Source organism: Faunimonas pinastri (assembly GCF_900110915.1).
Lineage (GTDB): Bacteria > Pseudomonadota > Alphaproteobacteria > Rhizobiales > Afifellaceae > Faunimonas > Faunimonas pinastri.
The window spans coordinates 282,285-395,533 of record NZ_FOFG01000001.1 but is presented as its reverse complement, the minus strand read 5'-3'; the positions used below and the strand labels follow the sequence as shown (position 1 = coordinate 395,533).

At 66.5% G+C, this 113,249-nt stretch carries 100 protein-coding genes and 1 tRNA gene (1 of these 101 only partly in view); 50 read left to right on the top strand and 51 right to left on the bottom strand.

Features of this window, described 5'->3' with window-relative positions; translation table 11 throughout:
* Positions 1–9 precede the first annotated feature (9 nt).
* Positions 10–1,098: a hypothetical protein gene (locus tag BMY25_RS01840; protein ID WP_092494873.1), complete on the bottom strand. Its 1,089-nt coding sequence runs from the start codon at positions 1,096–1,098 to the stop codon at positions 10–12.
* Between the two features lie 230 nt (positions 1,099–1,328).
* Here BMY25_RS01840 and BMY25_RS01835 point away from each other — a divergent pair, with 230 nt between their 5' ends.
* Positions 1,329–2,621, top strand: coding sequence for a TadE/TadG family type IV pilus assembly protein (locus BMY25_RS01835; RefSeq protein WP_092494872.1), 1,293 nt, complete (start codon positions 1,329–1,331; stop codon positions 2,619–2,621).
* A gap of 6 nt (positions 2,622–2,627) precedes the next feature.
* On the opposite strand, the gene BMY25_RS01830 is transcribed toward BMY25_RS01835, so the two are convergent.
* From BMY25_RS01830 to BMY25_RS01820, 3 genes are read right to left on the bottom strand one after another with little or no spacing between them, the layout of a single operon-like run.
* A complete protein-coding gene (locus BMY25_RS01830; RefSeq protein ID WP_428976931.1) occupies positions 2,628–3,479 on the bottom strand; it encodes an ABC transporter permease in 852 nt (283 codons plus the stop codon).
* Positions 3,476–4,423 (bottom strand): ABC transporter permease, encoded by a 948-nt coding sequence (locus BMY25_RS01825; protein ID WP_092495150.1) that lies wholly within the window; start codon positions 4,421–4,423, stop codon positions 3,476–3,478. The genes BMY25_RS01830 and BMY25_RS01825 overlap by 4 nt, the downstream gene beginning before the upstream one ends.
* Positions 4,424–4,481: 58 nt before the next feature.
* Complete coding sequence (locus BMY25_RS01820; RefSeq protein WP_092494871.1) at positions 4,482–5,978, bottom strand: ABC transporter substrate-binding protein; 1,497 nt, start codon at positions 5,976–5,978, stop codon at positions 4,482–4,484.
* A gap of 165 nt (positions 5,979–6,143) precedes the next feature.
* Here BMY25_RS01820 and BMY25_RS01815 point away from each other — a divergent pair, with 165 nt between their 5' ends.
* Positions 6,144–6,641: a hypothetical protein gene (locus BMY25_RS01815; RefSeq protein ID WP_143061854.1), complete on the top strand. Its 498-nt coding sequence runs from the start codon at positions 6,144–6,146 to the stop codon at positions 6,639–6,641.
* A gap of 50 nt (positions 6,642–6,691) precedes the next feature.
* Here BMY25_RS01815 and BMY25_RS01810 read toward each other — a convergent pair whose 3' ends face one another.
* From BMY25_RS01810 to BMY25_RS01785, 6 genes are all read right to left on the bottom strand, one after another.
* Complete coding sequence (locus BMY25_RS01810) at positions 6,692–7,768, bottom strand: ATP-dependent DNA ligase (protein ID WP_092494869.1); 1,077 nt, start codon at positions 7,766–7,768, stop codon at positions 6,692–6,694.
* Positions 7,765–8,913 (bottom strand): DUF3644 domain-containing protein, encoded by a 1,149-nt coding sequence (locus BMY25_RS01805; protein WP_238858091.1) that lies wholly within the window; start codon positions 8,911–8,913, stop codon positions 7,765–7,767. The genes BMY25_RS01810 and BMY25_RS01805 overlap by 4 nt, the downstream gene beginning before the upstream one ends.
* Before the next feature lie 210 nt (positions 8,914–9,123).
* Positions 9,124–9,894, bottom strand: a complete 771-nt coding sequence (locus tag BMY25_RS01800; protein WP_092494867.1) for a DUF1003 domain-containing protein — start codon at positions 9,892–9,894, stop codon at positions 9,124–9,126.
* Between the two features lie 16 nt (positions 9,895–9,910).
* Entirely contained in the window at positions 9,911–11,761 is a 1,851-nt protein-coding gene (locus BMY25_RS01795) for an ABC transporter ATP-binding protein (RefSeq protein ID WP_092494866.1), read from the bottom strand.
* 155 nt (positions 11,762–11,916) lie between these two features.
* The gene (locus tag BMY25_RS01790; RefSeq protein ID WP_092494865.1) at positions 11,917–12,828 is read right to left on the bottom strand and encodes an alpha/beta hydrolase; all 912 of its coding nucleotides are present in this window, start codon (positions 12,826–12,828) and stop codon (positions 11,917–11,919) included.
* Between the two features lie 143 nt (positions 12,829–12,971).
* A complete protein-coding gene (locus BMY25_RS01785) occupies positions 12,972–13,187 on the bottom strand; it encodes a hypothetical protein (protein ID WP_092494864.1) in 216 nt (71 codons plus the stop codon).
* A gap of 255 nt (positions 13,188–13,442) precedes the next feature.
* Between BMY25_RS01785 and selA the strand changes: the two genes are divergently transcribed.
* Positions 13,443–14,855 (top strand): L-seryl-tRNA(Sec) selenium transferase, encoded by a 1,413-nt coding sequence (selA, locus tag BMY25_RS01780; RefSeq protein ID WP_092494863.1) that lies wholly within the window; start codon positions 13,443–13,445, stop codon positions 14,853–14,855.
* A complete protein-coding gene (locus BMY25_RS01775; protein ID WP_092494862.1) occupies positions 14,852–15,100 on the top strand; it encodes a hypothetical protein in 249 nt (82 codons plus the stop codon). The genes selA and BMY25_RS01775 overlap by 4 nt, the downstream gene beginning before the upstream one ends.
* A gap of 66 nt (positions 15,101–15,166) precedes the next feature.
* On the opposite strand, the gene BMY25_RS01770 is transcribed toward BMY25_RS01775, so the two are convergent.
* Positions 15,167–15,550: a response regulator gene (locus tag BMY25_RS01770; RefSeq protein ID WP_092494861.1), complete on the bottom strand. Its 384-nt coding sequence runs from the start codon at positions 15,548–15,550 to the stop codon at positions 15,167–15,169.
* Between the two features lie 237 nt (positions 15,551–15,787).
* Here BMY25_RS01770 and BMY25_RS01765 point away from each other — a divergent pair, with 237 nt between their 5' ends.
* A complete protein-coding gene (locus tag BMY25_RS01765; RefSeq protein WP_143061853.1) occupies positions 15,788–16,117 on the top strand; it encodes a hypothetical protein in 330 nt (109 codons plus the stop codon).
* A gap of 102 nt (positions 16,118–16,219) precedes the next feature.
* Positions 16,220–16,312 (top strand) — tRNA-Sec (locus tag BMY25_RS01760).
* A gap of 92 nt (positions 16,313–16,404) precedes the next feature.
* On the opposite strand, the gene BMY25_RS01755 is transcribed toward BMY25_RS01760, so the two are convergent.
* The 10 genes from BMY25_RS01755 to BMY25_RS01705 all read right to left on the bottom strand — a co-directional run bounded on the left by BMY25_RS01755 (position 16,405) and on the right by BMY25_RS01705 (position 27,073).
* The gene (locus BMY25_RS01755) at positions 16,405–17,205 is read right to left on the bottom strand and encodes a MetQ/NlpA family ABC transporter substrate-binding protein (RefSeq protein ID WP_092494859.1); all 801 of its coding nucleotides are present in this window, start codon (positions 17,203–17,205) and stop codon (positions 16,405–16,407) included.
* Between the two features lie 204 nt (positions 17,206–17,409).
* Positions 17,410–17,763: a hypothetical protein gene (locus BMY25_RS01750; RefSeq protein WP_092494858.1), complete on the bottom strand. Its 354-nt coding sequence runs from the start codon at positions 17,761–17,763 to the stop codon at positions 17,410–17,412.
* 9 nt (positions 17,764–17,772) lie between these two features.
* Complete coding sequence (gene nrfD / locus BMY25_RS01745; protein ID WP_092494857.1) at positions 17,773–18,867, bottom strand: NrfD/PsrC family molybdoenzyme membrane anchor subunit; 1,095 nt, start codon at positions 18,865–18,867, stop codon at positions 17,773–17,775.
* A 4-nt stretch (positions 18,868–18,871) separates the two neighbouring features.
* Positions 18,872–19,825 carry a 4Fe-4S dicluster domain-containing protein gene (locus tag BMY25_RS01740; RefSeq protein ID WP_238858090.1) on the bottom strand — a complete coding sequence of 318 codons (954 nt, stop codon included), beginning with the start codon at positions 19,823–19,825 and terminating at the stop codon, positions 18,872–18,874.
* Positions 19,822–23,004 carry a formate dehydrogenase gene (gene fdh / locus BMY25_RS01735; RefSeq protein WP_304529029.1) on the bottom strand — a complete coding sequence of 1,061 codons (3,183 nt, stop codon included), beginning with the start codon at positions 23,002–23,004 and terminating at the stop codon, positions 19,822–19,824. The genes BMY25_RS01740 and fdh overlap by 4 nt, the downstream gene beginning before the upstream one ends.
* A 16-nt stretch (positions 23,005–23,020) precedes the next feature.
* Positions 23,021–23,272 carry a hypothetical protein gene (locus BMY25_RS01725; RefSeq protein ID WP_092494854.1) on the bottom strand — a complete coding sequence of 84 codons (252 nt, stop codon included), beginning with the start codon at positions 23,270–23,272 and terminating at the stop codon, positions 23,021–23,023.
* 151 nt (positions 23,273–23,423) lie between these two features.
* The gene (fdhD, locus tag BMY25_RS01720) at positions 23,424–24,209 is read right to left on the bottom strand and encodes a formate dehydrogenase accessory sulfurtransferase FdhD (RefSeq protein WP_092494853.1); all 786 of its coding nucleotides are present in this window, start codon (positions 24,207–24,209) and stop codon (positions 23,424–23,426) included.
* A 154-nt stretch (positions 24,210–24,363) separates the two neighbouring features.
* Positions 24,364–24,792, bottom strand: a complete 429-nt coding sequence (locus BMY25_RS01715) for a response regulator (RefSeq protein WP_092494852.1) — start codon at positions 24,790–24,792, stop codon at positions 24,364–24,366.
* 93 nt (positions 24,793–24,885) lie between these two features.
* The gene (fixJ, locus tag BMY25_RS01710) at positions 24,886–25,503 is read right to left on the bottom strand and encodes a response regulator FixJ (protein ID WP_092494851.1); all 618 of its coding nucleotides are present in this window, start codon (positions 25,501–25,503) and stop codon (positions 24,886–24,888) included.
* Positions 25,493–27,073 carry a sensor histidine kinase gene (locus tag BMY25_RS01705; protein WP_092494850.1) on the bottom strand — a complete coding sequence of 527 codons (1,581 nt, stop codon included), beginning with the start codon at positions 27,071–27,073 and terminating at the stop codon, positions 25,493–25,495. The genes fixJ and BMY25_RS01705 overlap by 11 nt, the downstream gene beginning before the upstream one ends.
* Positions 27,074–27,259: 186 nt before the next feature.
* Between BMY25_RS01705 and BMY25_RS01700 the strand changes: the two genes are divergently transcribed.
* Positions 27,260–27,937, top strand: a complete 678-nt coding sequence (locus BMY25_RS01700; protein ID WP_092494849.1) for a helix-turn-helix domain-containing protein — start codon at positions 27,260–27,262, stop codon at positions 27,935–27,937.
* Between the two features lie 165 nt (positions 27,938–28,102).
* Here the strand turns inward: BMY25_RS01700 and BMY25_RS01695 are convergent, their stop codons facing one another.
* Positions 28,103–28,669: a TetR/AcrR family transcriptional regulator gene (locus tag BMY25_RS01695; RefSeq protein WP_177176653.1), complete on the bottom strand. Its 567-nt coding sequence runs from the start codon at positions 28,667–28,669 to the stop codon at positions 28,103–28,105.
* On the opposite strand from BMY25_RS01695, the gene BMY25_RS01690 reads away from it, so the two are divergent.
* A complete protein-coding gene (locus BMY25_RS01690) occupies positions 28,668–29,984 on the top strand; it encodes an alpha/beta fold hydrolase (RefSeq protein WP_238858089.1) in 1,317 nt (438 codons plus the stop codon). The genes BMY25_RS01695 and BMY25_RS01690 overlap by 2 nt on opposite strands.
* An 82-nt stretch (positions 29,985–30,066) precedes the next feature.
* Here BMY25_RS01690 and hemN read toward each other — a convergent pair whose 3' ends face one another.
* The 4 genes from hemN to BMY25_RS01670 are packed head-to-tail and all read right to left on the bottom strand — an operon-like array spanning position 30,067 to position 34,338.
* Positions 30,067–31,407 carry an oxygen-independent coproporphyrinogen III oxidase gene (gene hemN / locus BMY25_RS01685; protein WP_092494846.1) on the bottom strand — a complete coding sequence of 447 codons (1,341 nt, stop codon included), beginning with the start codon at positions 31,405–31,407 and terminating at the stop codon, positions 30,067–30,069.
* On the bottom strand, positions 31,404–31,541 hold the full coding sequence (gene cydX / locus BMY25_RS01680) for a cytochrome bd-I oxidase subunit CydX (RefSeq protein WP_092494845.1): 138 nt from the start codon (positions 31,539–31,541) through the stop codon (positions 31,404–31,406). The genes hemN and cydX overlap by 4 nt, the downstream gene beginning before the upstream one ends.
* Before the next feature lie 29 nt (positions 31,542–31,570).
* Positions 31,571–32,722: a cytochrome d ubiquinol oxidase subunit II gene (gene cydB, locus BMY25_RS01675; RefSeq protein WP_238858133.1), complete on the bottom strand. Its 1,152-nt coding sequence runs from the start codon at positions 32,720–32,722 to the stop codon at positions 31,571–31,573.
* 26 nt (positions 32,723–32,748) lie between these two features.
* The gene (locus tag BMY25_RS01670; protein ID WP_092494843.1) at positions 32,749–34,338 is read right to left on the bottom strand and encodes a cytochrome ubiquinol oxidase subunit I; all 1,590 of its coding nucleotides are present in this window, start codon (positions 34,336–34,338) and stop codon (positions 32,749–32,751) included.
* Positions 34,339–34,472: 134 nt separating this feature from the next.
* Here BMY25_RS01670 and cydD point away from each other — a divergent pair, with 134 nt between their 5' ends.
* Complete coding sequence (gene cydD / locus BMY25_RS01665) at positions 34,473–36,272, top strand: thiol reductant ABC exporter subunit CydD (RefSeq protein WP_092494842.1); 1,800 nt, start codon at positions 34,473–34,475, stop codon at positions 36,270–36,272.
* A complete protein-coding gene (gene cydC / locus BMY25_RS01660) occupies positions 36,269–37,927 on the top strand; it encodes a thiol reductant ABC exporter subunit CydC (RefSeq protein ID WP_092494841.1) in 1,659 nt (552 codons plus the stop codon). The genes cydD and cydC overlap by 4 nt, the downstream gene beginning before the upstream one ends.
* Here the strand turns inward: cydC and BMY25_RS01655 are convergent.
* Together BMY25_RS01655 and BMY25_RS01650 are read right to left on the bottom strand one after the other, a co-directional pair.
* Entirely contained in the window at positions 37,924–39,735 is a 1,812-nt protein-coding gene (locus tag BMY25_RS01655) for an ABC transporter ATP-binding protein (protein ID WP_092494840.1), read from the bottom strand. The genes cydC and BMY25_RS01655 overlap by 4 nt on opposite strands.
* 239 nt (positions 39,736–39,974) lie before the next feature.
* A complete protein-coding gene (locus BMY25_RS01650; RefSeq protein WP_092494839.1) occupies positions 39,975–41,108 on the bottom strand; it encodes a type III PLP-dependent enzyme in 1,134 nt (377 codons plus the stop codon).
* Positions 41,109–41,621: 513 nt separating this feature from the next.
* Here BMY25_RS01650 and BMY25_RS01645 point away from each other — a divergent pair.
* Entirely contained in the window at positions 41,622–42,791 is a 1,170-nt protein-coding gene (locus BMY25_RS01645; protein WP_092494838.1) for a zinc-dependent alcohol dehydrogenase, read from the top strand.
* A gap of 55 nt (positions 42,792–42,846) precedes the next feature.
* Here BMY25_RS01645 and BMY25_RS01640 read toward each other — a convergent pair whose 3' ends face one another.
* Together BMY25_RS01640 and BMY25_RS01635 are read right to left on the bottom strand one after the other, a co-directional pair.
* Positions 42,847–44,655: a CRTAC1 family protein gene (locus BMY25_RS01640; RefSeq protein ID WP_092494837.1), complete on the bottom strand. Its 1,809-nt coding sequence runs from the start codon at positions 44,653–44,655 to the stop codon at positions 42,847–42,849.
* Positions 44,652–46,133, bottom strand: a complete 1,482-nt coding sequence (locus tag BMY25_RS01635) for a cytochrome c family protein (protein WP_238858088.1) — start codon at positions 46,131–46,133, stop codon at positions 44,652–44,654. Before BMY25_RS01635 ends, BMY25_RS01640 begins: the two co-directional genes overlap by 4 nt.
* A 187-nt stretch (positions 46,134–46,320) precedes the next feature.
* Between BMY25_RS01635 and BMY25_RS01630 the strand changes: the two genes are divergently transcribed.
* Complete coding sequence (locus BMY25_RS01630) at positions 46,321–47,643, top strand: NAD(P)/FAD-dependent oxidoreductase (RefSeq protein WP_238858087.1); 1,323 nt, start codon at positions 46,321–46,323, stop codon at positions 47,641–47,643.
* Between the two features lie 3 nt (positions 47,644–47,646).
* Here BMY25_RS01630 and BMY25_RS21360 read toward each other — a convergent pair whose 3' ends face one another.
* The 3 genes from BMY25_RS21360 to BMY25_RS01610 are packed head-to-tail and all read right to left on the bottom strand — an operon-like array spanning position 47,647 to position 52,322.
* Positions 47,647–48,957, bottom strand: a complete 1,311-nt coding sequence (locus BMY25_RS21360) for a phosphoribosyltransferase family protein (protein ID WP_346432136.1) — start codon at positions 48,955–48,957, stop codon at positions 47,647–47,649.
* A gap of 3 nt (positions 48,958–48,960) precedes the next feature.
* The gene (locus BMY25_RS01615) at positions 48,961–50,295 is read right to left on the bottom strand and encodes an erythromycin esterase family protein (protein ID WP_092494836.1); all 1,335 of its coding nucleotides are present in this window, start codon (positions 50,293–50,295) and stop codon (positions 48,961–48,963) included.
* 32 nt (positions 50,296–50,327) lie between these two features.
* Positions 50,328–52,322, bottom strand: coding sequence for an amylo-alpha-1,6-glucosidase (locus BMY25_RS01610; RefSeq protein WP_092494835.1), 1,995 nt, complete (start codon positions 52,320–52,322; stop codon positions 50,328–50,330).
* 187 nt (positions 52,323–52,509) lie between these two features.
* Between BMY25_RS01610 and BMY25_RS01605 the strand changes: the two genes are divergently transcribed.
* From BMY25_RS01605 to BMY25_RS01595, 3 genes are read left to right on the top strand one after another with little or no spacing between them, the layout of a single operon-like run.
* Positions 52,510–52,929 (top strand): hypothetical protein, encoded by a 420-nt coding sequence (locus tag BMY25_RS01605; protein ID WP_092494834.1) that lies wholly within the window; start codon positions 52,510–52,512, stop codon positions 52,927–52,929.
* Positions 52,930–52,981: 52 nt separating this feature from the next.
* On the top strand, positions 52,982–53,764 hold the full coding sequence (locus tag BMY25_RS01600) for an SDR family oxidoreductase (protein WP_092494833.1): 783 nt from the start codon (positions 52,982–52,984) through the stop codon (positions 53,762–53,764).
* Positions 53,765–53,798: 34 nt separating this feature from the next.
* Positions 53,799–54,809 carry a ribonuclease Z gene (locus BMY25_RS01595; protein WP_092494832.1) on the top strand — a complete coding sequence of 337 codons (1,011 nt, stop codon included), beginning with the start codon at positions 53,799–53,801 and terminating at the stop codon, positions 54,807–54,809.
* Between the two features lie 29 nt (positions 54,810–54,838).
* Here BMY25_RS01595 and BMY25_RS01590 read toward each other — a convergent pair whose 3' ends face one another.
* The 4 genes from BMY25_RS01590 to BMY25_RS01575 all read right to left on the bottom strand — a co-directional run bounded on the left by BMY25_RS01590 (position 54,839) and on the right by BMY25_RS01575 (position 58,889).
* Positions 54,839–55,960, bottom strand: a complete 1,122-nt coding sequence (locus BMY25_RS01590) for a response regulator (protein WP_092494831.1) — start codon at positions 55,958–55,960, stop codon at positions 54,839–54,841.
* Complete coding sequence (locus BMY25_RS01585) at positions 55,957–56,391, bottom strand: response regulator (RefSeq protein ID WP_092494830.1); 435 nt, start codon at positions 56,389–56,391, stop codon at positions 55,957–55,959. Before BMY25_RS01585 ends, BMY25_RS01590 begins: the two co-directional genes overlap by 4 nt.
* Complete coding sequence (locus BMY25_RS01580) at positions 56,388–57,872, bottom strand: sensor histidine kinase (RefSeq protein WP_092494829.1); 1,485 nt, start codon at positions 57,870–57,872, stop codon at positions 56,388–56,390. The genes BMY25_RS01585 and BMY25_RS01580 overlap by 4 nt, the downstream gene beginning before the upstream one ends.
* Positions 57,873–57,974: 102 nt before the next feature.
* Positions 57,975–58,889, bottom strand: a complete 915-nt coding sequence (locus tag BMY25_RS01575; protein ID WP_177176652.1) for a ribokinase — start codon at positions 58,887–58,889, stop codon at positions 57,975–57,977.
* A 145-nt stretch (positions 58,890–59,034) separates the two neighbouring features.
* Here BMY25_RS01575 and BMY25_RS01570 point away from each other — a divergent pair, with 145 nt between their 5' ends.
* From BMY25_RS01570 to BMY25_RS01560, 3 genes are read left to right on the top strand one after another with little or no spacing between them, the layout of a single operon-like run.
* On the top strand, positions 59,035–59,673 hold the full coding sequence (locus BMY25_RS01570) for a (2Fe-2S)-binding protein (RefSeq protein ID WP_092494827.1): 639 nt from the start codon (positions 59,035–59,037) through the stop codon (positions 59,671–59,673).
* Position 59,674: 1 nt separating this feature from the next.
* Positions 59,675–60,697, top strand: a complete 1,023-nt coding sequence (locus BMY25_RS01565) for an FAD binding domain-containing protein (protein WP_092494826.1) — start codon at positions 59,675–59,677, stop codon at positions 60,695–60,697.
* A gap of 1 nt (position 60,698) precedes the next feature.
* Positions 60,699–62,981 (top strand): xanthine dehydrogenase family protein molybdopterin-binding subunit, encoded by a 2,283-nt coding sequence (locus BMY25_RS01560; RefSeq protein WP_092494825.1) that lies wholly within the window; start codon positions 60,699–60,701, stop codon positions 62,979–62,981.
* 36 nt (positions 62,982–63,017) lie between these two features.
* On the opposite strand, the gene BMY25_RS01555 is transcribed toward BMY25_RS01560, so the two are convergent.
* A complete protein-coding gene (locus BMY25_RS01555; protein WP_092494824.1) occupies positions 63,018–63,695 on the bottom strand; it encodes a TetR/AcrR family transcriptional regulator in 678 nt (225 codons plus the stop codon).
* A gap of 166 nt (positions 63,696–63,861) precedes the next feature.
* Between BMY25_RS01555 and BMY25_RS01550 the strand changes: the two genes are divergently transcribed.
* A complete protein-coding gene (locus tag BMY25_RS01550; protein WP_177176651.1) occupies positions 63,862–65,079 on the top strand; it encodes an HlyD family secretion protein in 1,218 nt (405 codons plus the stop codon).
* 84 nt (positions 65,080–65,163) lie between these two features.
* Positions 65,164–66,693, top strand: coding sequence for a DHA2 family efflux MFS transporter permease subunit (locus BMY25_RS01545; protein ID WP_092494822.1), 1,530 nt, complete (start codon positions 65,164–65,166; stop codon positions 66,691–66,693).
* A gap of 97 nt (positions 66,694–66,790) precedes the next feature.
* Here the strand turns inward: BMY25_RS01545 and BMY25_RS01540 are convergent, their stop codons facing one another.
* Positions 66,791–67,543: an endonuclease/exonuclease/phosphatase family protein gene (locus BMY25_RS01540; protein ID WP_238858086.1), complete on the bottom strand. Its 753-nt coding sequence runs from the start codon at positions 67,541–67,543 to the stop codon at positions 66,791–66,793.
* Positions 67,540–69,708: a VTT domain-containing protein gene (locus BMY25_RS01535; RefSeq protein ID WP_238858085.1), complete on the bottom strand. Its 2,169-nt coding sequence runs from the start codon at positions 69,706–69,708 to the stop codon at positions 67,540–67,542. The genes BMY25_RS01540 and BMY25_RS01535 overlap by 4 nt, the downstream gene beginning before the upstream one ends.
* Positions 69,709–69,947: 239 nt before the next feature.
* On the opposite strand from BMY25_RS01535, the gene pncB reads away from it, so the two are divergent.
* Both pncB and BMY25_RS01525 read left to right on the top strand, forming a co-directional pair.
* Positions 69,948–71,252 (top strand): nicotinate phosphoribosyltransferase, encoded by a 1,305-nt coding sequence (gene pncB, locus BMY25_RS01530; RefSeq protein ID WP_092494820.1) that lies wholly within the window; start codon positions 69,948–69,950, stop codon positions 71,250–71,252.
* 24 nt (positions 71,253–71,276) lie between these two features.
* A complete protein-coding gene (locus BMY25_RS01525; RefSeq protein WP_092494819.1) occupies positions 71,277–72,179 on the top strand; it encodes an SMP-30/gluconolactonase/LRE family protein in 903 nt (300 codons plus the stop codon).
* Positions 72,180–72,221: 42 nt separating this feature from the next.
* Here BMY25_RS01525 and BMY25_RS01520 read toward each other — a convergent pair whose 3' ends face one another.
* Complete coding sequence (locus tag BMY25_RS01520; protein WP_092494818.1) at positions 72,222–73,004, bottom strand: YdcF family protein; 783 nt, start codon at positions 73,002–73,004, stop codon at positions 72,222–72,224.
* Between the two features lie 212 nt (positions 73,005–73,216).
* Between BMY25_RS01520 and BMY25_RS01515 the strand changes: the two genes are divergently transcribed.
* Both BMY25_RS01515 and BMY25_RS01510 read left to right on the top strand, forming a co-directional pair.
* Complete coding sequence (locus BMY25_RS01515) at positions 73,217–74,395, top strand: MFS transporter (RefSeq protein ID WP_092494817.1); 1,179 nt, start codon at positions 73,217–73,219, stop codon at positions 74,393–74,395.
* Positions 74,396–74,512: 117 nt separating this feature from the next.
* Complete coding sequence (locus BMY25_RS01510; RefSeq protein ID WP_092494816.1) at positions 74,513–75,619, top strand: alkene reductase; 1,107 nt, start codon at positions 74,513–74,515, stop codon at positions 75,617–75,619.
* An 86-nt stretch (positions 75,620–75,705) separates the two neighbouring features.
* On the opposite strand, the gene BMY25_RS01505 is transcribed toward BMY25_RS01510, so the two are convergent.
* Positions 75,706–76,125: a BA14K family protein gene (locus BMY25_RS01505; protein ID WP_238858084.1), complete on the bottom strand. Its 420-nt coding sequence runs from the start codon at positions 76,123–76,125 to the stop codon at positions 75,706–75,708.
* 289 nt (positions 76,126–76,414) lie between these two features.
* Here BMY25_RS01505 and BMY25_RS01500 point away from each other — a divergent pair, with 289 nt between their 5' ends.
* From BMY25_RS01500 to BMY25_RS01480, 5 genes are all read left to right on the top strand, one after another.
* Complete coding sequence (locus tag BMY25_RS01500) at positions 76,415–77,455, top strand: GMP reductase (RefSeq protein ID WP_092494815.1); 1,041 nt, start codon at positions 76,415–76,417, stop codon at positions 77,453–77,455.
* 13 nt (positions 77,456–77,468) lie between these two features.
* The gene (locus BMY25_RS01495) at positions 77,469–78,926 is read left to right on the top strand and encodes an AMP nucleosidase (protein ID WP_092494814.1); all 1,458 of its coding nucleotides are present in this window, start codon (positions 77,469–77,471) and stop codon (positions 78,924–78,926) included.
* Positions 78,923–79,600: a hypothetical protein gene (locus BMY25_RS01490; protein WP_092494813.1), complete on the top strand. Its 678-nt coding sequence runs from the start codon at positions 78,923–78,925 to the stop codon at positions 79,598–79,600. Before BMY25_RS01495 ends, BMY25_RS01490 begins: the two co-directional genes overlap by 4 nt.
* 35 nt (positions 79,601–79,635) lie before the next feature.
* On the top strand, positions 79,636–79,902 hold the full coding sequence (locus tag BMY25_RS01485; protein WP_092494812.1) for a hypothetical protein: 267 nt from the start codon (positions 79,636–79,638) through the stop codon (positions 79,900–79,902).
* 87 nt (positions 79,903–79,989) lie between these two features.
* Positions 79,990–81,144 carry a mechanosensitive ion channel family protein gene (locus BMY25_RS01480; protein WP_092494811.1) on the top strand — a complete coding sequence of 385 codons (1,155 nt, stop codon included), beginning with the start codon at positions 79,990–79,992 and terminating at the stop codon, positions 81,142–81,144.
* A 1-nt stretch (position 81,145) separates the two neighbouring features.
* Here the strand turns inward: BMY25_RS01480 and BMY25_RS01475 are convergent, their stop codons facing one another.
* On the bottom strand, positions 81,146–81,598 hold the full coding sequence (locus BMY25_RS01475) for a DUF6314 family protein (protein WP_143061852.1): 453 nt from the start codon (positions 81,596–81,598) through the stop codon (positions 81,146–81,148).
* 73 nt (positions 81,599–81,671) lie between these two features.
* Here BMY25_RS01475 and BMY25_RS01470 point away from each other — a divergent pair, with 73 nt between their 5' ends.
* From BMY25_RS01470 to BMY25_RS01460, 3 genes are all read left to right on the top strand, one after another.
* The gene (locus BMY25_RS01470) at positions 81,672–83,015 is read left to right on the top strand and encodes an 8-oxoguanine deaminase (protein ID WP_092494809.1); all 1,344 of its coding nucleotides are present in this window, start codon (positions 81,672–81,674) and stop codon (positions 83,013–83,015) included.
* Between the two features lie 224 nt (positions 83,016–83,239).
* Positions 83,240–84,358 carry an efflux RND transporter periplasmic adaptor subunit gene (locus BMY25_RS01465; RefSeq protein ID WP_177176650.1) on the top strand — a complete coding sequence of 373 codons (1,119 nt, stop codon included), beginning with the start codon at positions 83,240–83,242 and terminating at the stop codon, positions 84,356–84,358.
* On the top strand, positions 84,355–87,519 hold the full coding sequence (locus BMY25_RS01460) for an efflux RND transporter permease subunit (protein ID WP_092494807.1): 3,165 nt from the start codon (positions 84,355–84,357) through the stop codon (positions 87,517–87,519). Before BMY25_RS01465 ends, BMY25_RS01460 begins: the two co-directional genes overlap by 4 nt.
* A gap of 67 nt (positions 87,520–87,586) precedes the next feature.
* Here the strand turns inward: BMY25_RS01460 and BMY25_RS01455 are convergent, their stop codons facing one another.
* Positions 87,587–88,147, bottom strand: a complete 561-nt coding sequence (locus tag BMY25_RS01455; protein WP_143061851.1) for a DUF4142 domain-containing protein — start codon at positions 88,145–88,147, stop codon at positions 87,587–87,589.
* Between the two features lie 216 nt (positions 88,148–88,363).
* Between BMY25_RS01455 and BMY25_RS01450 the strand changes: the two genes are divergently transcribed.
* The 3 genes from BMY25_RS01450 to BMY25_RS01440 all read left to right on the top strand — a co-directional run bounded on the left by BMY25_RS01450 (position 88,364) and on the right by BMY25_RS01440 (position 91,706).
* Complete coding sequence (locus BMY25_RS01450; RefSeq protein WP_092494805.1) at positions 88,364–89,254, top strand: cation diffusion facilitator family transporter; 891 nt, start codon at positions 88,364–88,366, stop codon at positions 89,252–89,254.
* A gap of 140 nt (positions 89,255–89,394) precedes the next feature.
* Positions 89,395–90,297, top strand: a complete 903-nt coding sequence (gene purU / locus BMY25_RS01445) for a formyltetrahydrofolate deformylase (RefSeq protein ID WP_092494804.1) — start codon at positions 89,395–89,397, stop codon at positions 90,295–90,297.
* A gap of 125 nt (positions 90,298–90,422) precedes the next feature.
* Positions 90,423–91,706 (top strand): GGDEF domain-containing protein, encoded by a 1,284-nt coding sequence (locus BMY25_RS01440; RefSeq protein ID WP_092494803.1) that lies wholly within the window; start codon positions 90,423–90,425, stop codon positions 91,704–91,706.
* 14 nt (positions 91,707–91,720) lie between these two features.
* Here BMY25_RS01440 and BMY25_RS01435 read toward each other — a convergent pair whose 3' ends face one another.
* Positions 91,721–92,533 carry an SDR family oxidoreductase gene (locus BMY25_RS01435; RefSeq protein WP_238858083.1) on the bottom strand — a complete coding sequence of 271 codons (813 nt, stop codon included), beginning with the start codon at positions 92,531–92,533 and terminating at the stop codon, positions 91,721–91,723.
* A 180-nt stretch (positions 92,534–92,713) separates the two neighbouring features.
* On the opposite strand from BMY25_RS01435, the gene BMY25_RS01430 reads away from it, so the two are divergent.
* From BMY25_RS01430 to arfB, 3 genes are all read left to right on the top strand, one after another.
* On the top strand, positions 92,714–93,202 hold the full coding sequence (locus tag BMY25_RS01430; protein WP_092494801.1) for an Rrf2 family transcriptional regulator: 489 nt from the start codon (positions 92,714–92,716) through the stop codon (positions 93,200–93,202).
* Positions 93,203–93,458: 256 nt separating this feature from the next.
* Positions 93,459–93,749 carry a hypothetical protein gene (locus BMY25_RS01425; protein WP_092494800.1) on the top strand — a complete coding sequence of 97 codons (291 nt, stop codon included), beginning with the start codon at positions 93,459–93,461 and terminating at the stop codon, positions 93,747–93,749.
* An 87-nt stretch (positions 93,750–93,836) separates the two neighbouring features.
* Positions 93,837–94,253, top strand: coding sequence for an alternative ribosome rescue aminoacyl-tRNA hydrolase ArfB (gene arfB, locus BMY25_RS01420; protein WP_092494799.1), 417 nt, complete (start codon positions 93,837–93,839; stop codon positions 94,251–94,253).
* Here the strand turns inward: arfB and msrB are convergent.
* Positions 94,250–94,747 (bottom strand): peptide-methionine (R)-S-oxide reductase MsrB, encoded by a 498-nt coding sequence (gene msrB, locus BMY25_RS01415; protein ID WP_092494798.1) that lies wholly within the window; start codon positions 94,745–94,747, stop codon positions 94,250–94,252. The two genes, arfB and msrB, sit on opposite strands and share 4 nt — an antisense overlap.
* Positions 94,748–95,059: 312 nt before the next feature.
* Between msrB and BMY25_RS01410 the strand changes: the two genes are divergently transcribed.
* From BMY25_RS01410 to BMY25_RS01400, 3 genes are all read left to right on the top strand, one after another.
* Entirely contained in the window at positions 95,060–96,487 is a 1,428-nt protein-coding gene (locus BMY25_RS01410; RefSeq protein ID WP_092494797.1) for an MFS transporter, read from the top strand.
* A 116-nt stretch (positions 96,488–96,603) separates the two neighbouring features.
* A complete protein-coding gene (locus BMY25_RS01405) occupies positions 96,604–97,182 on the top strand; it encodes a TRAP transporter small permease subunit (RefSeq protein WP_092494796.1) in 579 nt (192 codons plus the stop codon).
* Positions 97,175–99,223: a TRAP transporter large permease gene (locus BMY25_RS01400; RefSeq protein ID WP_177176649.1), complete on the top strand. Its 2,049-nt coding sequence runs from the start codon at positions 97,175–97,177 to the stop codon at positions 99,221–99,223. The genes BMY25_RS01405 and BMY25_RS01400 overlap by 8 nt, the downstream gene beginning before the upstream one ends.
* Positions 99,224–99,293: 70 nt before the next feature.
* On the opposite strand, the gene BMY25_RS01395 is transcribed toward BMY25_RS01400, so the two are convergent.
* Complete coding sequence (locus BMY25_RS01395) at positions 99,294–100,391, bottom strand: TRAP transporter substrate-binding protein (protein WP_092495143.1); 1,098 nt, start codon at positions 100,389–100,391, stop codon at positions 99,294–99,296.
* 394 nt (positions 100,392–100,785) lie between these two features.
* Between BMY25_RS01395 and mprF the strand changes: the two genes are divergently transcribed.
* Together mprF and BMY25_RS01385 are read left to right on the top strand one after the other, a co-directional pair.
* Entirely contained in the window at positions 100,786–103,473 is a 2,688-nt protein-coding gene (mprF, locus tag BMY25_RS01390) for a bifunctional lysylphosphatidylglycerol flippase/synthetase MprF (protein WP_238858082.1), read from the top strand.
* On the top strand, positions 103,470–104,339 hold the full coding sequence (locus BMY25_RS01385; protein WP_092494793.1) for an AcvB/VirJ family lysyl-phosphatidylglycerol hydrolase: 870 nt from the start codon (positions 103,470–103,472) through the stop codon (positions 104,337–104,339). The genes mprF and BMY25_RS01385 overlap by 4 nt, the downstream gene beginning before the upstream one ends.
* A gap of 59 nt (positions 104,340–104,398) precedes the next feature.
* Here the strand turns inward: BMY25_RS01385 and BMY25_RS01380 are convergent, their stop codons facing one another.
* Entirely contained in the window at positions 104,399–104,980 is a 582-nt protein-coding gene (locus BMY25_RS01380) for an NADPH-dependent FMN reductase (protein WP_092494792.1), read from the bottom strand.
* A 334-nt stretch (positions 104,981–105,314) separates the two neighbouring features.
* Between BMY25_RS01380 and BMY25_RS01375 the strand changes: the two genes are divergently transcribed.
* Positions 105,315–106,079 (top strand): lytic transglycosylase domain-containing protein, encoded by a 765-nt coding sequence (locus BMY25_RS01375; protein ID WP_238858081.1) that lies wholly within the window; start codon positions 105,315–105,317, stop codon positions 106,077–106,079.
* Positions 106,080–106,096: 17 nt separating this feature from the next.
* Here BMY25_RS01375 and BMY25_RS01370 read toward each other — a convergent pair whose 3' ends face one another.
* Positions 106,097–106,528, bottom strand: coding sequence for a PPC domain-containing DNA-binding protein (locus BMY25_RS01370; protein WP_092494790.1), 432 nt, complete (start codon positions 106,526–106,528; stop codon positions 106,097–106,099).
* 102 nt (positions 106,529–106,630) lie between these two features.
* Here BMY25_RS01370 and BMY25_RS01365 point away from each other — a divergent pair, with 102 nt between their 5' ends.
* The 3 genes from BMY25_RS01365 to BMY25_RS01355 all read left to right on the top strand — a co-directional run bounded on the left by BMY25_RS01365 (position 106,631) and on the right by BMY25_RS01355 (position 108,967).
* A complete protein-coding gene (locus BMY25_RS01365; RefSeq protein ID WP_092494789.1) occupies positions 106,631–107,701 on the top strand; it encodes an SDR family oxidoreductase in 1,071 nt (356 codons plus the stop codon).
* 121 nt (positions 107,702–107,822) lie between these two features.
* Positions 107,823–108,251, top strand: a complete 429-nt coding sequence (locus BMY25_RS01360) for a CidA/LrgA family protein (RefSeq protein ID WP_092494788.1) — start codon at positions 107,823–107,825, stop codon at positions 108,249–108,251.
* Positions 108,248–108,967 (top strand): LrgB family protein, encoded by a 720-nt coding sequence (locus BMY25_RS01355; RefSeq protein WP_092494787.1) that lies wholly within the window; start codon positions 108,248–108,250, stop codon positions 108,965–108,967. The genes BMY25_RS01360 and BMY25_RS01355 overlap by 4 nt, the downstream gene beginning before the upstream one ends.
* A gap of 47 nt (positions 108,968–109,014) precedes the next feature.
* Here the strand turns inward: BMY25_RS01355 and pdxH are convergent, their stop codons facing one another.
* The gene (gene pdxH / locus BMY25_RS01350) at positions 109,015–109,620 is read right to left on the bottom strand and encodes a pyridoxamine 5'-phosphate oxidase (protein ID WP_092494786.1); all 606 of its coding nucleotides are present in this window, start codon (positions 109,618–109,620) and stop codon (positions 109,015–109,017) included.
* 167 nt (positions 109,621–109,787) lie between these two features.
* On the opposite strand from pdxH, the gene BMY25_RS01345 reads away from it, so the two are divergent.
* Positions 109,788–110,162, top strand: a complete 375-nt coding sequence (locus BMY25_RS01345) for an RT0821/Lpp0805 family surface protein (protein WP_177176648.1) — start codon at positions 109,788–109,790, stop codon at positions 110,160–110,162.
* 149 nt (positions 110,163–110,311) lie between these two features.
* The gene (locus BMY25_RS01340) at positions 110,312–111,349 is read left to right on the top strand and encodes a DnaJ C-terminal domain-containing protein (RefSeq protein ID WP_092494784.1); all 1,038 of its coding nucleotides are present in this window, start codon (positions 110,312–110,314) and stop codon (positions 111,347–111,349) included.
* A 14-nt stretch (positions 111,350–111,363) separates the two neighbouring features.
* On the opposite strand, the gene BMY25_RS01335 is transcribed toward BMY25_RS01340, so the two are convergent.
* Entirely contained in the window at positions 111,364–112,590 is a 1,227-nt protein-coding gene (locus BMY25_RS01335) for a benzoate/H(+) symporter BenE family transporter (protein ID WP_092494783.1), read from the bottom strand.
* A 156-nt stretch (positions 112,591–112,746) separates the two neighbouring features.
* On the opposite strand from BMY25_RS01335, the gene BMY25_RS01330 reads away from it, so the two are divergent.
* Positions 112,747–113,249, top strand: the 5' portion of a protein-coding gene (locus tag BMY25_RS01330) for an L-threonylcarbamoyladenylate synthase (RefSeq protein ID WP_092494782.1). The gene runs 493 nt beyond the window's last position; the window shows 503 of its 996 coding nt (coding positions 1–503); its start codon is at positions 112,747–112,749; its stop codon lies off the right edge, out of view.

Genomic DNA, 113,249 nt, shown 5'->3' with positions numbered 1-113,249 from the left:
CGATCGCGATCACGGAGCGCTGGGGGTCGGCGGCGTGCCGGTGCCCGAGGTATCGCCGGGGTGCGGATGCGCGCCAGCCTGCGGTTGTCCCGCCGGGGGTTGCCCCATGGGCTCGTGCACCGACAGGATCTTGTCCAGCATCGGCGTCACCGCCTCGGCGCAGTCCTTGGTGGAATCGCCATCGGCGCACTTGATGTCGATCGTGAAGCCGCCGCCATGGCCGATCACGAAGTGCGCACCCCTGGCGCCCATCCCCTCGTGCGGACCCATGCCGTGAGGCCCCATGCCGTGGGGACCCATCATCGCGCGATGCCACTCGAAGGGCGCACCGCCCATGCCGGGCTTGTGCATCGGGCCCCAATTCCCCGGACCGCCGGGACCGGGCTTTCCGTGTTCCGGGCCACCGTGTTCCGGGCCACCGTGTTCCTGGTCCCCGAGTTCCGGGCCACCATCCATCGTCCCTCCATTCATCGGGCCCGCGTTCATTGCGCCCTGGTTGCGGGGACCGCCCTGTCCGTATCCAGCAAAGCCATGCGGGCCGCCGGGACCGAAGCCACGACCCTCCGACGGGGCGCCGGGACGATCTCCCTCGTCTTCCTCGTCGCTATCCTGCGCCGCCGAGCCGGGACCGTTCATGCCCTGGCTGTTCCAGTCGCCATCCCAGCCCTGCGCCTGTTGCCAGTCGCCATGCTTGCCGTTCCAGCCGCCCTGCCAGCCGTGGCCGCCCTCGCCTTCATCGCCGAAGCGATGGAAATGATGGTGGAAGTGATGCCACCCGCCGTCCTGGTCCGCGTCGGCGTAGTCGTTCTCGGCGTTCCGACCGCCATCGGCGCCATCGTCATCGTTCTGGGCCTGATCGTCAGGCTTCGGGGCGTGATCGCCAGGCTTGGCCGCCTTGTTGTCGGAAGGGGTACCCGCGTTGCTCGCTCCCTGACTGTCGGAGGGGGCGGTCTGCGGCGTGGAAGTCGCAGGTGCCGCCGCCGGAGCGTTGGCCGCCGGGGCCGGCGGCGCGGGCGGAGGGGTCTGAGGCGTGGTCTGAGCCATGGCGGCGGTGCTGGCGAGAGCGAAAGCCGCTCCCAGCATGAGCGTTTTCTTCATCAGAGTTCCTCACTGCTGTTGTCCTGCCCCACCCGACGAACGCCCTCCATTCACTGCCGTTCCCTGCGGACGGCCAGCTTTTCCGGAATGCCCAGTCACTTCCGATTGATCACAAATTTGAGGACATTTTTAAGTACTTCACAAATCTTCATGCTGATGCATAACAATTATTCCCAGTCGCATGGCTGTTGATCTAGAACTGGTGACAATTGATCTCCACCTTAGATCCCATGACCTCAGCCATCCTCCGATCACTGCGTCGCTTCGGCCTCGACACCGCAGGCAACGCGGCCCTCATCTTCGCCCTTGCCGCGGTCCCGCTCATCGGAGCGGCCGGCTTCGCGATCGACTACACGCAGGCTTCCGGCGTTCGCGCACAGCTGCAAAGCATCGCGGACGCGGCGGCGCTGGCGGGAGCCACACGCGACAGCACCCTCAGCGCAACTGCGGCGACGGACTATTTCAACGGGGCGATCGGCCGCCTGTCTCTCAGCCCGACGCCGACGCCGACCGTCAAGGCGGATACCTCATCCGACTACGTCACGGTCAGCACCAGCTATTCCATGAGCGGCGGCATTTCCTCGATCATCGGGCAGAAATTCCCGGTCGCCGTCACCGCCACGGCCTATCGCGGCGATCTCGTGCGCCGGGTCAGCATGGACCTGAACTCTGTGAACATGGATGCGTCCGACACCAACCGCATCTACAGCTTCAATCTGACGTCGGACGGCAGCTATCCCGATTACGACAGCACCAACAAGCGTCCGTATCTCTATGACGCGAACGGCAAGAAGACGACGGACGGTTCGGGCATACCCAATCCCGACGATTATCAGGAAGTGCTGACGACCAGTTCGACGGACCGGAACGGCACCACGGATTCGCAGTATGACTCGACGGTGGATGCGCTGAAGAACGGTACGGCCATCCCCTTCAACACGACCGACGCCGACGGCCAGGTCGGGATGCTCTTCGTCAACGTGCAGGGCAACTATACCAAGGGTTCGGGGAAGTCGAAGACGACCTCCGGAACGACCAGCTACTTCTTCTCGGTCACGAATCCCGCGAGCGGCTTCAGCAACCCCGAAAATGTCAGCAGCGATCCCGACGGCAGCAACCCTGCAGGGAGTTCGTCGAGCATCTCCTCCTATGTCAGCTGCAGCTATACGGCCAGCAGCAAGACATGGACGTGTACCGGGAGTGGATTGAGCAAGACTTCCGCCAGCAAGATCGCAAGTTACGCGAGCAGCCACACGAATTGCGGCGCGGCAAAGACATCGAGCTCATCATCAACAACCTGCACCGGACGCAGAAACAATAACTGCACCACGACGACAACATACACCGCGAATCTCTCATGCACGGTGAAGCAGGATTTCCCAAGCTGCGTCTCCAGCACCGTCACCCAGTACTGGGACGACAATGGCGGCGCCACGGACGACAACGACTACAACGACATGAGCTACAGCTTCAGCTGCCCCGATGACGCTCGGAACACCAGCACCGTGCGGCTGACGAACTGAAACGGCCTAGCGCGACCGCGGATCGAGAAGGTCGCGCAGTCCGTCTCCAAGCAGCGTGAACCCGAGCACCGCAAAGGCGATGGCCCCGCCCGGGGCCAGCGCCAGCCAGGGCGCCTGACCGAAATAGGTCTGCGCATCGGCGAGCATGCGCCCCCAGCTCGGTGCCGGGGGCGGCAATCCCAGCCCGAGAAAACTGAGCCCCGCCTCCACCAGAATGGCGAGGCCGAGCTGGATGGAAAGCTGCACCGCGACCGTACCGGCGATGTTCGGCAGCACATGGCCAAGCGCCACCCCTCCGCGGCTCCGTCCGAGCGCAAGCGCCGCCAGCACATAGCCCTGCGCCCAGATCTGCAGCGCAGCGTTGCGGGCCACGCGGGCGAAGACGGGCATGCTGAAAATGCCGATCGCCAGGATCGCCGTAAGCCTTCCCGGCCCGATCAGCGCCCCGATGACGATGGCCGAGATCAGCGCGGGAAAAGCGAAGATCACGTCACCGACGCGCATGATGGGCTCGTCCAGCCAGCCGCGTCGCGCCGCCGCCAGTAGTCCAAGCGCCGTGCCGAAAAGGCAGCCGAGAAGGATCGCCGAGAAGGCGATCGTCAGTGAATTCCACGCGCCCAGCATCAGCAGGGACAGCACATCGCGACCAAGCGCATCTGTGCCGAGCAGGCCCGCGACGAGGGGCGGCTTCAGGCGAAGCGCGATACGGATCTGGATCGGCGGCTCCGGCGTCCAGGCGAGCGAGAGCAGCGCCGTTACAATCCCAATGGCGATGATGGCGCTGCCGGCGATCAGCCTCGGCGGCCAGCGGCGGCGCCTGGGAACATCCCTCCCCCCAGTCGGGGCGGCGACATTCACCGGGCCGCCCTCAGGCGCGGATCCAGCAGCAGGCCGGCGAGATCCACGGCAAGGTTCACCAGCATCACGAAAGCGGCGAAGAGCATGGTCACGCTGCGGATCACCACCAGATCGCGCTGCGCGAGCGCCTGATACACAAGCCGCCCGAGCCCGGGCAGGGCGAAGACATTCTCCACCAGCACGGCCCCGGCGATCAGGAACGAGAACTGCAGCCCGACGATGGTGAGAACCGGCACAAGGCCGTTCGGCAGGACGTGGCGAAGCATGATCGTCGAGCCTCGCAGGCCCTTGGCGCGAGCCGTCCGCACGAAATCCTGATGGGTCACCTCCAGCAGGGCCGCCCGCGTGACCCGCGAGAGCACCGCAGCCTGCGGAACCGCGAGCGCGACAGCCGGAAGCAGCAGGGCCTTCAGCGCCGGGAAGAAGCCCCCCGACCAGCCGGGAAAGCCGATCGCGGAAAACCAGTGCAGCCCGGTGGCGAAGCAAAGGATCAGGATCAGCCCCAGCCAGAAATCCGGAACGGCGATGCCGAGCTGCGAGAAGACCGCGACCGCGTGGTCCGTCGCGCGCCCAAGCCTCGCCACCGCCGCCATGCCGAGCCCGAGCGCCACCAGCGTCGAGCCCACGACCGCCAGCAGCGCCAGCGGCAGCGTCAGGGCGAGCCGGTCGGCGAAGAGCCGCGAAACCGGCACCCCATAGGTGATCGACGTGCCGAAATCGCCGCGCAGCATGCCGCCGAGCCAGGAGAGATAACGGACGGTGGCGGGCCGGTCGAGCCCGAGCTGATGGTGCATCGCCGCAAGTGTATCCGGCCGGGCTGAGGTGCCGAGCATGATCGCCGCCGGATCGCCCGGCAGCACGTCCATCACGATGAAGATCGCCAGCGAGGCGGCAAGCAGGGTTGCCGCGAAGACGAGAAGCCGCCGCAGGACGGGCGAGAGGATCAAGCCCGTCCGTCCCCCGGCGCGCGCCCGTCGCCGCCTTGGCCCCCGCCCCCGCGCATCAGTCCTCCCACCGCAGGTCGGCAAGGTTGATGGAGGGGATCGGCTCGTTCTTCCAGAGGCCCTTCAGCCTGGCGTCGGCGATGGAAAGCCGCGGCAGGTCGAAGAGATAAAGCGCCGGCACGTCATGGGCGAGGATCGTCTGCGCGTCGCCGTAGAGCGCGTTGCGCGCACCCGCATCCGCCGTCGCTTCCGCCTTGCCGATCACGTCGTCGAAAGCCGGGTTGCGGTAGTGGAAATAGTAGTCCGGCCGCGCGTAGATCCCGATGTCCATCGGCTCGGCATGATCGATGATCGTCATCTCGAAATTGCCGCCCTTGAAGACGTCCTGCAGCCATTGCGCCGGAAACTCGCTGGACACGATGTTGAGCGTCACGCCGATCTGCGCCAGCATCGCCTGCAGGATCTCGGCGCTGCGAGTCGTCTCCGACCATTGCGGCACCTTGATCGTCGCCGTGAAGCCGTTCGGGTAGCCCGCCTCGGCCAGCAGCGCCTTGGCCTTCGCCGGATCGTAGGGCAGCACGCCGGTGAGGTCGACGTAGCCGGGATCGCTCGGCGCGTAATGGCTGCCGATCGGCGTACCGAAGCCGGAATAGGCGCCCTCGATCACCGCCTTGCGGTCGACAGCCTGCATCAGCGCCTGACGCACGCGCACGTCGTCGAAGGGCTTCCGCGCCGCGTTCATTCCCGCCACCACCTTGCGCGAAGTCGTGCCGACTTGCGCGCCGAAGCGCTTGTCCTTCTGGAAATCGCCGAAGAGTTCGGGCGCGAGGAAATCCGGGAAGACCTGGATATCGCCGGCCTTCAGCGCGGCCGCCTGGGCCTGCGCGTCGCTGATAAAGCGGAAGGTCACGGTCTGCAGCTCCGGCTTCGCGCCCCAATAGTCGGGGTTGGCGACGAGATCGACATGATCGCCCCGCGCCCAGTCCCTGAAGCGGAAAGGCCCGGTGCCCACGGGATCGGTGCGGTCCGTGGCGGCGCTCTTCGGCTCCACCATGACGGAATCGCCCCAGGCCAGCCAGTACAGGAGGTTGCCGGCCGGCTTCTTCAGGACGATGACCGCCGTCAGCGGGTCCGGCGTCTCGATCCGGTCGATCGGTTCGAAGAACTGCTTCTGCGCATTGGTGGAATCGGTGCCGCGCGCGCGGTCCAGCGTGAACTTCACGACCCCGGAATCGAACGCCACGCCGTTATGGAAATGCACGTTGGGCCGCAGGTGGAACGTGTAGGTGAGCCCGTCCGGCGAGATCGTCCAGTCGCGCGCCAGCAGCGGCTGCACATCGCCCTTCTCGTCCAGCCGGACGAGGCCCTCATAGACGTTCCAGAGCGTCAGCTCGCGGATCGTGGCGGGGGCGGCGACCGTCGGGTCCAACCCCGGCGGTTCGCTGGAGATGCCGACGACCACGGCGGTCCGGGCGGCGAAAGCCGGTTCCATGGCGCTCGCCGCGAGAAAGGCCGCCGCGACCAAGGCTGCACGCGCTACGATGCGAAAAAGCATGTCTCTCCCACGTTTTAACAGGACCGACCTGTGCCGCGCGTAGTCACTTAGACATTCTGACGCAAGCCTTCGGGCGCCGCCGACCAGAAAAAGACATGTTTGGACGCCCGAAATGGTAGGGTCAAATCAGCCGGCGCTTGCGGCCGGAACGTCCCGGAGCCCTCGATGCGAAAGACCAGCCTGGCTTTATGCTGCCTCATCTCCCTGACCGGGGTAGCCCTCACCGGAGCGGCGGAGGCCGCTGACCGGTCGCCGCTGGAGCGTCACATCCTTTCCGCACTGCGCTGCCGGGAGGATCCACACCCCACAGCCGTGCTGCAGTTCCTGCAAAAGAAGAACCTGATCGTGCCCGCCGAGGGCAAGAAGCTGGAGCATGAGACCTGCTGGCAGATCAAGGGCGCGCTCAGCGTCGAGGGCCTGCCGGTGAAGGCGATCTGCGGCGCGGAGCGCGACGAGTTGATCGCCAATCTCCACCCGGAATTCTTCGATCACGGCGAGAGCCGCGGCCGCCGCACGGTGCTGGCGCTCAACACGGGCGAGTCGAAGAAGGCCGTGCGAGCCTGGGCCCACAAGCACGACATCTGGCGCGATGAGGTGCGAGATGGCAAGTTCGCGCCGGGCACGGTCGACGTGGAGTGCAATTCGGAAGAAGTGCCGGACTGAACAGGCAGTCCGGGGGGCCGAGACTTCGGGGGCCGAGAGTTCGGAGGCGGTCACCCCCGCCCGCCGGCCTCCACCGCCGGCGCCCCAACCACCCGGGAAATGACCTCGGAGGGGCGGGCCTCGCGTTCCAGCTGCTGCAGCGTGCATTGCTCCGGCGCCTTGTCCGGCCGCCAGCGGACGATCTTCGTGCCGTGGCGGAAGCGGTCGGCGGTGATGTGGTCGTAGCGCACTTCCACCACGAGCTCCGTCCGCAGCGGCACCCATTCCGCCGAACGCTCCGTGCTCCAGCGGCTCGGCCCGCCCGGCGCGTTGCCGGTGAAGCCCGGGCCGCCCCGCATGGCTTCCAGCCGCGCCGTCAGCTCCGCTTTATCCTGATCGGCAAAGCCTGAGGTAAAGCCGACATGGTCGAGGGTGCCGGCCTCGTTATAGAGCCCGAGCAGCAGCGAGCCGACCTGCCGCCCCTTCGTCTCGTAGCGGAAGCCGCCGACCACGCAATCGGCCGTGCGCATGCGCTTCACCTTCAGCATGGCGCGCTCTTCCGGCTGATAGGGATCTGCGAGCCGCTTGGCCACGACCCCGTCGATGGCGCCGCCCGCACGGTCGAGCCATCCCTGCGCCTCATCCCGGTCGCGGCTGAAGGGCGAGAGGCGAAGGCCCTTGGCCATGCCGCCGGCGGCCGCGAAGAATTGCTCCAGCGCCTCGCGCCGCTCGGCGAACGGACGCGGCATCAGGTTTTCGCCGGCCGGGTCCATCAGGCAATCGAAGAGCACGAGCACGGCGGGCGTCTCGACCGACAGCTTGCGGATGCGGCTTTCCGCCGGATGCAGCCGCATCTGCAAGGCGTCGAAGGAGAGCGTATCGCCCACGGGAATGCAGAGTTCGCCATCCAGCACGAAGCGCTCCTGCGGCAGGCTCTTCAGCAGCGCGACGATTTCCGGGAAGTAACGCCCAAGCGGCTTGCCGGACTTGGCGTGAAGCTCCACCTCGTCGCCCGCGCGGAAGGCCAGGCAGCGAAAGCCATCCCATTTCGGCTCGAACTGCCACCCCTTCCCCTCCGGCAACCCATCCACGAGCTTGGCTTCCATGGAGCGGGTGGAGGTCAGGACGGAGAGGGTGGAGAGGATCATGGAGCGTACCGCTCAGCGTTCTCTTGGCAGTGGGCACGTACACGGGCCAGCCATGTGTCAAACCATACCCATGTTCTATCGTAGTCCCCCGGCCGACCAAACCCCTTATCTGCCCGCTTAGCATCTAGCGCCTGCCAAAGCTTGGTGTGCGCTGTTTGATTGAAACGATCGTACCCGTCTGCTTGCATCTCCCGGACAATCTCTGTGGCGGTGTACCGTCGCTTATCTACTTCTTTCAGCAAGATACGGCTGATCTCTTTAGCCTCTTCAGTGTCCGGTTTAACGAACTTCAGAGCAGCATCAGACCGGCTCGCCTTTCCTCCCACTTTTGGAACAAAGGCAACGCGATACGCGAAGGCAGGGTCGCTCTGTTGTGCGTCGGTCAGACGTTCATGGAAGTGATCAATCATAGTCTCAAGATTCTGGGGCAGTTCGTGTCCGGCCTTTAGAACCAGTTGATGCCTTACATCAAATGTGACGAATTGCAGAGCAAGCGGAAGGCGCTTCTCTAGACCGAACCCTTCACCAAAGAGCTCGCATATGGCCGAGTTGAAGTTGATGCAGCATGCCTGTAGCTTTGCCCCAAGCGCCTCATCAATCCTGTTTGTAAAGCGATGCTCAATCTCGTGTCGGATTTCCAGCAGGAATTCCAAATTATGGCGTGTCCCTTCTGACAGAGGCGATCGATCATGCCGCAAGCACTTACCTAGGTCCCAATATATATCTGCGTTGTTCTTGGTTTTCTTGATCTCACCGCCCTGACGATATCTGTAATCTATCTGCTCACGGCGAAACCATTCGTGGAGCAAGTATGTCCATGCGATCATCGCTGTTGTGATGAAAATTTCTGTCCGGAATGTCAGTCCCGCACCATTGAAGGTGTGCACTGCCGCTATCATCGCCTCTCGCGCTTTGATCAGCAGTTCATCACCCGGCACTCGTAAACCGGTCTCGGGATCGTGGTCCGGCCAAGAAGAAAGGAAAGCTGTCAACTGGTCTGGCGTGGCAGCTCGAACTGATCGATGCCGGGTTCCATTCCGGATCTCGCCAACTTCGCGGTGATTGATGGAGCGTGTCGGGCGTGTAAAATGCGCAAGAATGTCCTGATCGTTGTAGCGATTGGTTTCGAGCATCACCTTGATCATGGCTACTTCCCACCGCTCCAACTTACCGCCCGGTCTACGTGCCATCCTCGCCCCACTAGCGCCTCAAGAGCTCTAATCGACTATGTTAATGCTTACATTTTGTACGGCAACATCTTCTTGATCAGGAAAAGTAATCTATTTGAACGTACTGGGACTTCGCTTTGCCCTTCGTGAACGCCAAATCACTTCCATCATTAACAGCTACACCCCTCACCTCCGCCGCCTCGCCTCCTGCATGATCTCCATCTGGATCTGCTGGATTTCCGCCAGGCGCTGCCATTGGCGGTTGATGAGGTGGTCGACCTTTTCGTGGAGGTGGCGGATTTCGAGTTCGGCCTTGAGGTTGACCTGATAGTCGTTGAGCGAGCGCATGCGGTCTTTTTCTTCCTGGCGCCGCTGGCTCATCATGATGATCGGCGCCTGTACCGCCGCGAGGCAGGAGAGGACCAGGTTCAGCAGGATAAAGGGATAGGGATCGAAGGCGCGGGTCGCGCCGGCGATGACGTTGATCGCCATCCAGACCGCCAGCACCACGCCGAAGGAAATCAGGAAATACCAGGAGCCGCCGAAGGTGGCGATGCCGTCGGCCAGCCGGTCGCCGAGGGTGCGCTTCTCGTCGAACTGCTGCTCCACGTTTTCCGCGATCAGCTGCTCGTTGGCGATGCTTTCGGCCACCTCCCGCTCCAACGTGGAGAATTCGCCGTGCTCCGCCTTCAGCAGGTCCTCGACGTACAGGTTGCGGAAGCGGTTGACCTCGGTCCGGCTGATCATCGCGTCGTCGGCGAGATCGGGATGCGCCTGGCGGATGCGGTCGGCCAGCGCCGGGCGCAGATGCTCCAGCCGCACCATGTCCTTTCGCGGGCGCTCCTTGCCGCTGACGGCGCAGCGCGCCTTCTTCGAGGCGGACGATTCCGCCCCCGCCACGATCCCCGCTTCGCCGGCCCCGGTGGCGGGGCTTTCTTCCCGGTCGTTCTCACTCATCCGTTCGTCCCATCCATCAGGCGGCGCTTTCCCGAGGCGCTTCGTCGCCCAGAAATCCGCCGGACTGACGACGCCATAATGACGCATAGACCCCATTCCGGCGAAGCAACTCCTCGTGGCTGCCGCTTTCGATGATGCGGCCACGGTCGAGGATGATCAGCCGATCCATGCGGGCGATGGTGGAAAGCCGGTGGGCGATGGCGATCACCGTCTTGTTCTCCATCAGCCTTTGGAGCTGATCCTGGATGGCCGATTCCACCTCCGAATCCAGCGCCGAGGTCGCCTCGTCGAGGATCAGGATCGGCGCGTCCTTGAGGATCACGCGGGCAATCGCGATGCGCTGGCGCTGGCCGCCGGAAAGCTGGATGCCACGCTCGCCGACATGGGCGTCGTAGCCCCGCCGCCCGGCCCAGTCCTCCAGCCCGCCGATGAACTCGTGCGCATGGGCCTGACGCGCCGCTTCCAGCACGCCCTCGCGGCTCGTCTCCCCGCGCCCGTAGCGGATGTTCTCCAGGATTGAGCGGTGCATCAGCGAGGTGTCCTGCGTGACGACCGAGATCTGTTCGCGCAGGCTTTCCTGCGTCACGGCGGCAATGTCCTGCCCGTCGATCAGGATGCGGCCGCTTTCCAGGTCGAAGAAGCGGAGAAGCAGGTTCACCAGCGTCGACTTGCCCGCGCCGGAGCGGCCGACCAGCCCGATCTTCTCGCCCGGCCGGATGTGGAGGCTGAGATCCTCGATGATGCCGCCCTTGCGGCCGTAATTGAAGGTGACGCGGTCGAAGACGATCTCGCCGGCCGCCACCTTCAGTGGCTTCGCTTCCGCCCTGTCGGTGACGCGGAGCGGCCGCGCGATCGACATCATGCCTTCCTGCACCGCGCCGATGTTCTCGAAGATCGAGGTCACCTGCTGGGCCACGAAGCCGGCGATGTTGGCGATCTGCCAGGTGAGCGGCAGCACCATCGCGACGATCCCGGCCTGCACCAGCCCGGCGCGCCAGAGCGAGAGCGCGATGCCGGCGGTGGAAACCAGCAGCAGCGCGTTCAGCGCGGCGAGGATGACGCCGAACAGGGTGATCAGCCGCAGCTGCCCCTGGAAGACCTCGGAGTGGGTATCCACGGCCTCGCGGACATAGTCGTCCTCCTCGCGGGCGCGGGAAAAGAGCTTCACGGTCAGGATGTTGGTGTAGCTGTCGACGATGCGCCCCGTGATCAGCGATCGCGCTTCCGACATCTGCACCGAGCGGAAGCGCAGACGCGGCACGAAGACCCGGAGCAGCACGACATAGGCGCAGAACCAGACCGCCGTGGGCAGCGCCAGCCATGGATCGGCACGCAGCATCAGCACGATGGCGCTGGTGCCATAAACCGCGATGTACCAGACCGCGTTGATCGAGGCGACGGCGCTGTCGCGGAGCGCCACGCCGCTCTGCATCACGCGCGTGGCGATGCGTCCGGCATAGTCCTTCTGGAAAAAGGACCAGCTCTGCCGCACGATGTGCCAGTGGCTCTGCCAGCGGATCATGTTGGTGAAGCCGCCCGCGATCACCTGGTTGGTGACGAGCGCCTGCACGAAGATGACGAGCGGCCGGGCGATCAGGATGAACGCCGCCATGCCGGCCAGCACATGCCAATGGCTGGCGACGAGATCGCGCGGCTCCACAGGCGCCAGCAGCGTGATCAGCCGGCCGATGAAGACGGGAACGGCGACGTCGATCAGCGCCGCTCCGAGCCCCACCACGAGCAGCGCGACGAAGTACCAGCGCACCTGCCGCAGGAAGAACCAGTAGAACGACCAGAGCGTTTCAGGCGGCTGGCCCGGCATCCCCCTTGCGGTGGACGGAATACGGTTTTCAAGAAAATGGAACATGTCCGTCCTGCCCGGAAAGGGGGGAGATCCGCGGATCTCGGTCGTCAGGAAATCTGGAATCGGTCCGGCGGGGCCGGATCAACGCTTGGAGCATTCAATCCGGGCGGCGCGATGGCAACCGGAAAAACAAGGCATCCGTATGATTCGCGGTCGCCTCAGCGGCGCAGGAACGCCTTGCGGACCGCGATGGCGCCTTGCGAGATCGCCTGCCGCCCGGCGGGGATGACGGGATAGAAGTTCACGAAGCCGTGGAAGGTGGCGGGAAAGCGCGCGAGACGCACCGCCACGCCCGCGCGGCGCATGCGCTCGCCATATTCGATCCCCTCGTCGCGGAGCGGATCGTAGCCGGCGACGACGACCAGCGCCGGCGGCAGTCCGGCCAGGCTTTCGGCCAGAAAGGGCGCGAAACGAGGATCGCGGCGGTCCTTCTCATCCGGCACGTAGCGGTCGAGATACCATTGCATGATCTCGCCGGTGAGAAGATAGCCCTCGGCGTTCTCGCGGCGGGAGGGGACGTCCGCCAGCCCGTGCGTGGTGGGGTAGTAGAGCAGCTGGAACGCGATCTCCGGGCCGCCGCGATCACGCGCCATCTGAGAGACGACGGCCGCGAGATTGCCGCCGGCGCTGTCGCCGGCAACCCCGATGGGTGCGCCCTCCCCGGCCAGTTCCGCCGCATGCTCCGCCACCCAGACGGTCGCGGCATAGGCATCGTCCGGCGCGGCGGGAAACGGATGCTCGGGCGCCAGACGGTAATCGACGGACACCACGACGGAGCGGGAAATCCGGGCCAGCCGGCAGCAGATGTTGTCGTGGGAATCAAGCCCGCAATGGACGAAGCCGCCGCCGTGAAAATAGACGATCACGCCCAGGGGACGGGAAGTTCTCGGGCGATAGATGCGGGCCGGGAGCGGGCCGTCCGCGCCGGGAACGGTCGTGGCCCGCACCGATCGAACCTGCAGGCGCGAAAACCAGCGCGGCGTCATCTGCCGGTTGGCGAGATCGCGAAGGCGCGGGATATCGGAAAGCAGATCGGGATCGAGGTTCCGCCCGATGGCTTTCAGCATCATGCGGCTGCTGGGGTCGAGAGACAAACCGGGGCGCCTTCCCGCAGGATCAGGTTAGACAGGCAGCGCAGTCCCGCCCGGACAAAGCCCGCTTGGACAAAGCAAGACTGCCGCGCGGAAACGCGGCAGTCTTGTCGGCGCTCGCCTTAGAGGAGGCGCAGCCGCCCGGCGATGTAGCCGATGCCGGCGGCGACGAGGAGCATGGTCATCGGCTGCTCCTGCACGCGGTCCGACAAATTGTCGAGCGCCGAGCGCGTCATGTCGGCGGCGTTGTCATAATAGTCCGAGGCATTGTTCACCGCGTCCTGTGCGCGGCTCGCGGCCTGCTGGATGCCGGACTTCACGTCGTCGGTATTCGCCATGATGCTCTCCCTCTGGGGTCACTCGCAGAATTGCACTGCGGAAACGCGGATCGCGCCGATAGGATGCATCGCTTCCGACATTCAGCGACAAACGAGCGCGATCCAGCCCAGAGCTGGCCCCCGGCCTCTCGCATGCATCCCCTGTCGGTGGCGGTTGCCGGTGCCGCTGCGAGGTGGCTGCGGGGGTAGTTGCGGGAGTGGTTGCGGGTAACGGGTCGCCGCTCTACCAGAGGACAGGAACAGGGATCCCGCCCCATGCAAGACGATGCGCGCCGGCAGCGCCTTCCAGCCATCGAACAGCTTCTGCAGACCCCGGCCGCCCATCGGCTGATCGAGCGGCATGGCCGCGACATGGCGACGGAAGCGCTGCGCGGCAGCGTGGCGGCCGCGCGGGCGGAGCTGGCGGCGGGCAAGGATGCGGTGGCCGATACGGAGGCGCTTGTCCGGACGGCCGGAGAGTGGCTGGCCGCCCTCCACGCCCACAGCCTCAAGCCTGTCTTCAACCTAACCGGCACGGTGCTGCACACCAATCTCGGCCGAGCGCCCCTGCCTGAGGAAGCGCTGGAGGCCGTCGTCGCCGTCTCGCGCGGGGCGTCGAACCTAGAATTCGACCTCGAGACCGGCAAGCGCGGCGACCGCGACGATCATCTGGAGGACTGGCTCGTCCGCCTGACGGGCGCGGAAGCGGCGACGGTCGTCAACAACAATGCGGCGGCTGTCCTGCTCACCCTGAACAGCCTCGGCGCCGGGCGCGAGGTACCGGTTTCGCGTGGCGAACTGGTGGAGATCGGCGGCTCTTTCCGCGTGCCGGAAATCATGGCGCGCGCCGGGGTGCGGCTGCGCGAAATCGGCACCACGAACCGGACGCACCGCAAGGATTTCGCGGTGGCGATCGGTCCGGAAACGGCACTTCTGATGAAGGTGCACCAGAGCAACTACAAGATCGAGGGCTTCACCAAGGAGGTGCCGCAGCGCGAGCTCGCGGCTCTTGCCCATGAACACGGCCTGCCCTTCATCGAGGATCTCGGCAGCGGCAGCCTGATCGACATGAGCCAGTTCGGCCTGCCGCACGAGCCGACGCCGCGCGAGGCGATCGCCGCCGGGGCCGACGTCGTGACCTTTTCCGGCGACAAGCTGCTCGGCGGCCCGCAGGCCGGCATCATCGTCGGCCGCAAGGACCTGATCGCGCGCATCAAGCAGAACCCGATGAAACGGGCGCTTCGCTGCGACAAGATGACGATCGCGGCCCTTTCCGTGATCCTGCGCCTCTATGCCGACGTGCCGCGCCTGCGGGAAAGGCTGCCGTCGCTGCGCCTCCTCACCCGTTCCCGCGAGGAGATCGCGTTTCTGGCCGGCGGAATCGCGCCACGCGTTTCGGAGGCGCTGGCAGGCATGTTCGAGGTCGCGGTGGTGGAATGCGCCAGCCAGATCGGCAGCGGCGCCTTGCCGACCGACCTCCTGCCGAGCGCCGGCCTTGCCCTGACGCCTCTAGCGGGCGGCTCCGTCAACGCGCTATCGGCGGCGCTCCGCCGGCTGCCGAAGCCGGTGATCGGCCGCATCCAGGCGGGTCAGGTGCTGCTCGATCTCCGCTGCCTTATCGATGCCGCAGGATTCAGCGAGCAGTTGCCCCTGCTTCGAAATGTCCTTGATACTGGAAAGACCGCATGAGCACCGTTACCGCCTTCATCAGCCAGGCTTTCCGGAAGGAAGGCAGGCGCCTCGTCGCCGATCCGCAGCAGTCGCACAAGACGCCGGAGGCGGCCATCGACACCGCGCGCCGGTTATCCGACCGCAAGGCAGGCGCCGTCGCCTTCTCGGTGACTGGCAATCCCGACGTGGATAACTGGGAGGATCCCGTGATCCTGTTCAAGGGCGGCGAGCTCCCGAAGGAGCTGCAGGGGGACGACGACTGAGAGTTCGCCGGCAAGATCGCGCCGCTGGGATCGGCCCGCTTTAACGGGGCCGCCGGGACCAGCCCCTCAGCCGGCGCGAACGCATGCGAGGTTGTCGTTCACCCCGGCCAGCGCCTCGCGGATGTGCTTTTCGCGGTAGGGCTTACCGATGAAGCCGACCGGGTTGCAGTCGGCCACGGAGGCCTCAAGCCTCTGGTCGAGCGCACCGGTGACGAAGAGCGAGCGAACGCCGTAATCCTTGCAGAGGTGCTTGGCGGTCTCCACGCCATCATGACGGCCGGCAAGGTTCACGTCGAGGAGCGCCAGATCGATCCCGTGATCGTCGGCCAGCTTCAGCGCCTTCGCCATGGTGGATGCGATCCCCACCACCGCATAGCCGGCGTCTTCGAGAATAGTCGAGAGGTCGAGGGCAATAATGGGCTCGTCTTCGACGATCAGCACCCGCAACATTTCCGTATTCCCTCATTTGTTAACGAATATGACGCGGCTGCGGCGGAATCGTTCCGGGAAAATCCAGGCATGTTGATGGAATCACGGGGCTCGTGGCCGGGAAATTTGCCCCGGATCTCACTCTTGCTCCGGTCAGAGCCCGGCTTTTCGCAAGTCTCCGGCCGTCCGGATGTAGAAAAAACGGGCTTCTCTCCCGCAAAAGCGTAAGGTGCGAGGATCGCAGAAGGAGCATCGACGATGGCAGTTTTTCCTTATGACCAATTGGTCGAACGTCGAGCCCAGCAGATCTTCGAACGCGAAAACGGCCGCGGCAAGTGGGATCTTCCCGAAGTCCGCAGCAAGATCAGCATCAAGCGGGACGAAACCGCCGCCGAGCCGCAGTCCAAGGACATGTGCCGGAAGCAGGCCCGCAACGAATTGCTGGCCGAGGGGATCATTCCCGCCAGCACGGCCGAACGGGCTGCCTCCGCGCCGTCTTCCGGCTCCAGGGCGCGTGCCGGCGACCCGCTGAAGGTGGGTTCCCGGAGCAGCGCCCTCGGTCTCAACCGGTTCGGCATCAAGAGCTGACGATCCGGCCCTGCACGATCCGGTATTCCGGCGAGGCTTGAACCGCCTGCCGGAACCGGTGTAGTGCGTGCCGGGTGGCCCGTATGGTCCGGGCCTGCTTGCGGAGGCGACAGGGGTCTGGTGGCCCTCCTGGTCTTCAAAACCAGAGACACGCCAAACGCGTGTGGTGGGTTCGATTCCCATCCGCCTCCGCCAATCCCTCCCCCCGTTTTCAATCCCCAAATGCAAATGAGGCGGGATTGCCCCGCCTCATCTGTCGCTGACGTTCCTGCGCTCGGAAATGGGCCTTACCAGGCCGGCAGGATAGCACCCTTGAAGCGCGTCTTCAGGAAGTCGGCCACTTCCCTGGACTGGTAGGCGGCGACCAGCGTCTTGAAGACCGGCTTGTCGCGGTCGCTCTCGCGCACCGCGATGAGGTTGCCGTAGGGATTACCGACCCGCTTCTCCGCAATCAGCGTTTTCGTCGGATCGAGCCCGGCCCCCAGCGCGTAAGTCGTGTTGATCACCGCGCCATCGAGATCCGGCAGATAACGGGAGATCTGCGCGGCGTCCACTTCGCGGATCTGCACCTTCTTCGGGTTCTCGCTGATATCGAGCACCGACGGCGTCAGGCCGGTGCCGTCCTTCAGCTTGATCAGGCCGTGTTCGGCCAGAAGGATCAACGCGCGCCCACCATTGCTGGGATCGTTCGGGATGCCGATCTGCGCACCCTGCGGAATGTCGTCGAAGCTCTTGTGCCTGGAAGAATAAAGGCCGATCGGCTCCACGATCGTGTAGCCGATCGGGACGATATGGTAGCCGTGCGCCTGGATCTGAGCATCCAGATAGGGCTTGTGCTGAAAGGCGTTTGCGTCGAGGTCGCCATGCTCCAGCGCCTCGTTGGGGATCGTATAATCGGAGAAGGTCACGAGTTGCAGATCGAGGCCGTTCCTGGCCGCCACCTGCTTGGCGACCTCCGCGATTTCCTCTTCCTCGCCGCCCATCACGCCGAGCTTCAGCTTTTCAGCCGCATAGGCAGGGACGAAGGAAGCGAGAGCCAGCGCCGTACCGGCGACGAGACCCAGGATCTTGCTTGAAAGTTGAGGCATGGCAGTCCTTTCCGGCGGCGCGATCGAGCGCCTTGCGGTTCATTCTCTCCGGTCTAACCAGACTTGGCGCCAATCCCGAGAAAGCGCTTTGCGTTGTTGGCCGAAAGCCCGGAATATCGTTCGGCAGGCGTGCCGAACGGCAGGGTCGGACCCGGTAGCCGGAGGGGGGCCGGGCTGGAAGGCCGGGCAACAGGCGCGTGCGGCCTAGAACTCTGGAAGCGACCGCTTTTCTTCCGCTTCGGCGAGAACCGGGTATTTCTCCAGGAATTTCCGCAGTTCGTCCCGCGTGTCCTGGATCTTTTCCCAGTCGACGCCGACCTGCGGATATTCCGCGCCGTAGGCGAGACTCACCAGCGCGTTCAGATCGTCGAGCTGCGCGCGCGTCCCGGGTGTCGGACCTTCGCGGAAGGCGTAGATCATCCGTTCGCGGACCCGGAGCAGCGGGCGGATCGCGTCCGTCAGCGGCTCGTGCAGCTCCTTGGGCTTATTGCGGATGATCGCATCGAGATCCGTGACGACCTTCTCGGCGATGGCGTGCGAGGAGACGGGCTTGGCCATGGCGCGTCCTCAGTGCAGCCGGCGACGGCGAGTGCCGTCCTCGGCCGGGATGAGCGGACGCGCGCCCGGCGGCAGCTCGCCCCTGCCCCCGTCCTCGCGGGCAAAGGTGAGCGAAATGGCGGAATTGTTGGCGGAGTTCTCGCCGGCCTGCATCACGGCCTTGCGCATCAGGAGGCCGCCGGCGAGGGTCGCCAGCGAGGCCGTCAGCGACAGGCGTCGCGAATGTCGGCCCGACAGCAGGCTGACGCCGAGGCAGAAGAGCGGGACGCCGACGCCGATCACCGTCGCCGCGCGATAGGCGGTGGCGGTCGCCGGATCGGCGTCGATGGCGGCTTCCACCTTGCGCTCGCGGTATTTCAGCCGGGAAAGGCGGGAGAAGACGAGGTTCGCCGCCGTCGCGACGAGGGCGAGCTTGCCAAGCAGCCGCGCATTGGCCGGCCGGTCGTTGAGTTCTTCCACCAGCGCGAGCGCCGCCGCCCCGGACGCGACCGATGACGCCGCGAAGCGCCCGCCCAGCTCCTTTGGCGCGGCGGCCCAGAGCGGACTGCTCGTGGCCGACAGCAGCGCGGCCGTATAGCTCGTCATGCCCAGTCCGGCGACGGCGGCCGGAAACTGCGCGACGTCGGCCACCGTCTCGACGGCCTTCTTCCCCCGCCAGAAGGGAAACAACCGGCGCAACGCTTGCGGCAGCACGGTCAGACCCGTGAAGCCGCTGAAGGAGAGCAGCGTGAAGGTTCCGATCGACATCGGCGAGGTCGAACGGAAGATGCGCAACATGTTGTAGAAGCGCTTCGGCGTGTGGAGGTCGGCGATCAGCAGCGGCGCGCCGGCGAGCGCACCGAGCATGCCGATGATCCGGCCGTTGTCGCGGACAGGCTTCAGGTCTTCCCGGCCGGAAAGCTGCGCCGCCGTGCCGATGACCTGTGCCGCACCCGCCGTGCCCGCCACGAAGATGTAGGACCAGACGAGCCAGCCCCAGGGCGCGGCCTTCAGCGCGGGATGGCCGTAATAGGTGGGCGTGTCCTTCGCTCCACCGGGCTGGCGCTCCGCCTTGCGGGTGCCGCGCTCGCGCCGGTCGAAGGGAACGTCGTTTACCAGGGTCATGGGATCAGCGCCGCTTGCCGGAGAACAGGAAGATGGCCGCCAGCGCCAGGCTCGCCGCCGTGGCGAGGCCCGTGCCGAGTGCCGGCGCGACGCGCCGCGAGGGACGGGTGGGCGCGGCGGGAAGGCCGTAGACCTCCGGCCGGTCGGACAACAGGAAGAAGGCCTGCAGCCGCTCCAGCCCACCGGTCGCGCCGGGAGCACCGGGCGTGCCGTAGAGATAGGCGTTGGTGGCGCCCCGCTCGTGCAGGTCCTCCACCCGCTCCTGCGCGCGCTCGTAGAGGTCGTCCCACTCGCCGAACTGGATGGAATCCGTCGGGCAGGACTTGGCGCAGGCCGGCTCCAGCCCGCCCTTGAGGCGGTCATAGCAGAGCGTGCATTTGTGCGCCTTGCCGTCGCTCATATCGAGATCGACCACGCCGAATGGACAGGCCGGCACGCAATAGCCGCAGCCGTTGCAGATGTCCTGCTGCACCACGACCGTGTCGAACTCGGTGCGAAACAGCGCACCCGTCGGGCAGGCTTCCAGGCACGGCGCATTGGCGCAGTGCTTGCAGACATCGCTCATCATCAGCCAGTTCGACTGGAACGGCTGCATGTCGTCGGTGTGCTCGCGATCGACCTTCTCCACGAAGGTGACGTGCCGCCAGGTGGAGGAAGAGAGCCCGCGGGTATTGTCGTAGCTCATGCCCGACATGCCCTGCTCTTCGGCGGGCAGTTGGTTCCATTCCTTGCAGGCGACCTCGCAGGCCTTGCAGCCGATGCAGAGCGTCGTGTCGGTGAAGAAGCCGTAGCTCTTGCCGGGCTCGATCGTCACGCCGGCGGTGAGTTCCGACTCGTTCGGGATCACCTCGTCGATAAAGGAGTCGGTGTAATCGAGGACGCGCGGATGCAGCGAGCCCTCGATCATGCCGGCGGATTTCGAGATCCACGGCTTGGCAGTGTCCCAGGCCTCGGTCATGCCTCGACCCCTTCATGATGGCGGCGGAGCCGCCCTTTTCGCAAGTTGCAGGTCAGCGCCTTGGCCTCGTGCATGGAAACATTGGGATCGGCGACGATCGAGGTCAGGATATTGGCGATGTCGCCGGTGGCGTAGCCCGCCCAGCCGAAATGCCAGGGCATGCCGATCTCGTAAACCGTGGAACCATCGATGGTCAGCGGCCTGAGCCGTTCCGTCACCATGGCCCGCGTCTCCACCTCGCCGCGCTTGGTGGAGAGTACCACCCAGTCCAGCGTTCGCACCCCCAGCTTTTCGGCGAGCTCCGGCGGGATCTCCGCAAAGCTTTCCGGCTGCAGTTCCGCCGTCGTCGGAACGCCGCGCGTCGGCGCACCGGCCGTGTGGTGCTCGGTGAGCCGATAGGTCGTCAGCGCGTAGGGATATTGCTTGTCGGCCACCTCGTGCAGGGCGTTGCCCTTGCGGTGGAAGCGCTTTGCAGCCGGGTTTGACTGCGCCTTGTAGAACGCGTTCTTCGCCGGCGTTTCCACCGGCTCGTAATGCGCCGGCAGCGGCCCGTCCTTCAGCCCGGCCGGGGTGAACAGCGCCATGCGCCCGTCCGGCATCATGATGAAGGGATCGGAACCGGAAATGGCATCCATGCCGGTCTGCTCCTTCGACCAGTCGGGCCGGTAGCCCGGGGCCTTGTCCTCGACGTAATCGGGAATGTCGAGCCCGGTCCACTTGCCCTCGGCCTCGTCCCACCAGATCATCTTCTTGCGCTCCGACCAGGGTTTGCCCTCAGGATCGGCCGAGGCGCGGTTGTAGAGCGTGCGGCGATTGGAGGGCCAGGCGAAGGCCCAGCCGTGATGGGCGCCGTTGCCATCGGGGCCATCGGCCTTGCGCGAGCGGGTGAGGTTCTTCCCCTCCTCCGGGAAAAGCCCGGAATAGGCCCAGCCACCGCAGGCCGTGGAGCCGTCGTCCTTCAGGGCCTTGAAGCCGCTGACGAGCTTGCGGTCCGCCGTCGTATAGCCGTTGATCTCCTGCAGCACGGCTTCCGAATCCGGGTCTTCCAGCGGGCCGATGACGGGGTAATCCAGGGTCAGCTTTCGGATCGGCTCGTCGCGTTTTTCGGTGCTTTCGGCGTAGAGTTCCTTCAACCGCCTGGCGAGATGGAAGACGAAGGACAAATCGGAGCGGCTGTCGCCCGGCCCGTCCACCACCTTGTCGTGCCATTGGACGAGGCGCTGCGTGTTGGTGAAGGTACCGGCCTTCTCGCCCGGCAGCGAGGCCGGCATCAGGAAGATCTCGGTCGCGATATCCTCCGGCTTCATCTCGCCTTCGGAGATCAGCGTGCCCTTTTTCCAGAAGGTCGCCGTTTCCACCTCGTGGCTGTCGCGCACCACCAGCCAGTCGAGCCCGGCAAGGCCCTTCTGCACCAGCTTGGCGTTCATGCCGCCGACCACCGTGTTCTGGCCGATCACGAACATGCCGCGCATGAAGCCGTCGGTCATCGCGAAGGTCATCGGGAACTGGGAATGGTCGCCGACGATCTTCGGCAGCCATTGGTAGCCGAACTCGTTCTCCTTCGTGGCATGCTCGCCGTACCAGGCCTTCAGCAGGCTCACCATGTATTTCGGCAGGTTCGTCCACCAGCCGGTCGGGACCGTCTCTTCCTCCAGGTACGTCTCCAGCGTCGGATGCTTGGCGGCCTTGGGCTGCGCCAGATAGGTCGGCAGCATCTCGTAGAGCGTCGGGATATCCGTCGAGCCCTGGATGGAGCAGTGACCGCGCAGCGCCAGCACGCCGCCGCCGGGGCGGCCCATATTGCCGAGCAGCCCCTGCATGATCGTCGCCGCGCGGATCATCTGCGAGCCGGTCGTGTGATGCGTCCAGCCGAGCGCATAGCAGACAGCGCCCGTGCGCTCGCGGCCGGAATTCTTCGCCATCGCTTCGGCGATCTTGACGAAGCTTTCCTTCGGACAGCCCGTGACGCGCTCCACCATCTCCGGCGTATAGGCGGCGAAGCGCCGGCGCATGATCTGGTAGACGCAGTTCGGATCCTGCAGCGTCTCGTCGCGGCGCGGCGGCCGCTTCGTCATCTCGTGCTTCTTCTCGGGATCGCTGACTTCGACCGAATGATCGGCATTGGCGGTCGGCACCACCATGCCTTCATACTGCCAGCTGTCCATCTTGTAGGAGTGCTTCTCCTCGTCCCAGCCGGAGAAGAGGCCGTCGAATTCCTCCGGCGCCTGAAACCCGTCCTCGATGATCGTGGAAAGGTTGGTGTAGGGGAGCGCGTATTCCCGGAACCAGAGATCGTTCTCCAGCAGATAGCGAACGATGCCGCCGAGGAACGCGATGTCCGTGCCCGAGCGGATCGGCGCATAGATGTCGGCCAGCGCCGAGGTCCGCGTGAAGCGCGGATCGACGTGAATGATCGTGGCACCGCGCTGCTTCGCTTCCACGACGAAGCGGAAGGCGATCGGATGGTTCTCCGCCATGTTGGAGCCCATGACGAGGATCACGTCGGAATTGACGAGATCCCACTGGGACATGGTGGCGGCCCCTCGCCCGACTGTCGCGCCCAAACTTGGGACTGTCGACGAATGTCAGGGACGGGCCTGGTTCTCGATCGCCACGACGCCGAGACCGCCGCCGAAGACCTTCTTCATGAGGTAGTTTTCCTCATTGTCGAGGGTCGCGCCGCCGAGCACGCCGATGCCGAGCGTGTGATTGACAACGGTGCCGTCCGCCAGCTTTTCCACGAAGGTCTCGTCGCGGGTCTGCTTGGTGAGCCGGGCGATGCGCTCCATGGCCCAGTCGAGCGGCACCTCTTCCCAGTCCGTCGCGTGCGGGCGGCGATACTTCACCGTCGTCAGCCGCTCGGGATTGTTGAGGAGGCCCATCGTCGCCGCGCCCTTGGGGCAGAGCCGGCCGCCATTCACGGGAGAGCGCGGATCGCCTTCCACGTGGATGACCTTGCCGTTCCTGGCATAGATCAGCTGCGCGCAACCGACCGCGCAATAGGGGCAGATCGAGGTGCCGACCTTGTCGGCGAGCTTCAGGCGCGGCTGCAGCTTTTCGGATGTCGTGCTCTTCGCGGCCGTCGACTTGGACGGCTCGCCGGCGAGCTGCCGCGGCAGCGACCAGTCCCGGACAAAGGAAGCGATGCGTTTGCCGGGCGTTCGGCGGTTGATCGTCATGCGGTTCTCCCGACCATCAGGCGGCGGCCTGTGATCTCGTGGGTCCGGATCTCGGAGGAACGATGTCGTGGGCTAGACCGGCGATGCGGCCCCGGTCGTCGCGGTAGCGCACGGTGACGCGCCGCTCTGCCTGCTGGAGGCCGGTAAGGTCCTGCGGCTCGAGCCGGGCGCTCGGCGACAGCACGAACAGCGTGGACCGGCCGTCGTCCGCCACCAGCCGGAAGCGGCCTTCCTGAACCACGGTGATGATGCCCGTCATCTCTCGCATGAGCCTGTCCGACCCTCCCTCGACAGCCAGCGACGCCGCGCGCGTTCGCGTTTCTGGAACGAAGCTGGTCGATGGCCAATTCAGCCAGCGGGCTCTGGTTCCGCCGAAAGATGCGGCAGAACGTACCAGACCGGCGAGCGGGCAGGCCCGGTCAGGCCGAGAGACGGCCCGGGTGCGTGAAAACCTCGAAGCTGCCGCCCCGGGCGGACGCGACAAGCGTGATCCCTGCGGCTTCCGCCGTGCGCACGGCCAGCGCGGTCGGCGCGGAAACGGCGACCATCACGGGCGCGCCCAGCACCGCCGCCTTCTGCACCAGCTCCACCGAAACGCGGCTGGTCATCACGAGAAGTCCCTCGCCGGCGTGCTCCCCGCTCCGCGCCAGCGCGCCGACGAGCTTGTCCAGCGCATTGTGCCGGCCGACATCCTCGCGGATGGCGACGAGGCCCCTCCCCGGTCGCCAGAACGCCGCGCCGTGCACCGCGCGCGTTTCGCGGTGCAGCGCCTGGCCGGAGGCCAGCGCGTCCAGTCCGGCCGCGATGTCGCCGGAGGTGAAGGTCGCGGTGCTTTCCACGCGCGGCGGCGCGCGCACCGCCTCCATCAGGCTGTCGATGCCGCAGAGACCACAGCCGGTAGGCCCGGCCAACTGACGGCGGCGAGCGGAAAGCCGCTGCTCCGTTTGCAGCGGCACCCACATGCGGAGTTCAACGCCCGCTTCGCTTTCCACGATGTCCAGCGCCTCGATCTCGCCGGCATCGCCGACGACCTTCTCCGTCAGGCTGAAGCCCAGCGCGAAATCCTCAAGATCGCGCGGCGTCGCCATCATCACCGCGAAGCTCGCCGCGTTGTAGGTGAGCGCCGTGGCGGTTTCTTCGGGAATGCCGCGCTCGCCGGGCGTCGACACGCCATCGCGCCAAAGATCGCGCCGCACTACCCGCACGGGATCGTGGACTTGCGGAACCTCGAGGGGATCGGGGTTCTGTGGAGCGGGTGCGGCGGGTTTGGAAGCGAGCATCGCTGGATAGAATAAGCTCTCGCCCGCCAAGCTCAAGCGGTGGGTGAGGCCAAGGGCGAGACCCGCGACGGAAACGTCGTCAATGCGTGGTCGGCGCGTCCATGCCGAGGCCCGGCCCGCGAGGATCGGCGAGTGCTGCCCGGATCGCCACGGTCAGGGCGTTTCCCAGCAGCGGCTTTTCCACGATCGGCACCGAGGCGCCGGCCGCGCGGGCGCGCAAGGCGCGGTTCGGATGGGTGGTGATCAGGATCGCCGGGAGTTCGACGTGCCGCCTTCGCAGATCGTCCAGAAGGTCGAGGCCGTTCATTTCGAGAAGATTGTAGTCGATGACCAGACAGCCGGCGCCCGGCAGCAGCGCATCGCCTAGCACTTCCGTGCCCGAGGCGTAGGTCTGGACGGTGAAGCCCTCCAGTTCCAGCGCGAATTTCAGCGAACTCAACACGGCCTGGTCGTCGTCGACCACCAGCACCCTGCCGATCCCGTTCGCTTCGCCGCCTATCTCTGCCATGACGCGCCTCTGCACCCGGGACTGTCCGAGCAGAGGCCCTTATCGCAGGATCGGAAGCATCGGACTTTGATCCAGCTCAAACAGGGATGCTCGTCAGAGGCGGGCGGCGTCCACCACCATCGCCATACGGACGAGGTCGGAAAGGCTGGAAGCGCGCATCTTCGACATGACGTTGGCGCGGTAGACCTCCACCGTCCGCGGGCTGATGCCGAGATCGTAGGCGATGGTCTTGTTGGGATGACCCGCAACCAGCCCGAGCAGCACCTGATGCTCGCGCTGCGACAGGCCGGAAAGCTTTTCCTGCAAGTCCAGCCGTTCCGCTTCGTTGCGCGAACCCTCGCTGCGCTGGTTCAGGCAGCGCTTCACCGAGGCGAGGAAGGCCTCGTCGTCGAAGGGCTTTTCCAGGAAATCCGCCGCGCCGAGCTTCATCGCCTCCACCGCCAGCGGCACGTCGGCGTGGCCGGTAATGACGATGACCGGGGCTCCCACGCCCTGTTCGCGCAGCTTGCGCAGGAGATCGATGCCGGTGATGCCGGGCATGCGGACATCGGTGATGATGCAATCCGCCCGCAGCGAAGCGGGGCTCGCCAGGAAAGCCTTGGCGCTCTCATGCGTCTTCACCGGCAGATCGGCCGTTTCCAAAAGGAAGGCGATGGAATCGCGAACTGCCTCGTCATCGTCGATGACGTGGATTTGCGGATCACTCGCCATGGGTCGGCGCCCCGTGGCTCGAGGTCCCGTGGTTCAGGGTCCCGTGACTTGTCGCCCCGTCGCCTGTCGCGCCATCGGTCATGGCGTCGTCGAGGATCGCCTGCAGCGTGACATGGAAAATCGTGCCGCGCGCGCCATTCGGCTCGGCCCAGATCTGTCCGCCATGCGCCTCGATGATGGTGCGCGAAATGGAGAGCCCCACCCCCATCCCCGACCGCTTCGTCGTGACGAATGGCTGAAATAGCTGCGTCTTCATCTCTTCGCTGATTCCCGATCCCGTATCGGCCACGCTGATTTCCACCATATCGTTCTGCACGAGTTCGGTGGAAATGACGAGTTCGCGTATGTCGCTCTCCTCCATGGCGTCCATGCCGTTGCGGATAAGGTTCAGCAGCACCTGCTGGACCTGAACGCGGTCTGCGAGCACCAGATCGACGGGGGAATGAAGGCGGAAGCGCACCCGCACGTCGTGTTCCTTGGCGCCGACCAGCGCCAGCGCGCTCGCCTCCTGCACGAGCTTCGTGCAGCTTTCCACCTGCCGCTCGCTTTCCCCGCGCTGCACGAAATCGCGTAGGCGGCGGATGATCTGCCCGGCCCGCAGTGCCTGTTCGGCCGCCTTCTCCACAGGATCCTGCAGGCGCGCGATATCCTGGCTGCCGCCCTTCAAGAGCCGCTGAAGGCCCTTGAGGTAATTGGCGATGGCGGAAAGCGGCTGGTTCAGTTCGTGCGCCAGCGTGGAGGCCATCTCTCCCATGGCGGTCAGGCGCGCCATGTGGACGAGTTCGCTCTGGAGTTCCTGCAGGCGCGCTTCCGTCTGCTGCCGCTCCGTCAGGTCGCGCACGAAGCCGGTAAAGAAGCGGCGGTTGCTGGACTTCATCTCGCCGACGGCCAGTTCCATCGGGAAGGTCGAGCCATCGCGCCGCTCGCCCACCACGACCCGCCCGGTGCCGATGATGCGCCGCTCGCCCGTCCGGCGATATCGGGTGAGATAGTTGTCATGCCCCTCGCGGTCGGGCGACGGCATCAGCATGCGGACGTTCTTGCCGATGACCTCCTCCGCCCGGTAGCCGAAGAGCCGTTCCGCCGCGCTGGAGAAGGACTGCATGTTGCCGCCCTCGTCGATCACCACCATCGCGTCGGGGATGGTGTCGAGGATCGATTGCAGGTGCGCCTCGCGGGCTTTCAGGTCGGCATTGATCTCGGCGGCCGTCTGCCGGTTGCGATGGATCCTGTCGCCGAACCAGGCGATGCCGAAGCCGATCAGCAAGAAGATGACGGCGCTCGACACGGCGGCCTGCGTGACCGTGACAACGCCGTTGGTCACGTCGAAGCCCAGCACCAGTCCGGCAAGCGTCGCGGCGATCGCCGGGCCGAAGCCGGCAAAGGCCGCCGCCACCATGACGGCCGGGATAAACAGCATGTAGGCGGAATGGTCCTGCAGAAACGGCGTCAGCAGGATGCGCGCGAGAAAGGCCGCCGTCAGCGCCAGCACCGCGACCGCATAGCGCCGCGCCGTCCTGGCGGCGTGCGATGCGCCCCTGTTTTCCGTCCCGGCAGGCAGATCGATCATCGAGGTTCCCGTACCCGCCGCCAGCCTCTTCCGGCGGCGACGACAGACATAAAGCAACGACCTTCCGATGTCCCGGCATGCAGGCGCGGGCGACCTACGGGATTCTACGTAGGGAGATTTCCCGAATGTCGGACGGCCGGCGGTGAAGTTATTTGATCTTCGTCAACTCCATGAAGGACCGGACCGGTGCTGAGACAATTCCTGAACGATGAAGCCATCGGCGCTCCGCTCGCTCGCGCACCCCAGGCTCCCGGCGACCTCAACACCTATCTCTCCATGGCCGGCGCTCGTATGCACTATGAGCGCAACTCAGAGATCTTCGGCGAGAACGAAGCCGCGGACTATATCTACGTGGTGGTCAGCGGCGCCGTCCGCTCCTGCACCCTGCTTCGCGACGGCCGCCGCCACATTGCCGGCTTTCACCTGCCGGGCGACATCTTCGGCCTGGAAATGGGCGGCGAGCACCGCTTCTCCGCCGAAGCCATCGGCGACAGCACGATCCTCGTGATCAAGCGCTCTTCGCTGTTCGGCCTGATGGAGCGCGAACCGTCCGCGGCCGGCGGCCTTTGGGCGGAAACCCTGCGCGACCTGCAGCGCGCCCAGTCCCACATGCTGCTGCTCGCCCGCAAGAACGCGCAGGAGAAGCTCGCCCACTTCCTTCTGGAAATGGCGGAGCGGCTTTCCTGCGAGGAAACGCTGGAACTGCCGATGTGCCGGCAGGACATCGCCGACTATCTCGGCCTCACCATCGAGACCGTGTCCCGCATGCTGACCCAGCTGGAGAAGAGCGGCACGATCCAGCTCCCCTCCTCCCGCCAGGTCGTCCTGCGCGACCGCAAGGCACTGCACCGGCTGGATTCCTGAGGCCGTCTAGGTTCAAAGCCGACGCTTCCTGAAGCCGGCGGTCGCCGCCGTTCGCGACATCGCCCGAGTTTCTCTCGAGGCATCGAAGTTCGACCGGTCCGGTTCGCTGGCGTGGTCCCTGCATCTCGACGTTCCGTCGGACCCGGTCGGCGGCCTCATGCGAGGTCAGCCCGCCCCGGCTTCTCGAAGAAAGCCAAGGACAAGCCGCAATATCGCCTGCTCGAATTCAGCGGTGCCGAGAAGCGGCGACGATTCCAGCGTGGCCTGTCGTAACACCTCGATCACCGATCGGCTCAGAACGAACGCTTCGCTCTCGTTGGGCGGTTGCGCCGCGTCCTCTCCAGCCTCCCTCCAGACCTCGATGATGGCTTGCGCGGCGATATGGGGTGGACTGGGCAGACCTTGCGCCGCGGCCACGCGCATCAGGGCCTGTACCAGACGACGGTGCGGCATGCGATGCACGTTGAAGGCTTCGTGCAAGACGTGGACGATCTGCCCGATCTTTTCCTCCGCCGTCCGCTTCTGATCATTCTCGAGCGCCGATCGGATACGCCGGCCAACTTCCTCGCGCTGCCGGGCGATCAAGGCCAACACGATGGCCTCCCGGTTCGGGAAGTACTGATAGATCGTACCGACAGAGAAGCCCGCCTTCCTCGCGAGGAAATTCGTCGTCAGCCTTTCGCTGCCATGCTCGCTCAGAATCTGAGCCGTCGCTTCCAGGATGGTCTCCATGGTCTGCTTCGCGCGATTCTGCGTCGGATTTTTCCGTGTTGTAGCAGCCGGTTGGTCGTCTGGCATGGTGACTGGCTCCGGGGCGGCAAAAGCGAGTACGAAAACTGAGCTTTGCTCAACATATTCGGTTCAGCAGCCGCTGGCACCATGGGCGGCTCCTCACCTGATCGATCGAGGCAGTATGACCGACAACCGCAGCCAATTTCCGCAACAGCTGAGACACCGCGAACGGCACCCGAAGGCCCGGTGGAAAAGAAGAGGCATCGTCGGCGGGTTGTTCCTTGGGCTCGCCGCTCTCGCCACGACAGCCGCGATTGCGGGGCCACTTGCGGCCGTCGGAGCCTATGTCGACCCTTACCATGCCAAAGTGCAGGCCGCCGGCTACGTTCAGAAGAGCGTTCGCGTGAACCGGATCACGCTCAGCTATGTCGAGGGACCGGACAACGGGCCGCCGCTCGTCCTGCTTCATGCTCAGCTTCTGGACTGGTTCAGCTACAGCCGGGTCCTGCCGGAGCTCGCGAAGTCGTTCCACGTCTACGACATCGATTATCCGGGCCACGGCCAGACGATCACTCCGGCGGACTATCCGATGACGGCCAATCAGATCGGAGCCGATCTCGGTGATTTCATCGAGAAGCACATCGGTCGCCCGGTCTTTGTCACCGGCAACTCTTCCGGAGGATTGCTGGCTACGTGGCTGGCGGCCCACCGACCCAAGCTGATCAAGGCGGCACTGCTGGAAGATCCGCCGTTGTTTTCGGCGGAATACCCGCGCATCAAGCAAACCATTGCGGACCGCGCCTTCAGGACGAGCTATGCGGCGGCAACTCAGGACCATCCGGATGACTTCCTGCTGTATTGGACCCACGGCAACGCGCCGTTCTTCCGAAAGAACATCGGCCCCGGAACGCCGTTCATCCTGACGCAGGCGGTGAAAGCCTATCGGAGAGCCAATCCGGGCAAGCCTGTCGAAATCGGCGTGGTGAAGAACGACACGGTGCGGATGCTGCTGCGGGGGCTCGATCGGTACGATCCCCGCTTCGGCGCGGCCTTTTACGACGGCACCTGGAACAAGGGCTTCGACCACGCCGAGGCGCTGAAGACGATCACCTGCCCGGTGCTGCTGATGCAGGCGAACACCTCGCAGCTTCCGGACGGCACGCTGAACGGCGCCATGAGCAAGGAAGAGGCCGACCGGGCCATGTCGCTCCTGCACAAGGGCAAATATCTGAAGGTCGACGCCACTCACGTGGTCAACCTCGACAAGCCTGTCGAATTTACGAACGCGCTTGAGAGCTTCTTCCTGGGCAGGTGACGATCCCGGTTGCGGACGCTCCTTCTCCCACAAAGACGAAAGCCCGGCCGAAGCCGGGCTTTTTCCCCTGAACTGAAGCCTCTTACACCGCGCGGCTGAAGCGCATGGCTGCGCCCTGGCGATAGGCGTCGAAGGCGACGGCGGCGAGGCGGACGAAGGGACGGCCCCGATCCGTCACGGTGATCGTATCCTCGTCGGTGACGATGAGGCCGTCGGCTTCCAGCGGCGCCAGCACCGGCGCGGCGTCGCGCAGCAGAAGCTGTTCAGCCTCGCCGCGCGCCTCCAGCCGGAAGTCGCACATCAGCCGCTCGATCATGCCCGCGCGGCGGCGGTCGTCCTCGTCGAGGCGGTAACCACGCGCGGTCGGCAGGCGGCCGGCCATCAGTTCGCGGCGATAGGCCATGACGTCGGAGATGTTCTGGACGTAGCCATCGGCCAGCGAGGAGATGGACGAGGCGCCGAAGCCGATCAGCACCGGCAGGTCGTCGTCCGTATAGCCCTGAAAATTGCGGTGCAGACGGCCTTCGCGAGCGGCGACGGCGAGGCTGTCGTCGGCGCGGGCGAAATGGTCGATGCCGATCGCCTGGAAACCCGCTTGCGCAAAGCTTTCCGCAATCGTGCGCGACTGCAGGAAGCGCTCGTCGGGACCCGGCAGCGCCGTTTCGTCGATCAGGCGCTGATGCGCCTTGAGGCTCGGCAGGTGGGCATAGCCGTAGCAGGCGATCCTGCTCGGATCGAGGCCGATCGCCTGGCGGGCGGTCTCGCTGATCGAGTCCGACGTCTGGTGCGGCAGGCCGTAGATCAGGTCGAGGTTGAGGCGTTCGATACCGGCTTGGCGAAGGTCGGCCGCCGCCTGGGCGACCACTTCCAGCGGCTGCACGCGGCCGATCGCCTCCTGCACGCGCGCGTCGAGATCCTGCACGCCGAGGCTGGCCCGGTTGACGCCGAGGTCGGCCAGCTGGCGGGCGAGATCCGCGCCGAGGCGGCGCGGATCCAGTTCGACGGCGTGCTCGGTGCCGCCGTCGAAGGTGAAGTGCCGGGCAAGGGTGGCGACAACCGCCGCCATGTCCCTGCCTCCCAGGATGGTCGGCGTGCCGCCACCCCAATGGAGCCGCGCGATCGTCACGCCTTCCGGAATGAAGCGCGCCGTCATCTCGATCTCGGTCCGCAGCGCCTGCCCGTAGGCGGACACCATATCCTCGCGGTGCACCAGCTTGGTGTGGCAGCCGCAATAATGGCAGAGCTCCCGGCAGTAGGGCACGTGAAGGTAGATCGACACCTTCTGCCCGGCCTGCAGGTTGCCGAGCCAGGCCTGGTGCTCCGCCGCCCCCACCGACGCCGAGAACTCGACGGCCGTGGGATAGGACGTGTAACGGGGAACCTGGCGGGTGCCGTAGCGGCGGACGAGATCGAGTTCGCTCACAGGACCGAATCCTCCCGCAGATCGCGGGTCGCGTCCTGCATGCGCCGATCGTCCCGCAGCTCGAACCAGAGCGCATTCAGGACCGCGAAGGACGAGGCAAGCCCGACGCCGAGGATCCAGGAAAAGTACCACATGGAGATGTCTCCCTTTCAGTGAGCGGGGCTCAGTAGGCGTTGGGGTTGCGGCCGAGGCTGTCGGCGGTGACCGTGCCGCGCATCACGCGGTACACGAACGCGGTGTAGAGCAGGATGATCGGCAGGAAGAAGCAGGTCGCCAACAGCATGATCCAGAGTGTCGTGTGGCTGGAGGAAGCGTCCCACACCGTGAGGCTCGCCTGCGGATCGATCGAGGAGGGCAGCAGGAAGGGGAAGAGCGACAGGCCCGCCGTGGAGATGACGCCGAGGATCGCGACCGCGGAGCAGAGGAACGCCAGCACCGAGCGCCGTCCCGACAGGAGGACGAAGGAAGCCAGCGACCCCAGGAAGCCCAGCACCGGGGCGACGATCATCCAGGGATGACGGCCGTAATTGCCGATCCAGGCGCCGGTTTCGGTGGTGACCTGCTTGAAGTGGACGTTGGAGGGACCGGCCATGTCCTGCGTGCTGGTGACGGTATAGCCCTTCAGCGCGAAGGCGACCCAGAGACCGGCGAGCGCGAAGAGCACGACCGTGCCCAGAGCCGCATAGCGGCCATAGAGGCGGGACCGGGCGGCGACGGGGCCTTCCGTCTTCATGTTCAGCATCGCCGCGCCGTGGGTCACGAGCATGCAGAGGCTGACCAGGCCGCAGAGCACCGCGAAGGGCGAGAGCAGCTGGAAGAAGTTGCCGTTGTAGGAGGGCCGCATATTGTCGTCGATAGCGAAGGGCGCGCCGAGGAGCACGTTGCCGACCGCCACGCCCAGCACGACCGCTGGCACGAAGCCGCCGATGAACAGGCACCAGTCCCAGATCTCGCGCCATGCGCGGTTCTCCACCTTGCCGCGGAACTTGAAGCCGACCGGGCGCAGGATGAGCGCCAGCAGGATCAGGATCATGGCGAGATAGAAGCCGGAGAACGAGACGGCGTAGAGCGGCGGCCAGGCGGCGAAGATCGCGCCGCCGCCGAGAACGAGCCACACCTGGTTGCCTTCCCAGACGGGGCCGATCGTGTTGATCACCACCCGCCGCTCGCTGTCATTGCGGGCGACGAAAGGCAGGAGGGCGCCGACGCCGAGGTCGAACCCGTCCATGATGGCGTAGCCGATCAGCAGGATGCCGAGGAGCAGCCACCAGATGACCCGGAGGGTCGGGTAGTCGATAGGAATGTGATCCATGATGAGATTTCCAGATCCAGTGGCTGGGATCAGCGATTGAGGTCCGCGGCAGCACCTTCCGGCACGAACGCGCCGCCGGTCAGGCCTTCGGAGATGAGGGTCTTGTCGGTAGGACCCTGCTTGATGACCTTCACCATCAGGAAGATCTCGACGATCAGCAGGGCGGTGTAGAGCAGCAGGAAGAAGCCGAGGCTGATGGAGAGATCGGTGAGCGTCAGGCCGGAAGCCGCGTAGAAGGTCGGCAGCACGCCTTCGATGATCCAGGGCTGGCGGCCGAACTCGGCGATGATCCAGCCCGATTCGATGGCGACCCAGGGCAGCGGCAGGCTGAACAGCGTGATCCAGAGCAGCGCCCGGTTGTTCTCCAGGACGTGCCGGCTCGCCTTCCAGAACCACAGCGCGAAGAACGCGATGAAGTAGAAGCCGCAGGCGACCATGATGCGGAAGGTCCAGAACAGCGTCGGAACATTCGGCACGGTGTCGGCCGCCGCCTTGGCGATGTCGGCGTCGGTGGCGTTGACCACGTCCTCACGATAGCGCTTCAGGAGCAGGGCGTAGCCGAGGTCGCGCCAATGCGCCTGCAGCACCTGCCGGGAAGCGGTATCCTTCGGGTCGGCCTTGACCTTCTGCAGCGCGTCGTAGGCGACGATGCCGTCGCGGATGCGCGTCTTGGCGAGATCGACCAGCTCCACGATGCCCGGAACCTGCGTGGACAGCGAACGGGTGGAGATCAGGCCGAGCACGTAGGGAACACGAAGTTCGTAGGTGTTCTTCTGCGCCGCCGTGCCGGGAACCGCGAAGAGGTTGAAGCTCGCCGGAGCGTCTTCGGTGTGCCACATGGCTTCCATGGCGGCGAGCTTCATCTTCTGGTGCTCGGTGGCCATGTAGCCGCTTTCGTCGCCCAGGACGACGACGGAGAGCGCGGAGGCGAGACCGAAGGCGGCGGCGACCGCCATGGAGCGCTTGGCGAGTTCCACGTGGCGACGGCCCAGCAGGAACAGCGCGCTGATGGAAATCACGAACATGGCGCCCGTGACGTAGCCGGCGCTGACGGTGTGGACGAACTTCGCCTGCGCGACCGGATTGAAGATCACGGCGGTGAAGTCCTGGACCTCCATGCGCATCGTGTCGGGATTGAAGGTCGCGCCGACCGGGTTCTGCATCCAGCCGTTGGCGATCAGGATCCAGAGCGCGGAGAAGTTCGCGCCCAGCGCCACGAGCCAGGTCACGACGAGATGGCCGGGCCTTGAGAGACGATCCCAGCCGAAGAAGAAGAGCCCGATGAAGGTCGCTTCCAGGAAGAAGGCCATCAGGCCCTCGATGGCGAGCGGCGCGCCGAAGATGTCGCCGACGTAATGGCTGTAATAGGACCAGTTGGTGCCGAACTGGAATTCCATGACGATGCCGGTGGCGACGCCCATGGCGAAGTTGATGCCGAACAGGGTGCCCCAGAACAACGTCATGCGCCGCCAGACCTCGCGGCCCGTCAGCACATAGACGCTTTCCATGATGCCCATCATGAAGGACAGGCCGAGCGTCAGCGGCACGAAAAGGAAGTGGTACAGCGCGGTGGCAGCAAATTGCAGCCGCGACAGGTCCACCACGTCGAGATTGATCATCGGTGTAGCCTCTAACCGGCAGGACGAACCGGCTTCGAGGCTTCCCTATCCGTCCAAGGAAGGTGCCGCTTTGATCGATATCAATGAAAAAGAGGGATTCTCCGGCGACAAGCCCCACCGATGGTGGAGAGCTTATGAGCGCGATCGAACACAATCCGGCGAGGTCGGGACTGAAGCTTTCCCCGGGTGAGCGGGCCTGGATGCGGGGGCTGAGCGCCTCGGCACGCGGCGCCGTCACGGTCGCCATCCTTTGCCCGCTCGTCGCCGGCGCCCTTCTCGTGGCGCAGGCATGGCTGCTTTCCAGCGTGCTCGACCGCGCGGTCGTCGGCCACGCCGCGCGCGAAACACTGCTTGCACCGATCCTTTGCATTGCCGGGCTGGTCGCCGCCCGTGCCGTCCTGTCCCGCATCGGCGAAGGCGCCGGCAGCCGCGCGGCGGAAAAGATCAAGGCGACGATCCGCGAGGCGCTTTTTTCCCGCGTCATGAACGAGAAGCCGGAATGGACCCGGCAGCGCGCCTCCGGGGCGCTGGCCAGCGCGATGGTCGAGCAGGTGGAAGCCGTCGACGGCTTCTTCGCCCATTACATGCCGGCGATTATTGCAGCCGTCCTCCTGCCCCTCGCCTTCGCCATCCTCGTCCTGCCGGTCGCGCCGATCGTCGGCCTCATCTTCCTCTTCACCGCGCCGCTCATCCCCGTCTTCATGGCGCTGGTCGGCTGGGGCGCGGAGACGGCGAGCCGCCAGCAGATGCAGGCCTTCGCCCGGCTGTCCGGCTTCTTCGCCGACCGACTGCGCGGTCTCCTCACGCTGAAGCTCTACGGCCGCGCCGACGCCGAGGTCGCTCTCGTCCACGCCACCAGCGAGGAGATCCGCAAGCGCACGCTCGCCGTGCTCCGCATCGCCTTCCTGTCCTCCGCCGTTCTGGAGTTCTTCGCAGCGCTGGGCGTCGCCGGGGTCGCCCTCTATGTCGGCTTGACCTACCTGGGCTACCTCCATGTCTTCGGCCTGTCGCTGACGCTGAGAACCGGCCTTTTCTGCCTTTTGATGGCGCCGGAGGTCTATATGCCGCTGCGCCAGCTCGCCGCCCATTATCACGACCGCGCCGCCGCCAACGCGGCCGTGGCCGAGCTCGCCGCCGCCTTCGACGGACTGCCGGAACTGGCGACCACCTCGGCCATCCCGACAGCCGAAACCCTTCCCGCCAAAAGGGCGCTACCGCTCCGGGCGACACTCCGCGTCACCAAGTCCGGCGAGGATGCCGCGATCCTCGATGGCGCCGTCCTCGCGCTGGAAGCCGGCGAGCATGTCGCGATCGTCGGCGAGAGCGGGATCGGGAAATCCACGCTGCTGGAGGCGCTGGCGGGCATGCGCACCTTCACCGGCGAGGTGACGACCGGAGAGCACGACGGCGATGCGAAAACCCCGCTTCGGCCCATGGTCTTTGTCGGCCAGCGGCCGCATCTCTTCCACGGCACGATCGCCGACAATATCCGTCTGGGCCATCCTGCAGCCGGGGATGCGGAGGTCCGGGAAGCGGCGCGGCTCGCCTGCGTCGGGGAATTCGCCGAGCGCCTGCCGCTCGGCCTCGACACGCCTGTCGGCGAGCGCGGCTTCGGCCTCTCCGGCGGGGAGGCGCAGCGGGTCGGGCTGGCCCGCCTGTTCCTTACCGACCCCGGCTTGATCCTGCTCGACGAGCCGACCGCGCATCTGGACGAGGAAACCGAAGCGCGCGTGCTCCGGGGCATCGAAAGCTTCGCCGAAGGACGAACCCTTCTCGTGGTCACGCATTCGCCCGCCGTGGCGGCCCTCATGGACCGGGTCCTGCGTATCGCGGACGGACGGCTCTCGCCTGCCCCTTCCGCCACGATCATCCCCCACGACCGCCCCTACAGCGGACTGCACGACCGCGTCGTCGCACGGGAGAAGGCCGCATGAGCTCGCTGTTCTATTTTCGAGGCTTCTTCGCACGGCGCGCCGGCGGCCTTCTCCTCGCCCTCTTCCTTTCCGTGGTGACGCTGCTCGCCGGCGTCGCGCTCCTCGGCACGTCAGGCTGGTTCATCACCGCGACGGCACTGACGCCCGCCGGCATGGCGTTCAACCTGTTCGGCCCCTCCTCGCTGGTGCGCGGCTTCTCGTTCGTCCGCATCCTCGCCCGCTACGGCGAGCGGCTGACCGGCCATAACGCCACCCTGGCGCTGTTGTCGGACCTGCGCGTCTGGACCTTCTCGCGCATGATCCCGCTGGCCGGTTCGCGGCTTCGCCGCCTGCGCGGCGGAGACGTCGTCTCCCGCGTGACCGGCGACGTGGAAGCGCTGGACACCGTCTTCCTCTATGCCATCGCGCCGATCGCGACCGTGCTGCTGGCCGGGGGGCTTGTCGTCGCGACGACCTGGATCGTGCTACCGGCAGCCGCGCTGATCCTTGCCGGCACCGCCACCGCCGCCGCGCTGGTCGTGCCGGCGCTGGTGATCGCCGCCAGCCGCAAGCCCGGCGGTAATCTCGTGGCCGCCGCATCCGACATGCGGACCGCGATCCTGGACAGCATCGAGGGGCAGGCCGACCTCCTCGCCTTTTCCGGCATCGCAGCCGCGAAGGCCCGGTTCGGCTCCACGACGGCGCGCATGGGTCGGGCCAAAGCCGGGCAGGTCCGCATCTCCGCGACCGGCACCGCCATCGTGCAGGCGCTTGCCGGCCTCTGTCTCCTCGGGCAGCTCTGGGTGGGGCTCGGCGCGCTGGAAGCCGCGACGATCAGCGGGCCGGTGCTGGCCGGCATCCTGCTCGGCAGCCTCGCCGTCTTCGAGGCGACCGGCCCGATCATGCGCGGCGCCGGCCGGCTCGGCGCGGCCTCCGCCGCCGCGCGCCGGCTGAAGGACCTCGCCGGCAGCGAGCCTGACATTCGCGACCGAGCGGCACCCGTTCCGCTGCAGGAAACCGGTGCGATCACGTTCGACCGCGTCACCTTCGGCTACGATCCGAAGCGGCCGGTCCTGCGCGACTTTTCCCTGCGCATCATGCCCGGCGAGCGGGTGGCGATCGTCGGTCCGAGCGGCGCAGGCAAGTCGACGATTCTCAACCTGCTTCTCCGCCTCGATGACGTGCAGGCCGGCGCGGTGCGCTTCGGCGGCTGCGACATCCGCGACGCGGCGCAGGCCGATCTTCACGCCCGCATCGCATGGCTCAGCCAGGAAACGCCGGTTTTTCTCGGCACCATCCGCGACAATCTGCGGATCGGCGGCGCGCGGGCGGATGAGACGGCGATGCGGCACGCGCTGGAGGAAGCCCGCCTTGGCGACTTCATCGCGTCCCTGCCGCGCGGGCTCGATACGTGGATCGGGGAAGCAGGGATGACGCTCTCGGCCGGGCAGGCCCGCCGCCTCTGCCTTGCCCGCGCGCTGCTTCGCCCGGCCCCGGTTCTCGTGCTGGACGAGCCGACCAGCGGGCTCGACTCGGACACGGAAGAGGCTTTCCTTTCCGATCTCGCCGGCGTGGCGCGGGGGCGGACCATGATCCTCGTCACCCACGCCCGGCTGAAGCCCGGCATGGTGCAGCGGGTGATCGCCCCCTTCGCGGGGGAAACCGGGGCAACCTAGCGGTAGCCGGAGGCCTGTAGCTCGAAGAGCTCGGCGTAGCGGCCCCGCGCGGAGAGGAGGTCGGCATGGCTGCCCGCTTCCAGCACGCGACCGCCTTCCAGCACGAGGATGCGATCCGCCATGCGCACGGTGGAAAAGCGGTGCGAGATCAGCACCGCCGTCTTGCCGTGGCTGAGCGCCTTGAACCGCTCGAACACGTCCGCCTCGGAGCGAGCGTCCAGCGCCGCCGTCGGCTCGTCGAGGATCAGGAGATCGGCGTCGCGCATGTAGCCGCGCGCGATCGCCACCTTCTGCCACTCGCCGCCGGAGAGATCGCGGCCGTTGACGAAGCGCTTGCCGAGCGGCTGCTCATAGCCCATCGGCAGCTTCTCGATCACGGCATCTGCAAGGCTCCGCTCCGCCGCACTGACGATGCGGGGCTGGTCGTCGGCGGCTTCCACCCGGCCGACCGCGATGTTCTCGCCCGCATTGAAATTGTAGCGGACGAAATCCTGGAAGATCACGCCGATATGGGCGCGAAGATCCTCCAGCGCGAAACCGCGGAGATCCACACCGTCCACGAGGATGCGGCCTTCGTCGGGGTCGTAGAGACGGGTGAGCAGCTTCACGATCGTGGTCTTGCCCGCGCCGTTCTCGCCGACCAGCGCCACCGTCTCCCCTGCCCCGAGCCGGAAGTTCAGCCCTCGCACGGCCCAGCGATCCGTATCGGGATAGCGGAAGCCGACATTCTCGAACGCAATGCCCTGCCGGATCGGCGAAGGAAACGGCCGCGCCTTTGCCGGCGACAGAATGCTGGGCGTGACGTCGAAGAAGGAGAAGAGGTCGTCGAGAAACATGGTCTGCCCGGCGACCTGCGTGAAGCCGACGAGAAGGTTCTGGAAAAGCCCGTGCAGGCGCAGGAACGAGCCCGCCAGGAAGGTGAGATCGCCGACGGAAAACTGCCCGGTCACCGTGCGCCATGCGATCACGGCATAACCCACGTAATAGGTGAGCGTGCCGATCGAGGCGAAGAGCCCGCCCCAGAGATTGCGCCGGAGCGCCAGGCTGCGATTGAGGATGAAGATCTCGTCGGCGCGGCGCCGGAAGCGTGCGGCGAGGAAGCCGCCGAGGCCGAAGAGCTTGATCTCCTTGGCCGTCTCGGCGCTGGCGCCGATGTAGCGGAGATATTCCAGCTCGCGGCGTTCCGGCGTCTTGGCGCGCGAGAGGCGGTAGCTTTCGGCGTTGAAATGCGCCTCGCCCATGACGGCCGGCGCCAGCGCGATAAGCAGGATGATCATCAGCACGGGCGCATAGCTGACGAGCCCGGCGACCAGCACGGCCACCGTCACGATGTCCTGCGCCTGCCCGAAGAGCTGGCTGAGGAGGCCGCTCCGGCCCGCCGCCTGCCGTCGCGCGCGCTCCAGGCGGTCCTGATACTCGCTGGATTCGAAATGCTTGAGGTCGAGGCTCGCCGCGTGGTGCATCAGCTCGGTGCTGACGATGTTGGTGTGAAGCTCCGACAAAACGCCGTCCACGAAAGACACCGCCCGCGCCAGCACGTCGGAGGCGACGACGAGGGCGAGTTCGAAGAGCAGCAGCTGGGCCAGATGCGTCAGCCGCCCGCTGGAAAGCCAGTCGGAGAAGCTTGGACCGGGAGAGGCCACATGCGTCTGGCGCACGATCTCGTCGATGATCAGCTTGCCGACATAGAGCGCCAGCGGCGGCTGCAGCGCCCGCATGAGGCGAAGGACGATGGAGGAAAGGGTGAGCGAGGGGCTGGTGCGCCAGACCTGCGCGAAGAAGCGCGGCAGGTGGGCGAGGCTGCCCATGCGTTTGGAGAAGGAAGTCTCCGACTGGCCCGAGGCGGCCCGGTCGGCGGCAATCTGTTCGGAAGGTCTCGTGGTCTTGCTCGTCCGTTGTTGAAATTGAGAGAGCGCGTCGCAGCCGCACGGTGGCGGGCATGGTTGGCGGCGTCAAGCCGCAGGGACGCGCCTGGGGGGGCGGGCAGAAGATCCGCCCCGGCCCCGACCGGCGGCTCGCGCCGCCGGCCATGGTGATCAGATGGCGTTCAGATGACGTAGGAGGCGAGCGGCTCGAAGCCGTTGAAGGCCACCGACGCATAGGTCGTGGTGTAGGCGCCGGTGCACTCGATCAGCACTTCGTCGCCGATCGTAAGCGAGATCGGCAGGTCGTAGGGCTTCTTCTCGTAGAGCACGTCGGCGCTGTCGCAGGTCGGGCCGGCGAGCACGCAGGGCGCGGTCTCCGTGCCGTCCCGCTCCGTGCGGATCGGATAGCGGATGGCCTCGTCCATGGTCTCGGCCAGGCCGCCGAACTTGCCTACGTCCAGATAGACCCAGCGGATCTCGTCGGTCGGCGACTTCTTCGACACCAGTACCACTTCGGCCTTCAGCACGCCGGCATCGCCGACCATGCCACGGCCGGGCTCGATGATGGTTTCCGGGATACGGTTGCCGAAATGGGCGCGCAGCGAATCGAAGATCGCCTGCCCGTAGGCTTCCGCCGCCGGCACGTCCTTGAGGTAGCGCGTCGGGAACCCGCCGCCGAGATTGACCATGCCCAGCGTCATGCCGCGCTCGGCGCAGTCGCGGAAGATCTCCGCGGCGCTGGCCAGCGCACGGTCCCAGGCGCCGGGGTTCGTCTGCTGCGAGCCCACGTGGAAGGAAACGCCGTGCGCCTTCAGGCCCAGCGTATGGGCATGGGTCAGCACATCGACCGCCATGGAGGGCTCGCAGCCGAACTTGCGGCTGAGCGGCCATTCGGCCCCTTCGCCATCCGTCAGGATGCGGCAGAAGACGCGCGCGCCGGGAGCGGCACGGGCCACCTTTTCCACTTCCTCGAAGCTGTCGACGGCGTAGAGGCCGATGCCGAGCTCGAAGGCGCGCGCGATGTCGCGTTCCTTCTTGATCGTGTTGCCGAAGGAAATGCGATCCGGCGTTGCTCCGGCGGCAATGGCCATCTGCACTTCGGCCACCGAGGCGGTGTCGAAGGAGGAGCCGAGCTCGGCCAGGAGCGAAAGGATCTCGGGCGCGGGATTCGCCTTCACAGCGTAGAAGATACGGCTGTCCGGCAGCGCATGGTGGAGCGCATCGTAATTGCGGCGCACGACGTCACGGTCGACGACGAGGCAAGGGCCTTCGGGTCGTCGCTCATCGAGGAACGAGCGTATACGGTCGGTGATCATGGGTGATCTCCCGTCATTCAAAGCGGTTACAGCCAAGGGAGTCCTGCGCCGATGCCAGCCCGCGATGGAGACGGGTGCCAGCATCCCTGGATCCCCCCAACCGGTCCTGGGACCGAATGGGTTCGCGCCGAAAGGCCTGCCAACCGGGTTGGGACCCGTCTGGGAAGGCCATCGCTTGGAAGGGGAGTTCCCCGTCCGCACGTCCGGCAAAGAAGGTGTGCCTCTTCAGTGTCGCCGACCTTTGGACGGGCCGACTGAGACTAAAAAAGCCCGCCACCGTCGTTGCTTTAAGTCTGCCGATCGGAACCGGGGACCACAGGCACGTGCGAATTTGGGCAAGGGCGGATTTAGGTGCTTCGCCCTTCACAATCAATAGTCTTTTTCAGCGTTCCTCAAACCGTGAACGACGCGCTTTTCCGGCGAACCAAATTCGGGCGCCGGGCTCGGAACCCCTCCCCCCGACGAAGGTTCCGAAAACGACGGCGAACGGGCCGCCAAACCCCGGAGATCCACATGAAGGCACTGTGCTGGCACGGCAAAGGCGACATCCGCTACGACACCGTTCCCGACCCGCAGATCGAGGACGGGCGCGACGTCATCATCAAGGTCACGAGCTGCGCGATCTGCGGCTCCGACCTGCATCTCATGGACGGCTACATCCCCACCATGGAAAGCGGCGACGTGCTCGGCCACGAATTCATGGGCGAGGTCGTGGATGTCGGGCGCGACCACAAGAAGTTCAAGGTCGGCGACAAGATCGTCGTCCCCTTCACCATCTGCTGCGGCGAATGCTACCAGTGCAAACGCGGCAACTTCTCCGTCTGCGAGCGCAGCAACCGCAACGGCGAAATGGCGAAGAAGATGTTCGGCCATCAGGCCGCCGGCCTCTTCGGCTATTCCCACCTGACCGGCGGCTATGCCGGAGGGCAGGCGGAATATGTGCGCGTACCCTTCGCCGACGTGGCGCCCGTGAAGGCTCCGGACGGGGTGCCGGACGAGCAGCTCCTGTTCCTGACCGATATCTTCCCGACCGGCTGGATGGCCGCCAAGAACTGCGAGATCGAGCCCACCGACACGGTCGCCGTCTGGGGCTGCGGTCCGGTCGGCCAGTTCTGCATCAAGAGCGCCATCCTGCTCGGCGCGGAGCGCGTGATCGCCATCGACCTGGTGCCGGAACGCCTCGCCATGGCGCGAGCAGCCGGCGCGGAGACCATCGATTCGTCGCAGGAAAACGTCCTGGAGCGCCTGAACCAGATGACGCACGGCCACGGGCCGGAAAAGTGCATCGATTCCGTCGGCATGGAAGCCCATGCGGGCGGCTCCATCGACGCGGTCATCGACAAGGCCAAGGCGGCCGCGATGCTGGGCACCGACCGGCCGCATGTTCTGCGCGAGGCGATCATGGCCTGCCGGCCCGCGGGCATCGTCTCGGTGCCGGGCGTCTATGGCGGGCTCCTCGACAAGATCCCCTTCGGCGCGGCCATGAACAAGGGCCTCACCATCCGCACCGGGCAGACGCACGTGAACCGCTATATCGACGATCTGATGCACCGGGTGCTGGACGGGCAGATCGACCCGTCCTTCGTCATCACCCACCGCGCCAAGCTGGAGGACGGTCCCGACCTCTATCATACCTTCCGCGACAAGAAGGACGGCTGCATCAAGGTGGTCATGACGCCCTGATCGCAACCCCCCTTCGCGACGTCGATACCCAAGCCCCGGCCCCGCGCCGGGGCTTTTACTTTGCGGCGCTCTGCGTGGGCGCGGCCGGACGGGTGGCCAGCGCCGCCTTCTCCGGCGGTGTCGCTGCCGCGCTCTCGCCGTCATCGTCGGGATACCAGTAGCCGGCCTGCGGCGTCCCCCGCTCGATGGTGACGAACTGGTCGTAGAAAACGCGGTAGGGGTGGCTCCATTCCCCGTCCGGCCATTGCACGCGCACTTCCGCGCGTTCCGCCGTGCCGAGACCGACATGCACGAAGCCGGCATGGCCGGAGGCGTGGCCGCCGCCGACCTGCACCGTGCGAACCAGCGTGCGCGTGCCGATCTTCACCGCGATGCGCGCGCCGACCGCATCGGGATTGCCGCCCTTCTCGCGCAGCTTCACTTCCATCCAGTTGCCGAGCGGCTTGTGGCCCCAGTCCGTCCTGGCTCCGAGATTGCGGAAGACGGAAACGGGCTGGCCGCGATTGACCACCACGAGATCGAGATTGCCGTCGAGGTTGAGATCCACCAGCGCGCCGCCCCGCCCCTTGGTGTGGAGCGCGATGCCGGCCTTGTCGCCGGATTCGGCAAAGGTGCCGTCCCATTGGCCAAGCAGCAGATTGTCCGGATCGTAGGAGGCGAAATCCGGCATTTCCTCCACGTTGCCCTTGGCGATGAAGAGGTCCAGCAGCGAATCGTTGTTCACGTCGCCGAATTCGGAATGCCAGCCCGTCGAGGGGCGATAATCGCCGCCGGTATAGGGCCGGTGTGCCGTCGCGTGCTTTTCCCACGCCTCGTCGCGGTAGACGGGCCGATCCTCCTCGGCGTCCTTGTCCAGCGTCTGCAGCTTGGTGTCGCCCATCGAGGTGATGGCGTATTCCGGGTAGCCATCGGCGTCGAGATCGGCCTCCGCGATGCCCATGCCCCAGATCATCACCTTCTGCCAGCCATCGGCGGTGGTGTAGAGGCGCGGTGGCTGGCCGGGCGAGACCTTCCACATCTGCTCCTCGCCACCCCGGTAATATTGCCGGTCGTTGGCGATGCGCAGCGCCGGCTCGCCGGAATGGTCCCAGTCGGTGAAGATCATCGACAACGCGCAATAGCCGGGGGTCAGCACCGTTCGCTCGCCGTAATCGGGCTTGTCGGACGCGCTGTCCGGCACGGCGGGCGGCGCGCTCGCCGGAGCCGCGCCGCCCGCCGCCGAAGCCGGAGTGGAGGCCGCCTGCGGCCGGAACAGGTCGTTGTCGCTGCAGGTGCCCCATGGCGAGCCCGGCGCGGAGCGGTCGACGTAATTGCCGAAGGCCAGCGTCGGGAACCTGTTGCCCTTCTCCCAGGTCGCGGCGAAGGAGGTCGTCCAGGCGCGGCCGCCGTCGAAGTTCCAGGCGCGGTTCGCCACCTCGAAGGAACAGTCCTTGCCGCCCTTCAGGAGCAGGTTGCGCCCGACGCGCAGCACCGCCAGATCGAGATGCCCGTCACCATCGATATCGAGCGCGTACGCTCCGGTGACATTGACGAGATCCTGCGCCGGCAGGTCCAGCACCTTCTCCTTGAAGGAGAGCGGGCCGCCCACGGTGGATGTGTTGATGAGCAGCTTCGCGGGGTTCTTGCCACCGGCGATGAAGAGGTCCGGCTTGCCGTCGCCGTTGCAATCCAGCGCCGCGACGCCGCCGCCGACGAAGAACTCCCACGGCCCGTCATAGGTCTGGTCGATCCCCGCCGCCTTCGCCTCCTCGTGCATGTCGGGAATGTCGGAGGTCGGCACCGGCGGCGCGTCGTCGGCGCGCGCGATGCCGAGGGGCGCGATCGCTATGAAAGCCGCGAGCATCAGCGAGAGAAAGCGGCTCATTTCTCGATCACCCGCGTCTTGAGATAGGCAATGATGGACTGGCGGTCGGCATCGGACCCGTCGACATAGGCATCGCGAGCGCCGCGTGCCTCGCCGCCATGGGCGCGGATCACCTCGTCCATCGTCGTCTTGTCGCCGCGGTGCCCGTAGGGCGCGGTCGAGGCGACGCCCCAGAGCTCGGCCGTCAGGAACACGTCGCGCTCCACGAACCGCTGTCCGAGCAGTTCGTTGCCGAGCGCCGCCACCTGCGCGTCCGCCACGACGTGGCGTTTCAGGTCGCCGAAGAGCGGCACGAGATAGTTGCCGTCGGCGTCGCGCTTCAGCGACTTGCCCCACTCGGTCTGGCCGAGATCGAAGGAGATCCCCTGCTTCACCTCGCCATTGCGCAGCGTGCCCGCCGCGTCGATCGGGCCGGGGTCGGCGAAGGAAAGGCTCTTCAGGGGCAGCGCCGGGCGGTGGCATGCCGCGCAGCCCATCCTGGTGAAGTTCGCGGCGCCGGTCGCCGCTGCGTCCTGCCACTCCCGCGGCAGGTCGGCGCGCACACTCGGCATCTTCATCGTCGCCTGGAACGCCACCAGCGCCGAGACGTCGCCCGGCGAGATCTCGTCCTTGAAGCCGTCACCGTCGAAATCGTCAGTGCCGGTCCAGCGCTTGCCGAAGCGTTCCGTCGCCTGCATGCCGTGATGCTGGTTCAGCGCATTGATCGTGAACTGGCGGATGGAGTTGAAGACGCCCTTCTGGCTGAAGGGGCGGATGATCAGGTCGGTGTCGACGCCGTCCAGTTCGGCAAGATCGACCGTGCCGTCGGGATTGGCGGTGAGCGTGCCGAAATCGACGCCCTTGCTGTGCAGGCCCGCCTTCACCGGCGTGCCGCTCGCTCGCGCCTCGTGCAGCGCCGCCTTCCGCTCCGCCTGGAGATCGGCCGTCATCTCGCGCGCCAGAAGCTCCACGAGGCCGGAGCCGTTCATCGCCTTGGTGCCGCGCTCGTTGGAGAATTGCGGGTCGAGAGAGTCGAAATCCGGTGTGTCGAAGCCCTCGGAGACGAAGACGTTCTGCGTAAAGTCGCCGGCGCCGCCGGGGGCCGGATCGTTGTGGCAGGACGAGCAGGCGTTGGCGTCCATGCCGGCCGTGCGCGAGAAGAGGTCCGCCACCGGGCGCTTGCGGTTGGTCGGCACGATCGCCTGCGTGGAAAGCGGCCGCCCCGCCCCATCGGCCAGCGTGAACTTCGCGGTGAAGAGCTTCAGCCCCAGCGCCGCCAGTTCGTTCATGCGCTCTGCGTCGAGCGATCCGGCGAAGGCGTCGAAGTCGATATGCTGGACGAGCACCCGCTCGCTCCAGGGCGGCGTCGTTGCCGGAAGGACCGTTTCCGTCCCGGCCTTCACCGGTGCCCCGTTGGCGGGCGCTCCCGTATCGGCGGCATGCGCCGCTCCGATCGCCAGCAGCCCCAAAGCCGCTGCGACAAATCGAGCCACATACATGGCTTTCCCCTCAGGCCTTACGGCCACTCGTTTCCGTCCCTTGAACCTATTTACTTCGAAAATCGAAGGAAATGGAAGAAGAACGGCGAGGATCGTCTGCGTCGCCCGTGCCGATGCGACTTCTGCGCAACCCTGCCGCGCCTTTCAGCAGGTCGACAGGCGCACGCCGCTCGCCTAGGTCCCGATCATGGCAGAGAACCAGAAGCCCCTCACCCCCGCCTTCACCAATCCTCCGGCAGAGGAAGCGGCGATGCCGCACGTCGTGATCATCGGCGCCGGTTTCGCCGGACTGGAGACCGCGTCCCGGCTCGGCGGCAAGAAGGTGCGGGTCACGCTGATCGACCGCCACAACTATCATCTCTTCGTGCCGCTGCTTTATCAGGTGGCAACGGCCGCCCTGTCGCCGGCCGATGTCGCCCAGCCGATCCGCCAGATCCTGCGCCGCCACGACAATATCGAGGTGCTGATGGCGGAGGTGCGCGGCATCGACCCCGTGACCCGGCACGTCCAGCTCGCCGGCCTGCCGGACCTTCATTACGACCGCCTCGTGATCGCGACCGGCTCCGTCTATTCCTATTTCGGCCATCCGGAATGGGCGGAGTTCGCGCCCAGCATCAAGAGCATCGAGGATGCGCGCCATATCCGCGCCCGCGTGCTCTCCTGCTTCGAGCGCGCCGAGACCAGCCGCGATCCGGACGAGCAGCACGCGCTGACGACGACCATCGTCGTCGGCGGCGGGCCGACCGGCGTGGAAATCGCCGGCGCGATCGCGGAGCTTGGACGGCACGCTCTGAAGCGCGACTTCCGGCATATCGACCCCCAGGATTCCCGCGTCATCCTGATCGAGGCGCTGCCGCGCATCCTGAACACCTTCCCCGAGGAGCTCGGCGATTATGCGCTGAACGCCCTGGAGGAGCTCGGCGTCACCGTGATGACGGGCCAGCCGGTGGAAACCATCACCCGCGAGGGCGTCACCGTCGGTGGCCAGCTTATCCGCGCCGGAACGATCATCTGGGGCGCCGGCGTCCAGGCGACGCCGGCCGCCAAGTGGCTCGGCGTGGAGGCGGACCGGGCGGGCCGCATCATGGTCGGCCGGGATCTTTCCGTATCGGGGCTCGACGGCGTCTTCGCCATGGGCGATGTCGCGCATACGCCGGACGAGGCGGGCAAGCCCCTGCCCGCGCTGGCACAGGTGGCCAAGCAGCAGGGCCAGTTCCTCGGTCCGGCGCTCGCGGCAAACCTTCTTGAAGGCAAGCCGATCGGCACCTTCCACTTCAAAAATCGCGGCAACACCGCCGTCATCGGCCGCCATGCCGCGATCTTCGATTTCGGCAAGCGCCGGCTTCGCGGCTGGTTCGCCTGGATGCTCTGGGGCTTCGTTCACGTCTATCTGCTGGTCGGTTTCGAGCGCCGTGCGCTCGTTTCGCTGCAATGGCTGTGGCGCTACATGACGTACCAGCAGGGCGCGCGGCTGATCACCTGGAGCGACGGCCGCAAACCGGAGCTCTGAGGCTCAACCCGCATCCCGCGCCCTCGCCCTCGCCAGGAGATCGATCACCTCCTCGTCGCGGGTCTGCGTGAAGTCGCGGTAGCTCTGGCCGACGGAATAGAAGCGCCCGGGCGCGGACAGGCAGACGATCTCGTCGACCTCGCCCCGGAAGCTCTCCAGGACGCGAGCCGCCGCTACCGGCACGGCCAGCACGATCCGGGCCGGCCGCCTGCGGGCAAGCCCCTCCAGCGCCGCCCGCAGGGTGCCGCCGGTGGCGATGCCGTCATCCACCACGATGGCGGTCCGCCCCTCGACCGGAACCGGCGGGCGACCGCCGAGATAAACCCGGCGCCGCGCTTCGATGGTTTCCAGCTGCCGCCGGGTCTCCGCCTCGATGTAAGCGTCGGGCACACGAAGCTCCCGGACGATTTCCTCATTCAGCACGCGGCCGAGGCAGTCGCCCTCCACGATCGCGCCGATGCCGAGTTCCGGCTCGTGCGGCGCGCCCAGCTTGCGGACGAGAATCAGGTCCAGCGGCGCCCGGAGCGCCGTCGCGATCTCGAAGGCGACGGGCACGCCGCCGCGCGGCAGGGCCAACACCACCGGATCATCCTCGACCAGATGCATGAGCGCCGCCGCCATCAGCCGTCCGGCATCCCGCCGGTCGCGGAACGGGACGGGCTCGTCCTGCCCGGGATCCGCCTCGCCTCCCGGCGAAAGGTAGCGGCAGAACCAGTCGCCGGCGTGCTTCGACACGGTTTCCAGCGCGCCCGGCTCTTCGAAGAGATGCGTCGCGCCCGGCACGACCACCAGTTCACTGGGCTCGCGCGGATGCCGGAAGGCGTCTCGGCTTGGCGCGACGGCCGGCCCGTCATCGCCGCCGAGGATCAGCAGCGTCGGCGCTTCCACCTTCTCCAGTGCAGCGCCCGCAAGATCCGGCCGCCCGCCACGAGCGACCACGGCGTCGATTTCCATGTTCGGCTGCGCGGCGGTCAGCAGCGCCGCGCAGGCTCCAGTGCTGGCTCCGAAAAGTCCGATGCGGAGATCCCGAAGCGCTTCCTCGCCCCGTACCCACCACACGGCTGAGGCCAGACGCGAGGCGAACAGCGCGATATCGAAGACGATGACGCGGTCTGCCTCTTCCTCCGGCCGCCGCAGATCCAGAAGCAGGGTCGCGAAGCCGCGATCGTTCAGGGTTCGGGCGACTTCCGCGGTGCGGGGGGCCAGTCTGCCGTCGCTACCATGGGCGACGATCACCAGACCGGCGGCCCGGTCGGGGACGGTGAGGATCCCGCACAGCCCCTCCGCGCCGATTCGGACATCTCCCTGCTGCATCGACTACACTCCGAAGGGATAGGTCTCCAACACGCCTTCCGGCACCTCGTTGCCCAGCGGCGTCACCGCGCGCGTTTGCTCGAACCACACATAAGCGTCGAATTGCTGCGGCAGCTCGCAGCGGAAATAATGGCTGGCGAGCTCCGTTTCCGGCCGGTAGACAACGCCGATGGCGCGCTCGAGCCGTGGCGGGGACAGCGCCTCGCGCAAGTTCCCCGCGTGCCCCACCCGGAGATCCGTGAGCGACCGCGCGATACCGGTGCGGCGGAACAGCGCTTCGTAGCTGTCGTCCCTGGCCGGCAACACGGTCTTCACGCGCATCGGCTCGTCCCAGTCGTCGGCCGCCGCCACAGTGCCCCGATCGGTGCCGAAGCCGATCAGCGCGGCCTCCTCGCCGAAATGGTTGCGGCAGAGCTCGCCGACATTGAACTCGCCCTGCCAGCCCATGGCGGTCGCCGATGCGTTGCCGATATGGGAATTGTGAGCCCAGACAATGGCCCTGGCGTCCGGCCCCCGCACCTGCATCACCTGGCGGAGCGTCTCGAACATGTGGCGATCGCGCAGGTTCCAGGATTCCGTCGAGCCGCGATACATCAGCCGGTAATATTGCTCGGCCGCACGCACGATGCGGGCGTTCTGGGCCGCGTCGAGCCAGCCCTCAGGATCGCGCCGGCGATCCTCCAGCCGCCGATCCAGCAGCTCCGTCAGCTGCTGCACCGCCTCATCCTCGCAATCCTGCCGCCCCATCAGCACGGCGCGGCCGTAGCGGACGGGATCGGACTGCCACGGCGTCAGGCAGCGATAGCGCGAGCGGGCTTCCCGCGCCGCTTCCGGGTCGACACGGTCGAGATAATCGAGCACGGCGCGCATGGAGCTGCCGAGGGAATAGACGTCCAGCCCGCGAAATTCGGCTCGATCCTCCCGAGCCGCCCCTTCATTGTGCCGGCGCAGCCAAGAGATGAAATCGTGCACCTCCCGGTTCCGCCACATCCAGGTGGGAAACCGGCTGAAGGCCCGCTCCTCATCGAGTTCCGGCTCGCGGTGGCGCACGAAGCGGTCGATGCGGCTGGCATCCGGCCAGTCCGCTTCCACGGCGACGATGTTGAAGCCGTGCCGCTCGATCAGGCGGCGGGAAATCGCGGCGCGGGCACGGTAGAACTCGCTGGAGCCATGCGTCGCCTCGCCCAGAAGCACCACGCGGGCGCCGGCGAAGCGATCGAAGAAGGCGCCGAAGGCTTCGTCTTCCGGCGCGGGGAGATGCTCGGCCGAGTGGCGAAGCATCTCCACAAGTGCGGACTCGTCTTCCTCGCGTGCCGGCGGCGGACCTTGTCGCGCCATTTCCTGCTCCCACCCTCGCTCCGCGTCGGCCCTCAGCCCATGGCGATGTCTTCCGATACCTTCACCCAGCAGCGCAGCCATTCCGCCACGCTCCACGCCTGCGAGATGCAGCCGCGCGGCGTGAACGGCGCTTCCGCGTCGAAGACCTCGCTGATCGACCCCACGCCCGCGTCGGAGAGGTGCGGATAGAACCCCTCCAGCAGGCGCTTGCCCTCCGCCGTCGCGCCCGGATCGACCTTCAGGAAGGAATCTATATAAGGCCCGATCAGCCACCCCCAGACGGTGCCCTGATGATAGGCGGCGTCGCGGGTGCGCAGATCGCCGAAATAGCGCGGCTTGTAGTCCGGTTCGCCGGGGGCCAGCGAGCGGAGCCCCACCGGCGTCAGGAGTCGCGACCGCGCGGTTTCGACCACAGCCGCCCAGCGGCTCTCGTCCAGCACGGGATTGTCGAGAGACACCGCGAAAAGCTGGTTCGGGCGGCAGGCAGGATCGTCCCCCGTCTCGCCATCGACGATATCGAGGAGATGGCCGAGCTCGTCGCTCCAGAAGCGACGGTTGAAGGAGGCGCGCGCCTGATCTGCCCGCTTTTCCATCTCGGCCGCGCCCTCAAGGTCTCCCTCGGTTTCCAGCCAGCCCTGCATCAGCCGCAGCGCGTTGTACCAGAGCGCGTTGATCTCCACCGCCTTGCCGCGCCGGGGCGTCACCACCCAGCCGTCGACCTTTGCGTCCATCCAGGTGAGCTGGTAGCCCTCCATGCCCTGCCGGAGCAGGCCGTCCCCGGAATCGACGCCGATGCCGAAGCGCGTGCCCTCGACATGGTGGCGGACGATGTCGCGCAGCTTGGGCAGGATCGCCTGCAGCGTATGGGTATCGCCGGTGGCGCGGACGTAGCGGCCGACCGCATGGAAGAACCAGAGCGTCGCGTCCGCCGTGTGGTAGAGCCCCTCGCTCTGCCCTTCCGGAAACATGTTGGGGATCAGCCCGTCGCGGATGTAATGCGCGAAGGTGCGCAGGATCCAGCCGGCCTCGGTGCCGCGCCGGGTGGCGAGCGTCAGCCCTTCCAGGCTGATCATGGTGTCGCGCCCCCAGTCGGTGAACCAGTGGTAGCCCGCTATCACCGTGCGCGCCTCGTCCCCGGCGGCCCGCGCCCGCGCCGCATCGGCGACACGCGCCTCCGGGTGGATGATGAAGCTGTCGGCTGCCAGCACCAGTTCCGCCGCGCAGCCCTGCCCGAGGCTCGGCCGCGCGGTGTTGACCAGACGCTCGCGGCGCTGCTGCTCGTAGACCAGCGCGTCCTCCGAGGAGAGCGCCTCGATCGCGTGCCACGGCTCCACCGACGCGATGAAAAGGACGCCCTCGCCACCGTCGATGCGGGCGCGGAAGGAGCCGGGACTCCAGAGATTGCCGCGCCCCTCGTAACCGCGTTCCGACTCCACCGGATAATCGACGTCGATGCGCTCGCCGCCCTTCACTTCCAGCGTCGCCTGCTCGCTTTCCACCACGATGCGAAGCGGCGGATAGGCGTCGCCGGCACGGATCTCGTGGTGACGGTCCTGGATCAGCAGCGAATAGGTATCGTCGCCGCCGCGATCCACCGCGTCCTCCAGCCCGCGAAAGCCGACCCATGGCCGGAGCACGACATGAACGGGCTTGCCGGAGAGACGGCGATAGAGCACGTCCACCGTGTTCTGCAGGTGACGCATGACGAGCCGCTTCTCGATCAGAGTATCGCCGATCTTGCAGGTCCAGACCGGCAGGCCGAGTTCGAGGCGGAATTCGGTGAGCGCCTGCTGAAAGGGGACGGACGTCCCATCGGCCGCGATAAAGGTCTCGTCCAGCCGGCTCAACATGACGGCGCGCCCGGCGGGAGAGGACAGGGCCGCGACAAGGACGCCGTGATAGCGCCGCGTCAGCTCCCCCGTCACGGAGGCGGAGGAAAAGCCACCCAGGCCGTTGGCGACCAGGAATTCCTTGCCTTCGCTCTCCTCGCTCCTGTCGAGCTCGATCGTCCGGCTGAGATCCGTCATGCGTTTTCGTCTCCGCTGCTGCCCTTGGCCGTGCGGGCGAAATGAGAGAGCGGCGGCGAATGTTCCGACAAAGCTGAAACCGATAACGGCCAAGTTCAGCCGAAAGCGCGGGGCAAAGGGAGGAACCGCCGGCTTGGAGCTGGAGTTAACGGCCCAAACGCACCAGACACATGCCGGGGGAAACACCATGTCGCTACAGAAGCGATCCGCTGCCGTCCTGCTTGCTTTCAGCCTCGCCGCGCTGCCGCTCATCGGCTTGCCAGTCCTCGGGCAGGGCGCCGCTGCCGCGCAATCCGCGCCCGCCGCAAAGGTGAACATGCAGCCGGGGGCGGGGTCGGCGGGATCCACGGTGCGGCTGAGCGGCACGGGCATCGGCTCGAATTCCGACGTCCAGATCATGGGCGGGCAGGACGAGCGGCACCTCGCGCCGATCGGGACGGCCAAGTCCGACGCCAGGGGCGGCGTGAAGGCGCAGGTGCAGGTCCCCGGCAACGCCCGGAACGGCAAGCCTTATTTCTTCGGGCTGCGCGCGAACGACACCACGACGGTCGCGACGCCCGGCTTCAACGTGCGGCCGCAGGCGACCCAGCCGCGCGGCGGCGCCTGATCCGCAAGAGCGGGCCGAGACACCGGACACAACACCTGATACGGGGCGGATCATGGAACTCAAAGGCAAGGTGGCGCTGGTCACCGGCGCAGGATCTGGCATCGGCAAGGCGGCCGCGCTGAAGCTCGCGGCGGAAGGCGCCAAGGTCGCCGTCCTCAGCCACACCGAGGACGAAATCCGACGGACGGCGGACGAGATCAGGGCGGCCGGCGGCGAGGCGCTGCCGGTGGTGGCCGACGTCGCCGACGCCGGTCAGATGGAAAAGGCCGTGGCGCAGGCCGTGGGGGAATTCGGCCGGCTCGACATCGTTTTCGCCAACGCCGGCATCAACGGCGTCTGGGCCCCGATCGACGACCTCAAGCCGGAGGAATGGGACCGCACGATCAACACCAATCTGCGCGGCACCTACCTGACGGCCCACTTCACCGTTCCCCACCTGAAGAAGGCCGGCGGCGGCTCCATCATCGTCACCGCCTCCATCAACGGGACGCGAACCTTCACCAATTCCGGCGCGACCGCGTACGCCACGACCAAGGCGGGTCAGGTGGCCTTCACCAAGATGATCGCGCTTGAGCTCGCCAAGGCGAAGATCCGCGTCAACGTCATCTGTCCCGGCAAGATCGACACGGAAATCCAGGAAAACACGCATGCCCGCAACGTGGAATCCGTGAAGATTCCGGTCGAATATCCGGAAGGCGATATCCCGCTGAAGAATGGCGAGGCCGGCAGTGCCGACGAGGTCGCCGATCTCGTGCTGTTCCTGGCTTCCGACCGCTCCCGGCACATCACGGGGACGCCGGTCTGGATCGACGGCGGCGAGTCGCTGCTCCTGTGATCCGGCTTCGTTCCGCAGACCCGCGACCGCCGGCATGACCCGGCTTATCCAGGCGCGACTGATCAACGAACCCTTCGACGATCCCGGTCTCTTCCTCGATTTCCGCTTCAGCCGGCGCGCGCTGCTCTTCGACCTCGGCGATCTCGGTCCGCTTTCCACGCGCGAGATCATGCGGGTGACCGACGTCTTCGTCTCGCATGCGCATGTCGATCATTTCATCGGTTTCGACCGGATGCTCCGTCATCTCCTGCATCGACCGGGGCCGGTGAACATCACCGGTCCCGTCGGCTTCATCGCGCGGGTGGAAGGCCGGCTCGGCGGCTATAGCTGGAACCTGCTCGACGGGAACTCGGTCGACTTCCGGATCGTCGTCCAGGAATTCAGCGGCGACCGCGTGACCGCGCGGGCGGAGTTCCGGGCGCGCGAGGCCTTCCGCCGTCGCGAACTCGACCCGCCGGACCTGCCGCCCTCCCGGGTTCTGCAGGAAGAGGCCTTCTCCGTCGAAGCGGCGGAGTTCGACCACGCGATCCCCAGCCTTTCCTTCGCATTGCAGGAGAAGATCAGCGTGAACGTCTGGACGCCCGGCCTGACGCGGCTGCGGCTTCCCGTCGGCCCCTGGCTGAACGAGGCGAAGCGTGCCGCGCGCCAGGAACTGCCGGACGAAACGTCGATCCATGTGGCCACCGGCTGGGAGGTGCCGCTCGGCGAGCTACGCGAGCACGTCTTCCGGCAGGGACCGGGCCAGCGCATCGCCTATCTCGTGGACATGGCGTTTCAGCCGGAGAACCGCCGACGTGCCGTCAACCTCGCACGCGGGGCCGACCAGCTCTTCATCGAGGCGGGTTTTCTCAACGAGGATGCGGCGCTCGCCCACGGGCACCGCCACCTGACGGCTGCGGAAGCAGGCATCATCGCCCGGGAGGCCGGTGTCAATCGAGCCATCCCCTTCCACTTCTCCGCGCGCTATTTCGAGCGCGAACAGGAACTTCGGGACGAGCTGGAGAAGGCTTTCGCCAACCCGGTCGCCACCTTCACGCCCGGCTGAGGCGGCGCGGATCTAACAAGGAGGTTCGATCAGGCGCGGCGGGCGGCGGGCGGCAGGCCTTCCGCCGGCTCCTCCGACACTTCCGGCGCCGCGATGCTCAGCGACACCGTGGTGCCGGTCGCTCCGGTATCGGTCACGACTTCGGCGCCCACGCTGCGCGACATGGCCCGCACGACCGTGGAGCCGAGCCCCGTGCCTTTCGCGTCGCCATCGATGATGCCGACGCCGTTGTCGGCAACGGCGATCGTGAGATCGCCGGCATCGCCCCGCTTCAGGGAAACGAGGATGCGGCCGTCCGGGCGGTCCTGGAAGGCATATTTGAAGGCGTTGGTGATGAGCTCGGCCACGATGACGCCGATGGAGACGGCGGTATCGGTCGGAACCGGCGCTTCCTGCACGTCCGCTTCCAGCGTGACGTGCCGCTCCGTCGCGCCAAGCGAATGCTGGAGCTCGCCCACGAGGCCGGACAGGTATTGGCCGAGCTCCACCACCTCCACATCGGGGGACGTGTAAAGCCTGCGGTGCACCTGGATGATCGCCTCGATGCGGTTCTGCGTATCGATCAGCGCGTTGCGCACATCCTCGTTGGTCGCGGCCGTGGTCTGCATGCGCACCAGCGAGGACATCATCATCAGCGAATTGGCAACGCGGTGGTTGACCTCCCGCATCATCACGTCCTGGCGCGCGACCAGCGCCTCCAGCCGCTCGTTGGCGAGCCGGATCTCCAGATCCGCCTGCTCCTTGCGCCGCTGGCTCTCCACCCGTTCGATGGCCTGCCGAACCGCTTCCTGAAGCAGCTCGAAGAACACATGCGCGTCGGCCTTGATCACATAATCCGACGCGCCCGCCTTGAGGGCGGACACCGCGAGGCGGCTGTCTTCCGCGCCCGTGACGTAGATGACGGGCAGATGAGTGGGCGTACTGCAGATGCGCGTGAGCGTTTCCAGTCCGCCGATACCCGGCATATGGTGGTCGAGCGCCACCACGTCGAACTGCGATTGATTCATCAGCTGAAGGCCGGCTTCGCCGCTTTCGGCACAGACGACTTCGAAACCCTGGCGCGCAAGATGACGCTGCACCAACCGCCCGAGACCGAGGTCATCGTCGATGTACAGGATCCTGGATGGAGAGGGCGCGCCCGATTCGCTCATTCGGCCGTATCTGGAACCTGAATCACGGCCAGAAACAGGCCAAGTTGACGGATTGCGGTTGCAAACGAGTCATAATTCACCGGCTTGGTGATGTAGACGTTGCAGCCGAGATCGTAGCAGCGCTGGATCTCCACCTTGTCGTCGGTGGTGGTGAGCACGACGATGGGCGTGCGCTTCAGCCCTTCCTCGTTCTTCACCTTGGCCAGGATGTCGGTGCCCGACATGTCCGGCAGGTTGAGATCGAGCAGGATCAGCACGGGCAGGCCGGACAGCGGGCCGTCCTTGGTGTCGTAGATGAAGTTCAGCGCCGAGGTGCCGTCGGTGAAATGCTTGATTTCGTTGTAGATGCCGGCGCGGCGAATGTTCTTCTCGATGAGGAGGGCGTGCCCCTCATCGTCCTCGATCATGATGATCGTAACAGGCTGCGTCATTCCCGCTCTCTTTCTTCGTGTCTCAGCACCTTGGGCAGTACGACCCGGAAGGTTGTGCCCTCGCCGAGGACGGATTCGCAAGTGATTGTGCCGCCGAGGCGGCGCACGACGGCGCGCACATGCGCCAGACCGATGCCTTCGCCCGGCCGGTCCTGGACGCCGGAACGGCGGAACAGATCGAAGATCCGGTCCAGATCGTTCGCCTGAATGCCCCGCCCATTGTCCCGGACCACGAATTCGATGTTCCGGCCGAGGTCCTTGGCGGAAACCTTGACCAGCCCGGCCTCGTTCCGCTTCAGGTACTTTACCGCATTGTCGATCAGATTGCTGAAGATCTGCTCGATGGCGACCCGGTCGCTGATGATGTCGGGCAGCGGTTCGATCTTGATCTCCGCATCGGCCTCGTTGGCCTGATGGCGGGTCGCATCGGCGAGAGCGGTGACGAACTCCGTCATGGAAAGCCGCTGGGGCGTGAAGACGCGCCGGCCTTCGCGGGAAAGCTTCAGGATCGCGTTGATCAGACGATCCATCTTATCCGTCGCCTTGCGGATGAAGCCGATCGCTTCCGGCCAGTCCGTCTGCACGGCGACCTTGGCTTCCGGCGTGACGACCTCCGGGTCCGTTTCCTCGATCTTCGCGACCATGGCCTGCACGTCGCTCAGGCCCGTCTCGAGCTCGCTGGTGAAGCCCATGATGTTGACCAGCGGCGACCGCAGATCGTGCGAAACGATGTAGGCGTAGCGCTGGATCTCGCTGTTGGCGTGCTGCAGGTCGGCGGTGCGCTCCTGCACCGCGTCCTCGAGCCCCAGGTTCAGTCGCTCCAGTTCCGCGGCGGAGGAGTTGAGCTCGGCCGTGTAGCGCCGGATCAGGAAATAGAAGGCGACCGCCAGCGCGAGCATGACGATGACCACGAGCACGGCCGTGATGAAGAAGTACTGCGCGCTGTTCGCCGCCCGGTCGAGACCGCCCTGCAGCTCCGCTTCTTCCTGGCCGACAATGTCCGCGATGGTCTTGCGGAGGCTGACCAGATCGGCCTGTCCGTCCGTCTGGCCGAAGGCGTTGCGCGCGCCCTCAAGATCGCCCGACCGGACCATCTGGATGGAGGCGTCGATCTCCGCCATTCGCCGGTCCGTCAGCGTTTCGGCCGTCGTGTAGAGATCGCCCAGGCCAAGCGTGGTCAGAGCATTCTTCAGCTTGCCCAGTGGCTCCTTGATCTGGTCCTGCGCCATGTCCACCACACGGGCGTAGCCCTCGGTCTGCCTGAGCAGGAAGCCGCGGCGGGCGGCTTCGGTGCGCTCGATCAGGGCAAGCGCGCTGTTGGCGGAGGAGATTGCGCTCTCGTTGAGCACCACCTGGTGATTGTGGACACGGATCTGATTGGAGAACCAGAGCGATGCGAACACGAGAAGCGCCAGGATCAGGAATCCGGCGGTGATCAGCGAAAGGGAGATCGCACCATAGAGGCGCCGGGAGAATGGCATCGAAAGCTTTTCAATATCCTGAGCGCGCGCCTGTCCATTGCATAGTTGAAGACAGGAAGGAAGTAGCCCGGCCGGGTCGCGGCCGAATTTGTCCCGCCGGCATTACGAATCGCCGATCTCGCGGGATTCCACCAGCCGCAGTACCTCCGAACGGACCGGAATGCTGGGCTGCGCGCCCTCAACGGTGCAGGCGAGGCTGCCGGCCGCACAACCGGCTGTCAGCGACCATGCAAAGCCGAAACCTTCGTCCAGACCCGCCGCGAAAGCGCCGACGAAGCTGTCGCCCGCGGCCGTCGTGTCGACCGGCGAAACCGGGAAGCTCGCGATCCGGAACCGACCGTCGCGCGTGACGGCGAGAGCCCCCTCCCCGCCCAGCGTCACGACCACGGCAAGACCGAAGCGGGCGGCGAGTTCGCCGGCGATCTCGTCCGCGGAGCCGGCGATGCCGAGTTCAGCGCCGAGAATCCCGGCCTCGCTCTCGTTCATCACGAGAATGTCCAGCGATTGCAGCACGTCGAGCGGCACCGCGCCCGCCGGGGCGAGGTTGAGGACGGTGCGCATGCCTCGCGCTTTGGCCCAGCCGACGGCCTTCCACGTTTCAGCGTCCGGCACCTCGCGCTGGAGGAGCAACGTGTCGCCCGCTCCGACCGAGAGGGCGTCCAGGGCATCGGCGCGCGCCTCGCCGTTGGCGCCGGGCGCGATCACGATCTGGTTTTCGCTGGAGGCTTCCACCGTGATGAAGGCGGCGCCCGTCGGGCGGTCGCACGGGGCCATGGCGGAAAGGTTGACGTCGCCCTCGCGCAAGAGCGCCAGCGCCAGGTCGGCGAAGGCGTCGCGGCCGACGCGCCCGACCATGGCGACCTCGCTCCCCATGCGACGGGCCGCCAGCGCCTGGTTGGCGCCCTTGCCGCCGGGCGCGAGGAAATAGTCGCTGCCCTGCACCGTCTCGCCGCCAGTCGGCAGACGCTGGACCCGCGTGACGAGGTCGATGTTAACGGAGCCGAAAACGACGATCATGCGCATCCCCGTGCCGGGCGAGTTGCTCGCCCAATCGTGAACTTGACGAAAAAAGTCAGAGGAACGGCCTTCTTCGCTTCCGGCTTGCTAGCACGTCCGGCCGCGTCCGGAACCCCTCAATCTCGAACATGCCTGGAGGTTCACGATGGCTGTGAACAACGGAGAGCCCGGCTCGGCGGAACGACAGAGCGGCTTCACGCGCCGAGGTTTCATTTCCGCCGGCGCGACCACCGCGACCCTGCCCCTCATCGCCGGGCGCGCGCTGGCCGGAACGCCGGCCCAGCGTGCCGAAGCCCCGGACGGAGACGGAAAGATGAACGTGACGCTTCGAGTGAACGGGCAGGACCAGCGCCTCGGCCTCGACAGCCGCACCAGCCTGCTCGACGCGCTGCGCGACCATATCGGTGTGACCGGCACCAAGAAGGGTTGCGACCACGGCCAGTGCGGCGCCTGCACGGTGCTGATGGACGGCAAGCGGGTGCTGTCCTGCATGACGCTGGCCGTGATGGCGCAGGGCCAGGACATCACCACGATCGAGGGGCTGGCCAGGCCCGACGGCGAACTGCATCCGATGCAGCAGGCCTTCATCGACAACGACGCCTTCCAGTGCGGCTATTGCACGCCCGGGCAGATCCTGTCGGCGATCGGCTGCGTCAACGAGGGCCATGCCGGCTCCGACGCCGAGATCCGCGAATACATGAGCGGCAATCTCTGCCGCTGCGCCGCCTATCCCAACATCGTCGCGGCCGTCCAGCAGGCCAAGACCGAGATGAAGGAAGCCTGAGATGCGTCCGTTCGTCTATGAGAGAGCCACGAGCCCCGAGGACGCCGTTCGCGCGGCGCGCGGCAAGGTGACCGCCAACCTGCCGCCGGTGCAGGCCCCCGGCCAGTTCATCGCCGGCGGCACCAACATGACCGACTACATGAAGCTGGACGTGATGCGCCCGGAGATCCTGGTCGACGTCAACGGCATCGACCGGAACCGCTACGGCCGCATCGAGGAGTTCGACGGCGGCATCCGCTTCGGCCATCTCGTGCGCATGGCGGAAGCGGAGGAGCATCCGGCGGTCAAGGCGAAGTATCCGGTCATCGCGCAGTCGCTGCAACTGGCGGCCAGCCAGCAGATCCGCAACATGGCGACGCTGGGCGGCAACGTGCTTCAACGCACGCGCTGCGATTATTTCCGCGAAGCCACCTGGGCCTGCAACAAGCGCGAGCCGGGCTCCGGCTGCTCGGCCATGGACGGCATCAACCGGCGGCACGCGCTTCTCGGCACCAGCGACCAGTGCATCGCCAGCTATCCCGGCGACTTCGCGCAGGCGCTGATCGCGCTGGACGCCTTGGTGGAGACGCAGGGGCCGAAGGGCAACCGCAAGATCCGCTTCGCCGACCTCCATGTGGAGCCCGGCAACACGCCCAACGTGGAAACGGTGCTGGAGCCCGGCGAACTCATCACCTTCATCACCGTGCCCTCCGGCGCCTGGACCAGGCGGTCGATGTACCTGAAGATCCGCGACCGTCAGTCCTACGAATTCGCGGTGACCTCGACCGCCGTGGCGCTCGACCTCGACGGTGACACGGTGCGCGACGTTCGCATCGCGCTTGGCGGCGTGGCGACCAGACCCTGGCGTTCCCGCGAGGCGGAGGACGCGCTGAAGGGCAAGCCGCTCACCCCGGAAACCGCGTCTGCTGCGGCGGACGCCGCCTTCGCCGGCGCGAAGCCCCGCAAATACAATGCGTTCAAGATCCCGCTCGGCAAGGAAACGGTGATCCGGGCGCTTCTCGAAACCAAGAACATGGAGGCGTGAAATGAACGTCGCCGTCCCCCCGCCGAAGGAAAACATGGGCCAGCCGGTCGCGCGCCTCGAAGCACGCTCCAAGGTGACCGGCGAAGCCCGCTATTCCGCCGACTTTCCGCTCAACAATCTCGCCCACGGCGTGCTGGTGACCAGCGCCATCGCGGCCGGCAGCATCAAGTCGCTCGACCTCGAAGCCGCCCGCGCGGTGCCGGGCGTGATCGAGATCTTCACGCAGGAAAACGTGAAGGGCCTCAAGGACCCGAAATTCGGCCAGGGCAACTCCAGTTCGGTGCAGCCCTTCAACGGCCCGAAGATCTGGCACGACGAGCAGATGCTGGCGCTCGTCGTGGCCAACACGCACGAGGCGGCGGAGGATGCCGCCTATCGCCTGCGCGCCAGCTATGACGAAACAAAGCCTTCGGCGACCTTCGACTCGCCCGGCTCGCAGACGCTGGACGCGGTCGGCAACACGGAGTCCCACAAGGAGGACCCGAAGCTCGGCGACGTGGAAGCGGCGCTCGCGACCGCGCCGGTGAAGATCGACGTGAAATATTCCACGCCGACGCAGCACCATAATCCCATCGAACTCTTCTCCACGACCGCCTCGTGGCAGGACGACAAGCTCACGATCTACGAGCCCAGCCAGTTCGTCTACGGCTACAAGAACGGCGTTGCCGAGCAGCTTGGCGTCGATCCCGCGAATGTCCGCGTGGTCAGCCCGCTGATCGGCGGCGCGTTCGGCTCCAAGGGGCCGATGACGCCGCGCACGGCGGTGGTCGCCTATGCCGCCCGGGCGCTGAACCGGCCGATCCGCTGCGTGGTGAGCCGCATGCAGGGCTTTACCACCGCGACCTACCGGGCGGAGACGCGCCACCACATCCGCATGGGCGCCACGCCGGACGGCAGGATCGTCGCCTACAGCCACGAGGGTTGGGAAGTGACGTCCCGCCCTGACAATTACGTGGTCGGCGGCACCGAGACGACGTCGCTGGTCTACGCCTATGGCGCGGTCGGCACCAGGGTGCAGATCGTCAAGGCCGACCGCAACACGCCCGGCTACATGCGTTCCCCGCCGGAGACGCCCTACATGTACGCGCTGGAAAGCGCCATGGACGAGATGGCCGCGGCGTTGAAGATGGACCCGGTGGAGTTTCGCCGCGTTAACGACACGCAGAAGGAGCCGATCAAGGGCCGCCCCTATACCAGCCGCTCGCTGATGACATGCTACGATCAGGCGGCGGAAGCCTTCGGCTGGAAGAAGCGCAACCCGGCGGTCGGCTCCATGCGGGACGGCGACTGGCTGATCGGCATGGGCTGCTCCACGGCGATCTACCCGACCAATATCGGTCCGGCCGCCGTCCGCGTGCGGCTGTCGCCCAAGGGGGAGGTCCGCATCGAAACCGCCGCGCACGAGATCGGCACGGGCATTCGCACGGTTGCCGGGCAGATGGCGGCAGAGCCGCTCGGGCTCGACATGAAGATGGTGACGGTCGAGACCGGCGACACCGACTTCCCCCCCGCCCCCGTCGCCGGCGGCTCCAACTCCACGGCCAGCGTCTGCTCCGCCGTGCTGGTCGCCTCCAACCGCATCCGCGACCGGCTGTTCCGCGCGGCGGTCACCTCGAACGACGGGCCGCTCGCCGGACGCAATCCGGGCGACCTCGGCATGAAGGGCGGCATGATCGTGGCGGCGGACGGGGCTTCGGTGAAGCTCGCCGACCTCTTCGGCCAGATGGGCTCGGGCGTCATCGAGGAATATGTGGAGCACACGCCGGAAGGCATGCCGCCGGAATCCATGGCCAAGCTCTATTCCGGCCAATCCTCGTTCAAGCGCGGATCGCAGGGCGACAAGATCCGCTTCGCCTTCGGCGCCGAGTTCGTGGAGGTCCGCATCCACAGCCGCACGCGCGAGATCCGCATTCCCCGCATCGTCGGCGCATTCGCCGGCGGCCGCATCATGAACCCGCGCACCGCCCGCAGCCAGCTGATGGGCGGCATGATCTGGGGCATCGGCGCGGGCCTGCTGGAGGCGACCGAGATCGATCCGCGGGCGGCGCGCTACGTCAATCGCGATCTGGCGGAATACATGGTCGCGGTGAACGCGGACGTGAACCAGCTGGAGGTGATCCTCGTGCCGGAGGAAGACCACGAGGTGAACGAGGCGGGCGTCAAGGGGGTGGGCGAACTCGGCAATGTCGGGACGCCGGCCGCGATCCAGGCAGCCGTCTTCCACGCCACCGGCAAGCGCATTCGCGATCTGCCGATCCGGCTGGACGACCTCCTGAACGTCTGACGAGCAAGCGGCATCCGGCCATGCCGGGTGCCCCGTCTACGCGGGATCGGCTGCGGCCGGCACCCCGTAGGCGCTCATGAACATATGGACCGCCGAGGCGACCACGCGTTCCGACCGGTCCTGGATTTCCTCGTGCGTGACACTCGCCCCGAAGAGCTGCGGCTTCCACAGCGTGCTCTGGCAAAGGTCGAGAAACTGGACGGCAGCGAGCGTGGCGTCCGGTGCGGTCAGCCGGCCTGCCGCCACCTGTTTCTCCAAATAGTCCGCAAAGCGGGGAACCAGGCTGTGGGGACCCTTGTCGTAGAAGCGGCAGCCCATGTCGGGCATCTGCTCGGCGATGCCGATCACTGTCCGCACCGCCATGATGGCCTGCGCGGAAGCCGTGAACCGGGAGAAGCCGAGCCCGAAACGCGTCAGCGCTTCCTCCAGCGTGCCGGCCGCTTCGAAATCCAGCAGTGGCTCGACGAAAGCGCGACGCTTTTCGTCGATGCACTCGGCGAACAGCTGCTCCTTGTTCTGGAAATAAACGTAGAGCGTTCCCTTGGAGACACCGGCGACCCGCGCGATCTCGCCCATGCTGGCGCCGGCGAAGCCTGAGGTCATGAAGACCTGCATGGCCCCGTTCACGATCTGAAGCCGTTTCTGGGGGTCGCTGCCCTGGACGTGCTCGTCGCCGCCGTGCGCGCCTGTGTCTTTCGAGGCCACCTCCGACATTCCAACAATCCTCGCTAACGGTACTGACCGAACCGTTCAGTTCGATCTTGACGTAGTCAGCCCGCTCTACTATGTCAATCGCCGATCGAACCGAACGGTTCGGTCAATGGGATTTGAATGCCGCCCGGAGAACTCTACGTCTCTGCGGTCCGAGCAGGAGCAGAGAATGACCAAGGTCGCACGCGCAGATCAGGACCAGACCACGCCCGCGCCGGCTTCTGCTCACAAGGACGAGGTGGTTTCGCTGCGTCCCGCGGAATCCCGCAAGGCAGAGGATGCGCCCGCTCGCACCGAGCCTCCCGTCGCCGCGCCGCAAAAGCCGAAGGGCTCCAAGAAGCGCATCCTCCTGCCCATCATCGGCCTCGCAGCGCTCGCGGGTATCGGCTATTTCGGCTACAATTACTGGACCGTCGGCCGCTTCATGGTCTCCACGGACGACGCTTATATCCAGGCCGACGTGACGACGCTGGTGGCCAAGGCTAGCGGCTACGTTGCCAAGATCCCGGTCAAGGACAATTCCAGGGTGAAGGCCGGCGACGTGCTGGCCCAGATCGACCCGATCGACTACCAGCTGGCCGTTCAGTCCGCGCAGAACAAGATCGATGCCGAGCAGGCGACGATCGACCGGATCGCCGCGCAGATCCCCGCCAGCCAGGCGGCTGTCCAGCAGGCGCAGGCGCAGGTGACCTCCGCGCAGGCCACACAGGTTCGCACCCAGGCCGATTTCGAGCGCGCGCAGGCGCTGGCGGCCCGTGACTTCGGCTCCAAGCAGGCGCTGGACGCCGCCCGCGCGGCACGCGACAGCGCGGTTGCGGGCGTGGCGAGCGCGCAGGCCGCGCTGGCCCAGGCGCAGGCCAACATCGACGTGACCCGGGCGCAGCAGAAAGAGGCGAGCGCCGCCCTCGCCGAGCTCAGGACCGCGCTGGAATCGGCCAGGCGCGACCTGTCCTTCACCGAGATCAGGGCTCCGGCCGACGGCACCGTCGGCAACCGCGCCGTGGATGTCGGCTCCTACGTCACCACGGGCAGCCGCGTGATGGCGCTGGTGCCGACCAGCACGCTGTATGTTTCCGCCAACTTCAAGGAAACGCAGCTGGCCAGCCTCGTGCCCGGCCAGGAGGTCGAGCTCAGCATCGACGCCGTCCGCAAGGTCACCGTGAAGGGCCACGTGGAGAGCATCGCGCCGGCTTCCGGTTCGGTCTTCAGCCTGCTGCCGGTGGAGAACGCCACGGGCAACTTCACCAAGATCGTCCAGCGCGTGCCGGTCCGCATCGCGGTCTCGGCTGCCGACGCGGAGAAATACCATCTGCGGCCGGGCCTCTCGGTCGTCGCCGACGTTGACACCCGCACGACGCCCGCCGGCGCCGACCGCCCCGGAGAGTAGGCCATGGCTGGCGCACAGGCGGCCACTGCGGGAGCCGGCGTGGGTCCGACCGGAGGAAGCACCGCGCGTCCGGTGGATCCGCCAATGAAGACCCAGACGATCATCGCGTTCTTCGCGATGGTCTTCGGCATGTTCATGTCGATCCTGGACATCCAGGTCGTCTCGGCGTCGCTGTCCGATATTCAGGCGGGCCTTTCCGCCTCCTCCGACGAGATTTCCTGGGTCCAGACCAGCTATCTCATCGCGGAAGTGATCATGATTCCGCTGTCGGGCTTCCTCGCCCGGCTCTTGTCGACGCGCTGGCTCTTCGCCGGGGCCGCCGCGGGCTTCACCATATCCAGCTTCCTCTGCGCGACCGCGACCAGCATGGACCAGATGATGGTCTATCGCGCGATCCAGGGTTTCATCGGCGGCGGCATGATCCCGAGCGTGTTCTCGGCCGCCTTCACGATCTTTCCCCGCTCCAAGCAGGCGATCGTCTCTCCGATCATCGGCCTGGTCGCCACGCTGGCGCCGACCATCGGCCCGACCATCGGCGGCTATCTCACCGAATACATGTCGTGGCACTGGCTGTTCCTGATCAACATCATCCCCGGCATCATCGTGACCATCACGACGGGGCTGCTGATCGACTTCGACAAGCCGAACCTCTCGCTGTTCAAGACCTTCGACTGGTACGGGCTGATCTCGATGGCGGGCTTCCTCGGCTGCATGGAATATGCGCTGGAGGAAGGACCCAACAATGACTGGTTCGCCGACCGGCCGGTGCTGATCTGCACGATCATCTGCATCACGTCGGGGCTGTTCTTCTTCTGGCGCGTGCTGACCGCCGCGAACCCAATCGTCAGCCTGTCGGCCTTCCGCGACCGCAATTTCGCGACAGGTTCCCTCTTCTCCTTCATCCTCGGCATCGGCCTTTACGGCCTGACCTACGTCTATCCGCAATATCTCGGCATCGTCCGCCACTACAATTCGCTGCAGATCGGCGAGACCATGTTCGTCAGCGGTCTCACCATGTTCTTCATGGCGCCGATCACGGGCATCCTGTCGCGCAAGATAGATCTCCGCATCCTGATGTTCGTGGGCCTGACCCTGTTCGCCAGCGGCACCTGGGTCGCGACGGGACTGACCAAGGACTGGGATTTCTGGGAGCTCTTCCTCCCGCAGGTCCTGCGCGGCATGGGCCTGATGATGTCCATGGTGCCGATCACCAACATCGCGCTGGGCACGCTCAACCCGGCGGAGATGAAGAATGCCTCCGGGCTCTTCAACCTGACGCGCAACCTCGGCGGAGCCGTCGGGCTGGCACTGATCAATACGGCGTACAATGCCCGGCTCGACCTCCATCTGCAGCGCCTCCACGACGGTGCGAACTGGAGCAAGAGCTATACGCTGGAATACATGCAGACCCTGCAGAACGCCTTCTCGTCGCTCGGCGATACGGCGCAGACGGCGGCGCTGAAGCAGATGAGCCTGCTTGTCCGCCAGCAGGCGTCCGTGATGTCCTTCGCCGACACCTTCTTCCTGCTCACCTGCATGTTCGGGCTCACCGCCTGCTTCATCGTGATCCTGAAGAAGCCCACAGCCATGGGCGGAGGCGGCGGCGGCCATTAAGGCCGCCCGGCACGCCTTCCCCGATCCAGACAGTCCCAACTTGGCCCCGGCTCCTCCAGCCGGGGCCCTTTCTTTAACGGCTCTCCGTCAGGGGCTTTCAGGCTCGGCCGTCAGGCGGCCTTCCGGGCCGCGCCGCCCCCGGCAGGCGGATATCCGCAATCAGGGGCAGGTGGTCCGAAGCGCCCCGCCCCGCCGGATCGGTCCGGGTGGAGACGAGCAGCCCTGCGGGCCGGGCGAAGATCCGGTCGAGCTTCAGCATCGGCCGCGAGGCGGGAAAGGTCCGGTGATGCGTTCGCTCCGGCAGGCCCGCCGCAGCCAGCCGCCGCACCGCGCCGAGCCCCTGCCACTCGTTGAAATCCCCCAGCATTGCCACCGGCCCTTCCGCACGACGGACCATGTCGGCGAGCCGCTCCGCCTGCTGCCGCCGTTCCCGGAGCTTGAGGCCGAGATGCACGGCGACGACGGTGAGCGGTCCCTGCGGCGTATCCACCCGCGCCTCGATCGCCCGCCGCGGCTCGCGCCGGGCGATCGAAATGTCGTGCACCTGCATCCCGCAAACCGGAAAACGGCTGATCAGCATGTGGCCGTAATCGCCATCGGGCACGGTGATCGCCCTCGCCTCCACCGCATGAAGTCCGAGCGAGCGCTTCAGAAAGGCGAAGGCCGGCTCCTCGCCCGGGGCGTCGTGGCGGGAATCCACCTCCTGCAGCGCCACGATATCCGGGTCGTGCCGCCGGATCAGGGCGACGATGCGCGCGAGATCGCGCACGCCGTCCGGCCCTATCCCGGCATGGATATTCCAGGTCATCAGCCGCAGCGTGTCGGGCGCGGGGAATCGGTCGTCCGTCACGTCTGCCGTCCGCGGATCCGGGTCATGAGCTTCTGCAGCGCGTAGGTCACGCCGATCCAGACCACGCAGATCCCGACAAGCACGGCGATCCGGGCCAGGGTCGGATGGCGGATCGCATCGGAAAGCTGGTCGCCCAGGCTCGACATGAAAATCAGTCCGGGCGCCAGTCCCAGCGCGGTGCCGATGGTGAAATCAACGAAGCCGACGCCCGCCGCTCCCGCGACGAGATTGAACAGGCTGTAGGGCGCGATCGGCGCCAGCCGTGCCGCCGTCAGCGCCACCAGTCCCTTGCGGGCGAAGTTGCGGGCGATGCGGTTGATGCGCGGACCGAGGATGTCGCGGAGCACGTCCGGCCCCACCGCCCGCCCGATCCAGTAGGTGACGAGCGCGCTCGCCATGGCGCCGCTTATCGCATAGGCGGCGCCGATCCAGCCGCCGAAAGCCGCGGCGGTGGCGGCGATCAGCACCATGATGGGGAACATGACGAACCCGCCGAGCACATAAACGCCGATCACCACCACGGCCGCCCAAGGGCCGCCACCCAGATCCGCCAGCCACCGGCGGACATTGGAGGGGTTCGCGATTTCCGCCAGCGGCGTGTATTTCCAGGCGAGCACCAGCCCGACCACAACCGCGATGGCGACCGCCGCCTTGACCAGCGTCGGGACGCGCTGCCGGGTCGGCGGGAATTCCTCGGTAAAATCGGCCAAAAACTCGCTCGGCGCGATCGGGCGATCGGGATCGGCGACCATCTCCACCCGGCTGGAGATCTCCTCCGGGTCGGGCTCGCCGTCCTCGATCGGCGCGAGACCGCGCTTGCGGGTGGAAAGTTCGCTGATGGCCGCGAGCAGCGACCCCGTCGCCGCAAGCTTCTCCGCGACCTCCGAAGGCGTCGTGCCGCAATGCTCCGCGATCAGCCGGTTGCGCACGGCGGCGATGCCCTGACGGTCCGCCTCCGTTCGCGCCGCCACCACCAGGTCGCACTCCGTGTCGGTCCCCATGGATCGATGGTTGAGGTTCGCGGAGCCCACGCGAAGCACCCGGTCGTCGACGATCATCAGCTTGGCGTGGATCATCACCTCATGCGCGGCGCGATGTTCCCTCACCTGCGGATGCATGATGCGCACCCGGTCCCATACCCCCGCTTCCGTCAGGATGCGCTGGAAGCGGATGCGGCCGTTCCGCATGGTCCGGTGTTCCAGCCAGGTATGATGGGTGCGCGGCCCCACCAGCAGCGCTTCCAGCTTCGGCCGAACCTTCAGGCGCGCGGCGAGCCGCTCGGCGAAGGCCGTCCAGGCCAGGAACTGGTTTTCGATGTAGATGGTGCGCTCGGCGGTTTCCAGCATGTCGAGGAACAGCGTCTCGACCTCGCGCACCTCTTCCTCGTTGCCGTAGAGCGGCTGCGTGCGCGCGATGCCGACATCCACGTCGCGGAGATCCGGCGCGACCGTTTCCGGCCACGGCACCGGGCAATCCTCCAGCCGCACTGGTTCGCCGCCCTCGCAGGTCACGCGCTTCCAGCGGTTGCGCACGAGATCGCCCAGCGCCATCGCGGCATCGCCGTCCACCATCATCTGTATATCGTGGAAGGCGCCGTAGCTCTTGCCGGCCGGATCGACCCGTCCGGGATTGTGCGGCTCGTGGTCCCCCGTGTCCCAGCGACGGATGGTGAGGTCCAGCCCGCCGGCGAAGGCCAGCTTGTCGTCGATGACGACCACCTTCTGGTGATGCGCCGCGCCGACCGGCGTCATGTCGTCCAGGCACATCTCCACCTGGCGCGGCGTGTTCCAGCGCAACCGCATGACCGGCAGCAGTTCGCGTTCCAGCGAATAGAGGACGGAATAGTCCCAGAGCAGGACCTTGACGGAGAGTTCCGGGGTGCGCTCCACCAGCGCGGAGAGAAAGGCGGAGAACGTCGCGGGCAGGTCGTCCCCGGGCTCGCCGCCCGGCCCGACCAGCCGCGTCCGGCTGTCGATGTCCCATCCCACGATCAGAATGGACCGCCGCGCGCTGATCATCGCCTGACGGAGCGCACCGTAATAGTTCGCGGCATCCACGAGCACCGCCGCGCGCTCCGCACGCGCGACCCGCCAGACGTTTTGACCGGGCTGGAGGAGGAGGCCGGACTCAGGCTCTGGCGCGGCGGCACTTGCCGGCACGCTCACCGGGCCGCTCGCGGCAGCGCCTGCGCAACGCCCGTCGTTCGCGAACCCGGTCCTCGTTTCGGTGCGTTGGAGCAATCGGAAAACCTGTCGTTTTCCCGTTAATCGGCGCCGCGCGAAAATGCTCCGCCATGCCAGAAGAATCTTCCTGCCGCCCAGTTGCGAAAGAGATAAAGGCCGCTGGTCAAAGCGCGTTTTCGACATTAGGGCTGTTCACGCTGGAAAGCGGCAGGATAAGCAGCATGCCACCGATCGATATCGCCAAGCGGGTTTATGATCACAGCTGGAAGCTTGATCCGATCATCCGTTCCCTGCTCGATACGGACTTCTACAAGCTCCTGATGCTGCAGATGATCTGGGAGCTTTACCCGGATGTGCAGGCGACCTTCTCGCTGGTGAACCGCACCCGGCGCGTCCGCATCGCCGAGGAGATCGACGAGAAGGAACTGCGAGACCAGCTCGATCACGCCCGATCGCTGCGCCTCTCGCACAAGGAAATGATCTGGCTGGCCGGCAACACGTTCTACGGCCGCTCGCAGATCTTCAAGCCGGACTTCCTCGCCTGGCTGAAGGACTTCCGCCTGCCGGAATACGAGCTGCACCGCGAGGACGGCCAGTATGCGCTGGAATTCTCCGGCAGCTGGGCCGAGGTCAGCATGTGGGAGATCCCGGCGCTGGCCATCGTCAACGAGCTGCGCTCCCGCTCCGCGCTGCGCGGCATGGGCCGCTTCGCGCTGGACGTGCTCTATGCCCGTGCCAAGGCGAAGCTCTGGAACAAGGTGGAAATGCTGAAGCAGCTGCCGGACCTGCGCATCGCCGATTTCGGCACGCGGCGGCGCCACAGCCATCTCTGGCAGCGCTGGTGCGTCGAAGCGCTGAAGGAAGGTCTCGGCGAATCCTTCGTCGGCTCATCCAACGTGCTGCTCGCCATGGGCAGCGACCTGGAAGCCATCGGCACCAATGCGCACGAACTGCCGATGGTGGTGGCGGCGCTTGCCCGCAACGACGACGAGCTGCGCGAAGCGCCCTATCGCGTGCTGAAGGACTGGGAAAAGCTCTACAGCGGCAACCTCCTCGTCGTCCTGCCCGATACGTTCGGCACCACCACCTTCCTGCGACACGCCCCGGAATGGGTGGAGGACTGGACCGGCTTCCGCCCGGACTCGCTCCCGCCGATCGAGGGTGGCGAGCAGATCATCGCCTGGTGGCACTCGCGCGGCCACGATCCCCGCGACAAGCTGATCGTCTTCTCCGACGCGCTCGACGCGGACACGATCGTCTCCACCTACAAGCACTTCGCCGGGCGCACCCGGATGAGCTTCGGCTGGGGCACAAACCTCACCAACGATTTCGAGGGCTGCGCGCCCGAGCCGCTGGACGGGCTGCAGGCGATCTCGCTGGTCTGCAAGGTGACGCGCGTCAACGGCCACCCCGCGGTGAAGCTTTCCGACAATCCGGAAAAGGTGACCGGCGACAAGACCGAGATCGACCGCTATCTCGACATCTTCGGCACCGCCGGGCGCGTGCGCCGCGCGGTGCTGGTCTGACGCAAGACGATCTGGGAGCAAGGAATGAGCGTTATCGGAGAACCGGTCTGCCTGGCGCCGGTCGGCGACGTCTGCGGTGAAGCCGCGCTCTGGTGCGAGGCGGAGAACGCCCTCTACTGGACCGACGTCAATCGCTTCCTGATCCACCGCATCAAGCTTGCCGACAACAGCGTCCAGTCCTGGTTCTTCGACGAGCCGGTGGTGTCGCTGGCCCTGACCGACCGGGACGGCACGCTGCTCGTCGCCATCGGCTCGCGCCTGCTCTTCTGGGAACCGGCGACGGACGCCCGCCGCGATCATGGCTTCCGCCTGCCGGGCTGGCCGAATGTGCGGCTGAACGACGGCCGCCCCGATCCGCTCGGCAATTTCTGGATCGGCTCCATGCGCAACAATGTCCGCGCCGACGGGACCTCGGGCGAGGCCGGCGGCACCGAGGGCATCCTGTATCGCATCACCCCCTCCGGTGACGTCACGGAATGGGTGCACGGGCTCGCCATCTCCAACACGCTGACCTGGAGCCCGGATGGCCGGAAGTTCTATTTCGGCGACAGCATTCCCAACATCGTCCGCGTCTATGACGTGGCGGAAAACGGCGACATTTCGGGCGGGCAGACCTTCTTCGAGGGCTTCGAGCGCGGCGGGCCGGACGGCTCGGCGATGGACGCGGAGGGCTATCTCTGGAACGCGCGCTTCGGCGGCAGGTGCATCGTCCGCGTCGCGCCCTCCGGCGAGATCGACCGGGTGATCGAAATGCCCGTCCAGAACATCACCACCTGCACCTTCGGCGGCCCGGATCTGAAGACGCTCTTCGTCACCACCGCGAGGCTGGAGGCCCCCGAAAGCGACCGGCTGGCCGGCGGGCTCTATGCCATCGCGACCGAAGTCACCGGCCAGCGCGAGAACGTCTTCCGCTGCTTCGGCGGCTGAGCCGGGGCGAGACGGCCCGGGCGGGGTCGATCCGCCCGGGAGCTACTCGTTGCCGGGGAACAGCGTCTCTATCTTGCCCGTCGTATAATAGGCGGCGAGCCCCACCCACTCCTTTTCCGCCGTCGAAAGCGTCTTCAGGTTCTCCACCAGATGGTGGCTGTGATCGCCCGGCGTGCGGAAATCGACGGGATACGGGATCACCGCCCAGCCCACTTTCCGGAAGCAGCCGAGCGAACGCGGCATGTGGAAAGCGGAGGTCACCAGCAGCCAGGTCTGCCCCGCCCGCGGCTGCACGATCCGCTGCGAAAAGACCGCGTTCTCCCGCGTGTTGCGCGACTGATTCTCGATGATCAGCCGCGCGGGATCGATCCCCTGCTCCAGCATGAATTGCTGCATGACGGCAGCGTCGCTGCCGACGCCGTTGGCGTCGCCGGTGCCCCCGGAAAGCAGGATCTTCGCCTCCGGATAGCGTCGCGCCAGCACCAGCGTCTGCGTCAGGCGCTCGCCGGCGGCGTTGAGGTCCGTCTGATGACGGCGCAGGCTCACCTCGTTGTCCGTCGCACCGCCGAGCACGATGATCCCGTCGACGCGCTCCGGCATCGTAACGGGCGCGGCGACCCGGTTTTCCAATGGCTCCAGCAACCATGAGCCGAGCGGGAAAATGGTCAGCAGCACGAAGCACACCGTCGCGAGAACGCAGATCCCCATGCCGAAGCGACGGAGCGGACGGTAGAGCCGGATCAGGAGCCCGAGGACAAGCAGCGCGACCAGGAAATTGCCGGGGTCGAGAAGCAGCCACGCCAGCTTGGACAAGACGTAAAACAACAGCGGCCCCTCTTCGTCCTTCGTGAACGCTCTGCCGGATCATGGTTAACATTTCGGCAAGAGCAGGCGAAGCTCGGGCGAGATGCGGCCCGGCCACAGCCGATGCTTCTTTGAACCGGCAGGGCTGCCGGGCGATCTGACGGATTGCCGGGCGTGCGAGCGACCTCTATGGCTCGCTGTCTCTCCCTGCTTCGATGTCCCGGGATCGCCTCATGCCATTGGCCCTGTTTGCCCTGACCGTCGCCTCCTTCGGCATCGGGACGTCGGAATTCGTCATCATGGGATTGCTGCCCGACGTGGCGCGCGATCTCGGCGTCAGCATCCCGAGCGCCGGGCTGCTCGTCTCCGGCTACGCGCTGGGCGTCTTCATCGGAGCGCCGATCCTCGCCGTCATCACGGCGCGCATGCCGCGCAAGCTCGCGCTCTTGGTGGCGATGGGCATCTTCACGGTCGGCAACTTCCTCTGCGCGGTCGCGCCGAATTACTGGCTCCTGATGCTGGCGCGGATGCTGACCGCCTTCTGTCACGCCGCCTTCTTCGGCATCGGGGCGGTGGTCGCCGCCGATCTCGTGCCGCAGAACAAGCGCGCGCAGGCGATTTCCATGATGTTCGCGGGCCTGACGGTCGCCAACATCCTCGGCGTGCCCTTCGGCACCGGTCTCGGCCAGATCGCCGGCTGGCGCGTCAGCTTCTGGGCGGTGGTGCTGATCGGCTTGATCTCGGAGACGGCGCTGGCGGTGCTGCTGCCCGCCAACCTCAAGATGGAGGTGCCGAACCTCGCCCGCGAGTTCCGCATCCTCGCCCGGCCGATGGTCCTCCTCAACTTCCTGATCAGCATGCTGGTTTCCGTCAGCCTGTTCACGGTCTTCACCTACATCACGCCGATCCTGGAAGACGTGACCGGTTTCACCCCGCGCGCGGTTACCGGCATTCTGCTCCTCTTCGGCGTCGGCATGACGATCGGCAATCTTCTCGGCGGACGTCTGGCCGACTGGAAGGGCGCTCAATCGCTGATGGCCTGCCTTCTCGTTCTGGCGCTGGTGCTGCTTGCCTTCACCTGGACCAGTCATTCCGGCGTGCCTGCCATGGTGACGGTGACCGCCTGGGGCATTCTCACCTTCTCGGTCGTGCCGCCCCTGCAGTTGCGCATCGTCGACAAGGCCGTCGGCGCCAGCAATCTCGCCTCCACCATGAACCAGGGCGTCTTCAATCTCGGCAACGCCACCGGCGCGTGGCTCGGCGGCTTCGCGATCAATGCGGGGATCGGCTACGGCTCCCTGCCGCTGATCGGCGCGGCCGTGGCCGGCGTGGCGCTGATCCTGACGTTGCTGTCGGAAAGCCTGGAGCGGCGGCGCGTGCCGGCGGGCGGCATCCGCGTGGGCAACTCCTGAGGCCGGGCAGTCCCTTCCCGCATTTCTCCGGTACTTGTCCGTAGGTTGGGACGCATTAGATACCGGGCTCGGCGCGAAGGACCGCTTGCGTTCTTCAAACCCTGACCCGGAGTTCAAATGACGTCCAATCTCGATCCCTTGTTCCAGGCCGGCCGCATCGGCGACATTCCCGTCGCCAACCGCATCGCCATGGCGCCTCTGACGCGCAGCCGCGCCGGCGAAGGCAATGTTCCCAGCGATCTCGCCGTCACCTATTACAAGCAGCGCGCTTCGGCCGGGCTCATCATCGCGGAAGCCACGCAGATCCGGCCGGACGGTCAGGGCTACATCAAGACCCCCGGCATCCATTCCCCCGAGCAGATCGCCGGCTGGCGCCGCGTGAACGAGTCCGTCCACAATGCCGGCGGACGGATCATCCTGCAGCTCTGGCACGTGGGCCGCATCTCCCACACCTCGCTGCAGCCGAACAACGGCAAGCCGCTTGCGCCTTCCGCGATCCGGGCCGAAACCACCAAGACCTTCACCAAGGACGGCTACGAACCGGTTTCCGAGCCCCGCGCCATCGAGATCGACGAGATCTCCGGCATCGTCGCCGACTATGCCAAGGCCGCGCAGAACGCCATCGAGGCGGGCTTCGACGGCGTCGAGATCCACGGCGCGAACGGCTACCTGATCGACCAGTTCCTGCGCGACGGCACCAACAAGCGGACCGACGCCTATGGCGGGTCCATCGAGAACCGCGTGCGCTTCATGCGCGAGGTGACGGAAGCGGTGATCGGCGTCATCGGCCCGGGCCGCACCGGCATCCGCCTTTCGCCGGTCACGCCCGCGAACGATGCCACCGACAGCGATCCGCAGCCGCTCTTCAACCTCGCCGTCGACGAGTTGCAGAAGCTAGACCTCGCCTTCATCCACGTGATCGAGGGCGCGACGGGCGGACCGCGCGACACCGGCGCTCCTTTCGATTATTCCGAGCTCCGCCGCCGCTTCAAGGGCGCCTACATCGCCAATAACGGTTATGACGGCGAGATGGCCGCCGAGGCGATCGCCTCCGGCCGGGCCGACATGGTGGCCTTCGGCCGTCCCTTCATCGCCAATCCGGACCTCGTGGAGCGCCTGCGCACGGGCGCGCCGCTCGTCCAGCCGGACCAGCAGACCATGTATGGCGGCGGCGCGGAGGGCTACGTCGATTACCCCACGCTGAAGGAGCAGGCGCCGGCCTGATCGCCCCTCCCGGGACGCGCAAACGAAAGGGCCGGCATCTGCCGGCCCTTTTTGCTTCCTGCTCTTCCTTCTGACCGAAAGTTCGATCAGCGGCAGACGTGGCGCTGCCCGTCATAGCCGAGATAGGTGTGGGTACGCGGGTTGTACGACTTGAACCGCGCCGCGCAGGACGAGCCATGCGAGGCGGAGCTGGCCGCGGCACCGGCGATCGCGCCGGCTGCCAGACCGAAGGCAGCGGCCGCGCCGGCGTCGCCGTGATGACGATGACGGTAATAGTCGTGTCGATTGTAGCCATGCCGGTAGCCGTGGTGGCCGCGATCCCAGCCGCCGCCATGCCGATCATGACCGCGGAAGTCGCGCCCGCCATGATGGCCACCATGATCGCCGGCGAAACCGCCGCGATTGCCACGCATCCACGGCTCGTCCGCAAAGGCAGGCGAAGCGGCCGCGACGACCGTGGCGCTCGCGACGAAGCCTGCGACAAGGGCGGTGATAATCCTGTTCAAGACGTTCTCCTTGAGGGGTTTGGCCCCTGCCTGCTGCCCGTTGCCGCAGGCGGGTTCTTGAAACCCGGACGCCATCGCCCGGCTTCCTCATGGAAAGGCAACGGTCTTGTGTGGAGGCGAGTTCCCTCAAGGACCCGTCTTTACCGGCCGGCATATGCGGCTTCGACTTCGACGCAGCGTTTGCTTCGCTGTTTTTACGCCCAATTTCCCGTTTGGCGTGTTAGCCAAGGCGAACCATATGGCGTGGGGAAGGCCCCGCCGGGACCGACGGAATTCGAGAGTTTACCCCATGCGTATCGAGACTGATTTCAAGCTGGACTTCAAGGACGTGCTGATCCGCCCGAAGCGGAGCACGCTCGGGAGCCGCAGCGAAGTCGACATCAACCGCACCTTCCGCTTCCGCAGCGGCATCGACTGGACCGGTTTTCCGCTGGTCGCCGCGAACATGGACGTCACGGGCTCGATGGGCATGGCAGTCGCCCTTTCCTCGTTCGGCGCGATGACGGCGCTGCACAAGCACTACCCCGTGGAAAAGCTGATCGAGTTCTTCGGCCGCGAGGATACGTCCAACGTCTTCTTCAGTCTCGGCACCACCGAGAGCGACCGCGAGAAGCTCGCCGCCGTCAAGCAGCACGCCAGGATCGACAAGATCTGCCTCGACGTCGCCAACGGCTACACCGAGAAGTTCGTGCAGCTCGTCTCCGAGATCCGCGACGAGAACCCGGAAGCGGTGATCATGGCGGGCAACGTCGTCACCGGCGACATGACGGAAGCGTTGATCCTCGCCGGCGCCGATATCATCAAGGTCGGTATCGGCCCGGGCTCCGTCTGCACCACGCGCAAGATGACGGGCGTCGGCTATCCCCAGCTCTCCGCCATCATCGAATGCGCCGACGCCGCGCACGGCCTCAAGGGCTATGTCTGCGCCGATGGCGGCTGCACCGTACCGGGAGACATCGCCAAGGCCTACGGCGCCGGCGCCGACTTCGTGATGCTCGGCGGCATGCTGGCCGGTCATGACGAATGCGAAGGCGAGATCGAATACGAGGAGCGGGACGGCGAGCGCGTCGCGGTCGGCATGACCTTCTACGGCATGTCCTCCGACACGGCCATGCAGCGCTATTCCGGCGGTGTCGCGGGCTACCGCGCTTCCGAAGGCAAGACCGTGCGGGTCCCCTATCGCGGTCCGGTCACCCACACGATGCAGGAAATCACCGGCGGCGTGCGCTCCATGATGACTTATATCGGCGCCATGCGGCTGAAGGAGGTCCCCAAGCGGACCAGCTTCGTCATGGTCGGCGCCCAGCTCAACAACATCTTCGGATCGTGAGACGGGATACCGCATGATCAACGCCGGCTACCTCGCGCGCGACCTCGAGCCCTTCACCGACGCCGATGCGGCGCTGGAACGCATCCAGCAGATCTACAGCGACAGCGTCGCTACGCTCAGGACCGCGTTTCGCGAGGTGGCGACCGGCGGCCGGCGGCGCGAGGTGCTGGCGACCTATCCCTATCTCGGGATTTCCGCCACGCATTCCGACCTCCATGTCGATGCGCGGCTTTCCTACGGCGTTCTCCTGGAGCCCGGCACCTACGGCACGACGCTGACGCGGCCTGACCTCTTCGCCCGCTATTATCGCGAGCAGATCGACCTCCTGCTGAAGCACCACAGGGTGCCGGTCTATGTCGGGCTCAGCGATCGTCGCATTCCCCTGCCCTTCGTGATCGAGGAAAGCGTCATCGACATCACGGAGGCGGATCTCCGCGCCTTGCAGCAGCATTTCGCGCTGCCGGATCTCAGCGCCACGGACGACGCCATCGCGAACGGAACGCAGGTCCGCCGCCCCGAGGATCCGCGTCCGCTGTCTCTCTTCACCGCCGAGCGGGTGGATTATTCTCTGGCGCGGCTGAAGCATTATTCCGGCACGTCGCCGGAGCATTTCCAGAGCTTCGTGCTGCTCACCAACTACCAGCGCTATGTCGACGAGTTCATCCGCTTCGGCCACGCGCAGATCGGGCAGGACGGCTATACCGGCTTCGTGGAGCCCGGCAACGTGGTGACGCCGACGCCGACCGACGCGGATACCCCGCGTGGGGTGGCGCCGCATTACCTGCCGCAGATGCCCGCCTATCACCTGAAGCGGGAAAACGGCGACGGCATCACGCTGGTCAATATCGGCGTCGGCCCCTCCAACGCCAAGACGATCACCGACCATCTCGCGGTGCTGCGGCCGCATTGCTGGATCATGGTCGGCCATTGCGCCGGCCTGCGCCGCAGCCAGCTCCTCGGCGATTACGTGCTGGCGCATGGCTATGTCCGCGACGATCAGGTGCTCGACCACGATCTGCCGGCCTGGGTGCAGGTGCCGCCCATCGCCGAAGTCCAGGTCGCGTTGCAGGAGGCGACGGAAACCGTCACCGGCCTGCACGGGCAGGAACTCAAGACGCGCCTGCGGACCGGTACGGTCGCCACCGTCGACAACCGCAACTGGGAACTTCGTTTCAACGAACTGTTCGGTCGGCTGAACATGACGCGCGCCATCGCCGTGGACATGGAATCGGCGACGATCGCCGCCAACGGCTTCCGCTTCCGCGTGCCCTACGGCACCCTGCTCTGCGTCTCCGACAAGCCGCTGCACGGCGAACTCAAGCTCGGCGGAATGGCCAACGCCTTCTACCGCGAGCGGGTGAGCCAGCATCTGCGCGTCGGGCTGGAAACCATGCGGCTCCTGCGCGAGCGGGGACCCAGCGCGCTGCATTCCCGCAAGCTGCGCGGCTTCGACGAGCCGGCCTTCCGTTGAACGAGCGCAGGGCCGGGGACGTGCCGGTGGACCCGGCCAGCCCGGCCGACGCAACGCCTTTTCCCGCACCCAACCGGGGCCGCCGCATCGCGGCGCTTGCCGTCGCGGCCCTGCTGTTCGGGCTTCTGGAAATCACAGGCTTCTGGTTCGGCGTTCCCCGCTTCATCGCCGAGCAGGCGGGCCGCTCCGGAGTCCTCCGCCTTGGGCTGGAAGGGGCCGTGCCGCTGGCGGTGGAACTGGCGATCATCGCCATCCTGATCGACCAGTTTCAACAGCCTGTCCGCAGGTTCGGCCGCAAACTCGTCGTTCGGGCCGGGCCGACGCTGAGCCGAAGCGAGCGCTTCGCCGCGCCGCTGATCGCCCTTCTGGTGCTCGGGATCGTCGCGCTTCTCGCCGTCTTCCTTTCACAAGAAGCCGCGTTCGAACTGGGCCGGCTGGCCCTCGTCTTCATCGCCGCGCTTTTCGTCGCCTCCCGCTCGCGCCATTCCAACTATGCCTTCCGGGGCGCCCTGCCTGCCGCCCTGCTCGGCTTCCTCGTCGGCTATTTCGCGGATGCCTACGTTCCGCTCGTAACCAAGGATTCCGACCGGGTGGACTGCATCGTCTGGAGCCGAAACTGCCCGACCGACGTTCCTTCCACCAGGCAACCGGCAATCACGCAGCCTCGCCCCTGAGGGGAGAGGCTCGGTAGACGACCAGCGAGGGCGACGTGGAACAGGAACTCGCGGAAACACTGAACTGGATCGAGCAGCGGGAGACGCACTGGCGGCTGCAGGGCTATTTCGAGATAGCCGAGGACTACCAGCGCGCGGCCAGCGCCATCCGTTTCCAGCAGAAGCAACGCGCCGTGGCGGACGAGACATCTCCGGAGATCCGCCTCCGCGCCTTCGAGACAAGGCTGCGCGAGCTTGAGGAAAAGGCGGATCGGCTGCAGGGCGAAGTCGACGCGCTCCGCTCCCGCGTGCGGCCAGCCTGAAAGCCTGCCTTTAGCCTTCGAAAAATCGGAACCGGACCTCGGTGACGGGATTTATCTCGCACTTGCGAGATAGCCGGGGAGATCGCGATGGACCGGATCAACACCGCAGTCACCGGGGCTTTCCGGTGGCTTGGCTGGCTTCCGAACGGCGTCGTCGGCACCATCATGCTGCTTGTCGCCGTGGGAGTGGCTTTTGCAGCGCACAAAGCCGCCGTGCGACTCATCCGACGCCTGACGGCGGCCCGCTCGGAATATCTCCGTTCGCTGCTGTCCCGCATCTCCGGGCCGACACGGATGGCGCTGGTGCTTTTCGCTTTCGGTGCGATGCTGCCGCTGACGCCGCTCAGCTATGACGCGACGAACATCCTTGCCCGCCTGCTTCTCGTGTCCTTCATCCTGATGATCGGGTGGTCCTCGCTGGCCGCGGTGGGCGTATTCTCCGACGTTTATCTGCGCCGCTTCCGTATCGACGAGGAGGACAACCTCCTTGCCCGCAAGCACATCACGCAGGTTCGCATCCTGCGCCGGACCGTGGATACGCTGATCCTGCTCCTGATGCTGGGCGCGGCGCTGATGACCTTTTCGGCCGTCCGCCAATACGGCGTGAGCATGCTCGCCTCCGCCGGCGCTGCCGGGCTCGTCGTCGGCCTGGCCGCGCAGCCCGTGCTCTCCAACCTGATCGCCGGCGTGCAGCTTGCGATCACGCAGCCGATCCGCATCGAGGACGCCGTCGTCGTCGAAGGCGAATGGGGCTGGATCGAGGAGATCACGGCGACCTACGTCGTCATCCGCCTCTGGGACTGGCGGCGGCTGATCGTGCCGCTTTCCTATTTCATCCAGAAGCCGTTCCAGAACTGGACGCGCGAAGGCGCCGCCGTCATTGGCACCGTGCTTCTGCGCGTGGACTACACCGTCCCGGTGGACCGCATTCGCGAGAAGCTGACGGAGATCGTGGAGGCGTCGTCGCTCTGGGACAAGAAGGTGGTGAACCTGCAGGTCACCGATGCCGGCGAGCAGAGCCTCGAGCTTCGCTGCCTGGTCAGCGCGCGCAATTCCCCGACCGTCTGGGATCTCCGCTGCCTCGTCCGCGAGAAGATGATCGCCTTCCTGCAGGGGGAATTCCCCTCCGCCCTGCCGCGCCGTCGCACCGAGGTCTATCCGCTGGAAACCGCCGAGCCGGTCGATCAGGCGCGGGGCGGACAACCGTTCTTCGAACAGGCCGCCGCGTCGGCGAGTACGTGAGTCAGCCGAGCCGGGTGTAGGTCGAGCGCATGACGTAATCCTTGCGCGGGCCGGTGACGCGATGCGTGACGGTGAAGCGCGCGCCGCCCGGTTCGAAATCGTAGCGCGTCCGATAGGTGTCGGCCCGGCAAAGATGCTCGGCGGTCCCGCTCGCGATCTCGCCCGGACCCGATAGGTTCACCTCGTGAAAGAGCGAAACCCCGTCCTCGAAGAAGACGGCGAGGCCGTTCTCCCGCCGCGCGTAGACATAGGAGCGGGCGGAATGGAAGCGGCCGCCGCCTTCCAGCGCGAGTTCTCCTTCCTCCAGGTAATCGAGGCGCCCGTCGGCGCGCGGGGTGAACACGGCCTCCCCGTCGAAGCGCGCCTGCCCTTCCACGGTGCGCGCGATGGCCCATCGCCCTTCCAGCATGTCGAAGACGGACCGGGTCCCGCCCGGCTCAGGATCTCGCTTCATTTCGTCCCTCTTCCATGAAGCGGTCGCCGGAGGCAAATCTTTGTGCTTCAAGGCGGGCCTCAGGAGGTAGGACATGCGTATCTGGATCAAGGACCCGCTGGCGATCTTGGCCGATGGCGCCGAGCGCGGCTTCGTCGTGGAGAATGGCACGATCGCGGAACTGGTCGGGCGCGGCGGCGAGCCTCCCGCGCCGGTGGACCGCTTTTTCGACGCCTCGCGCCACGTGGTGCTGCCCGGCCTCATCAATACGCATCACCACTTCTACCAGACGATGACGCGCGCGCATCCGGCCGCGATCAACAAGCCGCTGTTTCCGTGGCTGGTCGCGCTCTATCCGATCTGGAAGTCGCTGACGCCCGAGGCGCACCGGCTGGCGACCCGGCTGGCGCTGACGGAACTCCTGATGTCGGGCTGCACCACGGCCGCCGATCATCATTACCTCTTCCCCGGCGGGCTTGAGGACGCGATGGACATCCAGGTGGACGAGGCGCGCAAGCTCGGCATCCGCATGACCGTGACGCGCGGTTCGATGAACCTGTCGAAGAAGGATGGCGGCCTGCCGCCCGATTCCGTGGTGCAGGACGAGGACACGATCCTTGCCGACAGCGAGCGCGTGCTGTCGCGCTACCACGACGCCCGGCCCGGCGCGATGACGCAGGTGGCGCTCGCCCCCTGCTCCCCCTTCTCCGTGACGCGTAACCTGATGCGGGAAACGGCAGCGCTCGCCGAGCGCTTCGATTGCCGCCTCCACACCCATCTCGGCGAGACGAAGGACGAGGACCAGTTCTGCGTCGAGATGTTCGGCATGCGTCCGGTCGATTACCTGGAAGATACCGGCTGGATGAATTCGCGCACGTGGCTGGCGCACGGCGTGCACTTCAACGACGATGAGGTGAAGCGGCTCGGTCATGCCTGCGTCGGCGTCTGCCATTGCCCGACGTCCAACATGACGCTGGGCTCCGGCCTCTGCCGCACGCAGGAGCTGGAAGCGGCGGGCGCGCCGGTCGGGCTCGGCGTCGACGGCTCCGCCTCCAACGACAGCTCCAATCTGATGGAAGGCGTGCGCCACGCGCTGATGATCAATCGCCTGCAATACGAGGTCGGCAGCGTCACCCATCTGGATGCGTTGCGCTGGGCGACCGAAGGCTCGGCCCGCTGCCTCGGCCGGGGCGATGTCGGCGCGATCCGGGTTGGCATGCAGGCGGACTGCGCCTTCTTCACCCTCGACGAGCTCCGCTTCTCCGGCGCCCACGATCCGCTGGCCGCGCTTGTACTCTGCGGCGCGCACCGGGCCGACCGGGTCATGGTGGCCGGCGAATGGCGCGTCGAGGACGGGCTTCCCGTCGGCATCGACCTCGCCCGGCTGAGGGCGGAGCACGGCGACATGGCCCGGCAGCTCTTCGCCGGCGGGGCCTGATGGCCGGACTTCGATCGCCGTCATTTCAAAGTTGCCCGGAGCACCCCATATGAGGACCGCTCGTCGATAGCGCGGGCGGGTACCATTATTCCGCCGCTCTGTTTGCGGAACCTCAATCCGTTGGGCGCAATCCAGCGGCATCTGATCCCGCGGGGGGTCGTCACTGGAGCCAGGGAATGCGGGTTGACGGTTTGAGGGGCAGGCTCGGGCGGAGGACGGCCGGCATGACCGCCGTGGCGCTCGCCGCCGCGCTTTCGGCCTGCTCCCCCTCCAAGGGGGAGAAGAGCGCCGATGCGGGCGAGCCCGCCGCGTCGTCCCGGTCGCAAGCCGCGCTGACCGTCGCCGTCGAGCCTGTCCGCCACGAGCCGCTGCAGCATTCCGTCGAGGCAACCGGCACGGTCGCCGCTTGGGAAGACCTCACGATCGGCTCCGAAGTGGGAGGCCTCGCCATCACCGCCGTCCATGCCGATCTCGGCGACGCCGTGAAGAAGGGCGACGTCCTGGCGGAGCTCGACGATTCCCTGCTTCGCGCCCAGGTCGCGCAGCAGCAGGCGGCGATCGCCGAGGCTCAGGCCAATGCGGACTACGCGGAGGCCGACGTCGATCGTGCCCGCCTCCTCAGCGGCAACAGCGACATTTCCCGCCAGACGATGCAGCAGCGCGAAGCGACGCTGAAGACCAGCCAGGCAAAGATTCAGCAGGCGCAGGCCTCGTTATCGGAGTTGCAGGCGAAGCTCGCGCAGACCCGCATCGTCGCGCCGGCCGACGGCACCGTTTCCCAGCGCAAGGCCCTGATCGGCACCGTCGCTTCCGCCGGCGGCGAGCTCTTCCACCTGATCCGCGACAACCGGCTGGAGGTGCAGGCCAAGGTGCCGGAAGCCGAATTGCCGGGCATCGCCGCCGGCCAGTCTGCGACGGCGAGGGACGCGGCGGGCAATACCTTTACCGGCAGCGTGCGCAAGGTCGGCCCGGTCGTCGACGCCGCGACGCGGCTCGGCACCGTCTACGTCGCCTTGCCCCAGGACACGACCATGAAGCCGGGAATGTTCGCGCGGGTGGAGATCAGTACGGAGCCCCGCCTCACGCTGACCGTGCCGGAAAGCGCTCTGGTCTGGCGCAACGGCGCGTCCTCCGTTTTCGCGGTCGCGAGCGGCAACACGGCCAAGCTCCTTCCCGTCACGACCGGGGCACGACAGAACGGCCGCGTGGCGATCGACGGCGACGTCTCGCCGGGAGACCGGGTGGTCGTTTCCGGCGCGGGCTTTCTGAACGACGGCGACGCGGTGCGGATCGCGGTGGCCGATGCCGATCTCGGCGGCTCCGCCGAAGCCGCCGCCCGATGAACGGCATTTCCTCCTGGTCGATCCGGCATCCGGTCCCGACCATCGTCCTCTTCCTGGTGCTGACGATCGCCGGTGCGGTGAGCTTCCTGCGCCTGCGCACCAACAGCATGCCGGATATCGACCTGCCGGTGGTGGTCGTCACGGTGACGCAACCGGGCGCCGCCCCGAGCGAGCTGGAAACGCAGGTCACCCGCATCGTGGAGGATGCGCTGGCCGGCCTCGGCAATGTCGATCACATCAGCTCCACCGTTTCCGACGGGGCATCGACCACCAGCATCCAGTTCACGCTGGGAACCAACATCGACCGCGCCACCAACGACGTGCGCAACGCCGTCTCCAGCGTGGAAAGCTCGTTGCCGGCGGCGGCCAACCAGCCGATCATCCAGCGCGTGGAAGCGACCGACGTCGCCATCCTCACCTATGTGGTCGAGGCGCCCGGCATGCGGCCCGACGAGCTCAGCTGGTTCGTGGACAACGACATCGCCAAGGCCATGCTGTCGGTGGGCGACGTTTCAAAGATCACCCGCGAGGGCGGCGTGGACCGGGCGATCCGCGTGAAGCTCGATCCCGACCGGCTGATGGCGCTGGGCGTCACCGCGGCGGAGGTGAGCCAGACGCTCGCCAAGGTCAACGTCAACCAGCCGGGCGGCCGCGCCACGCTTGGCACGGGCGAGCAATCGATCCGGACGCTCGGCAGCGTCGCGACGGTGAAGGGACTGGCCGACACCCGGATCGCGCTCTCCAACGGCAATTCCGTCCGCCTTTCCGACCTCGGCCAGGTCGAGGACACCTGGGAGGAGCCGCGCCAGCGCGCCCGCTTCAACGGCAAGGAGGTGGTCGCCGTCAGCGTCTTCCGCTCCGTCGGTTCCAGCGAGGTGGACGTCACCCGCAACGTTCGCGCCCGGGTTCAGCGCTTCATGCAGGAACACCCGGACGTTCGTCTGGACGAGGTCACGACCTCCACCGACTTTGTGCTGGCGGGCTATGACGCGGCGCTGGAATCGTTGTGGATCGGTGCGCTGCTGGCCGTGATCGTGGTCTGGATGTTCCTGCGCGACATCCGCGCCACCATCGTCTCGGCCATCGCCCTGCCGCTGTCACTGATCCCGACATTCGCGGTGATGTACGCCGTCGACGAATCGCTCAACACGATGACGCTGCTGGCGCTCTCGCTGGTGGTCGGAATTCTGGTCGACGACGCGATCGTGGAGATCGAGAACATCGTCCGCCACATGCGCGAAAGCGGCAAGCGGGCCTACCAGGCGGCGATCGAGGCCGCCGACGAAATCGGGCTGGCCGTGGTCGCCACCACCTCCACCATCATCGCCGTCTTCCTGCCGGTCGCCTTCATGCCGGGAATTCCCGGCAAGATCTTCCGCAGCTTCGCGCTCGCCGCCTGCGTGTCCGTGTTCTTCTCGCTGCTCGTCGCGCGCACGCTGACGCCGCTGGTCGGCGCCTATTTCATGAAGGCCCATGACGCAGGTGGCGGGGAAGCCGGGGAACACGCCCCGCGCTGGATGGGGCCGTATCTGCGTCTCCTGCAGCTGGCGCTTCGCTGGCGCTGGATCACGCTGGCCCTCGGCATCGGCTTCTTCGTGGGCTCCATGATGCTCGCCGGTCTTTTGCCGAGCGAATTCATGCCGGCCACCGATCGCGGCCGCTCGGTACTCTCGGTGAAGCTCGCGCCCGGCTCCACGCTTGGCGAAACCGACCGGGCGGTGCTGCAGATCACCGACATTCTGCGCCGCCATCCAGAGGTGACCGGCGTCTACGCCGTGGAGGGCTCGCAGAGCCAGACCGGCTTTGGCCGCATCTCCGCCGCCGCCGAGGTCCGCACCGCGACGGTGACGGCCAATCTGGTGAACAAAAGCCAGCGCAGCCTCTCGCAGCAGCAATTCGAGGCGATGGTCTCGCGCGAATTGCAGGCCGTGCCCGGCGCGCAAATCGCCTTCGGCGCCGACGGCCAGTCGGGCTCCAAGGTCTCGGTCTCGCTCACCGGCGACGATCAGGCGGCACTTGCCAGGGCTACGGATAAGCTGGTGGCCCAGATGCGCGGCATTCCCGGCCTGATCAATCCGCTTTCCACCTCCAGTCTTGCCCGGCCGGAGTTGCACGTCACTCCCAAGAAGGACATCGCGGCGGAGCTGGGCATCTCCGCCCAGACCATCGCCGCCACGGTCGATATCGCGACGCTCGGCGACGCGGAGACCAACCTCCCCAAGTTCAACCTGGAAGACCGGCAGATCCCGATCCTCGTCAGCCTGAAGGACGATGCGCGCAACGACCTCGCCCGCATCGGCAACCTGCAGGTGCACGGGACCACCGCCACCGTGCCGCTTTCGGCCGTGGCCGACCTTTCCTTCGGCTCCGGTCCGAATGAGATCGACCGTCTCGACCGGCGGCGCAAATTCAGCGTGGATGCGCAGCTTGGATCGCTGACACTCGGCCAGGCGACGCAGCGGATCCATGCGCTGCCGATCATGCGCAACCTGCCCCCCGGCGTGGAGGAAGTGCAGCAGGGCGACGCGGAACACATGAAGGAGCTCTTTACCGGTTTTGCCATGGCGCTCGGTGCCGGCGTGCTGCTGATGTATTCGGTGCTCGTGCTGCTCTTCCGCGGCTTCGTGCAGCCCGTGACGATCCTGACCGCCCTTCCCCTCTCCATCGGCGGGGCGCTCGGTTTCCTGCTGATCACCGGCTCCAGCCTTTCGGTCGCGGCGCTGATCGGCGTGCTGATGCTCATGGGAATCGCGGCCAAGAACTCCATCCTGCTGGTGGAATACGCGCTGGTCGCGCAGGCGGAGCGTGGCGTCAGCCGGCACGAGGCGCTGATCGACGCCGCCCGCAAGCGCGCCCGGCCGATCATCATGACCACGGTCGCGATGGGCGCCGGCATGCTGCCCATGGCGCTGGGCTTCGGGGCGGACGCGGAATCACGCGCGCCGATGGCGATCGCGGTGATCGGCGGCCTGCTCAGCTCGACCGTGCTCAGCCTCGTATACGTGCCGATCGTCTACACCTTCATGGACGACCTGCAGCGCAACCTCGGCCGCCGTCTCCGGCACCTCCTGCCGCGCGAGAACCGCCCCGGGCGAAACCGGAACCGAGAGAATGAAAGCGGCCCCGGCCTGCCACCTCAGGTGCCTGAAGCCGCGGAATAGCCGACAAAAACAAAGAGCCCGGCGATTGCCGGGCTCCCTGTCATCGAACGTCGACCCTCGACGGGTGTCAGGACATCTTCTTCGCGATGTCCTGGATCATCTTGTAGTGCATCTTTAGCGTCGGCAGGGTCTGCGCCGCGAAGGTCTTCAGCGCGCCGTCCTCGCCGCTCTCCGAATACTGCGTGAAGAGTGCCACGGCTTCCTTGTGGGCCTTCACCTGCGCGGTGGTGTAGGCCTTGTCGAAGTTCTTGGCCGAGTTGACCTGATCCAGTTCCTGCTGATGCTTCTTGTCGAGGCCGCTCGGGGCGGTCACGCCCTGTTCCGACTGCAACGCCATCTGCATGTCGTCGGCGGCCTTGCCGTGGTCGGTGATCATCTGCTGGGCAAACTGCTTCAGCTCCGGCGACTTCGCCTTCTCCAGCGCCGACTGGCTCGAATCGATCTCGAACTGGTTGGAGGGACCGGCCATGTCGACGAACTTCTGAGCGGTCATCGCCGTCTTGGAGGAGCTCTTCTGCTGCATGGCGGCTTCGGCGTGCGTCTTCTTGGCGGACTGGGCGCTCGCCGGAACAATGGCGACGGCGCTGGCGGCAGCGAACATGGCGCTCGCCAAAAGAATCGATTTCATGGATTTCTCCTCACCTCGATTGATTGCGAAGCGGCACGGCCTGGAGGTGCCGCTCGCTGCTTCTGTGGCTAGGAACGGCTGACAGGGGCACCCGTTCCGAGGTCGGCCCGGGAAAGACATGAGCCGGTGAAGCTGCTGTGGGTGGACAATGCAACGCGTTGCGCCGGGCGCGAGTTCTGGCTACGCAACGGGCTCCTGCCGACATGACGAGGCCCCATGAGCCGCACAATCAAAGCTGCCCTCGGCAGCGTGGCGATCGCCGTGGTGGTCCTGCTTCTCAAGGTCGCGGCGTGGTGGCTGACGGGCAGCGTGGCGCTTTATTCCGACGCGCTCGAAAGCATCATCAACATCGTCGCGTCCATCGCGGCGGTCATCGCGCTGTCCGTCAGCGCCAAGCCGGCCGACGCGAACCATCCCTATGGCCACCACAAGGCGGAATATCTTTCCGCCGTGCTGGAGGGGGTGCTGATTGTGCTGGCATCGCTCTCGATCCTGCGGGAAGCCTATTACGACTGGTTCGCGCCGAAGACGCTCGACGCGCCGGTGCTCGGATTGGCCGTCAACCTTCTGGCGACCGCCATAAACCTTGGCTGGGCCGTCTTCCTCACGCGGCTCGGGCGCCGCTGGCGTTCGCCGGCGCTGAGCGCCGACGGCAAGCACCTGATGGCCGACGTCTTCACCTCCGTGGGCGTCATCGTCGGGGTCGCGCTGGTGGCCCTTACGGGCTGGACACGGCTCGACCCGGCGCTGGCCGCCATCGTCGCGCTCAACATCCTGTGGACCGGCTACAGCCTCGTTCGCACCTCCGTCGGCGGGCTGATGGACGAAGCGCCCGACCCGGAGGTGACCGCCCGTCTTCGCGAGCTCGTCGCGGTTCATGCCAACGGCGCGATCGAGGCGCATGATTTCCGCACCCGGAGCGCCGGCCGCGTCACCTTCGTGGAGTTTCACCTCGTGGTTCCCGGCTCCATGGCGGTTAGCGACGCGCATCTCATCTGCGACCGGATCGAGGCGGCGATCCGCAGGGAGACGGGCGAAGCGGTGATCACCATCCATGTCGAACCGCCGGAAAAGGCCAAGCACCAGGGCGTGCTCGTCCTGTCCTGAGCGTCTCGCCCCGCCTTTCGGCGTATCATGATGCGATGCACCGAGGGCGCTTGGCCGCTCGCGGGTTCCCCGGTAAGACTGGCCCCGAGTTCAATCGGCATCGCCTGTGCGATCGCCGTCCGTTTTCGACTGGACCCGCCATGAATGCAGTAACGAAAGCCGCCGATGCGGCGCCCTCCGCCTCGCGTCCGGCTTCGAGCCGCTTCGTCCTGAACCTGTCCTGCGCCGACCAGCCGGGCATCGTCGCCGGCGTTTCCGGCACGCTCGCGAATTCCGGCTGCAACATCCTGGAAAGCGCGCAGTTCGGCGACCCGGAAACCGACCTCTTCTTCATGCGCGTCGTCTTCGCGCCGCCGGAGGCCGTCACGGTGGAGGATATCCAGGGGGCGCTCCGCTCGGTGGCGAAGCGCTTCTCCATGGAATGGACCGTCAAGGACATGGCGGTGCACACCCGCGTCCTGATCATGGTCTCCAGGTTCGACCATTGCCTCCAGGACCTGCTCTATCGCAAGCGCCTTGGCGCGCTGCCGATCGACATCGTCGCGATCGTCTCCAATCACGAGGATTCGCGCCCGCTGGCGGAAGCGAACGGCATTCCGTTCCACCATTTGCCGGTCACGCGCGACAACAAGGCCGAAACCGAGGACAGGATCCTGGCGCTGGTGGAGGAAACGGGCGCCGAACTGGTCGTTCTCGCCCGCTACATGCAGATCCTGTCCAACCGGATGAGCGAGGCGCTGTCCGGCCGGGTGATCAACATCCACCATTCCTTCCTGCCGGCCTTCAAGGGCGCCAAGCCCTACCACCAGGCCTCCAGCCGCGGCGTGAAGCTGATCGGCGCGACCGCGCATTACGTGACGGCGGATCTCGACGAAGGTCCGATCATCGAGCAGGACGCGGAGCGCGTCACCCATGCCGACAGCGCGGAATCGCTGGTGGCGAAGGGCCGGGACATCGAAGCCCGGGTGCTGGCCCGCGCGGTCCGCTACCACGTCGAGAGACGCGTTTTCCTGAACGGAATCAAAACGGTCGTCTTCAGCTGACGAAACAGAACGCCGGCCGCACCCCGGCAATATTCTTTCCGGGGTGGCGGCGTAAGATCGTTTCAACTGCCATCGAACATTGATAAAAGAAACCCGCAAGGGTTTCTTCTACGGAAGATGCAGGCTTGCAGAGCTTCTTCTTCGACAACGCCGCGATGCTTCTCGACCTGCCAACTCTCGCTGCGATCACGATCTTCATCGCGACGATCATCGGAGTCCTGTTTCTCTCCACCTGGGTGCAGAATCGGGAGATCGATTCCTTTGGCTGGTGGGGCCTGTCCTATCTGCTCTGCGCAGCCGGTTTCGGCTTTTTCTTCCTGCGCGGCCATGTCCCGGACGTCCTGTCCATCGACATCGCGAACGCGCTGGTCATTCTTTATTACGGGCTGATCTGGTCCAGCGTCCGGGCGTTCAACGGCAAGCCCTTCCGCGTTTCGTGGCTTCTGGCTGGGCCGATCGCCTGGCTGGTGCTCTGCCGGATTCCGATCTTCTACGGCGATATCAACCTCCGCGTCATCGGTGCCGCGCTGCTGGCCGGTCCATACAGCCTTGGCGGCGCCTACGAGTTCTGGCGCGGCGGCGACAGACGGCTGGCGACACGCTGGCCGGCCGTCGTCTTCCTGTTCATCCACGGCGTGGCGCTGCTGGCCCGGGTGCCGTTCGCGGTGATTTCGCCGATCACGGCCGCCTCGCTGGTGTTGAACCATGGCGTTCTCGCCATCATCGCGGTGGAGTTGATCCTCTATTCCATCTGCATGTCGTTCCTGCTGCTCGCCATGGCCAAGGAGAGGGTCGAGGTTCGGCTTCGGGCCGCGGCGCTAACCGATCCGCTCACGGGCACCCTGAACCGCCGCGGGCTTTTCCAGTTCACGCAGGTCTCACTCGCCCAGGCCCAGCGGACAAGCAGCAGCATCGCCTTCCTGCTGATCGACCTCGACCACTTCAAGCGGGTCAACGATACCTTCGGCCATCAGGTCGGCGATCGCGTGCTGCAGCTCCTGTGCGTCGAGGCGACGCGGATGATCCGCGGCAGCGACATCCTGGGCCGGATGGGCGGCGAGGAATTCGGCATCGTGCTTCCCATGAGCAACTGGGAAGGGGCGGAAATGCTGGCCGAGCGTCTGCGCAGGAGCTTCGCCGCCGCCGCCGACGATGTGGGAGGACGGGCGATCGGAGCCACGATCAGCATCGGCGTGTCGTTGTCGTCCGCCCGCTGCAACACGATCGAATGCCTCGTCCGCGATGCCGACCGTGCGCTTTACGAGGCCAAAGCGGCCGGACGCAACCGGGTGCGCACGGCCGCTGCCATGCCCGACACGGGCTGGACCTTTGCCGGCGATCTCGCCGCCTTCGCGGGGACGGCGAGCGTCGGACCATCACGCCCGATCGACAGGCTATCGAACGGATAGGGTGGCGCGCAGGCTCAGCCGTTGCCGATGAAGCCGGGATAAAGCCGCATGCCGCCATCGGCGAAAAGGGAGTGGCCGACGACATAGTCGGCGGCATCCGATGCGAGCCAGGCCACCGCCCGACCGACATCGAGCGGGTCGCCGATCCGGCCATAGGGGATGAGCTTCAGCATCTCCTTTTCGCCCTTGCGCCGTTCTTCCTCGTTGATGGCGGTGGCGATCGCGCCGGGCGCCACCGAATTCACGCGAATGCCCTCATGCGCCACTTCCTGCGCCAGCGTCTGCATCAGCAGCGAGATCCCGCCCTTGGCGGCCGCGTAATTGGCGTGACCCGCCCAGGGAATGACCTCGTGGACGGAGGAATTGAAGACGATCTTGCCGAGCGAACGGCTGATCTCCTCGCGCCTCCCCTTCTTGCGGAAACGGCGCACCGCCTCGCGCGAGCAGAGAAAGCCGCCGGTCAGGTTGAGCGAGATCACGGTATTCCAGTCGTCCAGCGTCATGTCGGTGAAGGCTGCGTCCTTCTGGATGCCCGCGTTGGAGAAGACGATGTCGACCGGGCCGAGTTCTTTTTCCGCCGCATCGAAAAGGGCGATCACGTCCGCCTCGCTAGCCACGTCCCCCTTCATGACGAAGCCCCTGGACCCGGCTTCGCGGACCGCCTTCAGCGTTTTCTCCGCGCCGTCCCGGTCGCTGTGATAATTCACGAGCACGGCGGCTCCCGCCTCCGCCAGCGCCTCGGCGGCACCCGCCCCGATCCCGGAGCTTGCCCCGGTGACCACGGCCACCTGCCCGTCCAGCCTCAGCATGTCCCGCTCCGCTGCCATGATCTCTCCCGCCGGTGAAGCCGCCATCTGCAGCGATGAATGGAGACTGGCCAAAGCGGTTCCTCACGGCCACTATGCCGGCGCGTTGAAAAGGTTTGCGGGCCAGGTTGCCGTTCGAACCAGAGAGCGCTAGATTAGAACCATGCTAAATCATTCAGGCACGCGCTCCGGAGGACGGCAATGAGGCTGACCAAGCAGACGAGCTACGCGCTCCGGATCCTGATCTATTGCGCGCTGCGTCCGGATGAGCAGGTGCGGGCCGGCGATATCGCCAGGGCCTACCAGATCACCGAGTTCAACGTCCTCAAGATCGTGCCGCTGCTGGTGCAGGGCGGCTTCGTGCGGACCACGCGCGGACGCAATGGCGGCCTTCGCCTTGCCCGCGATCCCCGGGAGATCCGGATTGGCGAGATCGTGCGACTGACGGAAGAATCGCATGTGCAGGCGGACTGCTTCGGCCAGGCGGCCGAACGCTGCCCGATCCAGCCGGCCTCGCCCGTGAACCGCATCCTGCAGCAGGCGCTCAAGGCGTTCATCGACATTCTCGACCAGCACACGCTGCAGGAACTCGTCGACGCGCGGCCGCGCTTCGGCTCACGGCAGCCTTCCCCGGAGGTGCTGCCGGATGTCAACGTGCTCGGCGATCTGAGCGCGCTTCTCCCCAACTGAAGCCCGCGAATACGGGCGTTCCCTCCAGCGCTCGCTCCTCCCGGCCGTCCTCCCCGTCTTCGTCGCAGATGCGTCACACTGTCGTGTGATGGACTGGCGCGCGGGGAGGCCGAACCACACCTCTCCCGATGACGAGAATTCTTCCAGCCCGGCGGAACCTCCGTCGGGCTTGACCCTTCTTGGTCGGCTAAAGATACTGCCGCCGAGCAGTGTGGCTAACGAGTAAGATTCGGCACGCAGAGAGTTGGAGAGTCGCGTGAGTTATCCGATCCTGGACGAAGAGATCCGCAGCGCCGTCAGCGCCGTCATCCGTGACGATTCGGTTCTGGATGTCGCCGGGACGACGAAACGCATCATGGCCATGCTGAACGACACGGCCGTCTCGCCGGTCCTGATCTCGCAGATGCTGATCGAAGCGGGCGTCAGCGCGCGGGTAGCCATGCAATTCCCCGAACGCATGAGCGCGCCTTCCCCCCGTTCCGCCCAAGGCGCCGGCCAGAACGCTGGCGAGCGCGCCGAGACGATGAAGGCGGCCCGGGCAGCCTGAGCTTCGGCTCGGCCGCTTGTTGCGGAGACGGATGATGCCCGACCTTCCCGTCTGCAGCCGCCTCCGCTTCCCGGCCGGCCCCGCCTGATGATCCCGGTCACCCACCGCATCGCCCTGCACGAGGACGAGATTCAGGAAAGCTTTATCCAGTCCTCGGGCCCCGGCGGCCAGAACGTCAACAAGGTCGCGACGGCGGTGCAGATCCGCTTCGACGCGAGGAACTCGCCGTCGCTGCCCGAGGACGTCCGCGAACGGCTGATGGCGATGGCCGGCCAGAGGCTCACGAAGGACGGTGTGATCGTCATCACCGCCCGCTCGTTCCGCTCGCAGGACCGCAACCGGGAGGATGCCGTCGTGCGCCTGGTGGAACTGATCCGCCGCGCGGCCGTCCGCCCGGTGGTGCGCCGGCCGACCCGCCCGACGCGCGCCTCCGTAAAACGGCGGCTGGAGCAGAAAAACCGCCGCTCCGAAACCAAGAAGATGCGCAACACGTCATTCGACTAGGCCGTCGCGCCCGGCTTGAAGGTCATCGCCACCCCGTTCATGCAGAAGCGCTTGCCCGTGGGCGCGGGGCCGTCGTCGAAGACATGGCCGAGATGACCGCCGCAGCGGCTGCAATGCACCTCGGTCCGCGCCATCATCAGGCGGTGGTCCTGCCCGGTCCCGACAGCGCCCGGCAAGGCGCGGGTGAAGCTCGGCCAGCCCGTACCGGAATCGAACTTCGCATCGGACGAGAAAGCCGCCTGGTTGCAGCCGGCGCAGGCGAAGACGCCCTTGCGATGCTCGTCGTTGAGGGGGCTGGAATAGGCCCTCTCCGTTCCCTCGCGGCGGAGCACGTGATAGGCGGCGGGGCTCAGGAGCTTCTTCCACTCCGCGTCGCTGTGACTGACGGAATAGGCCGCAGCCGCGGCGGTGCCGACCCATCCGGCCCTCAGCCCCAGCGGGACGGCAAGGCCAAGGCCGGCGCTGCGGAAAAGAAATTCGCGCTTGTTCAGCATGGGAGACTCCGGTCTCAAAACGTATTTCCTCTTGAGATATACGGATCCACGGGGCCGAAAGTTCGTGAGGGTCTGCGCCGGGCGAAAACCAGCACAGGCGCGCTCAAGAACACGCGATCCGGCTGTTACTCTCGCCGATGTGACCGTTAAGGAGCCCTTAGCTCTTTAATTTCGCGAACTCTGCTTTATCTAGAACGACATGGGGCCGCTTCGCCGCCCGCTGGACCGCCTGATTCCCGCCTTGAACGCCTGGGTTCTCCCGAGCATCGGCTGCGCGTTCATCGGAATGGCCGGCCCGATCCGGGCCGGTCCATGACATCTCAGCATCGCATCATCGCCATCATCGTCGCCTGCGCCCTCTTCATGCAGAGCATCGATTCCACCGTGCTGGGAACGGCTCTCGCCACCATCGCCGACGCCTATCACGTCAGCCCCGTCCGGCTGCACATGGCGATGACGGCCTATCTTCTCAGCCTCGCGGTCTTCATGCCGCTCTCCGGCTGGGTGGCCGATCGCTTCGGCACGCGCACCGTGTTCCGGCTGGCGATCCTCATCTTCACGCTGGCGTCCGTCGCCTGCGCGTTCGCGCCCAACCTTTCCGCTCTCGTGGCCGCGCGCATCGTGCAGGGCATCGGCGGCGCGATGATGGTGCCGGTGGCGCGGCTGGCGCTGCTTCGCGCGGTTCCGAAATCCGAGCTCGTGAACGCCATGAACTGGGTTTCCATCCCGGCGCTGGTCGGCCCACTTCTCGGCCCGCCGCTGGGCGGCCTGATCGTCACCTATGCCAGCTGGCCGTGGGTCTTCTGGATCAACGTGCCCATCGGCATCATCGGCATCGTGCTCGCCTCCATCTTCCTGGAGGATGTTCGCGAGCCGAACGTGCCCCGGATCGATCTCCGCGGGTTCGCTCTCATCAGCATCGGGATCGCCGGCGTCACCTTCGTTCTGGAGACGCTGGGCGACGATATCCTGTCGCGCCCGGTGGAGGCGCTGTTCGTGGTCGCGGGCTGCGCGGCCATAGCGCTCTACGTCCAGCATGCCCGCAGGGTGGCGGCGCCGATCATCAATCTGAACCTCCTGCGGATCCCGACCTTTTCCGCCGGCATCGTCGGGGGTTCGTTGTTTCGCGTCGGTATCGGCGGCGTGCCCTTCCTCCTGCCCTTGATGCTGCAGGCGGGCTTCGGCCGCTCGGCGCTGGCCTCGGGCCTCACCACCTTCGCGGCGGCGGCCGGCGCGATCACCATGAAGTTCGCGGCCCAGCCGACCCTCCGCTTCTTCGGCTTCCGGCGCACGCTGATCTGGAATGCGCTTCTGGCGGCCTTCTTCATCGCCCTTTGCGCCACCTTCTCGCCGGCGACCAGCGTGCCCGTGATGTTCGCGATCCTGCTGGTGGGCGGCTTTTTCCGCTCGCTGGAATTCACCGCGATCAACTCCATCACCTATGCCGACGTCGACAACCGCCGCATGAGCGCGGCGACGAGCTTCGCCTCCATGGCGCAGCAGCTTTCGCAGTCGATCGGCATCGGCCTCGCGGCCCTGATGCTGGATGTCGTGAGCGGAGCCGGCATTGCCCCGGCCACCTCGCCGGAAGCCTTCGGCATCGCCTTTATCGGCATTTCCGTCCTGGTGGCGGCGTCCTCGATCCACTTCGCCCGGCTCTCCCCCGAAGCCGGCAACGAGGTCGCGCACCGGTCGGGGCCATCCGCCGCCTCCCCCGAAGCCTCCAAGGCGGGCGCCTAGACCTCAGGCCTTTTCCGGCCGCCGAGCATTGCGATCCCGGCCGGCAACTGCCATACCGCCCGCAAAATCGGGAAGACAAGAACAAGCGTGCTCTCCCCGGGCGCGAGGAGGATGTCTTGAAGCCCCTTCTGAGTTTCAGCGCGGCGGTCGACGCGATCTGCGCGTTCGTCGGCAAGGCCGTGTCGTGGCTGATCCTGGCGACCGTGCTGGTCAGCGCCGGCAATGCGATCGTGCGCAAGGCCTTCGACTACAGCTCCAACGGCTGGCTGGAGCTGCAATGGTATCTCTTCGGCGCCGTATTCCTGCTGGCCGCCGCCTACACGCTCCAGCGCAACGAGCATATCCGCATCGATATCCTGTCGAGCCGGCTGTCCAAGCGGACGCGCGACTGGATCGACCTCGTCTGCTTCGTCGTGATGCTGCTGCCCTTCACCGCCCTCATCGTCTACGAGGCGGTGCCCAACGTCCTGACCTCGTTCCGGCAGCAGGAAATGTCGATGAACGCGGGCGGGCTCATCATCTGGCCGGCCAAGGCGCTGATCCTCGCCGCCTTCGTCCTGCTGTTCCTCCAGTGCCTGTCGGAAATCATCAAGCGCATCGGCGTGCTCAACGACGCCATCGCCGATCCCACGCCAGAAATGCATACGCACCCGGCCAACGAAGACATGATCCTGGAGGACAAGCCCGGTGCCTGAGTTCATGATCGCCAATCTCGCGCCGATCATGTTCGGCGCGCTCATCGTCTTTCTGCTGATCGGCTTTCCCGTCGCTTTCTCGCTGGCCTTCACCGGCCTGCTCTTCGGCGTGGTCGGCATCGAGGCTGGCCTCTTCGCGCCCAACCTCTTCCAGGCGCTGCCGGACCGCATCTTCGGCGTGATGAGCAGCGACACCATGCTCGCCATCCCGTTCTTCACCTTCATGGGCCTGATCCTCGAGCGATCCGGCATGGCGGAAGACCTGCTGGACACGGTGGGCCAGCTCTTCGGGCCGATCCGGGGCGGGCTTGCCTATGCCGTGATCTTCGTCGGCGCGCTGCTGGCGGCGACCACCGGCGTGGTCCCGGCCTCCGTCATCGCCATGGGCCTGATCTCGCTGCCCATCATGCTGCGCTACGGCTACGACCGGCGCATGGCCTCCGGCGTCATCGCGGCGTCCGGCACGCTGGCGCAGATCATCCCGCCGTCGCTGGTGCTGATCGTCATGGCCGACCAGCTCGGGCGCTCCGTTGGCGACATGTATTCCGGCGCGCTGGTGCCGAGCATCATCCTGACGCTGCTCTATGTCGGCTATGTCTTCATCCGGTCGATGCTGTCGCCCGACTTCGCCCCGGCGCTACCGAAGGAGGCGCGCACGCTCGGTTCCGGCGTAACGTCGCTTCTGGTAACGCTGCTGATCGGCGCGGCCGCCGGATATGGCGCGCTCCGGTGGATGGAAGCCGGGGGCGTCGGCAATGCCGGTATCTGGGCGATCAGCCTCGGCGCCCTCGTCGCCTACGTCATCGCGCTCGCCAGCCGGGCGTCGAAGCTGAAGCTGCTGTCGCGGCTGGCCGAACAGGTCATCATCGTGCTGATCCCGCCGCTGGCGCTGATCTTCCTGGTACTCGGCACGATCTTCCTCGGCATCGCGACGCCGACGGAGGGCGGGGCGATGGGCGCGGTCGGCGCGCTGCTCCTGGCCGCGGCCAAGGGGCGGCTCGGCTTCACCCGCACATGGCAGGCCGTGGAGCAGACGGCGAAGCTCTCCTCCTTCGTGATGTTCATCCTGATCGGCTCTCGTGTCTTCTCGCTCAGTTTCTACGGGCTGAACGGCCATATCTGGGTCGAGAACCTGCTGACGAGCCTGCCGGGCGGCCAGGTCGGCTTCCTCATCGTCGTCAACGTCATCGTCTTCTTCCTCGCCTTCTTCCTCGATTATTTCGAGGTGGCGTTCATCCTGATCCCGCTGATCGGACCGGCGGCGGACAAGCTCGGCATCGACCTGATCTGGTTCGGCGTACTGCTCGGCATCAATCTGCAGACGAGCTTCATGCACCCGCCCTTCGGGTTCTCGCTCTTCTATCTGCGCTCCGTCGCGCCCAAGGAGGCGTATCGCGACAAGATCACCGGCCGGATGACCGCGCCGGTCACCACCGGCCAGATCTATCGCGGCGCGCTGCCTTTCGTGGGCATCCAGATCCTGATGATCGCCCTCACCATCGCGTTTCCCGGCATGGTGCTGCGCTACAAGGGCCAGCCAGCGCCGCAGCCCGCGCCAGCGAGCCAGAGCGCGCCCGCCGGCTACGGCCAGCCCACGAGCGGCGGGGTAGACCTGAGCGCCCCGCCTTCCTTCGGCGGACCGGCCGCGCCCGCGTCCGGCGGAGCACCCGACCTCTCGCAGCCGCCGAGCTTCGGCGCACCCGCGTCACCGCCGGGCGATGCGGCTCCGGCAGCGACGCCCGATTTGTCGCAACCGCCGAGTTTCGGGGCTCCGGCCACGCCAGCCCAACCCGCCCCGGCGACCCAGCCTGCCCCGGCGGCAAAGACTGCCGCTCCGGCCGGCACGGATCTGTCGCAGCCGCCCAGCTTCGGAGCGCCGACAATTCCGGCACCGCAGCCGGGCGCACCGGACCTTTCGCAGCCGCCAAGTTTCGGGGGCCCTACGCCGCCCCCGGCTCCAGCAGCGAAAACCGCACCCGCACCGGAAACGGCCACTCCGGACCTGTCGCAGCCGCCAAGCTTCGGCGGCCCGGCGCAGTAGCGATCGTCCAAAGAAAAACCCGGCCTCGCGGCCGGGTTTTTCCATTTCAGGCGAAATCCCTGGTGGGGGGTCAGAGCTTGCCTTCGCGCTGCTGCACCATGAGGAACGTGTCGGCCGGATATTCCGAGACCTGGAACCAAAGGAAGGCATCCCGGCGATACGCCATCATGGAATCGTACATCTTCTTGAAGTCCGCGTTCTTGGCATTCAGCTCATCGTAGCTTTGCTGGGCCGCGTCGAAGCAGGCAGAGAGCACCTGCTGGCTGAACGGGCGAAGCTTGGCGCCGGCCTGCGCCAGCCGCTTCATCGCCGGCGGGTTCACCATGTCGTACCGGGCCTGCATGTCGGAAGTCGCGGCCTTGGTCGCGATCTGCAGCGCCTGCTTGTAGCTGTCCGGCAGGGCGTCGTACTTGGCCTTGTTGATGAAGGCATGGAGATAGGCGCCGCCCTCCCAGAAGCCGGGATAGTAGTAATAAGGCGCGACCTTGTAGAAGCCGATCTTCTCGTCGTCATAGGGGCCGACCCATTCCGCCGCGTCGATCGTGCCCTTTTCCAGCGAGGGGTAGATATCGCCGCCGGCGATCTGCTGCGGGATCACGCCGAGCTTCTGCAGCACCGCGCCGCCAAAGCCGGCGATGCGCATCTTCAGGCCCTTCAGGTCCTCCGGCGTGTTGATTTCCTTGCGGAACCAGCCGCCCATCTGCGCCCCGGTGTTGCCGGCGGGAAAGCCGACGACGCCGAATTTGGCGTAGAACTCGTTCATCAGCTCGATGCCGCCGCCATAATACATCCACGCGTTCTGCATGCGGGAGTTCAGGCCGAAGGGAACCGCCGTTCCAAATGCGAAGGCCGGATCCTTGCCCCAGTAATAATAGCTGCAGGTATGCGCCATCTCGATGGTGTTGTTGGCGACCGCGTCCAGCGCCTGCAGCGCGGGGACGATCTCGCCCGGCGCGAAAAGCTGGATCTGGAACTTGTTGTCGGTCGCTTCGGCAACGTATTTCGCGACGAGCTCACCATTGCCGTAGAGAACATCCATCGACTTGGGGAATGACGACGTCATCCGCCACTTCAGCTCCGGCGTCGCCTGTGCAATCGCGGGCATGGCAAGCGTCGATGCGCCGGCAATTCCCAGTCCGGCGGCTTTGAGGACGTCACGGCGTTTCATCATCCATCTCCCTGGCAGGTTCGCCGCCGTCTTCCGCGGCGGACGGCAAGTCATGATGCGGCGGACAAGTGCCGCCGGAAAGAACATCGACCGGATTGCGGGACGCAGGAACGCCTGTCAATGGACAAGGATCATCCTGTTTCCTGTGCTGTGGCCTGCCCATCGGCCTCCCTGGGCCTGTCCCTCGCTCCTCCCCGGCCCTGCCTGCGGCGAGAAGCCCTAGGGGCGTGGCGCATGTCCAACATAATGCCCACTTTCCGTGGTTGAGCATGCCGGTGTAACGGCTGAGGTCAACCGGCGTCTTCGAGTGTTCGGACTGTGCAGTTTCCGACAACCGGAAACCCACACCCTCACGCCCTTCGTTGTCCGGTCGTCGACCTGTGTAAGAATGGTCATGAACAAAGCAAGCGTGCCGGCTTCCGCTGGGGAGGCCGTTCGGGGTGGAGCACAGATGGCGGCGGGCACGCAGGAGCAGGCGCAGCATGCGCAGGAACTGCTCGATCCCACGCCCGGGAAATCCGGGGGGCGCTGGAAACCCTATGTCGGCGCGCTGGTCAGCGTTGCCCTCGTCTGCCTGGCGATATGGGTGCTGCACCGCTTCACGCAGGACGTCACGGTCGGCGAGATCCGCGATTCGCTCGACGACACCCCGCCCGGCCGCATCCTGATCGCGCTGATCGCGACCGCAGTCAGCTTCGCCGCTCTCGCCGGCTTCGACATCGTGGCGACGCGCACCTCCGCGCCGGGCCGGGTTTCGTGGTGGGTCGCCGCCGCGGCTGGCTCCGCCGGCTTCGCGGTGTCGAACGCCCTGGGCTTCGGCGTGCTGACCGCCGGCTCTCTGCGCTACCGCATCTATTCCAGCGAGGGTCTCGATGCCGCCGACGTCGTCCGCGTGATGGCGACCTCGTGGATGACGTTCTGGCTGGGCTTCGTCTCCATCTTCGGCCTGACGCTCACCTTCGCGCCCGGCACGCTCACCGACATCCAGTGGATGACCGGCGGTGCGGATCGCGCCGTGGGCATCGTCGTCCTGGCCGCGCTGGTCGCCTTCGTCGTCTGGCTCGGCCGCACGCCCCGCACGGTGCGCCTTGGCGGCTGGTCGCTCCGCCTGCCCGACGCCAAGATGGCGATCGCACAGATCCTGCTGGGCTCGATCGATCTCGCCGCCTCCGCCATCGTGCTTTACGCGCTGCTGCCGTCGGGCTCTGTGGGCAGCGTCCCCTATTTCCTGCTGGTCTATGTCGGCGCCGTCATCCTCGGCCTGATCAGCCATGCGCCGGGCGGCGTCGGCGCCTTCGAGGCGACGCTGGTGGCCGGCCTCGGCGTCGGCGGCCGGGCCGACGTCATCGCCGCGCTGATCGTCTACCGCATCATCTATTACGTGCTGCCGCTGGGGGTGACGGCCGTGGGCCTCGTCCTCTCCGAAGGGCTGCGGCGCAAGGAGCGCATCCAGAGTGCAGCCGGCACCGCACAGGCGATCCTGCGGCCGATCGTGCCGATCGCCGCCGCGGCCCTCGTGTTCCTCGCCGGCGTGGTGCTGCTGATCTCCGGCGTGCTCCCGGCCGTCCAGGGCCGCCTCGGTGTGCTTCGCCATTTCGTGCCGCTGGCAGCGGCGGAAACGTCGCATCTGCTGGCCAGCGTCATCGGCGTCTGCCTGCTGATCGTCGGGCGCGGACTGGTGCGCCGATTGCAGTTCGCCTGGGTGGCGGCGCTGGTGCTGCTGGCGGCGAGCGCCTTCCTGTCGCTCGCCAAGGGGCTGGACTGGGAGGAAGCCGCCATCATGGCGGCCATCGCCGTGGCGCTCATCTCCTTCCGTTCAGCTTTCTACCGGCGCGGTTTCAGCGCCGACATGCACCTCTCGCTGCCCTGGCTGGTGATGGTGATCGCGACGGTGGCGGCCGCGACCTGGCTCGGCTTCTTCACCTACCGCCACGTGGAATATTCCAGCGACCTCTGGTGGAACTTCGCCTGGCACACCCACGAGCACGGCAACGCCTCCCGCTTCCTGCGCGCCACCGTGGCGGTCGGCATCCTGATCCTCTGGATCGGCATCGACACGCTGGTGAACCGCCGCTTCGCCTTGCCGTTCGAGCCCGATCCCATCGACGACCGCATCCGCAACGTCGTCGCCGCCTCGCCCAACACCAATTCCTATCTCGCGCTTCTCGGCGACAAGAAGATGCTGATGACGGCCGACGAGAGTGCCTTCCTGATGTATGGCCGCTCGGGCAAGAGCTGGGTCAGCATGGGCGATCCCGTCGGGCCGGACGACACGGCCGTGGACCTGATCTGGCGCTTCCGCGAGCTTGCCGACCGCAATGCGGGCCGCGTCGTCTTCTACAGCGTCGGCCCCGGGCATATCCCGACCTATCTCGACATGGGGCTCGGCCTCCTCAAGATCGGCGAAGTGGCGCGGGTGAACCTCACCACGTTCTCGCTCGCGGGCGGCAAGCGGGCGGATTTCCGCTATGCCAACAAGCGGGCGGAGCGCGAGGGCATCACCTTCGAGGTCATGCCGAAGGCCGACGTGCCCGCTCACATGACAGAGTTTCGCGGCGTTTCCGATGCCTGGCTGGAAAGCAAATCGGGCAGCGAGAAAGGCTTCTCGCTGGGCTTCTTCTCCGAATCCTACGTTTCCGAGACCGATGCCGTGGTGCTTCGGCAAAACGGCGAAATCATCGCCTTCGCCAATCTCTGGCGCGGCGCGGAGAAGGAAGAGCTCTCCATCGACATGATGCGCTACCTGCCCGGGCGCTCGTCGGTGCTGATGGACGCACTCTTCGCCCAGCTCCTGCTCTGGGGGAAGGCCGAGGGCTATCGCTGGTTCAATCTGGGCGCCGCACCTCTAGCAGGCCTTTCCAATCATCCGCTCGCCTCCACATGGAACAGGGTGGGCACGCTGCTTTACCGGCGCGGCGAAGACTTCTATCGCTTCGAGGGGCTGAAAGCCTTCAAGCAGAAGTTCGATCCGGTCTGGACACCGCAATATATCGCCTGCCCGGGGGGCCTTGTTATCCCCCAGGTTCTGATGGACGTAACAGCCCTGGTTTCCAGGGGACGATTTGGAATGCTGCGCAAATGAGCAAGTTCGGGACCCTTTTTGCCGCCGCCGCCTTCGCCGTCGCAGGATGGGCGGGCGCCTGCCTGCCCGTTGCCCCGGCGCATGCGGCCGATACCGCAACCGATCAGTCCGACGTGGAGCCGGCCAGCACTGTCGATGTGCCGGCGGTCGGCCCGGATGCAGCCCATCCCAAGGCGCTGGCGGTGATCTATTCCGGCGATGGCGGCTGGGCCGACCTCGACAAGACCATCGGCGACTGGATGTCCCACCAGGGCATCCATGTGGTCGGCGTCGACGCGATGGAGACCTTCTGGACGTCGCGCGAGCCGCCGACCGTGGCCGACGACCTCAAGAGCATCGTCGCCACCGCCGATCCCACGGGCAAGCTGCCGATCATGATCATCGGCTATTCCTATGGCGCGGACGTCTTCCCCTTCGCCTGGAACCTCGTCGATCCCGCGATCAAGGACCGGGTCAAGCTCATCGCCCTGCTGGCGCCGGAGCACAAGGTCGGCTTCCATGTCAGCATCGAGGGCTGGATCGGCATCGAGGATGGCGACCACGACGTGCTGCCGGCCGTGCAGACGCTGCCGCTGGACCGCGTGCTCTGCGTCTATGGCGAGGAAGACAGCGACGACACGATCTGCACGGAGCCTTCCGTCACCTCCAAGATGGAGGTGATCAAGACCACCGGCGGGCATCATTTCGACGAGAACTACGAGGCTCTGGGCGCTCACATCCTGGATGCGTTCCAGCGTCGGGAAAACACGCCGACCACGCCCGCGCCCGCGCAGAACCCGCCCGCGGTGAACGCCGCGCCGGCACCCGGCCCGACTTCGGCCGACAGCCAGGCAGAGGCCGGCTCGTCGGCCGCTCCGAAGCCCTGACGCCCGGGAGGCGCGATGAAGGGCGCCTCCCGGCGCCCTTTGAAGGCTCAGGTGCCGGCTCAGGCGCCCTTCTTCGTATCGCCGACGCGATCCATGAAGGCGGCGAAACCGGTGAGCTGCTGGGTGATGAAGTCGCGCGTCTGCTGGTCGTGCAGCCGCCCTTCCGCGTCGATCTTGTTCTGCGCGAAGGTGATGAAGACCTCCGGCTTATTGAAGACCAGCACGTCGAGGAAGACCAGGATCTGGCGCAGGTGATATTGGGCCCGCGCGCCGCCGAGCATGCTCATTGCAGCCGACTGCAGGGCGACCGGCTTGCCGAAGAACGGCGTGTCCGGCAGGCGAGAAATCCAGTCGAGGCCGTTCTTGAGATAGCCGGGGACGGAATAATTATATTCCGGCGTGACGATCACCACGCCGTCTGCGGCCCGGATCGCATCGCCCATGGCGCGCACCGGCGCGGGGAAGCCTTCCGCCTGAAGGTCGGAATCGTAGAGCGGGAAGTCGCCGAAGGACGGCCCGATCACGATCTCGACATTGGCCGGCGCGAGTTCCGGCAGGGCATTGATCACGCAACGATTGTAGGATCCCTTGCGCAGGCTGCCGCCGATCGCCAGAACCCGGAACGTCTTGCCTTCTGACATGCTGTTCTTTCTCCTTCAGTTTCTTGCGCGGATCAGGGCGCACCGGCGCGCTGTCGATGCCCCTTCCAGTGCCGCCGTCCGATGGCGGGCCGCCGTCGGAGCCGGGCGCGATCATAACGCCCTTGGGGCTCTGGCCGTCCTTCTTCTTTTCAGTTTCCCGGCGGCACAAGCCTTTGCGGATCCCGCACCCGCCGCATCGCCGTCGACAGTAGAAGCGGCCAGACCGGCCACGCCTCCAGCTTCGGCCCCAGCTCCGGCCAACGCGCCCTCCCCCTCGCAATCGTCGGCCGATGCTTCAGATGCGTCCCCGCTCGCCGTCGGCAAGGCCAAGCCGGTGGTGAATGCCGAGACGACCACCATCTGCAACCTGATCGAGGCGGCGGCGAAGCAGGAGCGGCTACCGTCTTCCTTCCTGACGCGCCTGATCTGGAAGGAAAGCAGCTTCAAGACCGGCGCCGTCAGCCCGGCGGGCGCGCAGGGCATCGCCCAGTTCATGCCCGGCACGGCCGATGAGCGCGGCCTCGACGATCCCTTCGATCCGGTCAAGGCGATTCCCGCCTCGGCGCATTTCCTGCGCGAGCTCGCCGACCAGTTCGGCAATCTCGGCCTTGCGGCCGCCGCCTATAATGGCGGCCCGCGCCGTGTGGCCGACTGGGTCTCCGGCAAGGGCGAGCTTGCGTGGGAAACCCGCGACTATGTCATGGCGATCACCGGCCATCCCGTCGAGGAATGGTCCAAGAGCCGGGCCGACGCGGAGCCCGCCGATCCCGCCGGGCCGTCGGACTGCAAGGCGCTGGCCGTCATTCTCCGTCAGCCCGACCGCAACGTGACCACGGGTATCCGCACGGCGTATGGTCCCTGGGGCGTGCAGGTCGTCGGCAATTTCTCGCAGGCCCGCGCCATTTCGCTCTATCGCCGGCTGCAGGGGCGTTATGCCAGCGTCCTGGGAGGACGGGATCCCATGATCGTGCGCACCCGCAACCGGGGTCGGCGCGCTTTCTGGAATATCCGCGTGCCGACGCAGAGCCGGACGAACGCCAACGAGCTCTGCGACCGCATCCATTCCGTCGGCGGCTTCTGTGCGGTGCTCCACAACTGAGGCGCCGCGCCGGACGCTCACACCTTGAGCATCGGCAAGCCGGTCTCCTTGTCGCGAACGCGCCGGAGATGGGCGGGCGCGTCCTCGATCAGCACTTCCAGGGTTGGGTGGACCCGGCCTTCCAGCACATGCCCGCCGAACGCGCTGCCGTCCCTTTTGGCGACGACCATATGCGGGTGGATGGAGACCTCCTCGTCGGTCGTCGCGATGTTGTCGACGAAGCTCGCCACCTCGACCTGCTCGTCGATCGGGATGCGGTGATAGTCCTTCGTCTCGAAATCGTAGAAGCCGAGAACAACGGATGAGAATGCGCCGAGCCCCGTAAAGCGGCCGGCAAGGATCCTGTTGTCCCTGGCGAAGGCCTTGATGCTTTGCAGGACCTCATCGCCGCTGTCGAGGACCAGCACGAAGGCGCGGTCCCCGCTTGTCGCAAGCTGCTTCGACTTCAAGGCCACTCTCCTCGTGTCCGGTCCCATATCGATCCGGGAACCTGCGATGCGTCCATGCGGTTCCGATCAGAGCTCGCAAGGTCTTGGGCAGGAGGTGGGTCGATGGCGAAGGTTGTGGTGATTACGGGAGCTTCGGCCGGCGTGGGGCGGGCGGTGGCGGCGCGCTTTGCCCGCGACGGCGCCTCGATCGGGCTGATAGCGCGCGGCCCGGAGCGGCTCGAAGCGGCGGCCGAAGAGGTCCGCCACATCGGCGGGCAGGCGCTCGCGCTGCCGCTGGACGTCGCCGACCACGATCAGGTAGAGGCCGCCGCCACGCGGGTGGAGGAGGAATTCGGCCCCATCGACATATGGATCAACGGCGCGATGGCGACGCTGCTGGGCCCCCTGCACGAGATGTCGCCGGAGGAATTCCGTCGCATCACCGAGGTGACTTACCTGGGCAACGTGCACGGCACCATGGCGGCGCTGAAGCGGATGCGGGTGCGCGACCGGGGCACCATCGTGCAGATCGGCTCGGCACTGGCCTACCGCTCCATTCCGCTGCAATCGGCCTACTGCGGGGCCAAGCACGCCATCGTCGGCTACACCGATTCCCTGCGCTCCGAGCTCATCCACGATGGTTCGCGCGTCCGGCTGACGGTGGTGCACCTGCCGGCGGTGAACACGCCGCAATTCGAATGGGCGCGCAACAAGATGCCCTTCCGCCAGCAGCCGGTGCCGCCGATCTACCAGCCGGAAGTGGCGGCCAGCGGCATCCATTACGCGGCGCTGCATCCCGGCCGTCGCGAATACTGGATCGGCTCGTCCTCCTATCAGGCGATCCTTGGACAGAAGGTGGCGCCCGGCCTGCTCGACCGCATGATGGCGAAGAAGGGCTATTCGGGCCAGATGACCAGCGAGCCGGAAACGCCGAGGGGCGACAATCTCTTTGCGCCCGTGCCCGGCGATTTCGGTGCGCGCGGCCGGTTCGGCAACAGGGCCCGCTCTTTTTCGCCGGCTCTGTTCCTGTCCGAGCATCCACGCTCCACGCTCGGCAGCGTCACGGTCGCGGGCGCGGGATTTCTGGGCTGGCTGATCGGCCGGCTGCTGCTGTCGCGCAAGAAGCCCGCCCCGCCGCCGAAGCTGACGGCGCGTGAAATCCGGCAGCAGCTGCGCCGGGCCCGCCGCCTCTAGCTAGACCCGGAGCGGTTCTGCGCCTTCCCTGCGCCGGGCGCGACCGGGCCATGCGGTAAGGTGCCTTTCGGGCAACCGTGGGCATCCCGTATGTTCGCGCGACGCGACGCGGGACCGCACCATGCTCCAGGCCATCACCGTTCTGTTTCTTTGCCAGCTGGCGGGCGAAGCGCTGGTCCGCTTCCTCCGCCTGCCCTTCCCCGGCCCGGTGCTGGGCATGCTGCTGCTGGCGGCGATCCTGACGGTACGCGGCCGGGCGGGGCCGGAGCTTGAGACGACGACAAGCGTCATCCTGCGCAACCTGGTCCTGCTCTACATTCCGGTTTCCGTCGGCATCATCCGGCAGGGCGCCAATCTCAGCCGCTACGGGCTGGCGCTGGGCACGGCCATCCTGGTTTCCACCGTACTGACGCTGGCGGTGACCGCGCTCGTGTTCCAGTTCGTCGCCCGCCGCCGCAATCCGATTCCCGACCCGCAAATCTCCGACCCGCAAATCTCCGACCGGGGCGCGGCGCGAAGCCGGGGCCCGAACCGGGAGGCGACGCCATGAGCGCCGGGCTGAGCAGCACCTGGGTTTACCTTTCCACGTCACCGCTGCTGTGGCTGACCGTGACCCTGCTCGCCTATGCGGCCGCGGACTGGATCTCGATCAAGGCGCACCGCAATCCGCTGGCCAGCCCGGTCGTCATCGCCGTGGCGCTGGTGATCCTGCTGCTGGAGGCGACCGGGACGGACTACGAGACCTATTTCAAGGGCGCGCAGTTCGTGAACTTCCTGCTGGGTCCGGCGACGGTCGCGCTCGGCGTGCCGCTCTGGCGCAATCTCCGCACCGTGCGCTCCGTGCTCGTGCCGCTCGGCTGCGCCCTCGTGGCCGGCGGCATCACCGCCATGGTCAGCGCGGTCGGCATTGCCTGGCTCTTCGGCTCGCCGCCGGAAATCCTCGCAACCGTGGCGCCGAAATCCGTGACCACGCCGATCGCCATGGCGATCGCCGAGACGCTGGGCGGCATACCCAGTCTTGCCGCTATCCTGGTGCTGGTAACCGGCATCTTCGGCAGCATCATCGTGACGCCGCTGATGAACCTGCTGCGCGTGAGCGATCCGGCGGCCCGGGGGTTCGCGGCGGGGCTGGCGGCGCACGGCTTCGGCACCGCGCGCGCTTTCCAGGTGAACGAGATCGCCGGCACGTTCGCCGGCATCGGCATGGGCCTGAACGGGGCCTTCACCGCGATCGTCTTGTCGCTGCTGAGCGCCTTCTTCGGTTGAAGCGAGGCGACCGGACGAAGCTCAGGCCGAGAGGCCGGGCTGCCCCCTCAGGGATAGAGCCAGAGCGTCTCCCAGCGGCTCGCCTCGCTGGTCCAGCTGCGACGGAAGACAAGCCGGTCGTGCAGACGGAACTCGCCGTCCCGCCAGAATTCCAGCACTTCGGGCTTCAGCCGGTAGCCGGACCAGTGCGCCGGGCGGGGAATGTCCTCGCCGGGGAACCTCTCGGCAAAACTTTCGACAGCCTCCACCAGCTCGCCGCGCGCGCCGAGAGGCTCGGACTGGCGGCTCGCCCATGCGCCGAGACGGCTCTGGCGCGGTCGGCTGGCGAAATAGCTATCGGCTTCCCCGTCGGGCACACGCTCCACCATGCCGCGCACGCGCACCTGCCGGCGCAGCGACTTCCAGTGGAAGCAGAGGCTGGCCTTGGGCGTCGTCGCCAGCTCGCGCGCCTTGGCGCTGCCGAGATTGGTGTAGAAGACGAACCCGCCGTCGTCGAACCCCTTCAGCAGCACCATGCGGACGTCAGGCATGCCGCTCTCGTCGACCGTCGCCAGCGCCATCGCGTTCGGATCGTTCGGTTCGCTCCCCTCCGCCTCCTTCAACCAGTCGGCAAAAAGCAGAAACGGATTGGTCGCGTTCAGCGACTCATACATTCTTAACTCTCCTACGGCACCTTACTCGGTGTCGATCGTGAGTGTTGCGTGTGCAGATCGTGGCTGATCAGTATAAAGAACATTCCAGAGCTCTCCAGTGGCGTAACGCCACTTTTGCGGCACTGATGGGGGCAAGCGTCTCGCTCGGGGGCTGCGCATCGATTTCGATGAAGCTCTCCAGCGACGATACCAAGCCCGATCCGATCGTCACCGGCTCGATCGCCACCCCCGTCGAAGTCGGCTCGCCGCTGCCGCAGACCCTCGCTTACTCCGACGCCAAGAAGATCGGCACCGCGGGAAGCGCCATCCTGTTCGAAAGCGGGGCCGCTGCCGACGTGACCGCCAAGAAGGACTGGATCAACGCGGAAACCGGTTCGTCCGGCACCATGGCCCCGGAGGCCCATAAGACCGCCGCGACGGAGCCCGGCTGCAAGCCCTTCGAGACCACCGTCACCAGCTTCGGCGGCGTCCATCATTATTCCGGCACGATCTGCAAGAGCGCCATGGGCACCGGCGCCGTGGTACGGATCGACCCGGCCTGATCGGTCCTTCGGGGGCCTGATCTTTCCCGGCAGACGCCGGGCCCGACCGGGCCTGCCGCACGAAGCCGCCGGCGCGCGGAAACGCTGGACGCAGGACCTCGCACTCACCATATTGACATCAACTCCTGCAATCCCTTGGAAGAGGTGACATGCGCGATCCCTATGACGTGCTCGGCGTCGGCCGGTCGGCCGCCGACTCCGATATCAAGAAAGCCTATCGCAAGCTCGCGAAGGCCAACCATCCCGACCAGAATCCCGGCGACAGCGGCGCCCAGGCGCGTTTTTCCGAGATCAACAACGCCTATGAAATCCTTGGCGACAAGGACAAGCGCGGCCAGTTCGACCGTGGCGAGATCGATGCGGAAGGCAAGCCGCGCTTTCAGGGCTTCGCCGGTGGCCAGGGCTACAACCAGTCCGGCTACGGCCAGTCCGGCTTTGCCCCCGAGGACTTCGCCGACATCTTCGCAGGCATGGGAGGCGGGCGCTCCGGCGCGAGCGGCTTCCGGTTCTCCTCCGGCGGCGGACGCAACCAGCAGGGCCAGGAAGCCGACGACGACATCCTGTCCTCCCTGTTCGGCGGCTTCGGCGGCGGCCGGGCGCGCTCCTCCTCCGGCTTCAGCGGTGGCGCGGGCCAGCAATCGGCGGGTGCGAGCGCCGGCCGCGGCGTCGATGCCAAGGCCGAAGTCGCCGTCACGCTGGAAGAGGTCGCCGAGGGGCGCAAATCACGCGTCGACCTGCCGACCGGCAAGTCCGTCGCGCTGACGCTGCCCAAGGGCGTCGTCGACGGGCAGACGATCCGTCTGCAGGGCCAGGGCTATCCCTCCGCGACCGGTCGCGGAGGCGATGCGCTGGTGACGGTGAAGTTCGTGCCGCATCCGCTTTTCAGGGTGGAAGGCGCGGATCTTCATCTCGACCTGCCGCTCAGCCTGGACGAAGCGGTGCTCGGCGCCAAGATCCCCGTGCCCACCCTTTCGGGCAAGGTGCAGATCACGGTCCCTGCCCGTTCGGGCAACGGCAAGGTGCTGCGGCTGAAGGGCAAGGGTCTGCCGACCACGAGCGGCCAGGGCGACCTCCTCGTCGCGCTGAAGGTCGCCTTGCCGGAAGCCGCGGAACCCGAGCTCGACGCGCTGATGCGCAAGTGGCGCGAAGCGGGCCGCCCGAGCCCGCGCGGGGCAGCCTTCTCCTGAAGGCCGCCTGAGCCTCAGCGGGCGGGCCGGTCGGCGTCCGGCCGAGTGGATCCCGGCTGAGGGATTTCCGGCTGAGGGATCGGGGAGCGGCGGCGAACCCGCTGCTCCACATGCTGCAGGCCAATCACGACGATGCCGGCGAGCAGCCCCCAGAAGGCGGAACTCACGGTGAAGATCGTGATGCCGGACGCCGTGATCACAAAGGTCAGGATGGCCGGCAGCCGCTCGTTCTCGCGGCTCAGCGCGGTGGAAAACGCATTGGTCAGCGGCCCGAATAAAGCGAGGCCCGCGACCGCGGCCACCAGCGCCGGCGGCATCGCGCCGAAGAGCGACACCAGCGACGCCCCGAATGCGCCGAAGACCACATAGCCCAGCGCATAGAAGGGGCCGCTGAGCCACCGCTTTTGCGGGTCCGGATGCGACTCGTGCCCGGCGCAGATGGAGGCGGTGATCGCGGCGAGGTTGGTGGTGGAGGCCGCGAACGGGGCGGAAAGCAGCGACGCCACGCCGAGAATGCCGAGGATCGGCCGCGACGGCGGCACGTAGCCGTAGGTCCTCAGCACCGCGAACCCCGCGAGGTTCTGGGAAGCCATGCTGACCAGATAGAACGGCAGGCCGATGCCGATCAGCATCGGCAGGTCCAAGGACGGGCTGATCCATCCGACGGTGGAAAGCTGCGCGGTCGTCTCGATCGGGGCGATCAAGCCGAGCGCCCAGCTCAGCACCACGCCCAGCGCCAGCACCAGCACCACGGCCAGAGCCGGATTGAACAGGCGAAAGACGAAAAAGGCGGCGACCAGCGGATAGACCAGCGCCGGCGCGCCCACGGCGCTCTGGAAGATCTGGATGTTGAAGTGCAGCAGCACGCCCGCCAGCATGGCGGCGGCCAGCGTCGGCGGGATCTTGAGGACGAGGTTCGCGACCGGCCGGATCGCACCGGTGATCAGCACCAGCAGGCCCGTTACCAGGAACATGCCGACCGCCTGATGGATATCGACGCCGTGCGTCGCGGCGAGGAGGGCGCAGCCCGCACTCGACCACGCAGTCACGATCGGCTGACGGTAGCGGATGCTGAGGAACGCGGTCGTCGCGGCCAGCGACAGGCAGATCGCGGTAACGCCGGAGGAAACCTGCGCCTGGTCCGCCCCCATGGCCTGCAGCGCGGAGATCGCTAGCGCGATGGTTCCCCCGAACCCGATGAGGGCTCCGAGCAGTCCGGCAAGCACGACGGAAAATCGCATCGAATCAGTTTCCTCTCCGCTTCCTGCTTAGCCGCTTTCGGGCGGGGCGGTCATTCTCCGCCACCTGCCCCGCCGCCCTTGCGAGAGCGCCGCAACCCGCTTAATCGGAATGGCAAGCCTTCCGATGCCTTGAAACCCGCCAGTTGCTGGAGCGCCGTGTCCCCTAGCCCTCAAGTGATCCGTCTGGAAGCGGAACGGACCGCCGAGATCGTGGCGCTCGCGGCCGGGCGTCTGCGCGCGGGAGAGCTGGTCGGAATTCCAACCGAGACGGTGTACGGGCTGGCGGCCGACGCGACCGACGGCGAGGCGGTCGCGCGCATCTTCGACGCGAAAGGACGCCCCCGTTTCAATCCGCTGATCTGCCATGTCGACGGCCCCGAAATGGCCGCCGATTATGGCGTCTTCGACGCCCGTGCCGAACGGCTGATCGACGCTTTCTGGCCGGGGCCGCTGACCCTCGTCGTGCCGCTCCGCCCCGGCGCCGCCGCGCATCCGCTGGTCACCGCCGGGCTCGACAGCATCGCGATCCGCTGGCCGCGCGGCATTGCGGGGGAGATCGTCACCGCACTCGGCCGTCCGCTGGCCGCGCCCAGCGCCAACCGCTCCGGCCGCATCAGCGCGACGCGCGCCGGACATGTGGTTGACCAGCTCGGCGACCG

What these genes read in the sequence shown, in the direction of transcription:
- BMY25_RS01430 (WP_092494801.1), top strand. Translation starts at nt 92,714, where the DNA reads ATGAGGCTGACCAAGCAGACGAGCTACGCGCTCCGGATCCTGATCTAT.
- selA (WP_092494863.1), top strand. Translation starts at nt 13,443, where the DNA reads ATGCAAGACGATGCGCGCCGGCAGCGCCTTCCAGCCATCGAACAGCTT.
- BMY25_RS01525 (WP_092494819.1), top strand. Translation starts at nt 71,277, where the DNA reads ATGAGCGTTATCGGAGAACCGGTCTGCCTGGCGCCGGTCGGCGACGTC.
- BMY25_RS01560 (WP_092494825.1), top strand. Translation starts at nt 60,699, where the DNA reads ATGAACGTCGCCGTCCCCCCGCCGAAGGAAAACATGGGCCAGCCGGTC.
- msrB (WP_092494798.1), bottom strand. Translation starts at nt 94,747, where the DNA reads ATGCTGAACAAGCGCGAATTTCTTTTCCGCAGCGCCGGCCTTGGCCTT.
- BMY25_RS01645 (WP_092494838.1), top strand. Translation starts at nt 41,622, where the DNA reads ATGAAGGCACTGTGCTGGCACGGCAAAGGCGACATCCGCTACGACACC.
- BMY25_RS01395 (WP_092495143.1), bottom strand. Translation starts at nt 100,391, where the DNA reads ATGAAACGCCGTGACGTCCTCAAAGCCGCCGGACTGGGAATTGCCGGC.
- BMY25_RS01765 (WP_143061853.1), top strand. Translation starts at nt 15,788, where the DNA reads ATGGCAGTTTTTCCTTATGACCAATTGGTCGAACGTCGAGCCCAGCAG.
- cydX (WP_092494845.1), bottom strand. Translation starts at nt 31,541, where the DNA reads ATGTGGTACTTTTCCTGGATCCTCGGCGTCGGGCTTGCCTCGTCCTTC.
- BMY25_RS01455 (WP_143061851.1), bottom strand. Translation starts at nt 88,147, where the DNA reads ATGAAATCGATTCTTTTGGCGAGCGCCATGTTCGCTGCCGCCAGCGCC.
- BMY25_RS01795 (WP_092494866.1), bottom strand. Translation starts at nt 11,761, where the DNA reads ATGTTCCATTTTCTTGAAAACCGTATTCCGTCCACCGCAAGGGGGATG.
- BMY25_RS01740 (WP_238858090.1), bottom strand. Translation starts at nt 19,825, where the DNA reads ATGACCGAGGCCTGGGACACTGCCAAGCCGTGGATCTCGAAATCCGCC.
- BMY25_RS01805 (WP_238858091.1), bottom strand. Translation starts at nt 8,913, where the DNA reads ATGATCAAGGTGATGCTCGAAACCAATCGCTACAACGATCAGGACATT.
- fixJ (WP_092494851.1), bottom strand. Translation starts at nt 25,503, where the DNA reads ATGGCGAGTGATCCGCAAATCCACGTCATCGACGATGACGAGGCAGTT.
- BMY25_RS01750 (WP_092494858.1), bottom strand. Translation starts at nt 17,763, where the DNA reads ATGGCCAAGCCCGTCTCCTCGCACGCCATCGCCGAGAAGGTCGTCACG.
- BMY25_RS01715 (WP_092494852.1), bottom strand. Translation starts at nt 24,792, where the DNA reads ATGGCAGAGATAGGCGGCGAAGCGAACGGGATCGGCAGGGTGCTGGTG.
- BMY25_RS01480 (WP_092494811.1), top strand. Translation starts at nt 79,990, where the DNA reads ATGGACCGGATCAACACCGCAGTCACCGGGGCTTTCCGGTGGCTTGGC.
- BMY25_RS01820 (WP_092494871.1), bottom strand. Translation starts at nt 5,978, where the DNA reads ATGCTTTTTCGCATCGTAGCGCGTGCAGCCTTGGTCGCGGCGGCCTTT.
- BMY25_RS01600 (WP_092494833.1), top strand. Translation starts at nt 52,982, where the DNA reads ATGGAACTCAAAGGCAAGGTGGCGCTGGTCACCGGCGCAGGATCTGGC.
- BMY25_RS01650 (WP_092494839.1), bottom strand. Translation starts at nt 41,108, where the DNA reads ATGATCACCGACCGTATACGCTCGTTCCTCGATGAGCGACGACCCGAA.
- BMY25_RS01770 (WP_092494861.1), bottom strand. Translation starts at nt 15,550, where the DNA reads ATGTTGCGGGTGCTGATCGTCGAAGACGAGCCCATTATTGCCCTCGAC.
- BMY25_RS01575 (WP_177176652.1), bottom strand. Translation starts at nt 58,889, where the DNA reads ATGATCGTCGTTTTCGGCTCCGTTAACATCGACCTCGTCACGCGGGTC.
- BMY25_RS01595 (WP_092494832.1), top strand. Translation starts at nt 53,799, where the DNA reads ATGACCCGGCTTATCCAGGCGCGACTGATCAACGAACCCTTCGACGAT.
- purU (WP_092494804.1), top strand. Translation starts at nt 89,395, where the DNA reads ATGAATGCAGTAACGAAAGCCGCCGATGCGGCGCCCTCCGCCTCGCGT.
- BMY25_RS01365 (WP_092494789.1), top strand. Translation starts at nt 106,631, where the DNA reads ATGGCGAAGGTTGTGGTGATTACGGGAGCTTCGGCCGGCGTGGGGCGG.
- BMY25_RS01640 (WP_092494837.1), bottom strand. Translation starts at nt 44,655, where the DNA reads ATGAGCCGCTTTCTCTCGCTGATGCTCGCGGCTTTCATAGCGATCGCG.
- BMY25_RS01355 (WP_092494787.1), top strand. Translation starts at nt 108,248, where the DNA reads ATGAGCGCCGGGCTGAGCAGCACCTGGGTTTACCTTTCCACGTCACCG.
- BMY25_RS01380 (WP_092494792.1), bottom strand. Translation starts at nt 104,980, where the DNA reads ATGTCAGAAGGCAAGACGTTCCGGGTTCTGGCGATCGGCGGCAGCCTG.
- BMY25_RS01815 (WP_143061854.1), top strand. Translation starts at nt 6,144, where the DNA reads ATGCGAAAGACCAGCCTGGCTTTATGCTGCCTCATCTCCCTGACCGGG.
- pncB (WP_092494820.1), top strand. Translation starts at nt 69,948, where the DNA reads ATGCCACCGATCGATATCGCCAAGCGGGTTTATGATCACAGCTGGAAG.
- BMY25_RS01335 (WP_092494783.1), bottom strand. Translation starts at nt 112,590, where the DNA reads ATGCGATTTTCCGTCGTGCTTGCCGGACTGCTCGGAGCCCTCATCGGG.
- BMY25_RS01585 (WP_092494830.1), bottom strand. Translation starts at nt 56,391, where the DNA reads ATGACGCAGCCTGTTACGATCATCATGATCGAGGACGATGAGGGGCAC.
- BMY25_RS01495 (WP_092494814.1), top strand. Translation starts at nt 77,469, where the DNA reads ATGATCAACGCCGGCTACCTCGCGCGCGACCTCGAGCCCTTCACCGAC.
- BMY25_RS01605 (WP_092494834.1), top strand. Translation starts at nt 52,510, where the DNA reads ATGTCGCTACAGAAGCGATCCGCTGCCGTCCTGCTTGCTTTCAGCCTC.
- arfB (WP_092494799.1), top strand. Translation starts at nt 93,837, where the DNA reads ATGATCCCGGTCACCCACCGCATCGCCCTGCACGAGGACGAGATTCAG.
- BMY25_RS01725 (WP_092494854.1), bottom strand. Translation starts at nt 23,272, where the DNA reads ATGCGAGAGATGACGGGCATCATCACCGTGGTTCAGGAAGGCCGCTTC.
- BMY25_RS21360 (WP_346432136.1), bottom strand. Translation starts at nt 48,957, where the DNA reads ATGCAGCAGGGAGATGTCCGAATCGGCGCGGAGGGGCTGTGCGGGATC.
- BMY25_RS01800 (WP_092494867.1), bottom strand. Translation starts at nt 9,894, where the DNA reads ATGAGTGAGAACGACCGGGAAGAAAGCCCCGCCACCGGGGCCGGCGAA.
- BMY25_RS01615 (WP_092494836.1), bottom strand. Translation starts at nt 50,295, where the DNA reads ATGGCGCGACAAGGTCCGCCGCCGGCACGCGAGGAAGACGAGTCCGCA.
- BMY25_RS01630 (WP_238858087.1), top strand. Translation starts at nt 46,321, where the DNA reads ATGGCAGAGAACCAGAAGCCCCTCACCCCCGCCTTCACCAATCCTCCG.
- cydC (WP_092494841.1), top strand. Translation starts at nt 36,269, where the DNA reads ATGAGCTCGCTGTTCTATTTTCGAGGCTTCTTCGCACGGCGCGCCGGC.
- BMY25_RS01550 (WP_177176651.1), top strand. Translation starts at nt 63,862, where the DNA reads ATGACCAAGGTCGCACGCGCAGATCAGGACCAGACCACGCCCGCGCCG.
- BMY25_RS01580 (WP_092494829.1), bottom strand. Translation starts at nt 57,872, where the DNA reads ATGCCATTCTCCCGGCGCCTCTATGGTGCGATCTCCCTTTCGCTGATC.
- BMY25_RS01435 (WP_238858083.1), bottom strand. Translation starts at nt 92,533, where the DNA reads ATGGCAGCGGAGCGGGACATGCTGAGGCTGGACGGGCAGGTGGCCGTG.
- BMY25_RS01775 (WP_092494862.1), top strand. Translation starts at nt 14,852, where the DNA reads ATGAGCACCGTTACCGCCTTCATCAGCCAGGCTTTCCGGAAGGAAGGC.
- BMY25_RS01470 (WP_092494809.1), top strand. Translation starts at nt 81,672, where the DNA reads ATGCGTATCTGGATCAAGGACCCGCTGGCGATCTTGGCCGATGGCGCC.
- BMY25_RS01785 (WP_092494864.1), bottom strand. Translation starts at nt 13,187, where the DNA reads ATGGCGAATACCGACGACGTGAAGTCCGGCATCCAGCAGGCCGCGAGC.
- BMY25_RS01810 (WP_092494869.1), bottom strand. Translation starts at nt 7,768, where the DNA reads ATGATCCTCTCCACCCTCTCCGTCCTGACCTCCACCCGCTCCATGGAA.
- cydD (WP_092494842.1), top strand. Translation starts at nt 34,473, where the DNA reads ATGAGCGCGATCGAACACAATCCGGCGAGGTCGGGACTGAAGCTTTCC.
- BMY25_RS01345 (WP_177176648.1), top strand. Translation starts at nt 109,788, where the DNA reads ATGAAGCTCTCCAGCGACGATACCAAGCCCGATCCGATCGTCACCGGC.
- BMY25_RS01385 (WP_092494793.1), top strand. Translation starts at nt 103,470, where the DNA reads ATGAGCAAGTTCGGGACCCTTTTTGCCGCCGCCGCCTTCGCCGTCGCA.
- BMY25_RS01635 (WP_238858088.1), bottom strand. Translation starts at nt 46,133, where the DNA reads ATGTATGTGGCTCGATTTGTCGCAGCGGCTTTGGGGCTGCTGGCGATC.
- BMY25_RS01500 (WP_092494815.1), top strand. Translation starts at nt 76,415, where the DNA reads ATGCGTATCGAGACTGATTTCAAGCTGGACTTCAAGGACGTGCTGATC.
- nrfD (WP_092494857.1), bottom strand. Translation starts at nt 18,867, where the DNA reads ATGACCCTGGTAAACGACGTTCCCTTCGACCGGCGCGAGCGCGGCACC.
- BMY25_RS01545 (WP_092494822.1), top strand. Translation starts at nt 65,164, where the DNA reads ATGAAGACCCAGACGATCATCGCGTTCTTCGCGATGGTCTTCGGCATG.
- BMY25_RS01755 (WP_092494859.1), bottom strand. Translation starts at nt 17,205, where the DNA reads ATGCCTCAACTTTCAAGCAAGATCCTGGGTCTCGTCGCCGGTACGGCG.
- BMY25_RS01690 (WP_238858089.1), top strand. Translation starts at nt 28,668, where the DNA reads ATGGTCTGCTTCGCGCGATTCTGCGTCGGATTTTTCCGTGTTGTAGCA.
- pdxH (WP_092494786.1), bottom strand. Translation starts at nt 109,620, where the DNA reads ATGTATGAGTCGCTGAACGCGACCAATCCGTTTCTGCTTTTTGCCGAC.
- BMY25_RS01515 (WP_092494817.1), top strand. Translation starts at nt 73,217, where the DNA reads ATGCCATTGGCCCTGTTTGCCCTGACCGTCGCCTCCTTCGGCATCGGG.
- BMY25_RS01670 (WP_092494843.1), bottom strand. Translation starts at nt 34,338, where the DNA reads ATGATCAATCTCGACGTGGTGGACCTGTCGCGGCTGCAATTTGCTGCC.
- BMY25_RS01695 (WP_177176653.1), bottom strand. Translation starts at nt 28,669, where the DNA reads ATGGAGACCATCCTGGAAGCGACGGCTCAGATTCTGAGCGAGCATGGC.
- BMY25_RS01410 (WP_092494797.1), top strand. Translation starts at nt 95,060, where the DNA reads ATGACATCTCAGCATCGCATCATCGCCATCATCGTCGCCTGCGCCCTC.
- BMY25_RS01655 (WP_092494840.1), bottom strand. Translation starts at nt 39,735, where the DNA reads ATGGGCAGCCTCGCCCACCTGCCGCGCTTCTTCGCGCAGGTCTGGCGC.
- BMY25_RS01610 (WP_092494835.1), bottom strand. Translation starts at nt 52,322, where the DNA reads ATGACGGATCTCAGCCGGACGATCGAGCTCGACAGGAGCGAGGAGAGC.
- BMY25_RS01460 (WP_092494807.1), top strand. Translation starts at nt 84,355, where the DNA reads ATGAACGGCATTTCCTCCTGGTCGATCCGGCATCCGGTCCCGACCATC.
- mprF (WP_238858082.1), top strand. Translation starts at nt 100,786, where the DNA reads ATGAACAAAGCAAGCGTGCCGGCTTCCGCTGGGGAGGCCGTTCGGGGT.
- BMY25_RS01835 (WP_092494872.1), top strand. Translation starts at nt 1,329, where the DNA reads ATGACCTCAGCCATCCTCCGATCACTGCGTCGCTTCGGCCTCGACACC.
- BMY25_RS01570 (WP_092494827.1), top strand. Translation starts at nt 59,035, where the DNA reads ATGGCTGTGAACAACGGAGAGCCCGGCTCGGCGGAACGACAGAGCGGC.
- BMY25_RS01555 (WP_092494824.1), bottom strand. Translation starts at nt 63,695, where the DNA reads ATGTCGGAGGTGGCCTCGAAAGACACAGGCGCGCACGGCGGCGACGAG.
- BMY25_RS01510 (WP_092494816.1), top strand. Translation starts at nt 74,513, where the DNA reads ATGACGTCCAATCTCGATCCCTTGTTCCAGGCCGGCCGCATCGGCGAC.
- BMY25_RS01450 (WP_092494805.1), top strand. Translation starts at nt 88,364, where the DNA reads ATGAGCCGCACAATCAAAGCTGCCCTCGGCAGCGTGGCGATCGCCGTG.
- BMY25_RS01565 (WP_092494826.1), top strand. Translation starts at nt 59,675, where the DNA reads ATGCGTCCGTTCGTCTATGAGAGAGCCACGAGCCCCGAGGACGCCGTT.
- BMY25_RS01705 (WP_092494850.1), bottom strand. Translation starts at nt 27,073, where the DNA reads ATGATCGATCTGCCTGCCGGGACGGAAAACAGGGGCGCATCGCACGCC.
- BMY25_RS01465 (WP_177176650.1), top strand. Translation starts at nt 83,240, where the DNA reads ATGACCGCCGTGGCGCTCGCCGCCGCGCTTTCGGCCTGCTCCCCCTCC.
- BMY25_RS01840 (WP_092494873.1), bottom strand. Translation starts at nt 1,098, where the DNA reads ATGAAGAAAACGCTCATGCTGGGAGCGGCTTTCGCTCTCGCCAGCACC.
- BMY25_RS01475 (WP_143061852.1), bottom strand. Translation starts at nt 81,598, where the DNA reads ATGAAGCGAGATCCTGAGCCGGGCGGGACCCGGTCCGTCTTCGACATG.
- BMY25_RS01590 (WP_092494831.1), bottom strand. Translation starts at nt 55,960, where the DNA reads ATGAGCGAATCGGGCGCGCCCTCTCCATCCAGGATCCTGTACATCGAC.
- BMY25_RS01790 (WP_092494865.1), bottom strand. Translation starts at nt 12,828, where the DNA reads ATGATGCTGAAAGCCATCGGGCGGAACCTCGATCCCGATCTGCTTTCC.
- BMY25_RS01340 (WP_092494784.1), top strand. Translation starts at nt 110,312, where the DNA reads ATGCGCGATCCCTATGACGTGCTCGGCGTCGGCCGGTCGGCCGCCGAC.
- BMY25_RS01360 (WP_092494788.1), top strand. Translation starts at nt 107,823, where the DNA reads ATGCTCCAGGCCATCACCGTTCTGTTTCTTTGCCAGCTGGCGGGCGAA.